Source organism: Armatimonadia bacterium (genome assembly GCA_039679385.1).
Classification (GTDB): domain Bacteria; phylum Armatimonadota; class Zipacnadia; order Zipacnadales; family JABUFB01; genus JAJFTQ01.
In genome coordinates this window covers 1-89381 of the sequence record JBDKVB010000069.1, presented here as the reverse complement: position 1 = coordinate 89381, position 89381 = coordinate 1, and the positions used below count along the sequence as shown (strand labels likewise).

The following is an 89381-nucleotide window of genomic DNA, read 5'->3' as shown; positions in this document are numbered from 1 at the left end:
TCGTCCAGGTCGGCAGCGGGAGCCCTCCCTCGGGATAGGCGGAGAAGTCGTCGTGGTAGGGGTTGCCGGTGAAGGTCACGCGACCGAAGCAGGAGGGGCGATGGAACACCGGCGTGGGTGACCAGGCTGAGAACTGCGCATGGGCCACCTTGTTGCTGCGGTCGATGCGGAGCAGTTGGATCCGCCAGGCGTCGCCGAGCGACGGCACGGCCTTCCCGCTGGTGACGAAGTTACTCCAGGGGATAGCGGCCTCGGCGGTCCATCCCTTGTCGGTATCCTCGCGCTGGTTGAGCGTGCCCTGCACGTCCACTGCCGTCTTCATGCCCTCGGCATCCCAGAGGATTCCGAGCAGGCCCTCGGCAGGCTGACCCAGGAGGTTGGCGCGGCTGATGTTCAGGTCCACGGTCACGTTGCGCGGGCTGATCTCGATCTCGCGGTAGTTCGCGCCGTCACCGTCGGGGTCGGCGTAGACCTCCACGGCTTCCTGCTCCCACAGATAGGCGTCATGGTCGGTGTAGGTGGCCCAGACGTCCGGGTCCTCGCACTCCCAGGCCAGGTACAGGTACTGACTATCCCAGGCCATCCGGCCGGTGGTCTTGAGGTCCTGGCCGTCCTTCGCGTCGGGATCGAGGCGAGTGAAGGCTTCGGTCGCAGGCGCCTGACGCCAGATCTCCTCGTCCAGCTTGCCGTCGATGACCGGCGGTGTCGCAGCACGCAAGCACGAGTACTCCAGCGGCGGCGGCGTGACGTTGCTAAGCACATAGCGCAGCGTGCCAAGGAGCAACTCGCGCTGGTACTGGGCGCTCTGCCGCAGACCGTGCCAGACGTAGACCACCTTCGCGCCGGAGAGCTCGCCGGTGTTGTACTCGATCATGGCCGCCGCGTCGCCGTAGCTCTTGCCCTTCTCGTCGCGGAGGGTGATCAGCGGGATGTAGTGGTTCAGCGGACCGGCCACATCGTAGAGCGGCCGCCAACGCTGGTCGATATCGGTGGGCCAGGGGAAGCGGGCCGGCAGGTTCGGGAAGACCTTCTGCGAGGCATCTACCTCGAAGCTGAGACGCACACCGGCGGGCGGCTCCTCCCAGCCACGCGTGGGCGAGACCTCCAGCGTGTCCATGCGATCGCCCGCACCGCTGCCGTTGATGGGCAGACCGAACTTGGGTGCGCTGACGACGGGCTTGCCGGCCTCGTTGTAGTAGAAGGGGAAGGGCTGGCTGGAGAGCGCCACGAGGGTGCCGCCGCCCTTGAGCCAGTTCAGCATGGCCTCGTCGCCGTCACCCGTGCGGTTGACGGTTTGGTAGTAGTGCTCGCCGCCCAGGTAGAGGGCGATCCAGACCTTGTGGGCGTTGAAGACCCGCGGGTTCACCAGGTCCTGTGCGGTGAGGAAGGTGAGGTGCTTGGCCAGCCCGGCCTCCTGCAGCATCTTCACTACGAGGTTCGCCCGTGGGTTGGTGGTGTCCGGATGAGGCAGGACGGCCACATGCCCACTGACCGCCTCCAGCAAGGGAGCCAGCGACTTGAGCTCCTTAAGGGTTGCCTCACGGGCGAGTTCGAGCTCGCGGCGAGACTGCAGGGCTGCTAGTGTCTCCGAGAGCTTGGCGGCCTGCAGGTCAGTGGAGGTGATGGCGTAGATCTGGCACCCCACGGGAGCCAGGGACATGATGGGCTTGCCCTTGTTCTCGATGACGGCGAGGCTGAGGTGCCAGTCGAAGACCGGGGGCCAGGACTGGATCACCGGCACCGACCCGGCCAGCGGAATCGACTCGCGGGTCTGCTCATCACGGTAGAGGGTGAGATGCGAGCGGTCGTCAAGCCCGCCAACCAGGAGGAACAGGTACTGCGGATGCTCGCCGAAGGCGATGCCCCGGCGCGGAACCGTGACCCGGTTCTGCGTCAGGTCAGGATCGAGTAGTTGGAAGGGCACCCCGTAGAGGGTCTTGAAGCCCGGCTCATAACTCGCCATCGACTTGGGGTCATCCCAGTTGCGGTCGATCCCCTCGAAGGCGCCCCGCGCGAGATTCAGCATCTGGAATCCGTCGCGCTCGAGGAAGCTGGGCCCGTCGGAGTCTTGCACCCGGGGCTTGGCGACGGCGCAGGACAAGGGCACCACTGCTGCATCGTAGCCGCCCAAGCAGACCGTGTCGCCCAGCTTGACGCCCTTGAGGATCAGGGTGTCCTTCTGGGCGGCGAAGGTCGTGAGGCGGTCCGCCGCAAGGCGGCTGGTCTGGCCGTCGCGGATCAGGGACACCTGCTTGCTGCGCAGGTCGAAGAACGGGAAGGTAACGCTGAGGTCGAAGGAGGCAGCGGGATCGGCCTGCAGACCGCCGGCCACGAGCTTGAAGGAGCACCGGCCGTCGCCATAGTAGCGATAGCCGCTGAGGTCGGTATGGCGACCGTCGCGGTCGAAGGCCATGGCCGCCTTCTCACCACAGACCACCCGGGCGCGTGAGGTTCCCACAGGCCAGATGAGACGCTCAAAGCCGCCCCAGAGGCCGCCGTAGTCAGCGCGCTTCCCCTTGCCCTGGGCGCACTCATCGAAGAGGCCGTAGCGCTCGGTGAAGGCGCTGCTGGGGTACTCGCGCACTGACGGGTACCACTGGTCCTGGAACATCTGCGGGTAACGCTCGAGCATTCCGCGCAGGTAGTGGCCCATGATCGGATCGCCGGTGCTGAGGTACTCGTAGAGCATGGCGATGTTGTAGACCCAGACCTCGTTGGCACAGGCGCAACCCAGCCAGGGCAGCCCGGCATTGGGCTCCATGAAGAAGGAGCTGTCGAGGTCGTCCATGTCGTCGTTGTCGCAGGGCCAGAGCGCGAGATAGCGGTAGGTCATGTTCCGGGCCAGCTTGTAGGCCAGCTCGGCCAGGTCCTGGTGCGAGGGATCGTTGCGGAAGAAGTAGTAGTACTTCAGGCAGAAGGTGACGCAGGGAGTGGCGCTCCAGGCGAACTGCGCCGCCGGAACGTCGGGATAGCAGTTGCGGGTGTAAAGGATGTGCTTGGTGTAGCGCAGCACGCCGTCGATGTAGGGCAGCAGATCAGCAGCTCCCGCCGGGTCGTTGCGGTAGTACTCAAGCAGTGCCAGCCCGGCGTTCCAGCCGCGCACATGGTGGAAGGTCTCGACGCCGGGGCCGAAGAACTCCGCGCCGCCACCGTCCAGCGGCGTCTGCCAGAAGAACCCCTTGTCCCCGCCGACCTCCAGCCACTTGCCCAGTGAGACGATCTTGCGACACTCGGTGCCAAGCCGAGTGATGGAGGCCTGGTCCTTCGTGTCGAAGTAGTAGTCGATGCTGTTGAAGTAGCCCTGACCGCCGATGAGGTTGACGTTGGGCTGCCACCAGCGATCGCCGTCGGGGCCGGTGTTCTGGGTTGCGAAGTTGCCCAGACTGCCGGGGACGGGGAAGTCGCTGATGCGCAGGCTGTCGGGGAGCCAGGACAGGTCATTCATCCGCTCGGCATCGGGCAGACGGTCGGCGTAGGTCTTCCAGAGGAACTCGTTGACCAGTCGGTTCGGGTCGTCGTCGGGCCCCATATCGCGCGACCACAGGAGCCGGAAGTGCGTACCGCAGCGAACCGGGGTCGTGGGGTAGCGAAGGTTGATGTACTGCTTGCCGTAGGGCCAGGTGAGGCAGAAGAACTCGCGATCGCCGCCGAACTGCCAGCAGTAGGTGGTGCCGAAGTTCTTCTCGCTGTGGTCGGTGAGGCGTGCGCCGTGGAAGTCGTAGCCCACGTAGTGCTTCGCAGCCGAGTTCCATAGCCCGGCGACGGCCATGGGATAGGAGCCGATCGGCGGCGCGTACATCCAGTCGCGTGACCAGTGACTCACCACCGTCTGCCCGCGCGGCGCGGCCTTCATCTGAATGTAGTCATCCACCACAGGGGTGCCGATGGACCAGCCGCGCTGATGGAAGACCTCGGCTCCCGGCAGGCTGCAGGTCAGGAAGTGGAAGGGCACCTGTCCCCAGCGCTTCTCCCACGCCGCCTGATCGAAGGAGCGCAGGTCAAGCTCGAAGGTCACCACGGGGAAGGGGTCCTTGGGCAGAAGCTGGACCTCGATGAAGCTCGCGGGCCCCAGAGCGGGAGTGGGCGTGCAGGACAGCCCGGTGAACCGCAGGACGCTCGTGGTCGCCTTGAGAGTGGTAGCCGTAAGGGCGTGGTTGCTCCCGAAGTTGACGGTGGCGATCTCGGTGTCATCCGACTTGAGGGTGAACCCGGTGTAGGCGCCCGTCTTGCCCGTCGCTGTGAGGCTGACGGTCCCGTTGTCTGTCTGCTGGGCGAAGGCGGTCGTGAGGGACAGGAACGAGATCACAGCAAGGACGATGGATCTGGTCACAGGTCGGCCCTCCAGAATCGGCAGCGGGCTTGCTCAGCCCGGGCGGTAAAGGACAAGGCGACGGGAGTGGTCCGGCAAGACTCAACAAGGGACTTGCGCTCTGGGGCGAAGGTTAGCCACAGCCGGCCTCAGAGCGCTCACCGACGGTCGAAGACCTTCGTGCTTCGCAGTGCCTGCACCTCCACTGCCGCGGTCGGTGCAGCTCAGGGACGGTCGAACCGGACCAGGTTGATGAGCCAGTGAACGAGGGCTTCCAGCTCGCGCAGGTCCGTGTGCTGCACCTCGATCTCGCCGGTCTCCAGCAGGTGGCGCGAGTCGAAGTTGGTCCGCACCTGGGGAGCCGCATGGACGAACCAGCGTGCCAGGGCGCGCAGATTCGCCTCACTGGCCGGCTGCACCTGATCGCCGAGAATCGTGTAGTCAAACTCACGGGCGTTGATCCGCAGGCGGCGCAGAGGGTGGAGGAAGACAAGGTCGGCATAGGTGTGGTGAGAGGTGCCGTGTGCGTGCTGTGTGGCCGCGGAACCCGTCACGGCCGCACTAAGGACAGCGCCATAGGCCCCGCCGACGACGGCGGCGCCATAGCTGATCTTGCGTGTGAGGATATTGCCGGGCCTGGGCCTCGCGACAGTGGTCGTGACGGCAACGCGAGCCATGGCCAGAAGGAGGAGGCGACTCCAGGGCCCCGAGTGCTCCTCCCCGCTCGTCTCGTACAGGTGGAGTTCCTCTTTGGTCATCCGCGCCCGCACTACCTGGCGCTCTTCAGGCAGGGGCACCAGATGCTCGGCGGGGATGACGAAGCAGTCTTCGCCCAGGGACTGCAGGTGGGCAGCCAGGGCCTCGGCTGCCGCGATGTCGATGTTGTCCAGCAGGATACCGCGGCCATGGGCGCACACGGCTGCGGCATCGGCCCGGTGGAGGCCGGTATAGTGCGTCACAACCGGCGCAAAGGTCTCCAGGTCGAGCCTGCCCGTGCGCTTGCGAATCAGGGTAGCGCCGGTGCGAGGCTTCTCGCGCGGGTCTTCCCAGATCAGCCCGCCTTCCTCTTCCTCTTCGTCCTCAGCATCAAGCTCGTCCGGATCCAGCTCGTACATTGCCTTCTCCTCCTCGACCAGACACGAACCGGGTGCAGACTGCGGACAGACCGGCGACCCTTCGCCGGGGCGACCTGGTCAGGTGTCGAGGCCAAGGATGGCCTGCACGCCACCTGTGGGCGGTGGAGGCGGCTCACGGTCAATGCCCAGATGCTCGTAGGCGCGGCCACTCGCCTGCCGACCCCGGGAGGTCCGCAGCAGGAAGCCGATCTTCAGCAGGTAGGGCTCCACCACGTCCTCCAGCGTCCCCTCATCCTGCGAGAGAGTTGCCGCAATGGCATTCAGCCCCACCGGTCCGCCGTTGTAGTAGTCGATCATGGTGCGCAGGTACTTGCGATCGAGCTCGTCGAGACCCACTTCGTCGACCCGCATGGCGCTGAGGGCCTCGGCCGCCATCGTCTGGGTTACAACGCCGTCGCCCATGATCTGGGCATAGTCGCGAACGCGGCGCAGGAGACGGTTGACGACTCGCGCAGTGCCTCGCGAGCGGCAGGCCAACTCCCGCGCACCACCCGGGTCAAGCGGAATCTCCCAGATCCGCGCAGCGCGGGTGACGATCTTCTCCAGTTGCTCCTCCGTGTAGAACTCCAGGTGCAGGAAGATGCCGAACCTCTCGCGCAGGGGAGCGGTGAGCATCCCAGCCCGAGTGGTCGCCCCGATCAGGGTGAAGGGCTCCAGGTTCAGCGGGACTGTCTTGGCGTAAGGCCCGCTATCCACGACGAAGTCGATGCGGAAGTCCTCCATCGCCGGGTACAGGTACTCCTCAACCACGCGCGGGAGACGGTGGATCTCGTCGACGAAGAACACATCACCGCGCTTGAGGTTCGTCAGCATCCCCACGAGGTCGGTGGCACGCTCAAGCGCCGGGCCCGAGGTCCGGTGGATATCGACGCCCATCTCGTTGGCGATGATATGGGCCAGTGTGGTCTTCCCGAGCCCCGGAGGGCCATCGAAGAGCAGGTGCTCGAGCACATCTCCGCGCTGCTTGGCCGCAGCAATGGCGATGCGCAACTGTCCGATGAGCTCGGTCTGGCCCACGTCGTAGTCGTCGAGAGTCTGGGGGCGGACCGTGTTCTGCTCGTCGTGGTCGCGCCCGCGCTCCTGGGCCGTGATGATTCGCTGACGTCCGAGGTCTTCACTCATGATTCGGTCTCGCAGACTGGAGGTTGGTCCACCGGGCGGCGAATCACCCCGGCTGCCAAGAGGTAAGCCGCGAACAGGCCGGCCAGGACGATGCCGACCACACCCACGAAGTTCGCGACGAGTACGTTGGCGCCCTTGACGAACATCATCGGAGCCACGGCAGGCCCGTTCATGGAGGCATGGGCGATGGTCGGCGCCCAGACACTTCCCGAGGCGTTCCGCAGCCAGCCGAGGATGACGCTCCACACCGTACAAAAGACGATGAACAGCGGCACGCCGAGCGCCGCATGGCCCGGGTAGTTGTGGCCCTGGGCGACGATCGGGGCGTGCCAGACGCCCCAGATCAGCCCGGTGAGCAACACGCTGGCACGGACGCCGAAACGCTCAAGACGCCGCTGCAGATAACCGCGCCAGCCGAACTCCTCACCGAAGGTTGCCACGCAGTTGATGAGGACCGCCTGCGTCAGGGCGCTGACCCAGATGATGACCGGCAGCCAGGCGCCGAAGCGGGCTGTCTGCTGACGCACGAACTCCTGGCCTTCCGGCGGCACCCGCGACATGATGGTAGATAGCCCCGGATCGTAGGTGCCCAGGCCCAGGGCGAGCGTCAGCCCCGTTGCCACCACACCTAGGACCGCTGGGAGGAGCCAGGCGACCAAGTGGTAGCGTCCCCTGCCCCAGTGCAGGCCGGAGTCGGCGAAGCCACAACCCTCAACCTTGCGGGCGACAAGCGCTGCAAGCATCGGTACGTACATGACGCCGATCAGCCAGAACAGGACCGCGTTGCCCGACTTCGGGCTGCCGTAGCCGATGGCTCGAACCGGAATCAGCTCGATGGCCCAGGCCCCGCCGAAGGCAATCACCAGGTACACGAGCAGCCCGAGGGTTTCACGAGGGACCGGCCGGCACAGCTTACAGGACTCCTCAGCCATGGTCACGGACCTCGCAGTCATGTTACGGGAGACGAAGCTATCGGTTCTGGAAGACGCGACGGATCAGGGCATCGGCGGACGTGAGCTCCGGTTCGGCCTCGCGGACGGCTCGGAGGGCTGTGACAGCATCCGAAGGGGACATCCCGAGCTGTGTGAGGACCTCCAGCGCGTCGGCCTCGAAGCTCTCCAGCGGACGCTCGGCGGCCTCGGCGGCACGCTCCAGCTCTTCCACATCGACGAAACGCCCGAGCTTACCACCGAGGGTGGCGATCATGTCCTTGGCCCTCTGTGGACCGACGCCGGGCAGAGACTTGAGCAAGCGGGAGTCCTGCAGCTCAATGGCCTTCGCCACAGTCGCCACAGGCAACGCAAAGGCTCGCAGCGCCGCCCGTGGTCCAACTCGGGGCACGTCGGTGAGAAGCTCGAAGAAGTCGCGCTGCACATCGTTCTCGAAGCCGAAGAGCACCGGCACCGACTTCGCCTGGTCGACTGCGAGGTAGTGGTAGGTGCAGAACTCGACCTCGCTGCCGGTCGGTCGGCCCTCGAAGCGCTCGCGGACATGCGGCGGCAAGAACACCTCATAGGTGAGACCGTGGACGTCGACGAGCACGGACTCTTCGAGGATCCCGGCAAGCTCACCACGGATGCGTCGGATCAACAGGATGCCCCCAGAGATATGGTGCAGGCTACGCAACAAGCCTTCCGGCTCAGCGTCTCTCGCGGCGCGGGACGGCTCCCTGATCGGCCAGCGCCCGCGCCAGGCGTTCCGGCAGAGCTCCGCGACGCCCCTCAAGACGCATGGGCGCGGCATGACACAGGCACAGCGCCAGGGCATCGGTCACGTCTCTGGGCTCGGGCGCCTGCGCCAGTCCAAGCAGATGCACGACCATCGACGCGACCTGCTCCTTGGTGGCTCGACCGTGGCCGGTGAGAGCGCGCTTGACCAAAGAGGCCGGGTAGGCGGCGACCTGGAGCCCACGCTCTGCCGCCGCGAGCAAGATCACGCCACGAGCATGGCCCATCAGAATCGCTGTCCGAGGGTGCTCGTACTTGGCGTAGAGGTCCTCGACGACCATCACCTCGGGGTCGAGATCGGACACTACCCCGCGAATGCCCTGGGCAAGGGTCGCCAGGCGCACCTCCAGCGAAGCGGAGGCATCGGTGCGGATCACGCCGCCCTCCACCAGCCGCGCGGACGGTGGGTCATGCGCGACCAGTCCGTACCCCGTGCAGTTCAGCCCCGGATCGATACCGAGAATGCGCATAAGGTCATTATAGCATGGTGCCCTCTGGGTGGGTAAGGGAAGCCGAGAGCGCCGCGCAGTGGCCCCTGCAGGACCGCCCAGAGGAGCGCAGGCCTTCTCACTCCGGGCCTGGCGTCCTATAATCAGAGGGCTGGGGTCTTCAAGATAGTGCAGTAGTCCCTGCCGCGCAAGGATTCCCCGAGGTGCTGAGATGAAGCGATGTCTGGTCGCAGTAGTTCTGGCCCTGCTCCTGATGATCTGCCAGGCGTACGCAGAACCTGTGATGCGGACCTTTGACAATGGCATGACCGTGGTCGTCGACGAGGTCCATGCCGCTCCGGTAGCTGCGGTGCGATTCTATGTCCGCGCCGGGAGCATGTACGAGGACAACTACCTCGGCTGTGGCATCACTCATTTCCTGGAGCACCTCGTCGGTCACGGCTCCACACACCGGACGGCCGACGAGATCAACGCAATCCAGGAGGCCCTGGGCAACCAGGCCAACGCCTACACGAGCACCGACCACACCTGCTACTGGATGACTGGACCGGCGCGTAACGTCGAGGACATGGTCGACCTCATCGGCGACTACGTCTTCAACCCGCTGCTCACGCCGCAGGATGTGGAGACACAGCGCGGCGTGATCCTGCGCGAGATGGCGATGGGCGAGGATGACCCCGGGCGGCGACTCAGCAACCTGATGACCCAGACCCTCCTGCGACTGCACCCGGCACGGTACCGCATCATCGGGTACCCGGACCGCTTCAAGGCGGTGACTCGCGAGGACATCGTGTCCTACCACCGGCGCATGTACACCACGGATAACGTGGTGGCTGTGGTCGTCGGCGACTTCGAGACCACCCGCGTGATGAAGGCCCTGGAGCAGTCGCTGGGGCAGATTCCCCGGCGTGCCGTGAACCTCCCGACCTTGCCCCAGGAACCCGCGCAGACCAGTCCGCGGCGCGTGGAGGAAGTTGACCCGACTCTCTCGCGGGCGTACCTGGCCCTGGGCTGGCGCACCGTGACGCTGTTCTCGCCCGACATGTACCCGCTGGACGTGGCCGATTACATCCTCAGCAACGGTCCGAGTTCCAGACTCGTCTCACGGCTGCGGGAGGAGAAGGGGCTGGTCGACGCCATCACCAGCGGCTCCTACACGCCGGAGTATGATGGCGGTCGCTTCGTGATCTCGGCAGTGGCCGACGAGAGCAAGCTGGCCGAAGCCGAGAAGGCCATCCTTGCCGAGGTGGACCGGCTGAAGACGGAGCCGGTGAGCGCTGCCGAGCTGAGTCGCGCCAAGAAGCAGAAGGAGAGCGAACTCGTCTACGCTCGCGCCAACGTCGATTCCTGGGCCGAGATGCTGGGGAGCAACTACCTGAGCACCGGGGATGTCGACTTCAGCACCCGCTATGTCGAGGGCCTTCGCAAGGTGACGGCGGCGGATATCCAGGCGGCTGCGAACCGCTACTTCCGCCCCGAGAATCTCACGGTCGTGGTGCGTCGAGCCGGGAAGGGCACGACGCAGGCACAAGCCACGCAGCCCGTCGAGCGGCGTGAGGACACCCGTCGCAGCACGCTCCCGAACGGCATCACGGTGCTCGTGCGGGAGGATCACCGCACGCCGATGGTCAGTGTGCAGGCCTCCTGGCTCGGCGGCCTGCGCTATGAGACTGCCGAGAACGCCGGCATCGGCCGCCTCCTCGCGGCGATGATCACCCGGGGCACTCGCACCCGGTCACGTCAGGACCTTGCCAGGGCGCTCGACGACGTCGCAGCCGGGCTCTCCGCGACCTCGGGCCGCAACAGCTTTAGCCTCAGCGGCACCTGTCTCACCGCCGACCTGAACCTGCTGATGACGCTGCTGACCGACTGCGTGCGCAACCCGAGCTTCCCGGCAGCGGAACTGGACCGCGTGAAGCAGCTCACCCTGGCGGCCCTTAAGGCCCAGGAGGACGACCCGGACTCGGTGGTCAGTCGCCTGCTGGTGCAGACCTTCTACCAGCAGCATCCTTACCGACTCGACCCACTGGGGACGCCCGAGAGTGTGGCGTCGATCACCCGCGAGAAGCTGATCGCCCATCACGCGCAGCTCTGCCGACCGAGCCCGATGGTGCTGTCGATCTACGGTGACGTGAAGATCGACCAGGCGCTGGCGCTGGCGAAGCGGTGCTTCGGCGACTGGGCTCTTCCGCCCGCTCAGCCGGTGAAGCTTGCTCCCGAGGCCCCGCCCAGTGAGGAGCGACGGGCAGTGAAAGAGCGCGACCAGGAGCAGGGTCTGCTGTACATGGCCTTCCCCGGTCCGACCGTCGACGTCAAGGATCGCTTCGCGCTGGACGTTCTCGACGCCGCCTTCTCGGGGATCAACTACCCCGGCGGCCGGTTGCATGAGAAGCTGCGGGGCGCTCAGTTGGTCTATGCGACGCACCTCGTTCCGGCGCCGGGGATCGATCCCGGCTACGTGCTCGTCTACGCGGCGACCCAGCCGGAGAAGCTGCAGTTGGTGGAAAAGATCATCCGCGACCTGATCGTCGAAGTGCAGCAGAAGCCGCTGTCACCGGCCGAGTTCGCGCGGGCCAAGAAGATGTGCATCGCGGCCCACGAAATAGAGCTTGGCGACGTCTCGACCCGACTGACGCAGGAGACGCTGGATGAGCTCTACGGTCTCGGCTACCGGGAGTCGGCACGCTATGCCGAGAAGATTGAAGCGGTCAGCCTGACCGACGTCCAGGCGGCCGCCCGGAAGTATCTGAACCTGAACCAATGCGCGATCGCTATCACGCGACCCGCAGCCACAAAGGAGGGTACAGGAGGTCAACCTGCGGCAGCCGGGCCAGGAGCCTGAGGCGCCGCAGGGCTTGCGGACCTCCGGACAAGGATGTCCTTGGACAACTATGAGCTGATGGTGGTCGATGAGCTCCGCTCGGTCGTCGCCCAGACCGATGAGGAGGAAATCCTCACGGTGTGCCGCGCAATCCTGAAGGCAAACCGCGTGTTCGTGGGCGGCGCCGGACGCAGTGGACTGATGATGAAGGCCTTTGCCATGCGCCTGATGCACCTGGGGCTGTCCTCCCATGCCGTTGGCGAGACCATCACCCCGGGCATCGAGCCCGGTGACTTGCTGATCGTCGGCACCGGCTCGGGCCAGACCCGGACGACCCTGGCGACCGTCGAAGCAGGCGCTACTCGCGGAGCCCGGACCGTAGTGATCACGGCCTTCCCGCAGTCGCCTATCGCCAAAGTGGCCGACATCGTGCTGTACGTCCACTCGCCACTCACCAAGCCGACGGCGCTCATCGCCTCTCAGCAGCCGCCAGGCTCCCTCTTCGAGCAGTGTCTGCTGGTCCTGTGCGAGGGCATGGTCGTGCGCCTGATGAAGGATCTGGGCACCACCGAAGAGGAGATGCGCGCTCGTCACACGAAGCTTGAGTAGCGGCTACCCGCTGCGGCAAGCCCGATTGCCACGCCTTCCATATCACCCTTGAGGGGTCTTTGCCATGTCTAGCTCGATGATCGGCGGTCCCTTCCAGGACTTGGATACCCCGTGTCTGGTCCTGGACCTGGATGCCGCCCAGCGCAACATAGACCGGATGGCCGACTTCTTCGCCGACAAGCCCGCGAAGCTGCGGCCGCACTTCAAGAACCACAAGTGCACCGAACTGATGAAGCGCCAGGTAGTCCGGGAAGCTGCCGGAGTAACCTGCGCGAAGCTCGGCGAGGCCGAAGTTCTCGTCGGTGCAGGCTTCAAGGACATCCTCATCGCCAACCAGGTAGTCGGCCCGCAGAAGATCAAGCGGCTGCTGGCACTCCTGAACCGGGCGATGGTCCGCGTTGCCGTCGACGCCGAGGACAACTGCCGGCAGCTCTCCCAAATGGCTTCGGCGGCCGGAGTGATCGTCGGCTGCCTGATCGAGGTCAACATCGGCATGGACCGGTGCGGCGTCGAACCCGGCGAGCCGGCTGTGGAGCTGGCGAAGCTGATCGCAGGCCTGCCCGGTCTGCGCTTCGATGGCGTCCAGGCCTATGAGGGCCACGTCGTGACCTTGCCCGATCCCGAGGAGCGGCGTGCCGCGGTGACCCGCGACATGCACAAGGCCCTCGACACCGCCGACCTCATCGAGAGCGCGCTTGGCATGCCCGTGGGGATCGTGTCGGGTGGCGGCACCGGCACCTACGACATGACGGGAGCCCTGGAGGGCGTCGACGAGATCCAGGCCGGCACCTACGTGACCATGGACTGCTACTACCATGGCGTGCGCCGGGAGTTCGACAACGCGCTTTCCGTACTGACAACCTGTGTCAGTAGTCCGAGCGCCAGTCGCGCGGTTCTGGACGTCGGCGTGAAGGGTGTGGGCGCGGAGTTCGGCTCGCCACAGGTCCGCGGCCGTGAAGGTGTCGAGATACCGAGCTTCCGCTCGGAGGAGCACTGCATCCTGAAGGTCACCGGCACGCCGCTGGTCGTCGGCGAGAAGGTCGAGCTGATCCCCTCGCACGCCTGCACCACCTGCAACCTTCACCGCGAGCTGTACGTCTGCCAGCAAGGGCGCGTTGTCGACGTGTGGCCGATTGACGGCTCCGGCAAACTCAGGTAGTCGTCGGCCGTCTTGCCGCTCGAACACCGACAGAGAGGCGATAGGATGAAGCAGTTCTCGCTCGAGGGCAAGCGTGCCCTCGTTACCGGAGGATCACGCGGTATCGGTCGCGGTCTCGCCCTGGGTCTTGCGGCGGCCGGCGCCGAGGTGGTGGTGCTGTTCCGTCAGGCAGAGGAGGCAGCGCAGGAGGTCGTGGAGCACATCCTGGGGATGGGCCGCCGAGCTTGCTCCATCCAGGCGGAACTCGCCGACGTAGAGGCCTTCCCGCGGATCGTGGAGACGATCTGGTCGGACTTCGGCGCGATCGATATCCTGGTCAACAACGCGGGCATGGCCTACCTGGAGCCCCTCACCGCGGTGACGGTCGAGCACTGGGACCGGACGATGAACGTCAACGTTCGTGCGCCCTTCTTTCTGTCGCAGCAGATCGCGCTTGCGATGATGCAGGCCGGTCACGGCGGGCGGATCATCAACGTCTCCTCGACGAACGGGATGCAGGCCGAGGCCTACCTGGCGCCCTACAACGCCTCGAAGGGCGCTGTGGAGATGCTGACCAAGTCCCTGGCGGTCGAACTCGCGCCGCACCATATCACGGTGAACGCGGTCGCGCCGGGGCTGATCGAGACGGAGATCGGCGATGACTTTCAGGTCGCCGAAGGGTTCTGGGAGTACCTGCTGGAGCACATTCCCCTGGGGCGACTGGGGCGACCGGAAGACTGCGTCGGCGCCGTGATCCTCCTGGCCAGCGAGGCCGGAGCGTACATTACGGGCCAGACGATCGTGGTGGACGGCGGCATTGTCTGCGAACAGATTCCGAGGCGGAAGTTCGGCGCAGGGTCCTGAGGGGGGCCACGGGACATGGCTGTAGCTCAAACGGGCACTCGCCTCTGGCGCGTCCTGGGATGGCTCGTCGTTGGCGGCGCCGCGATGGCGAATCTGCTCAATGTGGCCCTGCGTCCCGACGCCTTTCAGTGGGACCTGAAGCCCTTCTACTACGCTGAGCGTGCCTTCGCGCAGGGCCTCGATCCCTATACTCTGGACTCCCTGCACACGGCCGGCGCTGAGCCTTCGATGCTCTTTGCCTTCCGCTATCCGCTGGCGACGCTGGCCTTGTGGTGGCCGCTGGCGGGGCTGGACTACGTGACCGCCTACTACCTGTGGTTGGCCGCCAAGCTGGGCGCGCTGGTAGCGCTGATCTGGCTGTGGCGGAAGCACTTCGTCCCCGAGGTCGACCCCTTGCTGCTGGGGGCGCTGTTGGTGTTCGGGTTCAATGGGGCGCTGTGCGAGGACCTGCGGGCGGGCAACAAGATACCCTTCGAGCAGTTGGCCATCTGGGCCGGCCTGGTGTGTTTCCTGCGCGGACGCTACGCCTGGTTTGCGGTTCTCGTGGCCCTGGCAGCGGTCTTCAACCTGCTGCCCGCGCTTCTGTTGGGGTTGCTGCTGTTTGTGCCCGGGCGCCTGAGTTGTCGCCTCGGTGCAATGGGCCTTGGACTTGCGGTGCTGGCGATCCTGGTGCTTGGGCCCTATGCGAGGTACCCGGAGCTGCTGCCGTCCTATCTGGGGAGCATCAGTGGAGTGCGCGAGGTCGGCTCGATCAACCCCTGTGCGCTGGCTCTCCTGGACGACCTACCCGAGCGTTTCGGGAGGGCGCAGTTCCTTGTGCGCACCCCGTGGTTGATCCCCGCGATCTGGGGCGTGTACTTCGCAGCAATCGTCGGCTTTGGCCTGCGCGCCCTGCGTCGGTTTGCCAATCGCGGTGACCGCTATGGACTGGTGATGGTGGCGCTGATCACCTACGCACTGGCGGTGCCACGCTTCAAGGACTACGCTTACGTCCTACTGCTGCTCCCGGCCTTGTGGGCGATCCGGTCTTTGCCACGTGCAGAGACTTACCCCGTGCTGGCGGGACTGGCCGTCGGATACCCGGGACCACACAACCTCGGCGTGAGCCGGACGGTGGGGAAACTCATCTCGGCGTACTGGTCGTGGCTGCTGGTCCTGGGGATGTGGCTGGCGGTTGTAACCGGCGCGATCGCTCCGGCCGAGCCCGAGACGGCGTCCGAAGAGGTACCCTCATGATCGAACTACAGGCAACCTGTGCCTTCGGGATGGAGAGTCTCGTCGCCGAGGAGCTTCGTGCCCTCGGGTACGACAGGCTCGAAGTGGACCGTGGCAGCGTGCGCCTCTCCTGTGACCTCTCGGGGATCGCCCGCACGAACCTATGGCTGCGCTGCGCCGACCGTGTGCTGCTGCAGATGGCGCGCTTCAAGGCGCTGACCTTCGACGAGCTCTATGACGGGGTTCGCTCGCTGGCCTGGGCCGACTGGATCCCTCGCGACGGCGAGTTCCCAGTGGTCGGCAAGTCGGTGAAGTCCAAGCTCACGTCGGTACCGGCATGCCAGAGCATCGTCAAGAAGGCGGTCGTCGACTCGCTCGCGCAACGCTACGGGCAGGAGCACTTCGAGGAGACGGGACCGCGGTTCCGCATCCAGGTGTCGCTCCTGCGCGACGTGGCAACCATCACCCTCGACACCAGCGGGACCGGCCTGCATAAGCGGGGCTACCGCGACCTGTCGGCACCGGCTCCCTTGCGTGAGACCCTTGCCGCGGCGATCATCTACCTGAGCCACTGGCAGCCGGGCTACATCCTCGCCGATCCCTGCTGCGGATCGGGGACGCTGCTCATCGAGGCGGCACTGATTGGCCGCAACATCGCACCGGGCACGCTGCGTACCTTCGATGCCTTCAAGTGGCCGAGTCTGCCGCGCAGGGTATGGACGGAGAGCCTTGAGGAGGCCGACGACCTGGCGCGCAACGACCAGAGGCTGCGACTGTGGGGATCGGACATCTCGGAGGAGGCCATCGGTCTGGCCCGGCATCACGCAGCGCGAGCGGGCTTTGAGGAGGACCTCGAGCTGGAGCAGAAGCCCCTGGTCGACTTCCGCACGCACCACAAGTACGGTTACCTGGTGTGCAACCCGCCCTATGGCGAGCGCCTCGGCGATCTGCAAGAGGCCGAGGCGCTGTATCGCGAAATGGGCCAGGTTTTCCCACGTCTGCGGGACTGGAGCTGGTTCGTGCTCACCCCGCACGAGGCCTTCGAGACGCTCTTCGGAGCCCCGGCCACACACCGGCGCAAGCTCTACAACGGGCGCATCAAGTGCACGCTGTACCAGTACTTCGGGCCGAAGCCGCCGGGGTCGTAGCCCGGCTCTCCCCTCTTCTCACTGACCCCTCTTCGCTCAGTGACTGCCCGTGGTGGCACCGGCCTGCTGCTGCATGTACTCCCGTGCCTGGTACATGAAGGCCTCCAGCCGCGTCTGTGCGGTGGACTGCTCGAGGCCATCGTAGACCATGTTCAGGAAGGGGATTTCCTTCTCGTCGTTGCGCACGCGCTTCATAAGCGCCAGCGAGATCGTCCCGGGCATGCAGGTGAAGGGCATCACGGAGGCGATGCCGCTCAGGCCCTTGCGAGCGAAGTCAATGGCCTTGCCGACCGTCATGATCGCCTCGCCCTCGAAGGTCTTGTGCACATAGGGCTCGGCGTACTTGAGCACGAGTTCGGTGGGCGGCTCATGGGCGTTCCGCAGGAAGCCGTCGAAGCCGCTCTGCAGGCGGTGCTCGTCCATGCGCATCACGTAGTCCATGCCCTTGGTCTTCAACACGATCTTCCAGTCGCCGGTCTGGCGGCTGCGCATGTCACGGCGGAAGTTGCGATACAGGAACCACTCGTAGGCCGGCGCCATCCAGCACTCGCCACCCAGGGCCTCGATCTTGGCGATCAGGTTCTGGTTGCTGAAGTCGCTCAGGCGGACGTAGAACTCGCCCACCAGGCCGATGACGGGCTTCGGGACAGAGCGGTCCGTAGCCACGGTCTCGAAGCGCCGCCGGCCTCGCTCGACTGCCGCCCGAAGGTTGCCGCAGCTTGCCACCGTCTCGCACACATCGCGCACGGACTCCTCGTACACCCGCTCCGTCGCACCCAGTTCGGTCTCATAGGGCCGTGTCTGGAGCCGGGCCTTCTCCAGCAAGTCCACGGCTACTACCGCCTGCCAACCGGTGCGCAGGAATTGACGACCGACGATGCCCATGTCGGAGTAGAAGCGGCTGCTCTGGTTGGGCGCGAAGATGGGGACATCCTCGTAGCCCAGGTCATCGAGCACCATTCGCTGCAGGCAGTTGTACTGACCGAAGCGGCAGGGCCCGCCGGAGCCGCCCATGAAGAAGGCGATCTTGTCGCGGTCGAAGTCCTGGGTCCGCACATACTTGACCATGTCGCCGGTGGTGACGATGCACGGGAAGCACTCTTTGCCGGTGGTATGCTGACGTCCCCAGAGCAGCGTCTCCTCGTCGGGCTCGGGCAGGACTTCAGCCTTCATGCCGCAGGACCGGAAGGCGGCCGCCAGGGCATGAGCGTGGCCACTCATGTTGGGGATGAGGACCGTGCGCTCGGTCCCCGGACTGATGCTCAGAGGGCGGAAGCGTCGTCCGCTATCGAACGCTCGGCCCTGGGTCGCCTCCAGGCTATCCAGGTAGGCCTCGCAACGAGTGATCATGCCGGCGTCCGCGCTGTGCTCGTCGACCTCGATCATGAGCACCGGTTCGGTGCCGAGGCGCTCCTGGAAGAACCGGCTTACGAAGGAGTCCGGCCCGCACCCGAAGTTCGTAAGGTAGAGGGCATGGAGCCGCGAGTCATGCGAGATGATCTCGGCGCCCGCCAGGATCTTCTGGCCGTACCGCCAGTACATGTTGAACCAGTCTTTGGGCAACCCCACGCTGTCGAGGGGCAGGAAGTCCAGCGGGATCGCCAGGACGCCCATGTTGCGCAGCTTGCGCGGGATCTCCAGGTTGGCTCCCGGGTCGCAGCCGTTGTAGGAACGGCTCACTACGACGATGGCCGGACGATCCTCCGGCAGGTTCTCCAGGACTTCCTGGCCGCGTTTGTGCAGCGCCGCCTGGAACTCTTCCTGCGCCTTGAGACCGGCGGCCACGGCCTTCCGGACCTGGCGCACGTTTCGGCCGAGCTTGCGCGCCATCTTGGCCATACCTTCCACAAGGCTGCGCTCGCCGAGCTGCAGGTACAGAGGCACCGTCAGCATCTCGACCCCGGCCGCCGCAAAGTCGACGGCGGACCTGACGGTGTAGGGGAAGCTTTGGACATACGGGCACACGAAGCTGTCCGTCATGTCCTCGTCCATCTTGTGCAGGTTGATGATGCTGGGCAGGAAGATGAAGTCGATGTCCTTGGTGAGCAGGTTCAGCACATGCCCGAGCGCGACTTTCATTGGGAAGCAGGTCTCGGCAACGGACCGCTCGGCGCCCTCGTGGATGATGTGCTTGTTGGTGCGGTCCGACAGCACGATCTTGCAGCCCAGCTCGGTCAGGATCGCCTGGAACAGTGGGTAGAGCTCGTGGAACATCAGCGCCCGGGGCACCCCAACCCGCGGAGCAGTGTCTGGCACGGGCTGCGTGGGCTTGTAGCTGTTCAGCAGCAGACGCTCGCGCTCGGCGAAGAGGTCGGGGAGGTCGGGGAGATCGTTCTGGGTCCGCCCACGACGAACGACGTCGTACTTCTCGCACCGGCTGCCGTAGTAGAGCGGCTCCTCGCCCTCCACCGAGACCTTGTTGATCTCGCAGCGGTTCGGGCAGTCCTGACACTCAAAGGACTCGATCGTGTAGCGCTTGCTGCTCAGGTCGAAGCCCTTGAAGGTGCTACCGGCGCCGCGATCGTTTTCCATGGCGATGACGGCACAGCCCAGCGCTCCGGTGACTTCGTTGTGGGCCGGCACGGTGATGGACTGGCCCGTGACCATCTCGAAGGCAGCCACGACAGCACGGTTGAAGGCGGTGCCGCCCTGGAAGAACACGCGCTTGCCCACACGCTTGCGGGCGACGACACGGTTCAGGTAGTTGTAGACAACCGAGTAGGCAAGGCCCGCGACAAGGTCCTCGAGGGCCGCCCCTGCCTGCTGGTTGCGCTGCAGCTCCGTCTCCATGAACACGGTGCAGCGCTCGCCCAGATTGACCGGGTTCTGTGCCTTCAGGGCGAGTTCGCCGAACTCGCCCTTGATGCTGATGCCAAGCTTCTCGGCCTGCTCTTCGAGGAAGGAGCCCGTGCCGGCGGCACAGACCTTGTTCATCTCGAAGTCGATCACGTGGCCGTTGTCGATGGCGATGTACTTCGAGTCCTGCCCACCGATCTCAAAGATGGTGTCCACGTCAGGGTCGATCTGCAGTGCTCCGCGCGCCTGGGCGGTGATCTCATTCTTGACGACGTCGGCGCCAAGGAAGTCGGCGATGAGGTAGCGACCGGAGCCGGTGGTGCACGCGCCCCGGATATCCACAAGGTGGCCGATCTCGGCGCCGATCTCCATCAGGCCCTGACGAACGGCCTCGATAGGCCGACTGGCGGTCATCAGGTACCGCTTGGCCAAGACTCGCCGCTGAGCGTCGATGACGACAAGGTTGGTGCTGATCGAGCCGACGTCAACACCCAGGTATGCAGGCAGGGGCTCCGCCACATCCGCCGGCGGCGGCGTCACACGTCCCTCTTGCACGACGGACTTCGCGAGCTGCAGAGGGCGCAAGGTCCCGTGGTCGCCGTGGGCGACGTAGCCGGAGAGTTCCTCCAGACGAGACCAGTCGGGCCTCGGGATCTCCTCGCCTACCTTGAGCACCGCGCCAATTGCGCCCATGGCGGCGAAGTGGTCGGGGATGATGAGCTGGCCATCGGTCAGTTCCAGAACCTCGCGCATAGCCCGGACGATCCCCGGGTTAGCGGCCACTCCGCCGTGAAAGGCCACCGGCGGAGTCATGACCGTTGCCGAGCCGACGGTACTCTTGAAGTTGCGAACGAGGGCGTAGCATAGCCCGGCCACAATGTCGTGGAGGGGAGTTGCCTTCTGCTGCAAGTGGATCATGTCGCTCTTGGCGAATACGCTGCATCGCCCCGCGACACGAGGGGGTGCATCGGACTTGAGCGCGAGCTCGCCGAACCTCTCGATACTCAGACCCATGCGCGAGGCCTGCTGGTCGAGAAAGGACCCTGTGCCAGCAGCGCACATGGCATTCATGGCGAAGTCGGCGATCTCGTATCCGCCTGAGTCGGTGGGGCGCAGGAAGATAAGCTTGGAGTCCTCGCCGCCGATCTCAACAACGGTACGCGCCTCGGGGTGGAGGACGGCAGCAGCAGTGCCCTGCGCGACGACCTCGTTGACGAAGGCGGCCCCAAGCAGATCTGCAACGACGCGTCCACCTCCGCCGGTTGCCGCCAATCCGCGCAGGTTCTCGGCGCCGTATTTGCTCACAGCCGCCTGCAGGACGTCGCCTGCGACATGCATCGGGCGGCCCATATGACGTACATAGCGGTCCTCGACAACCTCTCCCGCTTCGTCCAGAACCGCGAGGTCGACGCTCACTGATCCGACATCAATGCCAACACGATAGTCCGAGCCAATCACAATCGCTCGTACCCTCCATGTCATCCTTCAGGCACCACGCAGGTGGGGGAACGTCCCGGCAGAGGGACACAACTCATCGCACTTGCGCGGCCTGTGACTAACCCCTGGACACAGCACCCCGCGGCCTTCATTATACCACGAAGGCCCGCCCTGGGAATAGGCACTATGAAGGGTGGTTATAGATACGTCACGCGAAGGACACCCGGCTCCAGGGGGCAGAGGGCTACTCGGCGGGAGGTAGATCCGCCTCGGTCTCGACCATCCCCTTGACCGGGGTGGATACGCCCACGCGAGCAAAGGGTCCCGAGGTCAGTGTGAAGTACTTGACGTGGCCGTCGACGAACAGCAGGTTCTTGCCGTCGTAGTGGAAGGGCCGGGTGCTGATGACGCTGCCGCTGTAGGTTTGCTCGTGCTGAGGGTTGGGCGTGTACTCGGCGCGAAGTGGTCCGTTACTGCTCTCATGCAGATTCTGCCCCAGGGCATCGGCCCAACTGCCGGGCTCGTAGTTGCCCTTCTCGAAGAGCAGCACGGTTTCCGTCGGGTTCGGAATGCTGCCCTCCCAGATGCCCCAGTACGCCACGGCGCCACCACTACCCCTGCCGGAGGCCTTCTGCGTGTACTGGGCAATCGCGTAGCCTCGCGACTCTCGACCGGCCACGTTGTTGCGGTTTGAGGGGCACCTGAGTATCGCCTTACCGCCGCGCAGGTAGGTGCTGAGGCTCACATCCCAGGTGATCACCGCGGGGTCTGCTTCGTCTTTCGGGTCGGGTGCCCAATCCGGGGTCGGAGCGGAGACACACCAGTTCACGAGGAACTGGTTGTAGTCCATGGAGTAGGCCCGCGCCCCAACACCCAACTGGCGGAGGTTGGAGGAACAGGTGGTTCGCCTGCCACTCTCAAGGGCACGGCTTACCACCGGGAAGAGGATGCCCGCCAGGACCGCGATGATCGCGATCACGACCAGCATCTCGATCAGGGTGAATCCCGCTTGCCACGCTCGCACTGCCATCACTCTCCCGAGACCGCGGTCCACCGGCGGCCGAGTATCTGGCCACCGGCCTGAGATCACGTGTTCTCCAACGAGCGACCACCTGACGCGGCACATGCCCTGACTCAGTATACCCCACTCGGACGAGCAGGCGCAGCCCCCGACGGAAGCTGCGCCCAGAAAACCCTCTTTGCCTACCTGCGATCTGCGGCAGACCTCCGCGAACCTAGTCGGCCGCCGGCCAGTCCTGCCGGAACTCCATATGACCGACATCGTGGCTTGCGTACCCATTGTTGGGGCAGTTCGCCGCATCGACCATGTCGGAGTTCGGTGTGACAAAGGGCCCTGACGACCCGCCGTACCACTTCACATGGCCATCGAGGAACAGGAAGTTCTTCCCACCGTTATGCGGGTACGGAACCGCCGGGTTCTCCTTGCTGTACCCCGCCTGCTTGGCGAACTCGCAACCGGCGTCCTCGAGCGTCCCAGGGAGGTACGCGCCCTTCTCGCACAGCATGACGGTCCTCGTTGGGTTGGGTGGATCGGCCACACCGACCACGCCGATCGTGGTGTTGTACGGGTCACCGAGATACCGGGGCTCGGCATAGCTGCGCTTGCGCCCCTGCTGCGGCAGGGTCCCGTCGGAGTGGAAACGGCTATCGCTGCAGTAGAGGATTTCTTTGTTCTTCATGTAGGGCAGGATCGCAACATCCCAGGTGACGTCGTTTGCCTGTTGGTCGAAGTTCCCCGAGACACAGTAGGGGGACAGGGTTTCGTCGTAGTCACTTGCGTACATGATCATCGCCAGTCCGAGCTGCTTCATATTGGACTGACAGGCGGCCTGTCGTGCCTTCGCCCGCGCGCGGCTGAACACCGGAAACAGGATTGCGGCCAGGATTGCGATAATGGCAATCACAACCAGCAGTTCGATCAGCGTGAAGCCCTTCCCTTTACCTCGTCCACGCATTCTGCAAAGCCTCCTTGCGCTCACATAGCGCCGGGTGGCCGGAACCCGATAGCGCCCCGGATACACGTAATAAACAGGCTCCTTGCACAAAAGTTCCGGCCACTTTCCCACGCCTCTCGAGTGTTACAGCGGCCAGATCGATGCGACGCCTGCGCCTGCTCTGCTACCTTGACGGCGCTCCGGGTGCAAGGTTCACCCAGGCGCGGGATCGTAACATACCCTCACGGCCACCCTTGAGGGAAGACGCCTAGACAAAGAGGGGCGAGCTTCAGCGCTCGCCCCTCCCAGGGTAACCTTTGGCAACCGCATCCACGCCCCTCGGTGGACGCCGATGATGCTACTAGTACGGCATCTGCGACACTGACTTGCTGATCATGGCCAGGGCAACCGTGCCCATTCCGATGAGGCCCATGCCGCAGGAGAAGCCGGCCATCAGAACCGTGGCGTACTGCTTCCACCGCCGTGCCCCGTAGCGAGGCACGAAGTAGTACTGGCTTATCAGTGCCCCGACGAACTCGGGAACGACGAAGTGAGGCAAGGTTCCCAAGCCTCTCACGATACCGAACACGAACATGACCGGCAGTCGCGCCACATTCAGGATGGTGTAGGTCACCGTCCCGAAACCGAAGCCCGCTGCGGCCAACCAGGGCTTCCAGGCCCGGAAGAAGAGGCTCCGCTCGCGGTTGACGGTGGAGGTCAGCATGAGACCCCTCTGCAGCGCCTGCAGGTGCCACATCTTCTGGGCGTACGGATAGTACACGGACGGGATCGGAGCCAGCCGCCAGATGAACTGCCAGAACAGGAGGCTGCAGAACAGGGTGATTGGCCACACCGTGATCTCGGCCTTGATGGTACTCGTGATCTTGGTGCCTGTGAGTTCGATGACACGGAAGTTCTGCGCGCCGCCGCCGAAGTCGCTGATCGGGATCGGGGCGAACCAGATGTCTACGCCCTTGTACCCGCTCAGAATGAAGGTGGCCTCACGCACCATCGGGATACCGACCCACTGACCAACCATACCGATCATCGTCGCGTCAATCAGAGAGTTGATCGGCGTAAAGATGAACCCGAAGAACATGACGATCCACAGTGGGAACCGCGGGACCAGCAAGTGGCACAGGTACACGTAGCCTGCCGTTGAGGCCACAAACAGACCGACGCACCACCATACCCAGTTCATGCCGTCGCCGCGACCGGCCGGCGGCACCCAACTCCCGATCTCCTTCTCGCCCTGCTCCTTCGCATCCCTATTCGCCTTGATGCGCACAAGGATGTTGTAGATGCTGATCGCGAAGACCGCGAAGCCGACGCCGATGCGGAAGGAGAAGTAAAAGTCGATGTCATTCGCGAAACTGGTCTCGATCGTCCCCATGCCCGCCTTCCAGGTGGTGAGCACCCCGATCTTGTGCATGTAGGGGTTAAACAGGAGGGTGAGCACGGCGGAGGCGAAGGCCCCCATGACCGACCAGAAAGGAGCAACGAAGCCGTTACCGATGGAGCCCAGCGTAGTCACAAAGCCTGTGGGCACCGCCGGCAGCAGTGTCTCGGTGCTGCGGGTGAGGTCGACCCACGGGATCGGCAGGAGCTGGAGCGGCTTGCTCATGATGCAGCCGGTGACCGTGGGAATACCGACATAGAAGGCACCGAACACGAGACCAATCATCGCGCCGATGGAGAAGGTCCGCCAGCGCCAGGTCTCTTCCTTGCTCGAAGCCTCAGCCAGTGCAGTCGCGCCCTGGGCGGAAACCGCGGCCCATGGGAAGGGCAGCCGCTGGTAGTCTGAGGTCAGACGGAACAGCAGATAGCCCATACCGAAACTGTTGAGACGGCCAAGGATCGTGCCCAGGAATAGCAGGATCCCCGGGATCAGCCAGTCTCGGTGGAAGAAGGTTCGGTTCAGGATTGCCGGTGAGTTCGCGTTCGGGACGACCCAGGTGGGGATCTCGTTCGAGATGCCCATGCCCTTGGCTGCCGGGGATCTGATGAAGTACTGGTCCCAGATCTTGCCGGCGAAGGCGCCTCCGGCGAGTGCCACGCCGCCCTGCATGCTGGTCAGTGCGCCGGCGATGGAGAACAGGATGTAGATCTCCTGGCGCTTGAGGGTGACGAAGGAGCGCCGAGCCACTTCCGTGAACAGAATGATCGTAGTCCACTCTGCGGCGGGTCCGAGGGATTGACCGGCAACCAGCCCGAGGTAGATCGAGCCCGGCATCATCACGAATCCCACGAAGAGCGCTCCGATGATGGCTTTCATATCGAAGCCTTCTTCGAAGCTCGTGGGCTGGTCCATCAACCCTCGATACAGTTCAAGTTCGGGGTCTCGGCGTAGCACGTGGCACCTCCGGCACAAGGACACAGTTGCTTAGATATGAATTCGCTGATGCGGTCTGCGCAACACGGAACGGCCTACTTCTCGGCCTCACAAAGCCCGCCGTGCCTTGTCATACCGCACGGCGAGCCCCACTCAGGTTGCGTAGCCTAGCCTTCTTCCTCTTCGAGCTCGCCCGCCATGAGCTTGGCACCGCGCTGGCCGTACTCGCCCTTGAGGCCGGCCGGGAAGGTGCGCCATAGCAGGTACTGCTTGCGGAGCATGTTGATGAAGTTGCGGGTGACGCGGATCCAGGAGGACTCGTCACCGCTCTCGCGCACAATAACGGCCTGGATCTGGTAGACTTCCTCGTCCTCCGTCGGAACGGTCTGGAGGAGCAAGCGTTCCGAGACACCCAGGTCGTAGGGAGCCAGCCAGACCATGAGCGACAACTGGTACCCCTCGCCCAGCTCGGCCTGTATGGTCCCGAGCTCGATGTCGGCCGTGGAGAAGTGCCCTAGCGAGTAGTCGGCATGGGCCGCCAGGTACTCGCGCAGGAACATGTTCACACCCACTGCCTGGTCCCCGGTCACCGTGAAGGGAAGGGGCATGGCGATCTGGTCGTTTTGAGGCTCCGGCAACGTCCAGCGGCGCTCGATACCCGGCATGGCGATCTCGGAGGCACGTTTGGCCGGGTAGATGACCGACAGCAGCACCGTAAGCATGATGATCGAGGTCGATCCAACTGCCGACAGGGACGAGTAGTTCAGGTTCAGACCGGCCAGCCACCCGAAGGTCATTAGCAGCTTGGCCATGGCCTGTCCCACGAGGTAACCGGCGATGGCGCCGAGGATGGCGTACACGCAGGCCTCAGCGATGAACAGGGCCGCGATATGGGTCGGCGCAAGGCCAAGGGAGCTGTAGATGTAGATCTCCTTGGTGCGCTCGTACACCGATCCCAGCATCGTGTTCAGAACGATGGCCGCTGCGATGAGGATCGGGATTACCAGGTCGGAGGCTCCCTTGAAGCTCGTCGCGCTCACGGCGCTGCACAGGTAGGTCTCGCCATTCATGCCGGCGTACAGGTTCAGCTCAATGCGCTGCATGAGGTTGTCGAGGGCCTTCCGCACCTCATCCGCCTGCGGGATCCCGATGGCCACCGAGCGGAGATTGCCGCCGGCGTTGATAACGAACTGGTAGGGCACAAACAGGACGCTATCCGGCGCAAGGTGGATGTACTCACGCAGCTCGTCCTCACTCATGCGGTCGGACCGCTGCTGTGACTGCTGCTGGGCGGCCTGTTCCTGCATGAGTAGATAGTCAACGGGCGTCAGGTTCTCGCCGTCGAGGTCGTTGGCGCGGTTCTTGAACCGGTTCGACCGAACGATGCCAATGATGCGCAGGTCGGTGCCGAAGACCGAGACCGTCGCCGTACCAACCTGATCGTTGGCGATGTTCAGCTTCTTCGCCATCCCATCGGGGATGATGCACACGAGGCTGTCGTCGGGCCGGAACCACCGGCCGGCCATCAGATGAGCCTGCGGCTTGGTGATGTCCGCCTCCTGGGCGGTAAGGCCGACCATGGCGGTGGCAGCATAGGTGTCGATGCCGCGGCTAACGTTGACGAAGGACTGGTCGCCGACCTTGCTGGAGAAGTACCAGGCCCGCGGGGCGACCGGGAACCTGTCGCCGAACTCGTTGGTCATGACGCGGTAGGTCGGCTCACCAATGGCGTTCCAAGTCTTGTCGCGGATCTCGATCCCGTTGTAGGTCGCGGTCTTCGGGAGCCGGATTCGATTCGTGCGCACGCCTTCAACAACGGAGGTGCACGAAAGGACCGTGAAGGTTAGCAGGACCAGGGTCAGACAGGTCAGCAGCGTACGCACCTTGCGGCGGCGCATGTTGGCGATGCCGAGGTTGAAGGCGGCACCCGAAGCGCTCAGACGGCCAACGTCTGCCGTCCTGATACCAGTCTGCTCGTAGCGGACCTCCTTCATCTGCTGCTCGAACTTCTGGACGATGATCGCGATAACGACCATCGTGAGCGCGAGGATGACGAAGGCCAACAGGATGATGGCCGGTGTGAAGGTGATGGCGAAGGCCGGATGGACCAGCGCAATCAGGAAGAAGACGAACATGAACACGCCGAAGAAGCCGATGATCTGCCAGCGTACATCCGGTGCGGCGATCAGCAGGCGCTCGGCGAAGAAGGCGAAGGGCAGCAGAAGTGCCAGGTAGAACAGAATGCCCTTGATGACGTCGTCAGAGGTACTGCGGACGTCAGGATAGGCTCGCGACTCGAAGCTCCACGCCGACCGGGCGGCGGTGAAGAACTTGTCGTAGAGCCGTCGCTGCATCAGGTCTTCGGCCGCGATCAGGTCATCATGCGCCTGCTCGTGGGCTGCGTCGACGCGGCTGTTCTCGATGCCGTGCTTGCGCAGTTTCGACATGCGGTCTTCGTCGAGCTTCCACATGTCGGCGGCGACGCGGTACGGCGTCGCATACATGGAAGCGTTATCGTCGATCAGGTAGCCTTCGCCCTCCGGCTTCAAAGGCGTCGGGTTCACAAGGACCATGCGCAGACCCAGAACGCTGGCGCCCATGGTCACCTTGACCTTGGTACCGCTCTGCGCAAAGACGACGGCGACCGGCTCATAGGCCGACACGAACTGCTGCGGCGGAAGCGGCAGGCAGAAACCGTACTCGTAAGGGGAGGCGTCATTGGCCGCGTCGTAGACATTTATCTCGCGCAGAAGCTCGAAGAAGCGCTGGTCGACCATGTCGAAGATGGTCATGGCCTTGCACTTGAACATGACGCTGGTGACAGGCTTGATCTCCTGGTCCATGGTGAGAGCGGTCGGGTATGCCGTCTCACCGTTGACCCCCTTGTCCGGGGCCATCGAGACGCGCCCGTCCTCCGGGTCGAGCATGTAGCCCTCGACCGGGGTCACACCGCCCCTGGCACGACTGTTCGGCAAGCCCAGCATGTGGATCTTGCCGCCCTTGTCCTTCCACTCTTCGAAGGCGCGGCGGTGCTCACGTCGGAAGGCATTGTAGCCCTTCGGGTCCTTGGTCTGGTCGGGGACCCTGAACTGGGTGACCTGGCCGTTCTCCTTGATCTCAGCGTACGGAGGCAGGTTGCTCGGCACGGCAAAGAGCTCGGAGCGCACACCCATGGAGGTTTTCGTGCCAGTGCGGGCGACGGCGATGGCGCCCATGGCGGCGGTCATCGGCTCGTCCGGGAAGGTGGTCATCTCCGGGTTGAACTCAACTAGGCGCCCCTTGACCTCGACGAAGTTGTCGTCCAGCTGCAGGTCGTAGAGGTCCTTGTTGGCCGGGTCGGAGATATTGATCAGGTCACACAGCATGCAGCTCAGGAAGGTGGTCTGCGCTGCCAGGTTGTCGACGTCAACCTTCTGTGGGGTGTCCAGTGGCGTGTCGACGAGGGGCCGCGAGTCGTTGATCGTCGCGAAGCCCAGACCGGGGATGCCGGCGAGGGTGGCGACTTCGCTGTCCAGTGCAAGCTTGCCGGCCATGTAGGTCTGCCAGGTCTTGCCCTGGATCGCGTTGATGCCGTCGGCGAAGCGTGTCGTAGCGTCGACACCGAGGGCCTGGCCGATCAGGTCGCCGTACTCGCGAGCCTTCTTACCGATGTCGGAGAACTTCCACTGGATGTTCTCGCTGTAGTTGTAGAAGTAGCCCTTGTAGAAGATGCCGTAGGCATTGTTGTGGCTCGACAAGTCAACGGAGAACCAGAGGGAGATGTCCTCCTGGGAGAAGTCGAGGGCGTCGGTAGAGGCGTCGATGGAGGCCTTTACCTTCTCGAGCTGCGCCTTCCTGTCTTCAAGGGAGGCTGTCTCGGGAACCTTTCGAGCCTCGCGGACCACGCCGATAGCGTCCTCGAGCGCCTTGGTCATCCCGGGTCCGGCCTTCTGGAACTCGTCGATGAGTCGGAGGCGCTCCTTCTTCTCTGCGTCGTTGAGCTGCCACTCGTCGAGCTTGCCGCGGTTCGGATCTTCCTTGAGTGCTTTGCGGATGACCTTGCCCATCTTGCCCATGTTCTTCTGGGCGAAGTGGATGGACTTTTGGATGCGTCCGAGAGCGCGCATGCGCTCGGCGACGATCTCTTCCTCGGTCTTCTCGATCTTTGTGGACTTGTCTTCCTCCCAAACGCGGTCGGCGGCGTCCTCGATCTCACGCCGGCCCTTGTTGACCAGCGAGAACAGTTGGCGGACGCGACGTTCGCTGCGTCCACCGCGGATTCGCTCGCGGATGAAGTACTTGGCGCCGCTCAGGGCCTCGAAGTGCCCGGCAGTGGCCAGGAAGGTGATGCTGCGCTTGGGTGGGTTGGCCTGCACGGCCTTTATGATCTGGTAGAGGGCGGCGATGCTGCAGGCGTTCTCGCCGCCAGGAGCGACGGTCGGAGCGACGGAGATCGAGTCATAGTAGGCCTGGACGACGACCTGTTGCTTGCTGAGCCGCGGGTCGGTGCCCTTGATGTGTGCGACGATGTTCTTGCCCGTGCGCTGCTCCCAAGCCATGTTGCACTTGAGGGTGATGTCGACGCGGTCCTCGCTGCGCAGGAGCCCCATGAGGTAGTCGGCGACGTCTTTCGGTACCCAGTAGCGCGGGATGTTCGTCGGGATGGAGAGGAACTTCTGCTCGGCTTCGCCACGGATCGTCTCATCGGGCTCGATGAACAGAACCGCCTTGGCGCCCAGCAGGGGAGCGTTGAACCAGTCGGCGCCGCAGTTGAAGTCGACCATGACGATCGACTCGGAGATATCCTTGCCATTGAAGAAGCGCAGGTTGCCGGTTCCGCCGTAGACCAGGCGTCCGTTAACGCCTTCGGTCGGGGTCTTCGGGGTGCGGACCATGTTGGGCCACAGGGGGATGATCCCGAAGCTATCGGCGCCCTTGACGGAGAGAGAGGCCGCACGTCCCTGGGCATCGGGCTTGACGACAGGGACGACGACCGGGAACTCCTCGACTTCGACGTCCTGAAGACCGAGCTCGCGGAAGCGGGTCTCGACGAGCTTGGCGGCCTGATCGCAGCCGTCATAGCCCGTGACACGGGATCCGAGGCCAGCCATCTCTTGGATGGTGGCCTGCATCTCGGCTGGATCAACCAGCGTCGATACCTTCTGGTAGTCGGTGTCCGACTTCAGGACGATTTCTTCTTCTTCACTGCTTTGGCGTTGGGCCGGGGCGACCGCAGACCCTGCGGTCAGGACCAGGATCGCCGCGAAGGTAAGCAGACCCCGGAATCGTCCTGTTGTTGCGCGCTTCAAGACAGGCTCACCGCCTTGGGCACCTCAGCAGCGAAGAGGGGCGATGGTGCACGCCTCACCCTCCACGGCGCGGACATGGTCTCTGCGCCGATTGCCGGGGGCCCAGGTTTGTGGATCTAGATTTGGGTTTGGCTCTCAGGTCTCGACTCGGCTGCCCCACCTCATCCCCCAACGAGCCGACCCACCACGGGTCGCGACAGCAGCACTTGGGCCGCCGACCGCGGTGGCGCGGGTACGGCTAGTGCCCCTGCTGCCCGCCCATAACACCGACTGCGAGTTCGATGTCCTCGCGCTTGTCGATGCGCTCGACACCGCCGTCACGGATGTGGACGACACGGTCGGATACGTCAATCATCTTGAGGTCGTGGGTGGCAGAGATGATGGTGACGCCGCTTTCGACGTTGAGCTCCTTGAGCAGCTCGATGATCTCCTTACCGGTCTGGAGGTCGAGGTTGCCGGTGGGCTCGTCAGCCAGGATGATGGCCGGGCTGTTCGCCAGGGCGCGGGCGACAGCGATACGCTGCTGCTGTCCGCCGGAGCACTCAGAGGGCTTGTGGTGCAGGCGCTCACCGAGGCCGACCAGTTCGAGGAGCGTGCGGCCGCGTTCCATCATCTCGTCGGAGTTCATTCCGGCAAAGATCATGGGCAGGGTCACGTTCTCGAGGGCGGTCATGACCGGGATGAGGTTGAAGGTCTGGAAGATGTAGCCGATCTTGCGGCAGCGCAGCCAGGCCAGCTCAAAAGCGTCGAGCTGGGCCATGTCGACCTCTTCGATGAAGCAAGTCCCGCTGGTGGGCTTATCGAGGCCGCCAACCATGTTGAACAGGGTCGACTTGCCCGAACCGGACGGGCCCATGATGGAGAGGTACTCGCCGCGGCGAATGTCCAGGTCGACCCCACGGAGGGCACGGACGATGTTGTCGCCCATGCGGTACTCCTTGGTCAGACCCTTGGTGCGGACGATGTACTCGTGGGTTGTGACCGAATCGTCATGCACCAGGTCTGCGGCCTTGAACTTACCCTCGCCGATCTTCGAGAGCTCTTGCATCACGCCCCGAAGGTCGGTCTTGCACTTGGGGCAGACCGTTACGAGGCCGGTGGTTTCTACCTCATAATCGCAGTTCGGGTTCGGGCACTTGATGAGCGCCATGAGACAGCCTCCTGCTACCCCCACGCGATCCGGGCATTGCCCGCGACGGCCCCGCCATGGGAACCTCGCGTAGGAGAATGGCCAACGGATAGCAGGCCTATGCCTGCCTAGATCACCCAACCGCGGATACGGGCTCCGTCGTCCGCGGCAGTATGCACTTGCTGCCTAGACTTCGCTTTGCAGCGCCGCTGCTGCAGGCATCTTCGCTGCACCCATGGCCGGGATTACCGCGGCACACAGGGAGACGACAATGCCGATACTCAGCGACACAGCCAGGTAGATCGCCAGCTGACCCCAGTCCATCTTCGCCGCCACGGAGTGGTCCTTGATGGTGAAGACGATCAGCATCACCAGGAGGCCTAGGAGGCCCCCGACTAGAGATCCAAGAAATCCCATCAGGGCCGTTTCTATGAGGAATAACCGAACGATGAAAGCGTCTAGCGCGCCGAGGCACTTCATGGTTCCGATCTCACGGAACCGCTCCGTTACCGACATGAGCATGGAGTTTGTGATCCCTACCATGCACACCAGCAGGGACATGACCACGAGCCAGTTCTGGCGCGCAGTGCGCTGCACTTTCTCGGCCTTGGCAGCCTCGCCACCTGGGCCGCTCTCGAGGTTGACAGCGCGAGCGCTCTGGGCTTCGTACCTCTCGATGCCGTCGGTGCACACGCGAGAGGTCCAGATCGACATCAGGAACGCAATACCCAGCACCACACCAGAGGCGGTGATCGCCGCTCGACCCAGGCGGAGGGTCACGTTCTTGATGCTGATACGGAAGGCATCCTTCCAGGGCAAGCTCATCTGCCGCTGGATCTTGACCGGACCTTCGTCTGTACGAGCGAGCTCCGCAAGCTTCTTTACGTCCATCATGGTGCAATCGACTCCACTGCCCACAGAGGGGTATCTGGGGGGATCTCAGGGGCAAGAGGTAATCGTAACATTACCCTAGGCAGGCGTCAAGATTGGCGGCGCCGATCCTGGCTCCGCGGCCGCGGGCCGCCCTTGTCCCCGTACTCCCGTAAACAGCCCCGCGGACCACACGCCCGGGGCTCTTCACCGACGCTTCCGTGCCGGGTGTGCCGGTGCATTTCCTCGTGAGCGGGAATTCTCCTTCTCGCCTTCCAGCACCTCTAGCACGATCGACCTGCAGATCGAGAGAGCTTCTCACCTCTGGTTGCTCCGGACCCGCGCAACGGCATCACGCCAGCGAGACCGGCGCTCGACACGTTCGGCTTCAGTCAGCCGCGGCTCGAAGCGATCCAGGCCCTCCGAGGCGCTCCAGGGGTCTGTCCAGAGCCCGGCACTGATCCCTGCCAGGTAGGCGGCTCCCAGAGCGGTCATCTCAACCTCCTGGGGGCGCAGGACCGTCAGGCCGGCGAGATCGGCCTGGATCTGCATAAGCAGGTTGTTGCGACTTGCCCCGCCGTCGACCCTCAACTGGACCACCTCGGCGCCGTCTGTCGCCATGGCCTCCAGCACGTCAACGCTCTGGTGCGCAATGGCCTCCAGGGCGGCGCGGGCAAGGTGAGCCCGTCCAGCTCCGCGAGTGAGGCCCAGAAGCGCGCCACGAGCACCGGCATCCCAGTACGGGGCACCTAGACCAACAAAGGCCGGAACGAAGGACACGCCCGCTGTATCGGGGACCGACGCCGCCAGCGTCTCCACTTCGGCGGACGAGGATATCACGCCCAACTCGTCGCGGAGCCATTGCACGGCCGCCCCTGCGACGAAAACACTACCCTCCAGAGCGTAGCACGGGCTCCCTGTGGCATCGCAGGCGAGGGTAGAGAGAAGACCAGCCCGGGAGTCTACGCGACTTCGCCCTGTGTTGGCAAGCAGGAAACATCCCGTCCCGTAGGTGTTCTTGGCTTGCCCGGCCTCCACGCCCCCCTGACCGAACAGGGCTGACTGCTGGTCGCCCATCACCGCACAGATCGGGATCCCGCCCGGAATCCCCTCGCACGGGGCGGTTTCGCCAAAGCGCCCACCGGAGGCCACCACCTGCGGCAGAATCTCCCGGGGAAGGTCCATCAGGTCCAGCAGCTCCGGCGACCAGGCGCGCTGATCGAGGTCGTACAGCATCGTCCGGCACGCGTTGGTCGGGTCGGTGAGGTGCTGTGCCCCGCCGGTAAGCTTCCACACGACCCAGGTGTCGATGGTGCCGGCGGCGAGTTCGCCGATTCTCCCGCGCAGCCCGGGGGTATTGTCCAGCAGCCAGCGCAGCTTGGGACCCGAGAAGTAGGGATCGACCGTCAGACCGGTGAGGCGGTGCAGGGCCTCGGCATGGTCACGGCGAAGTATATCGCACATCTCAGCCGTGCGGCGACACTGCCAGACGATGGCCCTTGAGACGGGGCGGCTGCTTCGTCGCTCCCAGACTCCGATGGTCTCGCGCTGATTGGTGACACCCAGGGCGGCGATGCGGTTCCAGCCTCCGGGGAGCTTGGCGATCGCGCCCGTAACGGAGGAAACCACGCTGTCCCAGAGGTCCTCCAGATCGTGCTCCACCCAGCCCGGTCGGGGGTAGTGCTGCGGGAACTCACAGCGGTGGTCGGCGATGATGGTGCCCGAAGGCCCGACGATCACCGCCCGGCTGGAGGTAGTGCCCTGATCGATGGCAAGAAGGCAGTCTGCGCTCATGGATCACCCAGAGGTTCGGGCTGCTGGAACTTGCCCCTATTCCCTCTCGTCCATACTGACACCTCCTGGTGATTCCGAGTCCAGGGGAGCCTTGGTGAGTGAACCAAAGTGGGGGGTAAGCGTTATGGTTAGTGAAGGATACCTCAGGCGATGCAGGGCTAAGGCCTCGGGCGGTCCAGGAGGGTGAAAGGCGGGACTCAGATGGACCCAAGACGCAGCCAGGGCTTCACGCTGATCGAGTTGCTGGTGGTTATTGCCATCATCTCCATCCTGGCCTCTATCCTCATGCCCGTATACTCCAACGCACGGGCCAAGGGGCGACAGGCCGCCTGTATCTCCAACCTCCACCAGATCTGCATGGCCGTCTCAATGTATGCGCAGGACTTTGACGAGTGCATCGTCAAGGGCCAGCTCGTGGCCGGCGATCCCCAGACCCAGTGGTACAACGGCATCTTCCCCTACACTCACAACCGCCAGATCATGTTCTGCCCGGACCGTAAGGACAGCGGACCTGGCTATGGGTTGAGCTACTATGCCAGCGCCCAGTCTCTGGGCAACTTCTTCGACCCGGCTGTGAAGATCCTGGTGGGCGATGCCTCGCCTGAGGTGATGAACCCGAACCTCACCGGGGATAGCAAGGTCGCAACCAGCGGACGCTGGTGGATCAATGACGCCAACAACGACCTCGCCGGTCATCCGCCCCAGGACGACTCCTTCATCGGCAACAAGTACCCTCAGCGTCACAATGACGGCCTGATCTTCGGCTACGTCGATGGCCACTGCAAGTGGGCCAAGGAGCAGAGCGTCGACCAGAAGCTGTGCTGGGACCCGGCGGAGCCCAGCTCCTAAGGGCGTCCAGGCAGCAAGAGTTGCCCGGGGGAGCGGCCGATGGTCGCTCCCCTCTGCTTTCGGCAGGAACCGGAGGTGCTTTCGCCGAACCGGACTGAGTGTCTCGCATCGGGGTCCTCTGGGGCGCAACAGGCCGTCTGTCGTCCCCTGTCATCTGGAGGTGTGTGTCGTGGCGAACCTGGCCTTCCGCTCGCTGATGGTTCTGGGGATGCTGTGGGGGATGGTCTTCGCGGTAGGGGTGGCGGCGCTGTATGCCCTGGGCCTTGAGGGGCCGGTGGCGGTGACCGCCGGGATCCTCTTTGCCCTCGCGATCGGCTGCCTGCAGTACCTCATCAGTCCCTCGATCATCCAGTGGGTGTACAAGATCAACTGGATGCCGCTGGATGCTGCCGACCCGGTGATCGCGACGGCTGTGCGTGCGGTGTGCCACGACCGGGGCCTGCGTGAGCCGCGCTTCGGGGTGATTGAGGACGGGAACCCCAATGCTTTCACCTTCGGCCACCATCCCAACAACGCCCGAGTGGTCGTGACCCGCGGCCTCATCGACCTGTGCGACTCTGAGGAGCGCAAGGCCGTCGTGCTCCACGAGATGGGACACATCGTCCACTGGGACTTCGTGGTCATGACCGTCGCGGCGACGGTGCCGATGGTCCTGTACATGATCTACCGCTTCGGAATAGCCTCGGGGCGCGGGCGGAACCGCAACGGCGGCTATGTCGCCCTGGTGGCGCTGATGGCTTACGTGTTCTACCTCATCAGCCAGTACGTGGTGCTGCTCCTGAGCCGGGTGCGGGAGTACTACGCCGACAGCTTCTCTGCCGAGACCAGTCAGAATCCCAATGCGCTGGCCTCCGCGCTCATGAAGATCGCCTACGGGCTTGCGAGGGCTCCCAAGGGCGTGTCTGTGGAGGGTGGCGAGAAGAAGGTGACCGCCCAGGCGCTGGCGGTGTCCGGCGGCCTGAAGTCGATGGGCATCTTCGACCCGGGCTTCGGGGCGTCCATGGCCCTTGCGGCCGCCGGGAGCTACTCGCAGGCCGACCATGCACCCGACCACGCGGGAACGCTGCGGGCCATGCGCTGGGATGTGTGGAACCCCTGGGCGCTGGTGTGCGAGCTCAGCTCCAGCCACCCTCTGCCGGCCAAGCGGGTTCGGGCTCTGGGTACGCTGGCGGAGCGGATGGGGCAAGTGCCGCTCTACAAGGTGCCGAGCAAGGCACCAGAGGGCTACTGGGACGAGTTCCTGACGGACCTGCTGGCCCAGTACCTGCCCCTGATCGGTCTGCTAACGGGCGTCGCGGCCTCCTTCGGCCTGGGCATCGTCAAGGGCTTCGACACCGGCGAGGGCAACCTGCTGCTGGCGCCGCTGTCGGCAATTGTTGCCGGCTGGGCACTGGGGGCCTTCCTGCGCGTCCTGTACAAGTACCCGACGAAGAGCTTCCCGCCCCGAAAGATCACTGACCTGGTTGGCGAGGTGAAGGTGTCGCAGATCCGGTCGCTTCCCTCGACACTGGAGGGCACCGTGATTGGCAGGGGCATTCCGGGGCTGTACTGGAGCGAGGACCTGGTGATCCAGGACGACACCGGCTTCATGGTGCTGGACTACCGCCAGCCTTTGCGGATCTTCGAGTTGCTCTTCGGACTGTTCCGTGCGGAGAGCTTCGAGGGGCAGAAGGTGACCGCCAGTGGCTGGTATCGGCGCTATCCGCGGCCCTTCCTGGAGCTGTGGCAGGTGAAGCTCCCCAACGGGGATACCCACACCTGCCACAACTGGGCGCTTTCGTTCTACGGCAGTCTGCTGGCGACGCTGGTGGGTCTGGGCCTGCTGTGCCTGGGCCTGATCCTCCAGATGGGAGCCTAGGCCCGGGGCGAGGCCCTGTTAGTCCTCCGGCCAGCGCTGCGGCCAGAGCTCCGCGAACTCGTGGACGAGGATGCCCATGACCAGCAGATTGTGGTAGCGGCCGTTCTTGTACACGTCCTCCCGCAGCGTGCCCTCGTGCTGGAAGCCGACTTTCTCGTAGCAGCGGATGCCCCGAGTGTTCTCCGCGAAGACCCGCAGTGAGATGCGGTGCAGGTTCATCTGCGTGAACCCGAAGGCGCAGAGGGTGACCAGGGCGTCGGTGCCGTAGCCCTGGCTCCAGTATTCCTTGTCCCCGATGCAGACCCCCAGCTCGGCGCTGTGTGTGTAAGGGTCGATATGGCCAAGGCCGCAACTGCCGATGTGCCGGCCCTCCAGCGTATCGATGGCCAGACGCAGCTCCTTCTTGGGGTCGTGCTCCTGCGCCACCCAGTTCTCCTCCGCCAGCAGGGAGATCGGGAAGCGCATGCCCATGAAGCGGATCACCTCGGGGTCATTCATCCACTTGTGGAGCCGTTCGGCGTCTTGGCGCTCGATGGCTCGCAAGATGACCTTGTCGCCCTTGAGCATGGGACTTCGCTCCCTTCGAATCGGCCGGTGTGCGAGATGGAGCCGTCAGCACCTGGCTTTGGTGAGTTCGGTTGAGCAGATGACGCCGCCGCCCAGGCAGCAGTCGCCCTGGTAGAAGACCGCGGACTGACCGGGTGTCGGCGCTCGAGCAAGACGTGCAAAGCGAACCTGGGCCGTGTCGCCGTCGACCGTGACCTGCGCCGGAGTGAGCGTGCCGTTGTAGCGGACCATGACCTCGCAGTCCAGGGTCAGCGGGAGTAGTGACTGCGGATCGGCGGCACCGGCCTCGGGCACGCAGATCAGGTTGACCTGGTCGACTTCGCAGGAGTGCACCCAGACCTCGGCGTCCTGACCCACCACTACGCGGTTCGTCTCAGGCTCCAGACGGAGGACGAAACGGCGACCGCCGGCTCCACCAAGCCTCAGGCCCTTGCGCTGCCCGACGGTGTACTGGGCCACCCCGTCATGGTGGCCCAGAACGGTGCCTTCGAGGTCCACGATCTCGCCCGGCCGGAAGGCCGTCGGCACTCGCTCGCGCAAGAGTTCGTCGAAGTGGAGGCCCTCCAGGAAGCAGATGTCCTGGCTCTCCTCCGAGGGCGCGATGGTTACCCCGGCCGCAGCGACGAACTCGCGTGCCTGGTCCTTGGTCATCTCGCCCAGGGGGAAGCGGGCAAAGGACAACTGATCCTGCGACAGGTGGTGCAGGACGTAGGACTGGTCCTTATGTAGACTGGCGGCCCGCAGGAGGCAAACCCGGCTGTGGACGCCGTCAGTGTGGAGACGGGTCCGCGCATAGTGGCCGGTAGCCAGGGCCTCAGCGCCCAGCTTGCGAGCGCAATCGCCCAGGAGACCGAACTTCACCTGCTCGTTGCAGCCCACACAGGGGTTCGGAGTCCGTCCGCGGGCGTACTCCTCGACGAAGGGCTGGATAACAACCCGGTCAAAGTCCTCGCGCAGGTCGAGGGTGTGGTGGGTGATGCCCAGGTGGCGGCAGAGGTCTTCAGCCTTCTGAGCCGCCCGCTCCGAGCCTGCATGAGTGGCGAGCAGGGCCGTGAGGCCGATCACCTGGCAGCCCTCGGCACGGAGGCACAGGGCTGCTGCGGTGCTGTCAACACCGCCCGACATCGCTATCGCAACGACTCTGTCGCGTGCTGTTTCCATGCGGACCGTCATCCTGCTTGTGGCCGTATCGCGGCGGATGGTATAATGAATGCTGTCTGGAATAGGGGCGAGGTCGACTACCTCGGACGCGTTCCTTGCTGCCTCTCCGCAACCTCGTTTGAGCGTACCCTGTCGCCCCACGCGCACTTCACTTTACGTTCCCACACCTGGTCATTCTATGGCGCCTTCGATCGACGAGATCGCCCAACAGGTAAGCGGTTACTGGCCCGGAGTGGACCGGGACCTGCTGGTGCGCGCCTACGACTTCGCCGACCATGCCCATGCGGGGCAGATGCGCAAGGGCGGCGACCCCTTCATCACGCACCCTCTGAACGTGAGCTCGATTCTGGCCCATATCGAGGCCGATCCGCCTTCCGTGGCCAGCGCACTCCTGCACGACGTGGTGGAGGACTCCGACGTCACTATTGAGGACGTGACCGAACAGTTCGGCCCCGGCATTGGTCGCCTCGTGGACGGCGTCACCAAGCTAAGCAACCTCAACTTCCGCACCGAAAAGGAAGAGCAGGCCCGGAACCTGCGCAAGATGTTCCTCGCCATGGCCGAGGACATCCGCGTCATCATCATCAAGCTTGCAGACCGCCTCCACAACATGCGGACGCTGTCGCCGCTGGCTCCCGACCGCCGCGAGGCGATTGCTCAGGAAACGCAGATGATCTTCGCGCCCCTGGCCCACCGGCTGGGGATCTGGCGCCTGAAGTGGGAGCTTGAGGACCTCTCCCTGCGCTATCTGGAGCCGGGCGCGTACTTCGAGCTCGTCGAGAAGCTCGGCAAAACCCGGGCTGAGCGGGAGCGCGAGATCGACCGCTGCCGCAACACGCTCGCCGAGCATCTGTACGAGGCCGGGGTCGAGGCCGAGGTCTACGGACGCCCCAAGCACATCTTCAGCATCTACAACAAGATGCGGAACCAGCACATCGACTTCGAGCAGATCGGCGACCTGATGGCGCTGCGGGTGATCGTGAACAACGTGGGCGACTGCTACGCCGCCCTGGGAATTGTACACGATCTGTGGATCCCCTTGGAGGGCCAGTTCACCGACTACATCGCCCGGCCCAAGAGCAACCAGTACCAGTCCATCCACACCAAGGTCCTGGGCTACAACGGCCTGCCGATGGAGGTGCAGATCCGCACCCGGGAGATGCACCGGACCGCCGAGTATGGTGTCGCCGCCCACTGGCGCTACAAGGAGGGTCAGAGCGACCCCGAGCTGGACAAGCACATCGGCTGGCTCCGCCAGCTCATCGACCTTGAGACCGACCTGCAGGAGAGTCACGAGTTCCTCGAGCTGCTGCAGGTGGACCTGTTTAGGGACCAAGTGTTTGTGGCCACTCCCCAGGGCGATGTTATTGACCTCCCGGCGGGTGCCACGCCGATTGACTTCGCGTACCGAATCCACACCGAGGTCGGCCACCGCTGTGTGGGCGCCAAGGTGAACGGGCGGCTGGTGCCGCTGGACTACAAGTTCGCGAACGGCGATGTCGCGGAGATCATGACCCAGGCCGGCGCCGAACCCAGCCGCGATTGGCTACGCATCGCCCAGAGCTCCCATGCACGGGCCAAGATCCGCCGCTTCCTGCGCCAGAAGACTCGGGATGACAGCATCATCCTCGGCAAGGAGATCTTCACCCGCGAAGTCGAGCGGCTGAAGGCCTCGGAACGTGGCGCCCTGGACTTGCAGCGACTGGCCACGGTGGCCGAGCACCTGAATTACACCGACCTGGATGGGCTCTACGCGGCGATGGGCTATGGCGACGTGGAGCCCGAGACCGTCCTGCGCCACCTGAAGCGCCCGACTCTGCCGCTGACCCTGGCCGATGAGGTGGCACGGTTCGCACCGCCAAGGTCTCCGGCCGCCGGTCAGGCTCCCACGGTGACCTCCTCCGGTGTGAAGGGCTTCAGCCACCGCATGTCACAGTGCTGCAACCCACTGCCGGGCGACGACATCGTCGGCTACATTACCCGTGGCGGCGGGCTTGCTATCCATCGCAGTGACTGCAAGAACCTCAAGTACCGGGCAGAGCGTGAGCCGGGTCGTGTCATTCCCCTGCTGTGGGAGGGCACGAAGGACTCGCACTTCCTGACTGAGGTCGAAGTGCTGGCGGTGGACCGTATGGGGCTGTTCTCGCACATCACGGCGGTGGTGGCCGACCTGGGCCTGAACATCCGCCGGGCTGAGGCGCACCTGGAAGGCCCCAACCTGGCCCGACTGACGCTGGGCGTCGAGATCCACGAGCGCCAGGACCTGGACGAGCTCATCGAGCACCTGACCAAGCTGATCGATGTAGTCAGCGCCCGGCCTCTCACCGGCACCGGCTCGCCGGTGCAGTGAAGCCTGCCCTGCCACAGCTAGCCCTAACCCCTGCACACCATCACGCTTCGTTTTGAGCAACCTCCGGGAGGTCGGCATCGTGCCCCCAACAGTCCTGGTCCTGGGCAGCCTCAACATTGACTACACCGCCGTCGTAGACCGTCTACCCTGTCCGGGCGAGACCGTGCTGGGTGGAGAGTTGCTGGTGACGCAAGGCGGAAAGGGCGCCAACCAGGCAGTCGCCTCGGCCCGGTCGGGTGCAGTGGTTTCCCTGCTGGGCTGTGTGGGCAAGGACGACGGTGGCCGGGCCTACCTGGACAAACTCGCCACCGAACGAGTGGACACAGGGCTACTGCGTCTGTGCGAGGAGCTTCCGACGGGGACTGCGCTGATCTACGTCGAGCGCGGTAGCGGGGAGAACATGATTGCGGTCTGCCCCGGCGCCAACTCGCGACTGTCCCCTGAGGACGTGGAGGGCGCCAGAGAGCGGATCGCGGCTGCCGACGTCGTTGTCGCCCAGCTTGAGTCGCCGATGGAGACTGTCATGGCCGCCGGGCGTCTCTGCCGCGAAGTGAACACTCCCTTCATGCTGAACCCGTCACCGGTGCCGCCGGGAGGTGTGCCGCCGGAGCTGCTGGCCGAGGTCGATTACCTGGTCTGCAACCAGACCGAGATGGGCCTGCTGGCCGATGGCCTTGCCGGAGGCAGCCTGCGCGATGCCGCCGACCTCCTCCTGACCCGCGGCATGACAGCCGTAGTCATGACGCTGGGCTCCGAGGGCTGCGCAGTAGTGGAGAAGACCGGGGTCTCGCGGGTGTCCTCCTTCCCGGTGCGACCCGTGGATGCAGTGGGTGCCGGCGACGCCTTCACCGGAGCCCTGGCCACCGGACTCGCAGAGGGCCGCCCCCTGCAGGAGGCGGCCCGATTCGCGTCTGCGGCAGGGGCTCTCGCTGTGACGACAGCAGGCGCCATGCCCTCCTTGCCCAACCGCCACCAGATCGAGAGGCTGCTGGGCCAACAGAGCGCGGGCTAAAACCAGTTCAGGGCAGGCGAGCTGCCGCCGATCTGCGGCTGGTTCACGAAGTCCTGGAACCGGTAGCTGCGGGTGAGGTCGGCCAGGTACTGCATGTCCTCCTCCGGGATCTCCCTGTCGACGATCTCGTAGAGCGGGTCGAAGTGCTCCGGCTTGCTGCCACCGATGATGGGGATGCAGCAGAAATCCTTCTGCATGACCCACAGGACTGCGAGCTGGTTGATGCCCATCTCCAGCCGCTGCGCCACAGCCTCGATCTTCTCCACCACGTCGAAAGTCTCGTCGGTCAGCCGGTCGGCGAAGGACTTGGTCTTCCCCGCTCGGGACTCGGGATCGGGCTCAATGCCCCGCTGATACTTGCCGGTCAAGAGGCCGCCGTCCTGCGGGCTGTAGGCCATCATCGCGAGGTTGAAGCGCTTGCAGAAGGGAACGGTCTCGTTCTCGACCACACGGTCCAGCAGGTTGTAGCGGGCCTGGATCGAGATCAAAGGCTCCCAGCTATGGAGGGCCGCCACTCCCAGCAGGTGCGCCATCTGCCAGGCATAGTGATTGCTGACACCCAGATAGAGGACCTTGCCCTGCTTGACCAGCGAATCCAGCGCTGAGAGCGTCTCCTCCACACCGACCTTGGAGTTCGGGTGATGTAGCTGCAGCAGGTCGATGTAGTCGGTCCGCAGGCGGCTCAGTGTGTCGTCGACATAGCGCAGAATGTGCTTGCGGGAGCAGGCCAGTCCGCCACCAAGACGCCGATCCGGAGTGTAGGGGACGAAGAACTTGGTGGCGAGGAAGACCTTCTCGCGCAGGCCCTCGAGAGCCTTGCCGAGGAACAGCTCACTCTTGCCGCGGCCATAGCTGTCGGCGGTGTCGATGAAGTTGATGCCCATGTCAACGGCCTTGCGCACGATGCCGATCGAGGTCTCCTCGTCGTTGCGCTCGTAGAAGGTCATGGCTCCCAGGCAGAGCGCGGATACCTCGACGCCGGAATTGCCGAACTTGAGGTACTTCATGCTGGACCACTCCCAGATTGGTGATGCCCCGCTGAGGCAAGGGGCCTTGTGGGTGATGCGTGCCAGAGAAGAGCCGTCGCCGTCAAGGGTCGGTCGAGATCGCGTCGCCACATGCCCTCCACAGTTTCCACCGGCGAGCAAGGAAGGGCACCCTGGCGACCACGGGGAAGTTCCGCACCGGTGTGCGGGCATCCTCCGACACCCAGGCTCATGATCGCAACAAAGACGGCAACGGGAGGCCGACCCTTGGAATTCGATCTGATCCTCAGAGGCGGCAGCATCGTCGACGGAACGGGCGCACCGGCACGTCCGGGCGACGTTGGCATCAACGGAGAGCGTATTGCCGTCATCGACGACCTGTCGGAGGCGGCGGCGAAGCAGGAGATCGACGTCACCGGGCTGATCGTCGCACCGGGTTTCATCGACCCCCACAACCATGCCCACAACGAAGCGCGCACGGGCATCCTGAGCCTTCCGAAGGCCGAGAACTACCTGCGGCAGGGCGTCACGACGCTGGTTGCCGGGAACTGCGGCGGGAGTGCCTGGCCCGTGGGAGAGCATTTCGCCGCCGTCGCTCGGGCGGGGATTCGCCAGAACTACGCCATGCTGGTCGGCCTCGGAACGGTGCGTGGCCAGGTGGTGAGGGAAGCTGGACGGCCCGCGAATCTGGAGGAGATCCGCCAGATGCAGGGCCTGGTGACCCAGGCAATGGAAGAAGGCGCACTCGGCATCTCGAACGGCTACTTCCCGGCCTATGTGACCACGGATGAGATCGCCGAGGTCACCAAGGCCGCAGCGAACAAGGGCGGTCTCTACGCCAGTCACATCCGCAATGAGGGCGATTCGCTGCTGGGCGCGGTTGAGGAGATCCTGGAGATTGGGGCTCGGGCCGAGTGCCCGGTGCAGATCTCGCACATCAAGACTTACGGGCAGCGGAACTGGTGGAAGATTGACGCTGTTTTCGACCTCATGGAGGAGGGCGTGCGGCGAGGTGTTGACGTGATGGCCGACCGCTATCCCTACGTCGCCTGCTTCACCGGCGTTTCGGCGTTGCTGCCGATGTGGGCTCGCTCCGAAGCGCAGGCTCGCGGAGGCTGGGAGTCGCTGTACGACGCGGGGTGGAGCCAGCGCCTACGACGGGCCATCGCGGACCAGTTCAACCTCATCGGCGGGCCGCACAATGTGATGTTCGCGCCGCTGGATCCCAAACCTGAACTGGACGGCAAGCGTCTGGACGAGTACGCGGCTGAGGTCGGCAAGGACCCCATGGACGTGGCCATCGACCTGATCGTGCAAGGCGGAGTGTCGTGCATCTTCTTTGTCATGTGCGAGGCCAACATCGAGAGGTTCTACCAGCACCCCCTGGTGGTGGGCGGATCGGACGGCCACTTGCGGGTGCTCGGCGAAGGCGTCTCGCATCCGCGCAACTATGGCACCTTCCCGCGCATCATCGGTCACTATGGACGCGACCGGGGCCTGTTGACCGTAGAGGAGGCCGTGCGCAAGTGCACGAGCCTGACAGCGGAACGTTTCGGCCTCCGCGAGCGCGGAGTGCTGGTCGGTGGCAACTACGCAGACATCGTAGCCTTCGACTGGAACAGCATCATCGATGCCGCCACCTTCGAGCAGCAGCACCAGTACCCGAAGGGGATCCCCTGGGTTATCGTCAATGGCAAGGTGGCGCTGGCGAAGGGCGAGGTGACCGACGAACTGGCCGGGCAGGTCGTACGCAAGGCCTGAAGACCAGGCGACTCGGGAGCCAAGGAATCTGGACCGTGAATAGTCTCACGAGGAGGGATCGAGCACATGAGTGCTTCCGAGACCGCCAAACCGCACGGTTTGGTGATCGTGTATACCGGCGACGGGAAGGGCAAGACGACGGCGGCGTTAGGGCTTGCCCTGCGTGCCCTGGGACACGGGCAGCGTGTCCTGGTGCTACAGTTCCTCAAGGCCAGCGAGGAGACCGGCGAACACCGGATGGCCGACCGGCTGGGACCTGGCTTCACCATGAAGACCCTCGGTTGCGGCTTCGTGATCGGCGAGTGGACGCCGGAGGACATCGCAGCCGCCCGGGGGGCCTGGCAGGAGGCCTGCACGGCTCTGCAGTCGCCCTGGTGGAACCTGGTGATCCTGGATGAGGTCACATACTGCATGAAGGCGGGTGTGCTCCCCGTCGGCGATGTCCTGGCAGCGCTTTCGAAACGACCGGCTGGAATGCACGTGGTCCTGACGGGCCGCGATGCGCCGCCGGAGTTGATCGAAGCCGCCGACCTGGTCACACACATGGAGGCTATCAAGCATCCCCACGACGACGGCCTTCCCGCTCAGCCGGGCATTGAGCTCTGAGAGGGTACCGAACCGGGGCCGCCGTCAGTCTCTCCCCTGCAGGTGACGCCGACGTGGACTTTCCAACCTGGTACCGGCACACTCCACATGTCGCACTGCGCGAGCAGGTGCGGGTGTTGGAGCCTGCCTACTCGCTGCTGGTCCGCTGGGCCGACCATCCGGAGCAGTGGCGTGCGGAACTGACACATCGGCTGCGTGACCTGCTGGGCCTTGCATGGGAGGATGAGACGATTTCCGGGCCGCCGCTGAGCACTCGTCCCGTTGCTTGCCCCCTGGACGTGCGCGAACTGGAACAGGTGGATGAAGAGGGGTTCTCGCGCACCCGGCTGGCGTACAACGTCGAGGTCGGCCTGACTGCTTTTGCCTGGGTCTGCGTGCCCCATGACAACGAGAACCCGCTTCCGGCGGTGATCTGCGTGCCGTCGCGCGAGGCCGAAGGCGATGCGCTGTTGGGACTGACCGGCGAACCCGATCTGCCGGGCTACCGCTATGCCGTGGAGCTTGCGCAGCGCGGGTATGTGGTCCTGGTGCCCGACCTGCGAGGCTACGGCGAGGCTCGGGATGATGCGGACGGGCTGGCAGCCACCGGCCAGCTCTTGGGACGCCCGCTGATGGGGATGCACGTGTGGGACCTGTCGCGGGGTGTAGACTACTTGCAGACGCGTCCCGAGGTGCGCAGTGACCGGATCGGCATGACGGCCCTGCGACCTGCGGCACCGGCTGCGCTGTTCACCGCCGCCCTGGAGGAGCGCGTGAACTGCACGGCGATCAGCGGTGGACTAAGCACCTTGCGGGAGCTGGTGGTAGCCCGCGACTGCTTCACACGCGAGGCGCCTCCACCGGAGTTGGTGCCCGGTCTGCTGCGGTACGCGGACCTGGACGACGTGGCTTGCCTCGTGGCCCCGCGACCGCTTATCATGGTCCAAAGCAACTCCGACACCAGCGTGCCTGAGACCGGCGTGCGCGAGCTCTTCGAGCGGACGAAGGCGGGCTTTGAGCTCCTGGGCGAAGGTGTGAAGCTGGAGACGATGCAGGTGGAGAGCAGCGAAGCCGGCTGCACGGGACAGCTACTGCGGTTCCTGGACGACTGGCTCAAGCTGCCGTAAAGTGCAGGGCCGCACCGCCGGCTCATCCTAGACGAGAGGTCATGCAGATGAACCGATCCTTGCGCCTTCTTGGCGTGCCGATAGCTCTTGTGGGCCTCGTGGTGCTGGTGTCAGGCTGCTCCGGGCTGGCTCTGCTGGCAGCCTGGGACAAGTGGTTCGCCGACGACGACAACAACGCGTCCAGCTATCATGTCTATCTGGATGGGTACGACCTGGCTGTGGCGGCCTCGGTGAACGGCGTGTTCACCCTCGCGGGTGTCTCGGAGGGTGACTACCTGGTCACCGTTGCCCTGCCGCCGGGGATGCGGCGCGGCCTCCACTCCACCGTGCACATCACGCCCGGACACTCCTTCAGTCTGCGCAGCGAGAACCCCTTTGAGGGCGGCGTGATCAAGGGGACCGTCCGGCGCGATTCCTCCTCGGGCGCACTGCTGTCCGGGGTACGCGTGGTCGCGGTCCGCAACGGCGCCCTGCTGCTGACCAACAGCGCGCCGCTGACCTTCCCGCAGGCTCCCGGGACCTCGATGGACTACATGATGGGCTTCACGGACAGCTCCGGCGCCTATACCCTTGGCCCGGCGCAGTATGGGAACTGGCTGGTCTTCGCAGCGGCTGCGGGCTATGCGGCTGACGCGAAGTACCTCTCCGTTCAGTCCGGGAAGGACGGCACCGCAGCCCTGGTCCTGACGACGGGCGCCTCTGTCTCGACCGGCGTGGTGCGCAGCAACATCACGAACAGGTCCGGCAGCTCGCTGAGTGAGCCGCTGCTCAGCGCAACGCTGAGCACTCCCTTCGAGCCGACGATCAGCGCCGCGACTCGCACTTCAGTGGCCACGGTCTCCGGCCTCACTTTGCCTTCGGGGCCCTGGTTCCGTCTGGATAAGCTGGCGACCATCGGCAGTACCGCGGGCCAGTGCCTGCTGGACCTCCCCGTCGGGACTCACAGCATCGAGGGCTTCAAGTATGGCTACAAGGCCGCCTCTGCGCAGGCAATCGTCACCAGTGGCGGTGTGACGACCAAGGACTTCTCCCTGGTGTTGAACTAGCCCGGGCGGCCAACTCGCCCCACAATCAGCTTCCGTGCTTCCTGCGCCGGCGGGGTCTACCCCCGCCGGTTTGCTTTGTGACCTTTGGCCTGCCGCCTTGCCGGTGCAGGAAAGGGTGCGTAGAGCGCGAATAGCACGACATACGGGCTGACACTCCGTGTCAGGGTCTTGTGTGTCAGGTTGGCCGTGTCCGGTGTCCAGCAGACTGCCACTGATGGAGGTCCGGCATCATGGGACACTTCTGTCACTGCCGCGTTTCGCCCCTCCTCCTTTGCGTTCTGCCGCTCGTGGTTGCCTTGAGCGGCTGCGGCGGAGGCACCACCGTCGCGACGGACAGCCGCACAGGTAGCGTGGTGGTCCAGATCAACTGGCCGCCACCGGCAGCAACCGTCGGCACGGCGGCCATCCCCGCAAACGCCACCTGCGTGCAGTTGGCGCTTTCCAACGGCAGCGGATGGAGCGCGAAGCTGGCAGCGCTCCGGCCCCAGAGCACAACCACCTCGCTGCTCACGATCCCCGGCGTACCGGTTGGCTCCGTGCACCTGCACGTCGGGGCATACCGCGACTACACGAACGTCAACCAGAACCTGGTGGTCAGCAACCTCCTGGCCTGGGCCGTGAAGGACGTCACGGTGGTCGCAGACTCCTCCCTAACGGTGGGCTTCACGCTTTCCGGCGATCCGTACCGAGTGGGCGTGACGGCCGCCGGCAGCACCACCCTCGACCTCGGCGGTCAGGTGCAGCTCACGGCCACCGCCTACGACAGTGAGGACAACGTCCTGCTGGTGCCACAGTTCACCTGGTCCTCCACGGCCCCGCTCATGGCCGAGGTGGACGGGATGGGGCTGGTCAGCGCCTTCCGTCCGGGCAGCTCAACGGTTCGGGCCAGCGTGGGAACGGTCAGCGGGGAGATCGGCATCGCCGTCGCTTCTCCCCACCACATCGTGATCACGCCCTCGACGGTCAATGTGCCCTACGGGACAAGCGCCACCCTTCAGGCCAAGGCCTACAACGCTGCCGGAGTCGAGCTTCCCGTGCAGGAGGACAGCTGGGCCTGGAGCACCTCAGAGCCGACGCAGCTTCACGTGGAACTGACCTACGTGGGCAACACAGCGACCGTCAGGACTAACATGCCCAGCCAGGTGCCCATCACGGTCTACGCGACGGTGGGTACGACGCAGGGAACGGCGACCGTGACGACCTTCGGAGCCTTCTCTCCCGCGCAGATCGTGATCACGCCCTCAACGGTCAATGTGCCCTACGGGACAAGCGCCACGCTTCAGGCCAAAGCCTACAACGCTGCCGGGCTGGAGCTTCCCGTGCCGGAGGATGGCTGGACCTGGACCACTTCGGAGCCGACGCAGCTTCACGTGGAGCTGACGTATGTGGGCAACACAGCTACCGTCAGGACCAACATCCCCAGCCAGGTGCCCATCACGGTCTACGCGACGGTGGGCACGACGCAGGGAACGGCGACGGTGACGACCTTTGGCGTCACCGGCGGCCTCTGAGCGCGGACTCTTGTGAGGCCGAGGCAGGACGTACGCTCTTGTCGGAGGACGCACCGGGTGTTTGCAGACCATCCGCTCGATTCTGGACAGTGGCGAGGGTGATTCACACATGCGGCCACACAACCACCGTCCGTTCCCTTCAGCCCTGCTGCGAAGTTGCGTGGTGATCTGTGCTCTGCTGATGCTGGGCACGGCACTCCAGGCAGGGCCGATCGCCAACCTGGCCGACGATGATGTCACGGTCATCATCAACCCGCGGATCCAGGTACGCGTCTCGCCAACCTATCTCGTCCAGGGGATCGCGCAGCCTGCGATGGTCACCGTAATGGACGAGACGGGAGCGGGCATTCCGAACGCCACCGTGGAGCTGACCAACGGGCTGAACTCCAGTGTCCGCCTGGGCATCGGCATCACCGGCCCGGGTGGAAGAGCGACGATTGCGCTCACGCCGCCGGGGTCCGCTGAGGTCGCTGCAGGTGTGCGTGTCTGGGTTCGCAGTTCCGTGGGGAGCACCAATGGCGTCATGATCTCCGTTCGCCCCACGGCAGCCTGTTTCGTGGTCCAGGAGGTGCGCATCATCGATCCGCCGGAGGGCACGCGACTGGGCGTTGTCCAGGGCGCCAGGGTGCCCTTCCGGGCGGTGATTCGCGGCCTTGGCACGGGCTCCATCTCCGGCTTCTGGACACTGAACGGCGTGCCGCTGGTGCCCTTCACAGCGACCATGACGGCGGGGTCCCTCGTGGAGGTCAAGTCGGCGACCGCGATGGTCAAGCTCGATTCGCTGTTCCGCCTGGGCCCGAACGTGGTGACCTTGCGGGTGATGGCTCCGAACCGCGTGGAAAGCCGAGACGCCCTGGTGGACGTATCGGCGCCACCGCGCCCCAAGGCACCGGAGACGACCACCGGCGCAGCGCCCGCCCCGAAGCCTGCCGTGGTCTCTGAACCGGAGGGACCGCTGGAGGTCGCGCAGAACCCGGCGTGGTCCACTTCCTTTGCACTGCTTGACCCGGAGGGCTCTGCGGCGGTTTCCTTCGCCGGCCTGCAGTCGCCACGAGAGCCGGCTGTGCCGAAGCCCTCGCTGCGGTTTGCCGAGGCCGAGACCGGAGGTGCCGGGGCAACGCCTGCACCGACACAGCCGCCTGCTCAGGAGAAGCCCGGTGAGAAGCCGCTGACGCTGGCGCTGGTCAGCCCCTCTTCGGTCACCATCTCGGGTCGCGTGGCCGGTGACTCGAACGCGCAGGTCTATGAGACCTCGACCCCGCGCACGGCGGCTGACGCCTCCTTCAGCACGAGCGCCGACATGGTCCTGAGCGGCAACGTGAGTCACAACGTCGCCCTCGATGTGCGCACGAATCTGGTCGCTTCAACGGAGTCGGTCTCACTGGGCGACCTGCGCACCAAGATCGTGCTGGGGCAGACGGCGGTCACGGCCGGTCGCGCTGCTCTCGACGGCTATAACCCGTACACGGCGCAGAGCCTGGCGAGTCGTGAAGTGCTGACCGTCGGACCCAATGTGGACAGTCCGAACTGGCACCTCTTCGGCCTGCGCACGGACTCCGGCGCCAGTGGCGGCGTGGGAGCCGAGGACCGCTTTGATCGCTACGGTTACGGCGGCCGGATGGCCCTGCACTTCGGGGGCATCAAGGCCGAGCTGTCTGCGGTGCAGGTTCAGGACGACCGTGATATCACGCCGACTCCGGGGAGCTTCGCAACGCCCCAGTCTTCCCGGTCCATGGCGCTGTCCGTCACGGGTCCGCTGGGCAAGTCTGCGACGCAACTGGCGGCCGAGGTTGGCTGGTCGTGGTACGATCCCAACCGCAACGCGAGCGGCGACAGCGTGAACGGCCTCGCCTACGACCTGAGTGTGGGAGGGCAACGGGGCGTCTGGTCGTGGTCCACGAGGGCCTTCGACATACCGACGGACTTCTACACCCTGGGCAACCCCTTCCTGCGCCGGGGCTATGACGGCTGGGAGACCACCGTGGGTACCTCGGCGGGCAGCGACCTGGCCTTCAGCCTCACCTACTCCGACCGCTCGGAAGACTTCCTTTCGGGCGGCTTCGAGAGTCTGACGACGGTGCCCGCGACGGACGTCTCCGACCTCACGGCCGGCCTGACCTGGAATGGCGAGGCACGAGGACTGCCGACGGTGGCGGTGACCGGGATCTGGGGCAGCCGGGATAACGGCGGCGTCGGCGATGCGCGAATCGACCAGTCGGAGCGGACCCTCAGCACCAGCCTGAGCAAGTCCTGGGGACCGACGACGGCCGGGGTCTCCTGGTCAACCTATGATCTGTCGGACCGCACGGGCGCCGGATCGAGCGTCGCGACGGATCAGTGGGCTATCACCGCCAGTCACACGCTCTCCCCCGTATCGGCAGTGGCGGCGACCTACAGCGACTACAGCAGCGACCTGGGCACCACCTCGCAGGTGGACACGAAGCTGTGGGCGCTGAGCTACGCAACGCCGCTCGCGAAGTGGCTGCAGAGCGAACTGGCCTACACACGGACGACCCAGTCCGACACCGGGGCAGGCTTCGACGGCAGGTTTGAGGAATATCGACTCAGGCTGGGCTACCGACCACCAGAGAAGCCGTCGCTGTGGCAGCAAGTCCTCAGCGCACTCTCGCTGGAGGGCCGGCTGATGTACCAGAAGGACCCAAGCCTGAGCACCGGCGAGGTCCGTCGTTCGGAGCTGAGACTGACAGCCAGCACCTCCTTCTAGGGCCTTCTTGGAGTCCTCGCTGCGCCGGGCTCCGGTCGTGGTCTGAAGTACTTGAAGGGTCTCGAACTGCCGGGGCCGAGTGCTCCGGCAGTTTCTGTGTGCCAGACGTGCCAACGACCACCGAGTCGTCCAGCGAAAACGGTCGCACGGGAGTGCGCACATGAACTGCTTCGGCCATCTGCTGATCTCACTGCTGTCCCTCAGTCTGCTCTGCGTCGGAGTCACCTGGGCGCAGGACAGCGGGTTGCAGGAGGAGAGCTTCAAGGCCACCGTTGCCGGCGAGCCCATCCTGTGGTCTGACTTCGCGAGCGGAACGCCTGCCGAAGCAGTCGCCAGGGCCCCAGAGCCGGGCACCACCGGTGGCGAGCTACCGAAGGACTGCTGGACTCTGCGGCATCCGAACTGGACGCCGGACCTGCTGAATGCCCGCGGGCTGCCGCCCGATCTCACCCTCGATCCGGGCCGCACGGAGGTCTGCGACCTCTACCTGGGACTGCGTGCGGTCGACCCGACGATGACCTTCGGCATCCGCCTGTCCAGTGAGAAGGAGTTCACCATCATCACCGCCCCGGCGGCGACGCCGACGAAGCACTACGACTTCGAATTCCACTGGAAGGCCGAAGTTCCGATGGCCGGGGAGAAGATCGTGCTCCACTCCCTCGGCAAGCCGATCTACGTGCAGTACCTCAAGTTCGTGCCGCAGGTGATGACAGAGCAGAAGGCACTGGTGCCGACGGAGCGTGTCAGCATCCTCGCCGAGAAGGGCCGGCATTTCGCCTTCCCCGGGGTAGCGCAGACGACGCAGGGAGACCTGCTTGTGGTGGCCCGTGAGGGCGATGCGCACGTGTGCCCGCGGGGTCGAATCGTGATCACGCGCTCCACCGATCTGGGCAAGACCTGGTCGCCCAGGGAGGTGCTCTACGACTCGCCCTCTGATGACCGTGACCCGGCGGTTCTGTGCCTGCGCGACGGCACACTGGTCGCGAGCTTCTGCACCTGGGATAGCTGGCGGGCGGTTCCGGGGCTACGTGCGAAGTATCCCGAAGAGACGGCGAACATGGAGAAGGAGGGCTGGAACAAGTACAGCGGGAACTGGACGATGGTCTCCACCGATGACGGCAAGACCTGGTCTGGGGCGCAGCGGGCACCGACCTTCAGTCCGCGTGGACCGGTGCAGGGACCGGATGGCGCACTCTACTGGGTCGGTGATGCGGGGCGAGACGGCGCCAACGTCGTGTCTGTGTGGCGCAGCGAGGATGTCGGCAAGACCTGGACGCGCTTTTCGGAGGTGTGCTACAGCCCAGGCCAGCCCCAGGCGGACAAGACCGAGGTGTGGGATGAGCCGAACCTGATCCTACTCCCGGACGGCCGGGCAATCTGCTCGCTGCGCGTCGAGTACGGTGGCTGGGTCTGGCAAGCTGCTTCTGCGGATGGCGGGCGAACCTGGGGCTGGCCGCGACGAACCCCGGTATGGGGCTTCCCGCAGCAGTTGTGCCGCCTCGCCGATGGCCGCCTGCTGATGTCCTACGGTTACCGTCGGCAGCCCTTCGGCGTTCGAGCTTGCCTGAGCAAGGACGAAGGGCGGACCTGGGACTTGGCCCACGAGATCGTCTTCCGCCATGGGGCCGGGCACGCTGACCTGGGCTATCCCTACAGCCTCCAGCTTGCCGACGGCCGCGTCTTCACGGCCTACTACTACAACGACGAGGCCGGCGACTGCTACATCGAGGGCACCGCTTACCGGCCGTAAGGCGAGCACAGGACTTAGCGAGTGGCGCGACGCAGACTCCCCTGGTTGGCCTCGTCAGTGAAGGCCCCGTACAGGTGCGGACGGCGCTGCATCCAGTTCACGTCGGCGAAGCAGCCACCGTTCCAGGTGCGATAGCCGTCGGCGAGGCTCACATCGCACCACACGTAGTCGCGGTCGCCCTCGTTCCAGGCGAGGATGTCGCCCTTGCGGTCGATGACGCAGCTTGCGACCGCGGTGTTGCGAGCGACGACCATGCAGAGCTGGTTGTCCATGGCGTGGGTGCGCATGATCGCCTGCCAGCGACTCTCGCCGAAGGTTGGCGGACCGGGACGCCAGCGATCAGCCCGGTGGTCGCCCATGATCGGCAGCACGAGGAAGTCGGCGCCCATCAAGCCGACCATGCGGGAGGACTCAGCGTCCGAGCTATCCATGCAGATGTTGAAGCCGATCCGGCCCAGCTCCGTGTCGACGACAGGGAAGCCATCGCCGGGCATCAGCCCGGACTCCGCCTCACCACCCACGGCCAGATGCACCTTGTGATAGGTTCCCTCGACCTTCCCGTCGGGGCCAAGCAGCACGGCGCTGTTGAACACGGCGTCGCCATCGCGCTCGTACATCCCCAGGACGATGCGGGTGTGGAAGGCGCGGGCGATACTGCCGAAGGCCTGCACTTCGGGGCTCGTCAGCGGCACCGCAAGATCGAGGCTGCTGCCAGGAAGGCCCCACTGGAGCGCGATCTCCGGCAAGGCGATCAGATCAGGCGAGACCTCCTCGCAGGCCTGGCGGCAGAGGTTGCCGTAGAAGTCTATGTTAGTCTGCAGGGACTCCACCGGTCGGGGTCGCGCATTGGCATGGCCCGTGACCACGGCGACCCGCACCGGCTTGGAGGCAGGTCTGTCCTCAGCAAGGGTGACCTTCGGCTCCGACCACAGGGCAAGCCCCGTCGTGGACCAGCGGAAGGTGCAGCGCACGGTCAGGTCTGAGGCATCCTCGGGCGCCTGCACGATCCGCGCAAAGCGAACACGACCCTCGCCTGCGGACTCGGGCAGAATCCAGTCCCAGGGGCGGAAGCCGGTTCGCGCTTGCCCGGCCTCCATGCGGTCCCAGTGTGCGGTACACAGCAGGGCATCGCGCACACAGGCCAGGTCGGCGAAGGTGGCCTCGAGTGAGATCTCGTACCACCGGCCGGGCTCCAGGCCGCTGAAGACGAACTGCCAGCCGCCGCAGCAGCTCCGGGTTCCGTTGGCCTCCGTCACGTAGCCCTGGCCTTCGCGCGCGAAGTGCGGGGAAGCCTGCGGATGAGGGGTCCAGTTTTCAACGGTCGCCAGCTGCACCTGATTCATGGGATCACCTGTGTGCGCTCAGTCTTGCAGCTCCAGCAGACCCCACAGACTGGGGTCGGTGTCGAAGGGCATGGCTCGCGGCGAGGACCAGACCTGCTTGCCGCCGGGAACGTCATGGGCGAAATAGTTGAAGCCAATCCGCTCCCCGGCGCGGGGCTCGAAACCGTTCAGGATGTGCGTCGGCAGCAGCACTTCCAGGCAGTAGGAATCGCCCTCGACCCGCGAAGCTACGCGGATCTGTGAGGGGTCACACAGTGGCGGCCGCTCACGAGCCCGGCGCAGGTTCGCCTGCCAGGCAACCGGTTCGCCGCGACCGAGCCCTCCCCCTCGCGGCAAGAGGACGAAATGATGACAGAAACGCGAGGCTCGGTGGGCTGTCTGCGCCGCCCGGGTGTCGATCCAGACCTGCAGACCGTCGCCCGAGGCAGGTCGGCGGCGATTCACCGTCACCGTTCCGACGGGCTTGGCGCACCGTTCGGCGAGGTACAGACCCTCGTCCGACCAGGCCACGTAGAGCTGGGCGAAGCTCCTCTCGCCGTCCAACTCGCCCAGAGGCGGCAGCGCGGGAATGTCGCCCCAGTCGGATAGGTCACCGTCGAGGGTGATCGGCTGCCGCAGGCGCGGGCAAGAGGCGATCGGTCGGAACAACATTCGTGAGGGGAAGTCAGGCACAGCGTAGCTCCCGGAAGTGCGTCACGGCGGGTCAGCGGCCGGTGGACAGGTAAGCCTCCCAGGCCCTGTGCAGGAAGTTGCGGAATCCGTCACTGCTGAGGTCCCGCTCGAAGTGGGCCTGAACATAGACGCGATCGAAACCACGAGCACCGGTGTAGACGCGGAGCCGTGGCGTGCGCGAGTAGAAGCCGAGTCCCTCGATCTCCTCCCAGTGCTGCAAGGCCAACTGCTCCGCCAGGTCTTCCTCATCGAAGAGACCCTTGGGCACGTAGAAGCTCAGCTCGAGATACCACTTCCGGTGGGTGCGGGCCGCGGCAAACCAGGGCTTGCGTCGCGTAGCCCGAAAGCTCACCGAGGCCCAGTGACCCCAGTAGGGTTCCTCCGCTTCGGGCAGCTCACGGAACTGGCGGACGAACTCTATCAGGGCCTCGTCATGCCAGGCGGGACTCTCGCCGACCGCATTCACGCGGTTTCGGGTGTGCCAGGCCTCGCCATCCACTTCCCAGGGCGGCTGCGCGTCGGACTGAGCAAGTACCGGTGGAAGCTGCTTGCCCTCGCCTTCGCCAGCGGCCTCAGCAGTACCTCGGACACTCGGCTCCCTGGGCTCCGCTCGGGAGGCTCGTGGGCTGGTCTGAAGAGCCTGGAGCAGATAGGACGCCGTCGGGCTGTCGGTGCAGGTCGCCACATCCTCGGGTCTGCCGGCAGCCACGAGGTAACCGCCACGCTCGCCGCCCTCAGGCCCCAGATCGAGGACGTAGTCGGCGGTCTTCACCACGTCCATGTTGTGCTCGATGACCAGTACCGTGTTGCCCGCATCAACCAGTCGGTTCAGCACGACCAGCAGCTTCTGGATGTCGGCCATGTGCAGGCCGGTGGTGGGCTCATCCAGCAGGTACAGCGTGCGTCCCCGGGTCGGGTGCACCAACTCACGCGCGATCTTCACCCGCTGAGCCTCACCGCCGGAAAGGGTCGGTGCGGACTGGCCGAGAGGCAGGTACCCCACGCCGACGTCGGAGAGCACCTGCAAGGGGCGACGGAGGCGCGGGAGATCGGTGAACAGCTCCAGCGCCTCATCCACGGACATCCTCAGCACGTCGGCGATGCTCTTGCCCCGGTACTTGATGTCCAGGGTCTCGTGGTTGTAGCGCTGCCCGCGGCACTCGTCGCACTCCACCCACACGTCCGGCAGGAAGTGCATTTCGACGATGCGATAGCCCATCCCCTCGCAGGTCTCACAGCGGCCGCCGGGTGCGTTGAAGGAGAATCGCCGCGGACGGTAGCCGCGCACCTTCGCCTCGGGCAGTAGGGCGAACAGCTCGCGGATGGCATCGAAAACGCCGATGTAGGTAGCGGGATTCGAGCGTGGCGATGCGCCGATGGGTGACTGGTCGATCGCGAGGATCTGATCCAGGCCCTCGTGGCCGTGGATCGCTCGATGGTGCCCGGGCACGGTGTTGCGCCCGTGGAGACGGAAAGAGAGCTCCTCGAAGAGGATGTCATGGATGAGCGAGGACTTCCCCGAACCCGAGGGGCCTGTCACGCACACGAGCACTCCGAGCGGGATGTCCACGTCCAGGTTCTTGAGGTTGTTGTGGCGGGCGCCCTCAATGGTGATCCAGGCATAGGGCGCCTTGCCGTCGGCGTGTCGACGGAGTCCACCGGAGACTGTCTCCACCGCCTCGCCATCGGTCTCCAGACTCTGCGCAGGCGGCAGGCGGCTGGGTAGTGGCCGCCGCTCCTCGGGAACGGGAACCGCCAACTCATGCCGCAGGAGGGCGCCGGTCAAGGAGCGCTTCGAGCGGCTGAGCGCACTCGGCGAACCGGTCGCTACCACTCGACCACCCGCGGGACCGGCACCCGGGCCGAAGTCGATGATGTGATCGGCATGCTCAAGGGTCTGCCGGTCGTGCTCGACCACCATCACGGTGTTGCCCAAGTCGCGCAGTCGATCCAGGGCGCCGAGCATCCGGTCGTTGTCTCGGGGGTGAAGGCCCACGGTCGGCTCGTCGAGCACGTACATGACACCCGTCAGGCGGGCTCCGAGTTGCCCGGCGACCTTGACGCGCTGAGACTCGCCGCCGGAGAGCGACGGCGCAGGCCGATGGAGGGACACGTAGTCCAGACCGACCTCGACCAGGAACCGGAGTCGCGACTGGATTTCCTCCAGAACGTCCTCGGCCCGGGATTGCTCTGCGGCATCGAGGACCACGTCGGCCATGAAGCGGCAGGACTCCTCCAGCGGCAGCTCGCACAACTCGACGAGGGTCTTGCCCCGGAATCGAACCGCGGCCGCCTGCGGGTTGATGCGTCCGCCGTGGCAGGCCGGACAGGGCAAGTCGCCCAGCGCCCGGGCGAACTGCCGGCGGAAGTAGTGGCTGAGGTTGGAGGCGCTCTCAATGCCGGGCGCGAGGCCGGTGAACCGGACCTTGAGGGTCGGCGTCACCGTCAGCTCCTCGTCCGCACCCCACAGCAGCATCCGGCGCTGGGCTTCGGTAAGGGTCGAATAGGGCTGGTCGAGAGAGAAGCCGCCCTGCCGGGCAAGGGCCTCAAGGGTCTGCTCCATCAGGCCGCCCGCCGGGAGGTGTTGCCAGACGCTCACCGCACCCTCACGGATCGAGAGGCGGTCATCGGGTACCATGACCTCGGGATCGAGACCGCGCTGAGTACCAAGGCCCTCGCAGGTCGGACACCAGCCCTCCCAGTGGTTGAAGGAGAAGCTGCGCGGGGTCAGTTCCGAGTAGCTGGTTCCGCAACGGGGGCAGCCGAAGTCGCGCGACAGGCGCAGGTCGTCGACTTCGCCCTGCTGGTCGCCGAGGCTCACGATGACCTCACCGTTCGAGAGGGCGAAGGCCCGCTCGACGGCCTCGGCCAGTCGGGAGCGTCGCTCCGGCGAGACCTGAAGGCGGTCTACCACCAGCTCGACGTGGTGCCGCCGCCGCCGGTCAATGTGGACCTGTACCGGTAGCTCATGCACCTCGCCATCAAGGCGAACTCGTCGCCAGCCATCTCGCTGAGCCCGGGCAAAGAGATCATCGTACTCCTCGTTGCCCGAGGGCTTGAGCGGCGATAGCAGCAGCACCCACTCGTCAGCGAAGGAGGTCAAGACCTCCTCCACCACGCTATCAACGGTCCGGGCGCTGAGGGGCTCGCCGCACCCCGGGCAATGCGGCGTGCCCAGGCGAGCGTACAGAACCCGCAGGTAGTCGTAGATCTGCGTCTCGGTCCCGACGGTAGAGCGCGGCGTGCGAACCGTGTTGTGCTGCTCGATGGCAACGCCCGGTGACAGCCCGGCAACGCGGTCAACCTTGGGCCTGGGCATCTGGTTGACGAACTGGCGGACGTAGGAGGACAGCGACTCGACATAGCGGCGCTGCCCCTCGGCGTAGACGGTGTCCATCGCCAGCGAGGTCTTGCCCGAGCCACTGACTCCGGAGAGCACCGAGAGCTTGTGGCGCGGGATGCTGAGGTCCAGGTTCTTGAGGTTGTGCTCACGAGCGCCGCGGACGGTGATCGCTTCGGTTCGCTCGCGCTGGGCCCGCCGATGATGGTGATGCGGTGAAGCGTGGACCCCGGAACCGCCCAGCACCTCGCGCAGCATGGCGCCGGTATAGGAACCCTCGGAGGCAGCGATCTCCTCTGGAGTGCCCTCGGCGACAATCCGACCGCCTCCTGCACCGCCCTCAGGGCCGAGGTCAATGACGTGATCGGCACACTTGATGACATCGGGGTGGTGCTCGACGACGACAACGGTGCTGCCGGCATCGACGAACCGCTGCAGGACCTCGAGCAGCTTGCGGACATCCTCGAAGTGCAGCCCGGTCGTGGGCTCATCCAGGATGTAGATGCAGCCTTCGCCGCCGGGACGGCTTAGCTCCTTGGCGAGCTTGATGCGCTGTGCCTCGCCGCCGGAGAGGGTCGTCGCCGGTTGCCCGAGCTTGATGTACCCCAGGCCCACACTCTCGAGGGTCTTGAGGATGTGGTGGATGCGCGGGAAGTTGGCGAACAGCTCGAGGGCCTCGGTGACCTCCATGTCGAGGACATCGGCGATGCCGTGACCCTTGAACTCGATGCTGAGGGTTTCGCGGTCGAAGCGTTCGCCCTGACAGACCTCGCAGGTGACCCACACGTCGGCCATGAAGTCGGATTCGAGCCGGACCGCCCCGTGGCCCTCGCAGTTCGGGCAGCGCCCCTCCTCCACATTGAAACTGAACCGTCCCGGCTTGTACCCACGTGCCCGCGAAGTCGGCAGGTTCGCGTAGAGATCGCGAATCGCGTCGAAGACCTTGGTGTAGGTCGCCGGGTTACTGCGCGGGGTTCGACCGATGGGGTCCTGGTCGATGACGATGACCTTTTGCAGCAGGTCCAGGCCCTCCAGGGAGTCGTGAGCGCCGACGTCGGTCTCGGCTCCGTGGAGATGCTGCGCCAGCGCCGGGTAGAGGATGTCGCTGACCAGCGAGCTCTTCCCCGAACCTGAGACCCCTGTGATGCAGACCAGGCAGCCCAGCGGGAAGGCAACGTCGATGCCCTTGAGGTTGTTCTGTCGGGCTCCGCGGACGACCAGTCGCTTCCCGTTGCCTCGTCGCCGCCGGTCGGGAATCTCCACGCTGCGCTTCCCGGCGAGATACTGGCCGGTTAGCGACTGCGACGAGCGCTTCACCTCGGCGGGTGAGCCCATCGCAACGACCTCGCCACCCTTCTCCCCTGCTCCCGGGCCGAAGTCGACGACCAGGTCGGCGGTTAGAATCGTCTGCTCATCGTGCTCGACGACGATGATGGTGTTGTCGAGGTCGCGCAGGTGCAGCAAGGTGTCGAGCAGTCGCCCCTGGTCGCGGTAGTGCAGGCCGATGCTGGGCTCATCGAGGACATAGAGGCAGTCGACGAGGCCACTGCCGACCTGGCTCGCCAGCCTGATGCGCTGGGATTCGCCGCCCGAGAGCGTCGGCGCCGAGCGGTCCAGATTCAGGTACTGCAGACCGACAAACTGGAGGAAGGAAAGGCGGTCGCGGATCTCCTTGAGGGCATCCTCAGCGATCTTGGACTGGCTGGTGCTCAGCTTCAGGTTCTCGAAGAAGGCAGCAGCGTCGTCGACGGTCATCTCGCACAGGTCGGAGATGGACAGACCGCCGAGGGTCACGGCCAGGCTCTCGGGCTTGAGACGCTTGCCCCGGCAGACCGGACAACGCCCACGGCGTAAGGTCGCTTCATACTTGTCCCGCAACGCCTGGGCCTTGAGACGGTTGAGGCGGCGCATCATCTCCGGGATGATCCCCCACCAGGGCTCTGCATGACGCCATTCCCAGGAGAAGCGCGGATTCTTGTACAGGTACGGGACGCGCTCGGTCCCCGACCCATAGAGCAAGACTTCGCGCTGCCGGTCGGTGAGGTCGCGCCAGGGAGTGTCGAGGGAAAAGCCGTAGTGCGTGGCAACGCCCTCGTACCAATGGCGACGGTAGATATTTGACAGCGACGGCAGCAGGGGGATTGCGCCGTCCAGGAGCGACAGCTCCGGATGGGCGACCAGCAAGTCGGGGTCCATCGTGCGGGTGACGCCGAGACCCTGACACTCCGGACACATCCCCTGCGGACTGTTGAAGGAGAAGCTGGCGTGCGTGGGCTCGGAGAAGCTGATCCCGCATTTCACGCAGGCGAAGCGTGTGCTCAGCAGCCGATCCTCCTGCCCCTCGCGAGACAAGATCAGATCGCCCTCGGAGAGCTCCAGAGCGGCCTCGACGGCTTCGGCCACTCGCGCCCGGAAGGAAGCCGGCACGCGGTTCTTGTCGCCTGCCTGCCGGGGCAGGGTGAGACGGTCCACCACGATCTCGACCGTGTGCTTGCGACGGCGGTCAAGCTCCGGTGGGGACCCGGTCTCGTAGAGCTGCCCGTCGATGCGCGCTCGGAGGTACCCGCGACGGCGCATGTCCTCGAGCAGGTCCTTGAACTCACCCCGGCGCTCCTGCACGAGCGGAGCGAGGACGAGTACCTGCGGCCCGGCGGGTAGCTCGAGGATCTGGGCGATCAGGGAGTCGCGGCTCTGGGCACCGATCTCAACCCCACACTGCGGGCAATGGGGTGTGCCGATGACCGCGTAGAGGACGCGCAGATGGTCGTAGATCTCGGTAACGGTGGCGACGGTCGAGCGAGGGTTGTGCCCGCGCGTGGCCTGGTTGATGGCGATCGCAGGTGCGAGACCCTCCAGCCGGTCAACGCGGGGACGCGGAAGCTGCTGCAGGAACTGGCGTGCGAAGGCGGAGAGGGACTCCAGGTACAGGCGCTGACCCTCGGCGAAAAGGGTGTCGAAGGCGAGTGTTGACTTGCCGGAACCGCTGACGCCCGTGAACACGATCAGCGCGTTCTTGGGCAGATCGAGGCTGAGGTTGTTCAGGTTGTGCTCGCGCGCGCCACGGATGGTGATGTGATCGGCCATGGGGAGGGGACCTGCTTGGAAGGTGCCTTCCGTGCCGACAGCGTCGACACGGAAGGCACTAGACCGACTAGCCCGCCCATTCTATGCGAACGGGCTTTCTACGTCAATCATTTGTTCGGTTGGTGGACGAACACCAGAGGCCGCCGGATACGGCATCTGAGAGGCGAAGAGCGCAGCCCCCGATGACGAAGGCTGCGCTCCAGATGTGCAAGTTGCGTGCCGAACCTACTTCTCCGAGACCCACTTGACGAAGGTGTCGTAGCCCTCGTTGAACTGCGTGAGGGTCTTGACGACCGGCAGGTAGGAGTCGAACTCGTCGACGGTCATGCCATCCGGCTCGTAGGCCTGGCGGAAGAGCTTCGACTTGTACAGCTTGTCCAGCGCCCCGGCGGGCAGCGGAGCCCACATTCCGTTGGGATCGAGCTCGCGCGGTTCGGCGTCGAACTCCACCTGACGGTTCGGGAAGACGGTGAGCCACAGCGGGACTTCGGGCTCATTGTGGATGGAGCGCAGGATGTTCCACGGGCCGCGACCGGAGGCCGGCAAGGGACGGGACTTGGTGAAGCCCAGGCCGCCGCGCTGGGGCGTGAAGTTGAGCAGCCGGTACTCGCGCTGGCGGATGGCGGTGGTGCACCAGGTCTTGACCTCTTCCCAGTCGGCCACGTACTCCTTGAGCTCGTCGCCGACCGGATCGTCGACGCGGCCGTCCATCTGCGTGCGGTAGCTGACCTTGGTGTTGCTGTACTTCTCGATGACGCCTGCGAAAGCGATCTGCTGGGGCAGGGAGAAGTTGACGGTGACGTTGACGCCCATCTTGCAGCTTGTGAGCTCTCCGGCGACGTCGATGCCGGCCTTGGTGCCCGGGACCTTGAAGACGCAGTTGGGGACGCCGCCGAGCTCCTGCTCGAGCTGGCCCCAGACCCACTTGGCTTCCTTGATCATCTGCTCTGCGTCAGTCGCGTTTTTCGGGCTGAGCTGGAGGCTGACGTAGCCCATGTCGGCGTCAGTGAGTTCCCAGATGGGGCGCAGCAGCTTGGCGTTCTCGACAACGACCTGAATGGTCAGGGCATAGGCGAGCTCGACCGGGCTGTAGTTGGGGTACTTCTGCTGCAGCTTGTCGCGCACCGGGGTCCAGTAGGCCGGGTCCTCGGTCCGAGCGGTGTTGACCAGGACCGGGTTGGTGGTGACCATTGCGGCGCCGCGGCGCATGGCTTCGCGCAGACCGGAGGCGTAGTCGTTGCCCCAGTAGGTGTTGCACTCGCCGCGCAGGCTCATGCGGGTGAGCTTGAGCAGGTTGCTGGCCTTGACGCCGGCGATCTCGGCCTCGGTGGCCGCGGCGAGGTCGGTGAGACCCCACTCGCGCAGCATGGCGACGCACTGCTTGCTCTCGCCCGTGAGGACGTCATCGGCGACCTCGCGGCAGGGGTTGCAGGAGCAGAAGCGGCTGCACTTCAGATTCCAGTCGACGAGACCGGACTGCAGGTCGATGGCGCACTCCTTGACGGTCTCGGCGATCTCAGCCTTGCGCTCCTCGCAGGCGCCCGGGTACTCCTTGGCGAGATCCGCCTGGAGCGCGTTAAGCTCGGTTACGAGCTTGTCGGCGGGCGTGTGGAACATCAGTTTCTGGAGGGTACTCAGGGTCTTTTCGGTCATCAATCCTCGCTCCTCATGTCAACAAGTCGGCCCGGCGAGGGGAATCCGGGCCGCGGAAGTCAGCGGACAGATGGTCTTTTCGAGCAGTATAGCATAAGTTATGCGGGCGCACCAAGGCCAGGGCGGATCGGCTTCCTACCGGTCCGCGATCGCCTTCAGAGCCATGGCCGGATCGTCGCTCGTCACGGAGGCTGCGCCTCGAGCAGCCTCCCGCCTGACACTCTCCGGATCGTTCAGCGTCCAGGACCAGAGGGTCAGGCCGGAGAGTGTGGCTTCGTGGATTAGGGAGTCGGGCAACCCCTTCCAGTGCACGCTGAGGAACTGCACGCCGAGCTCGAAAGCGCTGCGAAGAAGCTTGTGGCACTCCTCCGGCGTGTCCTCCTGCACTCCGCTCGAGATGAGGCCGGTGGGGAGGTCCGGTGCGAGCTGGCGCACCCGGCGCAAGGTGTCGTGGCTGAAGGAGATCAGGTTCACGCACTCGGAGGCCTTCGCAACCCGCACGGTCTCCACCACACGGTGGGCGATGCCCTGGGCCTTGATCTCGATGTTCAGCCGCTGCTTGCCGCGGAGCAGTTCAAGGACCTCGCGCAGGGTCGGGATCTTCTCACCGGCGAAGCGGGCGCCCTTCCAACTGCCGACGTCGACCTTCCTGACCTCGGCAAGGGTCATGTCCGCCACCTTGCGCGAGTCGGAGGCCACGCGCTGCAGGTTGTCGTCGTGCAGAACAATGACCTCACCGTCAAGGGTGCAGTGGACGTCACACTCCGCGGCGAGGGCGCCGGTATCAAGGCCCGCCTGGAAGGAGACGAGGGTGTTCTCGGGATGCGTCACCGGCGAACCCCTGTGGGCGACGATCAGTGGAAGACCGACTGGCTTCGGGGTCATCTGTACGCCTCCGTGCCGTTGTGCTGCCTGCGGCGCAGCTCAGGTGAAGGGGTGCGGAACCTATAACTACTTTGGATGGGGGCGGCAGAAGGTCCTGCGGCCCAGGGAACGGAAGATGTATTCCCCGGAGGGGCGCTTACGTCCTCTCCCGAAGTGAGACTTAGTGGGAGGCACAATATGAAGGTATTCATCTCCGCTGACATGGAGGGCATCTCCGGACTCCCGAACGCAGCCATGACGGAGACCGACGACCGCGACTTCGGGCGTGCCCGCGAACTCATGACGGCCGACGTCAATGCGGCGGTCGAAGGTGCGCTGGCCGCCGGTGCGACGCAGATCGTCGTGCGGGATGCCCACGGAACCGCCAACAATCTGCTGCCCGAGAAGATGCCGGGGCCGGCCGAGGTGATCCAGGGCTGGACCGCTACCGGTCGCATGATGGAGGGCATCGACGAGACCTTCGATGCGGCCTTGCTCATCGGCTACCATGCCAAGTCCCTGACACCCGGCGGCACGATCGCCCACACCATGACAGGGGTAGTGCGCCGCCTATGGTACAACGACGTCGAGGTCGGCGAGAGCGCCATCAGCGCAGCCCATGCCGGCCGCTTCGGCGTCCCCCTGGTCTTCGCCAGCGGTGACGAGGCGCTGTGCCAGGAGGTCCTGCGGGTCATCAGCCCGAGGATGGGGACGGCAGCAGTGAAGAGCGCCTACGGCCGTCAGTGCATCAGGCTGCTGGCACTCGCGGAAGCTCACCAGCGGATCCGCGACGGGGTCAAGCTGGCCCTGGAGCGCCGAGCCGAGGTCGCACCGTACTGCCCGGAAGGCCCGATCCGCCTCAGGATGCGGTTCCAGACGCTCCAGCAGGCAGAGGGCGCGTCACGAGTGCCCACGATCCGACGGCTGAACGACCTGACCGTGGAAGGCGAAGCGGCCGATGGAGTGGCCGCCGCCGACCTCGTATGCACCCTTTACGGCGCTGCCCGGTAGGCACCTTATCGCAGTCTGCCGCGGGGACGATACGGACAGCAACGAAGAAGGCGCAGGGCTTGCCGCAAGCAAGGAGTGCCACCGCGGAGCCCTCCTTTGCGTGTGGCAACCCCCTGTGCTATACTTTGAAATCCAATCACTACAAGCACACCGGGGCGCGCCCGGGAGCTTACTATGCCGCTGCGATAGGTGGTTTTTCGGATGTCTCTCATGATCTACCTGAACGGGAAGCTTGTTCCGCAGGAGCAGGCGACGGTGTCCGTGTTCGATCACGGAGTGCTGTATGGCGACGGCGTGTTCGAGGGGATCAGGGCCTACAACGGCCGCGTGTTCCGGCTCGAACAGCACATTGACCGGCTCTACGCCGGAGCACATACGCTCATGATCAACATCCCGATCTCCAAGGAAGAGATGTGCAAGGCGGTCTGCGACACCTGCGCCGCCAACAACCTCACCGACGCCTACATTCGCCTGGTAGTCACCCGCGGCGACGGCGATCTGGGTCTTGACCCTCGCAAGTGCACCACGCCGACGATCTTCGTCATCGCGGCGTCGATCCAGATGTACCCGGAGGAGTTCTACCAGAAGGGTCTCGAGCTCATCACCTGCTCGACCCGCCGGAACTCCCCGCAGACCCTCGATCCGGCCATGAAGTCGCTCAACTACCTGAACAACATCCTGGCCAAGATCGAAACCATCCAGGCAGGCGTGCCGGAAGGCATTATGTTGACCGCGGATGGGTATGTATCAGAATGCACGGGCGACAATCTGTTCATCGTCAAGGGCAACGCTCTGATCGTCCCGCCGCTGCACCTTGGTAACCTGGGTGGCATCACCCGCATGACCATCATGGAGCTCGCCGAGGCCGAGGGGCTTGAGGTGCGCGAGGAGATGTTCCGGCTCCATGACCTGTACAACGCCGACGAGTTCTTCATCACGGGCACGGCGGCCGAGGTTGTGCCGGGTGTTAAGGTTGACGGCAGACCCATCGCAAACGGGAAACCAGGACCGATCACCCAGCGTCTAAGGAAGCGGTACCAGGAACTCACGTATGCCGAAGGGACGCCGATAAAGTAGTAGCGAGCTCCCGCCGGGCCGGGCATGCAGGTTGCAGAGAGGCCTTGCCACGGCAGATCTGGTGGGACAACCTGGGGCCGTGGAGACGCGGCCCCGGGGACTGGTCCCAGGGCGGAACCTCCTCGCCTCGGGGAAACGTTATATAACACAGTTTCAGGTGCAGGCTGTGTGGGTCGCGAGAAGAATCTGAACCGCGTGGTGGGATAACAGGAGGGTTCGTCGCTCCATGGAAATGTGGCAACGTTTCACGAGTCGTGCTCGGCGCGCCGTGTTGCTCGCGCACTCCGAGGCGACGCGAACTCATGTCCAGCTCATCGGGACCGAGCACCTGCTGCTCGGGCTCTTGAGGCTGGGCGAGGGGAATGCCGTCGAGGCGCTTGCGCACCTTGGCGCCAATGTTGACCGTCTCCGTGCAGACCTCGATCAGCAGATGGAAGTTGGTCGCGGTGGTGAGGTCAACAACGAGCTAGCCTTCACACCGGAAGCCCAGCAGGTCATCCAACTCGCCTACGCCGAGGCGCGGACCCTGGGCGATCCCTATATTGGAACTGAGCACCTGCTCTTGGGTCTGCTGCGACTGGGCAAGGGCCCTGCCTACCGGCTCCTGCGCAACTACGGCGCCGACCTGGCGCAGGTCCGTCATATTGTCGCCGAGATGGCCAGCCAGCGTCTCGCCTCCCATAATGGGCGTCAGGGAGAGCGCGAGCCCCAGAAGAAGAGCAAGACCCCGAATCTGGACCACTATAGCCGCGACTTGACCTCCCTGGCCCGCGAGGGCGAGCTTGACCCGATCGTCGGCCGTGAGAAGGAAATGGAGCGGGTCATCCAGATCCTGTGCCGGCGCACGAAGAACAACCCCTGCCTCATCGGAGAAGCCGGTGTGGGCAAGACGGCCATCGCCGAGGGGCTCGCCCAGCGCATCGCCGAGCGCGACGTTCCCGATCTGCTCAACAACCGCCGTCTGGTGGCGCTTGACCTGGCCAGTCTCGTGGCCGGCACGAAGTACCGCGGCGAGTTCGAAGAGCGGATGAAGCGCGTGATGGAGGAGATTCGGGCGGCCCAGGGGCAGATCATCGTCTTCCTGGATGAGCTCCACACCATCGTCGGCACCGGCGCTGCCGAAGGCGCGATGGATGCCTCCAACATCCTCAAGCCCGCGCTGGCACGAGGCGAGATGCAGTGCATCGGCGCCACCACGCTGGACGAGTACCGCAAGTATGTCGAGAAGACCCCGTCCCTGGAGCGTCGCTTCCAGCCGGTGATGGTCAACGAGCCGACCCCCGAGGAGTCGCTGGATATCCTGCGCGGGATCCTCGACCGCTACGCCGAGTTCCATGACGTGGTCTACGATGACGACGCCCTGGATGCCGCCGTCGATCTTGCGGTGCGCTACATCAGCGACCGGTCGCTGCCCGACAAGGCCATCGACCTGATCGACGAGGCAGGCTCACGGGTGAAGCTTCGCGCCCACAAGGAACGCGAGGCTTCGCAGGACTATGCACCATCGGCCGCGACTGACACGAGCCTGTTTGAGGGCCACGAGGACGATCTGCTGCCGCCACGGCGGCTGCGCGACCAGGCCGAGGGTGAGCGTCTCCCCGGAGGCGTCTGGGAGAGCAAGCAGGTCGACCTTCCTCGCGTCTACCGGGAGGATATCGCCGAGGTCGTCTCCACCTGGACCGGCGTACCGGTGACTGCGCTGTCGGAAGAGGAGTCCGAGCGGCTGCTGCGGATGGAGGACGCGCTGCACGAGTTCATCGTGAGCCAGGACGACGCAATCCAGACAGTCTGCCGGGCCGTGCGGAGAGCCCGTGCGGGCATCCAGGACGCCAAGCGTCCGACCGGCTCCTTCATGTTCCTGGGGCCGACGGGTGTTGGCAAGACCTACCTGGCGCGTGTGCTGGCCAAGTTCCTGTTCGGCGACGAAGACGCCGTCATTCGCATCGACATGTCCGAATACATGGAGAAGTTCGCGGTCTCCCGACTCATCGGCGCACCTCCGGGCTATGTGGGCTATGAGGAGAGCGGGCAGCTCTCCGAGCAGGTGCGGCGACGGCCCTACTGCGTGGTTCTCTTCGACGAGATCGAGAAGGCCCATCCCGACGTGTTCCACATCCTCCTGCAGATCATGGAGGACGGCCGCCTCACCGACAGCCAGGGCCGCGTGGTCAACTTCAAGAACGCCGTCATCATCATGACCAGCAACGTCGGCGCCCGGATGATCAGCGAGAACCGGAGCATCGGCTTCACCACCGAAGAGCGCGAGCGATCGAGCAGCGCCCGGATGCGCGACTACGAGCGGATGAAGATCAAGGTTACCGACGAGCTCAAGCGCACCTTCAGCCCCGAGTTCCTCAACCGTCTCGATGACGTCGTCGTCTTCCACGCCCTGAGCGAAGAGGACATTCGCCGCATCGTGGACCTACAGCTTCACACGGTGCAGGAGGGGCTCGCAGCCAAGGGTCTGACGCTGGCAGTAACCGACGGCGTCAAGGACCTGCTGGTGAAGGAAGGCTACGATCCCACGATGGGTGCACGGCCGCTGCGCCGGGCCATCCGGCGGATCATCGAGGACCCGCTGGCGGAGCGAGTGCTGGGCATGCCTCCAGGCGAGAGAGGCGAGATCATCGCAGACGTCGACGCCGAGGGCGAAGTGGTCTTCCGGGTCGTGGAGCACGCCGTCACCAGCTTCTGAGTTCGATGGTCTCTCAGCCGTGAATTGAAAGGGCCCGTGCAATCTGCACGGGCCCTTTTGCGTGCCGTGGCAAGAGCGGCCGGACAAAGGCAACGGCCCCTTCGCAGGGGCCGTTGCACAAGTGAATGGTATCCTCGCCTCGAACCTCGACAAGAGGCTCAGTTGCGGTCGAACCACTTGTCGGTTGGGTTCTGGCTGTAGTAGAAGGAGCCGGTCTTCATCCACTTGACGTGCCCGTCTACGAAGGCGATGTTGCAGCCGCCGTTATGAACCCCGCGGGCGCGTGCACAGTCGTTCGGGTCCCCGGGGCACGGGTTGGCGTCCTCGTCGGTCGCGGGCACCGGCAGAGGGCTCCCGAGGTCCGAGGGCTTGTGGACGCTGACGCTCCAGCTCGGGTTGGCACCGGCATTGGCGCACATCTTGACGTCGCAGATCATGACGGTCTCGGAAGGAGACAGGATGTTTGCCAGGGGCTGCCAGTTCAGGTAGTCGAGGTTATAGCCATAGGATTTGGCATTGGTGCTCGGGCAGTTCCGAAGCTGGAGGTTCTTGGTGTAGGGCACGAGCAGGTTGTCGCACCAGTTCGGGCCTCCGGCTACCGCCGGGTCATACCGGTAGTAGCGAGGAACCATGCGTTCGTCGTAGTCCTGCGCATACATCAGCGCAGCAAGAGCATACTGTTTGAGGTTGCTGGTACAGGAGGTCTGGCGCGCCTTTTCACGCGCCCGGGCGAAGACGGGAAACAGGATCGCCGCCAAAATGGCGATGATCGCAATGACGACCAAGAGCTCGATCAAGGTGAAGCCGCGTGATCGCATTGAGTCTCACCCCACAAGTGGAGGATCTGGTGCAGGCGCCGGATAGCCCAGCCACAAGCACTCCCTTATGTTGTTCCCCATCAGGCGCATCTAGTCCTGCCTTTTTTGAGACCCTTTGTAAACAACAAGGCGGAAAGGTCGATGAGAAGGGGTAGCTGTGGGGTTAGCTTTCCTCGGGTGATAGAGCGGACCAGGTGACTTTGCCCAGCCAGGTTCCGAGGAAGCGAGGGGTACTGCCCGGTGCGGTCGGTCCGTCCAGCTTCGCCCAGACCGCATAGAGGGAGTCGTCCAGTGCAGTCACGTCCGGGCTGCGATTCTGCTTCATGTCGGCCACATAGGGGATGGCGGACAGGAAGGCATCACGACCGGGATCGACGCCTGCCGTCTGGGCAGGAAGCCGCCCCAGGGCCAGATCGAAGAAGGCACCACCGGCGGCCGGATAGTTCGCGTCGGACTGGTACAGCAGGTAGAAGCGATCGAAGTACTGGATGCCGCGTCCGCACAGGTTCGTGCCAAGCCGTCGGAGCACGCGGGAGTCGTAGAACCGCTTGCCGTCGAACCGGGCCGCCATCAGCGGTCCCGAGCCCGGGGCCTTCTCGACCGCTTCGCCATCGGTGAAGAGGAGCAGCAGGTCGCCCTGGAACCTGGCGATGGACGGGGACTGCGGGAAGGCGGTCGGGCAGCTCATCCAGGGAATCGGGTCGGGCACCATCCCCTGGCGCGGGTCATAGGCACCCACCCACAGCCGTGACCGTGGCCGACCCGCTGCATCCTGGTAGGTCTCGGTCCACGAGACCCATAGCTGATCCAGAAAGGGCGCGAGGCTCCCGCCGCGGATACCCCTGCGTCCGGCGACTCTCGGCGGCTCGATCTGCATCAGAGCGCTGAGGCGACTCGGCTCGGGCTTGTTGTTGTCGCCACCGAGGTCGTAGTAGGCCAGGCGCTGCCGCCACTGGGTCGCGTCCGCAGCATCGGCACCCGTCGGGCACACCTCCCAGGTCATCCACAGCTTGTCGTCGAACACGCACAGGTCAGCGCCCCCCAGCTCGGGCGGAGTATCGTCCACCGGGAAGAGGAGCTGCGAGCTCCACACGACCTTCAGGTGTGTCGGGTCGACCTGTGTCAGCCACAGCTCCTTGCCCCTGACCTCCAGCACGTACAGCCGTCCCTCATAGGCCTCAAGACAGGCGCAGGTTGTGGCGACCTGCGAGTCCCCCAACTGCCTCGGAGGGTGCAACTGCAGACCCGCTACCGTCATGGGCTCCTCGGGGCTGGTGGTGGCTCGAAGGGCAACCGGACGCAGGTCGGCAGGCGCTGCCTCTCCAGGTGCTGCCTGCGGATGGAGGACGAATTCGTAGGTGGTGCTCGGCTTGAGGTTGATGACGGAGTAGGCATAGCCGGTCAGCTTGCCGGTCTGCCGCCAGGAGCCGAGTCGTCGGCCCTTCTGGCGTTCGCGGTAGCTGATCTGGTGCACCGTCGCCACCGAGTCCCATTGGAAGGCGACCCAGGTCGCTCCCTGTCGGAGGACGCGGAAGGTGGCGGTCTGAGCCCGGGCCGGCGAGGCAAGGAGCAGCGCCGCCCCAAGGAGGACGAGCAGGCATGCCACTGTCCGGGGGAGGTGTGTGGGCCTAGATGCCATCGCGCAGCAGCCTCCGAGCCATCTCCAGGGCTTCCTCTCGAGTGCGGACCGTTCCCTCCAGTTGCGCCTGCTCGATAGCGTTCAGAAGTACAGAGAACTGAGGCCCCGGCTCGAGCCCCAACTCCTGCACCAGATCGCGGCCCCGCAGGAGAGGTTGGAACTGCTGACCCCGGCTCCAGTCCCGGTAGTCGGCCAGCATGTGGTCGAGGGTTCGCAAACGTTGCCACTGCTCGGCGGGATCCGTGGCCGGTCCGCGACAGGCCAGCAGATCGGCGGCCGCCAGGACCACAACGCCGACGCCATCAGGATCACAGTCCCGAAGGAGCCTGCGGACGGCACTCACGGAGGGCTCGCTCGTCTGGTCAACAAGCATGATGGGCCGCATGTGCCAGTGCGTCAGGGCGGAAAGCGTGTGACGGACATCGCGCGGCAGGTGGAGGCGTCCGGCGATGTCGGTGACCATCGCCATGCCCAGCGTCTCGTGGCCGATGAACCGCACACGGCCCTCGACGATGGCACGGGACTGAGGCTTGGCGATGTCATGGAACAGCGCCGCCAGCTTCAGGCGCAGCACCCGCTGTGCGTTCGCGCAGTACTCGCCCACCATGTCCGCGCTGGTCGGGAAGACACTCTCCGGCCCGTTGAGGATGCACTCCAGGTCATCCACGACGAGAAGCGTGTGGCCCCAGACGTCGAGATGGTGGTACCCGCCCTGCTCGACGCCCTTGAGCAAGGGGAACTCGGGCAGGAATCGCTCCAGCACGCCGGCGGAATCAACCTGCTGGAGCCAGTATGCCAGGCCGGGCTGCGCGACCAGCCGCACGAACTCGGTGCCAAGACGTTCGCCCGCCACCTTCTCAACTCCCTCGGCGGCCCCGACAATCCATTCCATCGTCTCCGGCTCGATGGAGAAGCGCAACTCCGCCGCCAGGCGGAAGGCCCGCAGGCAGCGCAGAGGGTCGCGTCGCAGGACATCGAGGGAGTTCGCACGCACCACACGAGCCTTGATGTCGGCGGCGCCCTCCGCAGGATCGAGGATGGCCTCCTCATCGGTGCCGATGCGCCAGGCGATGCTGTTGATCGTGAAGTCGCGCGCGAGAAGGTCCTCTCGCAGGGAAGCGCCCCGGGGTGCGCACAGGTCGATCTCTTCACGGGCCTCGCCGTGCGGATCGAAGACCAGGCGGAAGGTCGGTGGATCGGGGTGCAAGGTGACGAGGGTGGCCCGCAGATGAGCCGCCAGATGCCGGGCAAGCCGCGCCGCCTGAGGGGCAAGCAGGTCCCAGTCGTGAGGGTCCCGGCCCATCAGTGCATCGCGCACTGCGCCACCGACCGCATAGGCCTCGAAGCCGCCCTCCGTGATGAGCCGGGCGACTTCATAGCGCGCGGCCGACCCGCACCAGGCGTCGAGGACACTTCCGCGTCTCACCAGAGGGACACCAGCCTCAGGCAGCAATTGAGCGACACCACAAGTGCCAACTGAGCGGCCAGGACCAGCGTGCCGGCCGACATCAGGCCCCACTCGCGAAGTCCAAGGATTGGGATTGATGCCGGCACGACCAGGGGCACCATCAGAAAGCCCCAGATGCGGCCCACTTCGCCCCGGGTCTGCCCTCCCAGGAGGAGCAGCAGGAAGGTGACCGCCAGACCGATCCCCAGGGCGGCGACACGGGGCTGAAGGGCCTCGCCCCTGTGTGCCAGAACCGTTCCCCAGGCCGCCATGACCACCAGCGCCGGACCGGCGAAGAGCACCACATCGTACAGGTTCCACGGGACCGAGGACAGGTAGGATCGCGTGCTCATCAGGAAGCGCTGCAGCGCCATTGACTGAGACATGCTGGTCACGGGATTGTAGGATAGGAGGACGAACTCGGCGACACCGACCAGCACCATCCCGAGGGCGGCACCAATCACCGGTGCCAGGCGCTGGAGGCGACCCGAGGGCACGCTCTGTCCGCGCAGGGCCAGCAGCCACTGCACCAGAAGCACCGCCGCCAGGGCCATCAGGCCGAAGGTCCAGAACATGCCGACCATCAGCAGCGCACCGGCGAGCAGTCCGGCGATTCCCGACCAGGAGCGCAGAGACCACATCCCCAGCGCAAGCACCCCACAGGCCACGACCGCAGAGAGCGCATCCACCGAAGGGTCGAAGCACAGGATCGCGGGGACCGCCGTGGCGAGAGTGGCCGAAGCCAGGCCGACCCGGAGATCTGCCGCCAGGGCTCCCAGCGCGAAGGCCAGGGGCACCACCAGCGGGGCGACAAAGGTGAGCAGCACGCCGGTCCAGTAGGCCATGACCAGGTCCTGCTGGGTCACGTTGAGCCCGGCGAACTGCTGGGCGATGTTCAGGACGTTGCGCAGGTTATTCCCGCCGGACCAGTTCTGCAGCAGACCTTCGAGGCGAGAGACGGTGACGGGGTGACTCAGTAGCCACTCGCGTGCGGCCCGGAACAGCAGGACCGGTCCCGGTGGGTGTGTGCCGACACGCTCCGGCACCTTCAGGAAGGTGGTGCGACCGGGCACGTCGGCCAGGTACTGGCGCACATCGACTACCCGCGTGGCCTCCTGGTAGTAGCCCATAGACATGTATCCGAGGATCGACGCCGCGGCGCGAACGGGGTACTCCGGCTCGTCAGTGATCATGGTGGTCATGAGCGTGCCCGTGGCCACCGTCAGGCAGACGACCATCCAGGCACAGGTGGAGCCACGAGGAGACTTGCCGGACCGGAGTGTGTCGAGCGCCAGGAGCGCAATCACCAGGAGGACTACCACAGCGGGGACAGTCCACGGGAAGGGCAACTGAAGGGTCTCGCGCTGCTTCCAGATCCAGAGCAACGGGTCGCCCAGAGGCAGGAGCTTCAGCCACAGGAGGAGGGCAGCAGCAAGGCCGGTCGCCGTCGCGAGGACGACGGCCGGCCACACTATCCACGGCGATACCGAGGGGAGTTGCCGATCCTGCTTTTTCATGGTTCCAGGTCGACGGCGGCACGCAGGGCTTTCATTTCGGCGGCCGTTAGCGGACGTATCTGCCCGGGCTCCAGATCGCCCAGAGACAGAGGCCCGAGAGCCACACGATGCAGCTTCTCGACCTCATGGCCGACGGCATGGAGCATCCGCCGGATCTGCCGCTTGCGGCCCTCACGGAGCACAATCGTCAACCAGCAAGGCTGCGTCGGATGGACGGTCACCTCGGCCGGCGCCGTCGGCCCATCCTCCAGTTCAACACCGGCGCGCAGGGCCTCGACTTCCGCTTCCTTGAGTGGTGCACTCGCCGTTACCAGGTAGGTCTTCGGAACATGGTACGAGGGGTGCATGAGGCGGAAGGCCAGGGGCCCATCATTCGTCAGCAGGATGAGGCCGGTGCTGTTGAAGTCGAGACGCCCCACGGGGTACAAGAGCGAGCGCAAGGAGGGGTCGACGAAGTCCATTACGGTTCGTCGCTCACGGTCATCCTCGCGGGTGGACAGGTAGCCGGCAGGCTTGTTGAGCATCAGGGCGTAGACGCGCTCAGCGAGGGTGATAAGCTTTCCGTCCACCGCGATCTCGCTAGTCGCCGGATCCGCCTTGCTCCCCAACTGGTTCACTACTGTCCCGTCGACCGTCACCCGTCCCTGCACGATCAGTTGTTCGGCGGCGCGACGGGAAGCGACGCCGGCGCGAGCGAGTAGCTTTTGCAGCCGTTCCAAACAGCAACACTCCCACAGCGAGGCAAAGCAGCCCCGTATCCATCTGGCTCGGTATGGTATAGCGCTTCACGCGTCCCCATAGTCCGAGCTCAACCGACTGGGCCGTCACCAGCGGAGCTTCTCCGCGGATGGCGCCCTGTACCACCACTTGCAGTTTTCCCACGGTCGCCCCGCGCTGCACCGGAGCCGTCACCGTCTGGCCGAGCACGCGGACCTGTGGCTGAGGACACGCGGCATCTTTGGGCACCAGCATCTGCAGGCTCTTGCCGGCAACCACCGGTACCTTCGCGCTTGCCCCATCTTCCACCGGCAGCTCCCAGTGGCCCTCTCCGGATTTCAGGATGAGGCGCTGCTCGTAGTTCTCATGCGCCCACTGCAGCAGGTGGCGGCAGTCCTCGGTGGCCTGGACCGCATTGAGCACGATCACGATCGCCCGCCAGCCCTTGAGCGTTGCCGAGGCGGCAAGACAGCGCCCTGCCTGGCGGGTGTAGCCGGACTTGACGCCATCGCAGGCATCCCAGGACAACAGGAGACGGTTGCGATTGGTGAAGATTCTGCGCTCCCGGGTCTGCACCGGCCCGGCCGGAGGCGCACCCAGGTCACCTTCACCCTCCCGGACCGCCGGCGCACCCACGGGTCGCATCATGACGACCGAGCGCGTGTTCACGATCTGCCGGAAGCTCGGCAAGGTCATGGCGCGGGTCGCGAGGATGCCCAAGTCCCTCGCAGTCGTATAGTGGTCGCTCTGGTGCAGGCCGTGCGGGTTGACGAAGTGGGTGTTCACGGCTCCCCACTCGCGTGCCCGCTGGTTCATCAGGGCGACGAAGCTATCCACATTCCCACTCACAGCCTCGCCCAGGGCCAGGGCCGCATCGTTGGCCGACCAGATCAAGGCCGCCCGGGCCAGGTCACCCACGGTCAGTCGCTCACCGGCCTTGAGGCCGATGCCCGTCTCCGGGACGTTCTCCGCACGTTGCGAGATGGTGACCACGCGGTCCAGTTGGTTCTGCTCACAGGCCAGGGCGCCCGTCATCATCTTGGTCAGACTTGCGGGGTACATCCGACGGTCGGCGTTGAAGGACCACAGCTCAGTTCCATCCTGCGCATCGATCACAATGGCCGCCTGGGCAGTGATGGGCGGCGGAGGCGCTGTATGGCCGATCCCGCTGCAGCTCAGAGCTACAAACAGTGCGGCAAGGAAGGGGACGATCAGGAAGCTTCGGTGGGCGGCTGCGCGGCTGCTGATGGTCCGTCACCCCCCTGATCGGTGTGCGGGGCTGTGGTGCTTTCGTCGGAGCTTTGCGGTGCGGGTGACACCTCGGGTGCGGAATCGCCCTCCGCTGTCTGAGCCGCGGAATCCGTCTCCTCCGCAGCGTCAGCGTCTTCCTTCTCCCCCGGCGAGGCTGCCTCCTCCCCGGCCGCTTCGCGTTCCTGTTTGCGGGCGTACTGCTCCTCCATGGCGTGCCGCAGCTCGCTGATGTCGGGCAGATCCGTGAGGTCCTTGAGGCCGAAGACCGACAGGAAGTGCGCGGTCGTCTGTAGCAGGAAGGGACGACCAGGCGCATCCTTGCGGCCCGCGACCCGCACGAGGTCCTTCTCGATCAGGCTCGTGACGGCGCCGCTGGAGTTCACACCGCGGATCTCGTCCACCTCGGGCCTGGTCATCGGCTGGCGGTAGGCGATGATCGCCAGGGTCTCGAGAGCCTGGATCGAGAGGCGTTCGGGATCGGGCTGCAGCAGCCGCTGCACGTAGTCGCCATACTTGGGGCGTGTCGCCAGCGCATAGCCACCGGCGAGGTGCGTTACCTGCAGGCCCGTCTCGGCGCGTGCCTCGTCCAGGGACGCCAGCATAGGGAGCAGGTCGGTGACCTCGCACTCCAGCACTTCGGCCAGTCTCGCCAGCGGCACCGGCTCCTTGGCAGCAAAGAGGAGGCATTCCAGGGCGTTGACCTGATCGCGTTCTTCGCTCATTACAGTTCGCTTCTGAAGGCACGTGAGTCGCGCGCAGCTAGATGCGACGACGTGGAGAATGAGTTGCACCTGATGGAGACGGCTTGAAGGGAGTCGACGGTCCTGCGCGTGCGAAGGTGCTAGTCGGTAAGCTGCACCATGATCTCACGAGCGTTGAGGCCCTGGGCCAGACGGAGGCGTCGCCGTCGCACCAGTTCAAGAGTCGCCAGGAACACGAGGATGATCATCACACGGGTCGTGGGCGTATCGAACAGGTCCACGAAGCTGCAGCTCCGATCCGGGGAGGCCTGCAGTCGGAGTACCACGTTCTCGATGCAATCGGCAACCGTCACCTCAGCCGGACGCACGTACCCGACCGGCGCATCCTTGGTGCGTTCGAGCATCTCCTGGATCGCGGATACCATGTCGAACAGTGACACATCGGCCAGCGGTACGTACCCGCTGCCGATCTCGTCGCCCTCGGAGAGGGAGCGCAGGAAGACCCGCTGCCGCAGGTTGCGCGACTCGGCCAGCAGGACGGCAGCTTCCTTGTAGCTGCGGTATTCCTCCAGGCGCTGCTTGAGCTCCTCCTCGCTGTGCACGAACTCCTCTTCCAGCGCTTCCTCGATGGCCTCTTCCTCCTGCCGCGGGAGGAGTGATCGCGACTTGAGCCACATGAGGTTTGCGGCCATGACGAGAAAGTCGGCGGCAAGGTCTACCTTGATCTCGGCAAGCGCCTCCAGGTAGCGCAGGTAGTCGTCAGTGATCGTCGCGATCTGCACCTCGGCGATCTCGACCTCCTGCTTGCGGACAAGATGCAGGAGCAGGTCGAGAGGGCCGGCGAAGACCTCGACCGACACCGGGAAACCGGTGTACTGCGTGCCCTGTTCGGTTTCTGGCTTGGCGGTAACAACCATTGGAACCCATCAGAAACGGCCCGGAGGCCGGGGATGATGATGCTTTCGTGTGGCACCTAGCGGGCGATCACGTGTGCCATGTCGCTGAGCAGCAGGCTCAAAGGCCTGTCGCCGTCGTCGGGACGTCCCTGGACTTCGACACTCTCACCCAGGACCGAGTCGATCAGCCCGCCGGGGAGGTCTCGCACGCGGCTGTTGCGCTGGATGACGCAGTTCGACACGCGGGTGTTGCTGATCTCGCAGCCGGAGCCGATGGTCACGTCTGGGCCGATCACCGAGTTCTCGATCACGCTGTTGCGCCCGATGCGGCAAGGGCCGAGGAGCTTCGAGTTGATGGCCCGGGCTCCACGCTCGATCCCCACGTAGCCCTCGACAGTGCTGTTGTCGAGAGCGCTGGCCGGCACCAGTGAAGGCAGTCGCAGCAGCCATTCGCGGTTTGCCCGGAGAAGTGCCGTCGGCTCGCCGGCATCCTCCCACAGCCCCTCGATCTTGCTCCAGCGGACCGGACGTCCGGACTTGATGATCTGCTGGATGGCATCGGTGATCTCGACCTCGCCACGCGCCGAGGGCTCCAGTTCGTAGATCGCCTGGAAGACCGTCGGATGGAAGGCGTAGACGCCCACGATGGCAAGATCGCTGGGCGGATCGGCAGGCTTTTCGAGCACCCGAAGGATGCGCTCGCCCTCGACCTCGGCGACCCCGAAACGTCTGGGGTCTTCGACGCTCTTGAGCAGCAGCGCAGCATCCCAGTCGTTGCCCCGGAGGCTGTCGACGAAGCCCGTCAGCCCGTGCTCAAAGAGGTTGTCGCCCAGGTAGACCAGGAAGGGCTCACCCTTGACGAAATCACGCGCCAGACTCACCGCATGGCCGATCCCCAGGGGCTGAAGCTGGTGGATGTACTGCACGTCGAGACCGAAGGCGTCACCCAGGCCGACATACTGGCGGATGGCCTCGGCATGGTGGCCGACGATGAGAGCGACCTCACGGACGCCGGCCTCATGCAGGGCCTCAAGAGCCCAGCCGAGAATGGGCTTCCCGGCAACCGGCAGCTGGTGTGGGGGCTTGGCAAAGGTCAGGGGCCTCAGACGGCTCCCCTCTCCGGCACACAGCACGACGGCGCGCTGGATCATCGTGGTATCCCTGCCCGAGTGCAATCTTGGTTGCCGCGATCCTCTGAGGTGCAGTGCCACCGGCGCCCCCACGCCGTGCCGGCTTCGTCTCTCGTCTTCCTCCGTGTCCCTTTCGTCTAGGCGAGCGGTCCGAGCAGGAGCCTCAGCAGCATTCCCACGACGGGCCAGACGAACTGACCGGCGACCATGACGACGACCACCAGCAACAGCGGGCCATACTGGGCATAGGCGGCATCCAGACGCCGTGCCTGCTCCGCCGGCAACAGGGCCGACAGGATGTGCGAGCCATCCAGAGGATAGACGGGTATCAGATTGAACACCGCCAGGATGAGCTGGAGCTCAAGGATGGCGACCAGGACCGGTGTGTATACTCCGGCCACCCCGAAGCGGATCGGGATCGCGAGCACGGTAGCGGTGATCAGGTTCGACAGCGGACCCCACAAGGATACCATGATCTCGTCGCGCCGGGGGTTGCGAAACAAGAAGTGGTTCACCGGCACCGGCTTACCCCAGCCGAAACCGAACAGCAGAATCAGGGTCGTCCCGACCGGATCGTAGTGATCCAAGGGGTTGAGGGACACGCGCCCATTGGCCCGTGGTGTCGGGTCACCGGCCCGGTCGGCCCGGTAGGCATGGGCGAACTCGTGGACGGTGATCCCGACCACCAAGGCCAGGAGCCACGTCAGAAAGCCAGCGATACTGAAGTGCCCCGACTGGAGCATCTGGAAGATGGGCATAGGTGGGATCCGCCAACCTCAAGGCCAAATCGAACGAAGTGAACAGATTCACATCTCAAGAGGGCTCTGCAGCACGTCCTGAGCGACCGATAGCTGGTCCTCGCGACCAGCATGGTCGTTGAGCTTGGCCCGCAGTGCCGCCTGTACCGCCTCACCGAAGAGCACTCCGGGCCGGAAGCCCAGCGCTCGGAGGTCGTCCAGGTCAAAGTCAGGCTTGGTCGGCCGCAGGTCTTGCCAGAAGCTCACGAGAGCCTTACGCACCGTCGGGGACGGGTTCGCCAGCCACAGCATCGTGACCGCCCCGAAGTCGGCCTCGCGTAACTGGGCCCACAGATCTCCGGGCCGTGCCTCGGGCCTGAAACCCTCGGGCCAGGTTCGCAGGGCTCGTTCAGCGCCCCGCAACTCGCGTGCTGTGGGCCGGTCCAGGTGCAGCCGCTCAATCATCTGGACGGCTTCAACGCTCCGTCCCAGGAGTAGCGCCACCAGACAAGCCACCGCCCGGGCGCGCGGATCACCCGCTTCTCCCAGCGCCTTCAGAGCCGCCGGGACTTCTCGCAGGGCACGCAGGGCACGCCGACTGAAGGCCACTCGCACGCCCAGCGCGCGGGCGATCCCCAACTCATGGCCCCTGGCCAGGACCTGGGGTCCCACGGAGTTGGACAGCAAGGGCAGGATGGCCTCACCCAGGCGCTCCGTCGAGACGGTTTGCAGCGCACCATGGGCCGCCGCTTCGCGGATCCAGGCCTCCGTGTGTCGCTCGATGGCGAAACCGAGACGCTGCTCGAAGCCGACGGCACGGACGATACGCGTGGCATCGTCCCAGAAGCTGCGGTCATGCAGCGCCCGGATGATCCTGCGCCGCAGGTCGTCGATGCCGCCGGTGGGGTCGAGCACATCGCCCCAGTCGTCCGGCCCCAGGGCGACCGCCAGCGCATTGGCGCCGAAATCCCGCCGCCAGAGGTCCTCCTCCATCGACGCCGGCGTTACGACAGGTAGCGCTCCCGGACGCGGGTAGGTCTCGGTCCGTGCCGTTGCGATATCAAAGTGCGTCTCGCCGTCGAGCTCGATTCTGGCCGTCAGGAAGCGATCGTGAAGGGTAGACCGCCCACACCAAGCCTCACCAAGAGCCTGAGCCAGGGCAAGTCCATCACCTTCGACAACCAGGTCCCAGTCCTGATGCGGACACCCCAGAAGGATGTCGCGGACCGACCCGCCGGCCAGGTAGAGGCGCATTCCCGCCTCGTGGGCCAGCCTGCCGGCCTGCTCCAGCAGCCGCGTCTCGTCCTCGCCCAGCCATTGTTCCAGTCGTTGCCGCACTGCAAATCACAGCCAGGTGCTGCATTACCGGCCCGAAGCGACGAGGCCGGCGTCCCAGGGCCCTAACGCAGGCGGTCCGGAATCACATCGTGGGCAACCAGATCGTCGAGCGTCTCGCGCTCGTAGATGAGGTCTGCCTTGCCGTCCATCACCACTACCATGGCCGGTCGGCGGAACCGGTTGTAGTTCGACGCCATGGCATGGTTATAGGCACCCGTGCAGAAGACGGCGATGATGTCGCCCTCCTCCACCGGCTGCAGCGGCGTCTCGGGGATCAGGGTATCCGTCTCGCAGTGTGACCCGGAGACACGCACCGGAATCGTCGCGGGCTGGTTGGCCTTGTTGGCCACGAGAGCGGTGTACTCGGCCTCATACAGCGCCGGGCGCGGGTTGTCGGACAGGCCGCCATCGACCGAGACATAGGTGCGAACGCCGGGAATGACCTTGACGGGCCCAACCGTGTACAGAGTGGTTCCCGCCGGACCGACGATGGAGCGCCCGGGCTCCAGAATCAGCTTGGGCAGCGGCAGGCCCTGGGCCTCCGCGGCCGACTTCAGCGCCGCGCAGATGACCTCGGCCAGCTCAGCGACGGAGGGTGGCGCATCCTCCAGAGTGTAGGCGATCCCCAGGCCGCCGCCGAGATCCAGCTCGTCGCAGACCCAGTCGGTCTGCGCCCGCACGAGCTTGATGAACTCCGTCATCATCTCGACGGTCCGGGCGTAGGAGTCCAGGCCGAAGAGCTGGGAACCGATGTGACAATGCAGGCCACGCAAGTTGATGCCGGGCAGACTCAGCGCGAGCTTGATGCCCTCCATCGCCGCTCCGGAGGCGATGCTCAGTCCGAACTTGCTATCCGCCTGGCCGGTCTGGATGTAGCTGTGGGTCTGGGTCTTGATCCCGGGGCCGACGCGGATGAGGACGTCGGCCTTCTTGCCCATCTCCACAGCCATCTTCGACAGGCGCTCCAGCTCACTGAGGCTATCGGCGACAACGCGACCGACGCCGCACTCCAACGCCATAGCCAGGGCCATATCGGACTTGAAGTTGCCGTGCATCTTGATGTGCCCGACCGGGAACCCGGCCTTGAGGGCCGTGTGCAGCTCGCCGGGGCTCGCCACATCCAGCGCCATGCCCTCCTGCCCGACGATGCGGCACAGGGCAGTGGTCAGCAGGGCCTTGCCGGCATAGGCGATCTCAACGCGCTCGAGGCGCTTGCCGAACTCGGTCACATAGGCATTGCAGGTACGACGCACGAGGGCTTCATCGAGTACGTACAGGGGCGTTCCGAACTCGGCAGCGAGATCGAGGGTGTCGCAGCCGCCGATCTCGAGGTGCCCCTGCTCATTGATGCGCTGGGTGCCGAACAAGAAAGGCTCTACGTGGTCCATGCGTCAGTCCTCATTCCCAGGTTAGGTTGGCGAACCGTGGGCTCCACTCAGGGCCCACCGGTGTCGAAGCAGCCCCAGCGGTGGCATGGGGCTGCGGGTCGCGCCGTCAGTAGGCGCCTCTATTGAGTCTTGCTTGGCCCGGTGGCCAGAACTCGCTCTGCGTCGGGGTCGAACTCAACGGTCATCCCCAGTGCCTCGGCGACGAACTCCAGCGGCACGAGGATCCGGCCGTCCTTCAGCACGGGTGCTGCGGCAAGCTCACGGCTCTTGCCGTTCACTGCGCCACGGGCACTGCCAAGACGCACCGAGAGGTCCGTCTTCTCGGTTACCGCCCGGGCAATCTTCTCGGAGGCAAACCAATAGAGCGCACCGTCGGCGGCCTCAAGGATGTGCTTCAGGGAGATCATCAGGACGCCCTGACGCACTTCCGGCCGTGCCTCCACAGGGAGCGCACGCCCATTATACGTCATGGTGGCCTTCGCCAGTGCGCGACCATCGGCGGCCGTCAGTCGATGGGTACGCGGAGAGCGCGCTACCGGTGCAGCCCCTTCGGGTGCGGCTGATGCAGCCGGAGTGCTCGGGCCACCGTTGATGCGCCGGAACTCGACGGTACTGCTCTCGGAAGCAGGCGCCTCAGGGACCGCTGCAACCGGCGTTACGGCGGTGGTTGAGCCGGTAGCCGCCGGTTCTTCCACAGGTTTCGCCGGGTTTTCCACATGGTTTTCCACGGAAACGACCACAGACGCCGGCGCTTCGGAGGTTCCTGCCGCCCCGAGGCTCAGGTCCGGCACAGCCGCCTGCGGCCCTTCCTTGTACAGGTCTACCGTCGGCTTCACCAGGCCCGGCACCAGAACCCTGGGCTCCGGTGCAGCGTCCGTGGTGCCCATGGGCGCCGTCGCAAGCAACTCGGGCGATACAGGCGGCGTCGCAACCGCTTCTACAGGAGGTGCGACCGCCGGGGTCGAGGTTGCTGCAGGAGTCTCTACCGCCACAGATGCAGAACTCTCGACAGGAGCGCTGACTGCCGTCGGCGTGGTGACCTCAACCGGCGTGGTGCTTGCTGCCGGTGCAGGGGCCTCCGCCAGCGTAGTGGTTGTTGTCGGTGCAGTGCCGGTTGTCGGTGCAGTGCCTTCGGTCGGCGTAGCCACCGGCTCAGGCTCCGGAGCGGGCGGCTCCGGCAAGGACCCGAGAGCCGGCGTCATCGGCGGCATCGGAGCAGGCACGGGAAGCTCGCCGGCAGGCGCCGTCAGAGGGTCGCCCGATGGCTGCACGGTCGGCAGCATGGGCGTACCCTCGGGAGCTGCTGTCTGAGGTTCGGCCACTGTCGTGTCGGGCCGAGCTACAGTCGCCACCGGAGCCGGAAGCATGGATCCGGCCGAAGCCAGTTTCGGCTCCTCAGAGGCACCAGCCGGTGGCGCAAGAGCAGTACCGGCCGAGGCCAGCGTCGGCGCTTCGACCGCCGGAACATGCAGGTCGGTGGAAGGCGCAGCCGGAACCGGAGTGACCGGCGCCGGTGCGCCAACAGGCGTGCCGATCGGGCCGGTTGCAGCCACGATCGGGCCTGGCACGGTACCCGTCTCGACCGGGGGCATGGCCACCACGGGCGAAGGTGTGACGGGAACCGGGCCCGGGATCACCACAGCGGGCTCGCCCGTTCCGCCCGCAGTCGTCGGCGGTGCCACGACGACCGGGATGACCACAGCCGGACTGCCGCTCGCAATCGGACCGCTGACGCCCGGCGTCGGGATCGTCGTCGGTCCGGGAACGCTCACGGGAGTGGGAGCCGGTGTCGGTGCAGCAACACGGTTCTGCACGATCACCGTTACGGGTGCTGCGTTCCCCTCGTTGTCCGCCGAGTCCTTGGCTCGAGCCTCCAGCACATGCGTGCCGTCCTGGAAGCGGCGCGTGTCCCATTCGGCGGTGAAAGGCGGCGCGTTCATGCGAACGGTGTGCAGCTTGCCGTCCACATAGAACATCACGACACGGATCGCCGAGCTATCGTTGACCTCGGCGCGGACAGTGACAAAGCCGGAGACCGTCGCCCCCTGCGCGGGGTAGTAGATGCTGACGGCGGGCGGAATCACGTCGACTCCGCCTGCGGCGCCGCCCGGCGAACTCACATTGACCTCGCCGGTGCCCACATCACCGAGCGTATCCAAAGCTCGCACGGTCAGACGATGGGTGCCGGGTGCGAGGGCAGCCGAGGGTAGCTGCAGCGTGCGCTGGCCTTCAAGCAGCGGCGTCGGAAGCGGGTCCGACTGGAGGTCGCGACCATCCAGGAGCAGGTCGAGGCGGACGATGGGGCGCATGGAATCGCTGCGGAAGGCGACCTCGACGGTGGTATCGCCATACAGTACGGCCTGATCTGCGGGGCGGGTGATGGCGACGACCGGGCGGGAGAAGGCCAGGGCGGGGAATAGACCGGGCAGGACGCAACAGGCGCACACCAAGAGCGCGCGCCGTCGCCAGAAGTGGCAACCCCGGCCAATCATCAATTCGCTCCTCCTACGGAGCCTTACGATGGCTCATACCGACGGGTCTGGAACCCGCGCCGAAGGTAACATAGGGGTGGGCAAAAGTCAAGCAAGGCAGGCGGCACGAGGGCCTGTGGCGGGGTCTTGGGAAATCAGGCTTTACAGGATCGAGCGGGGTCGTTATAATACGACCTACCGACGCGCGGTGGAGCAGTCTGGTAGCTCGCAAGGCTCATAACCTTGAGGTCGGAGGTTCGAATCCTCCCCGCGCTACCAAAGTCCAACCGACGGCTCTGGGATACCTCCCAGAGCCGTTTTGTTTTGTCTGGGATGCACGCGCCAGCCCGCATGGAGCCCCGGCAACCACGCCGCACAGTTCCCCTACCTCGGCAGCGGTGCGGCTGCGAGAGAGAGGGCGGGCTGCGGCTGCTACGTCGTCATCCTGATCGTGATTCTCATCGTGTACGTCATCTCGGACCCAATCGGCTGCCTGCTCGGCAGGGGGTGAGGGGTGGCTCCCCACGTGCGTGGTCCCGTCCCTCGGCTTCCTCTGCGATAGCGTCACAGAACGTCGAGAAGCGCGATAGCTCGCCTCACATAGCCAGCCGCCTCGCCCTCCTGTGGCACTACCAGTGAGTGCGGCTCATCAATGTGGATGTAGTCGGTGGCATAGCCCGTCACGGCGTACAACTCCTTTACCTGATCCTTCACGGCGGCCAGGCGACTGCCCTCGGTGCACTCATCTATTGCCTTGATCATCTCGCCGACCTGCCGCTTCCCCTTCAGTTCGAGCGGGTACTTGATCCGCAGGAGACCCTCGATCGCTGGCCTGATGCTGCGTACCGCGTCCAGGGCAGGGACCGACGACGGGTCCGTTGCGAAAACATGTAGATCCTCGACGCTGGCCTCGTAGGCCACCTGACAGATCTCCGAGGGATCGCACTCACAGATGACGCTCCACGGCCCGGACCGTCGGATTCCGAGCGTCACGAGCCCACCTTCCTTGGCCATACCCGCCTGCGTGATCCTCTTCGAGACGTCGCGTGCGAAGTGCGGATCGTGGGTCATCACGATGAGCTGCCCACACTTGGTGGCAAGCTCAACCATCACGTCGATGGTGTGCCGCCGCCTGTGTGCGTCAAGGCTCGCCACCGGGTCATCGAGGACGACGATCTTGCGACCTGTATTGGGGTCCCGCTGCATTCTCGCAAGGAAAAAGGCAAAGGCCAGCGCACGCTTGTCGCCCTCGCTCAGGGCGGTGTCGAAATGGGGATCATCGCCGGGCTTCGCAGAGGCAGTGATGGTCTTGCCGAACAGCCCAATGCTGTAGTCCGAGCGGGCATCCCCTCCCGTGAACGTCGCCTTGAGACCCTCGATTCGGAACGCCGCATCGCACTTGGTCAGGAAGTCGTTGATCGCCCCCCGGTACCCCTCGGCGAACTCCTGAACGTGCTTGTCGAGAGCCTCCTTGGCGGTCGCCTTCGCACGCTCCTTCTCCTTCTTCAGCGTCCTCGCTTTCTGAACGGCTTCGCACTGTCGCACCACGCCCTCGTCCCACCGCCGCTTGTGGAGTTGCCTCCGCCGTAGCGAGGCGGCGTGGGTGCCGGCGTCCCCAGCCAACAGATCCTCCTTGCGCTTCGTGACGGCCCCGTTGATATCGTCCACCTGCTCGTTGTAGCTCGCCACCGCACCCGCCGCCGTGGCATGCGACGCCGCCACCGCCGCCATCGCTTCTGCGGAGGCCACGACATTGGACGGATCCGCCAGCTTCTCGGCAAAGAGCGGAAGCAACTGCTCGGCAACCTGTCGCCACAGGGCATCGAGAGCATCCAGAGCGATCGGAATGGCTGCGACGGTCGTGTACTTCGCCCAATATTCCCTTGCGGCCGCGTTCGCAGCCAGCATCGTCTTGAGACCGCTGAGCTTGGGCTCGGAGTATGGTGTCGCCAGACTGTGACACTCCGCCTTGACCCTCGATACGAGGGTCTCGTAGCCCTCGTCGAAGTACCTGCGGAAGGCGTCGAGCAGGGCCACGCCCTCCGTCTGCTGACCGCAGAAGGGACAACGATCGTCCGTCAGGTACTCCACCCCGGTCTTCAGCCACACCTCCCCACCCTCGCCCAGATGCTCCGACACGTGCCTTCTAACCATCACGACTGCGTCGGCAGAGAGACCCTCGATGGTCTCGGTCAAAGTTGCAGCGGCGGTGGTGGGGACGGGTGGGATCTCGATTCTGACGAGACCGGCGTGCTTCAGGACTTCTTGGGCGTCGGTCGCCGCATCGACCAGCTTCTGAGCGGAGGCGATCTTGACGTCGATCTCCGGGTCGCTGGGGAGCCCCAGAAACTCGTCGATCGTCATGTCCCTCCCAACGAGCGGCCCCAGGGCGGCCTCCGCCTCGGCGATGGCCCTGTTTGCCTTCGTCACATCGTCATTCAGGACATCCACCTTGTCTGCCAGCTCCACCGCCTCCTCGCCGAGAACGAACCTGCAGAGGTTGCTCCTGTGCTCGGCGGTGACGCCAGACCCAGAGTACACGTTACGTCTGACGAACTCCGCATCGTAGATGGAGATCCCGGCACGTGGAGGTGACCAAGTGTAACCCTTGAGCGAGTGGTGACTACCGGAGATGAGCAGTTCAGCGCTCGGCTGGCTGCTAGCCCCGATCGTGGCCCGTGGCCTCAGACACCCGCAGTCGCCGGTGCAGAGGGACCGCAGGAGGTGCGAGAGCGTGGTCTTCCCCCTGCCGTTCTCGCCGTAGATGATGGTGCAGCGGGCGAACTCGATGGCACCCTTGGGGAGGGCGTTCTCGAACACGCCGGTGTGCTCCAGGCGGATCAGCTTCTCGACCATGTTGCGCCCCCCTACTCCCGCCCGAGGAAGGACGACAAGGTCCCCCGCAGCGGGTATTGATGTGGGGCTGCTTCGCGGCGGCCACCCAGGATACCTGCCGGGCTCAGCTCAGCCAGACCGAAGGTCGCCCCGTCCGTCCCTCTGGGCCAGTCCCATCGGACATAAGAAAAGGCATTCCCCCCCGCCACCTCAGTATGGTGATCCAGACCTCGCCTCCCCCGAATCCGACATGGTGGCCTCCGGGCGGCGATCCCTATAGCAGCTTCCACACCGCACGGCGGAAGGCACGAATCGATTCCGCCATTTGTGTTATGCCAGTGTGCAGGAAACTGGCCAAGGGGCTGATCGGCAATGACGGCGATGACGGAAGACGCGCGGATCATGTGAGAGTTGGGGACCAGGCTGAAGGACGTGGCACGTTCGTCCAAAGAGGATGATGAACGCGTATCCGTCCGCCGCGACAACAGCTGCGACTGCCGGCTTGTCGTTCTCCCCGTGGTTGTCACGTATCGTCCGCTTCATGTCGTTTATGCCATTCACTCCGGTCGCTATGCCGCGTCAAGGCTTAGCGAGGTTCCTCGGGCCACCCGAAGTCCCGGACGCTTTCCGCCCCTTCAGATACTTGCGGACCTCGAGGACCAGGAGCACCACGTAGACCACGGTCGCGAATCCCGTGAATGCCACCGACCAGAGATCCGGCTACTCTCCTTGCGCCGTCGTGCGGAGAAGGGGATAGGCAGTGACGACCATTGCCAGCAGGAGGGCGACCATCCAGGGGATGGATCCCACCGAGCCGGCAGCACCCCAGGTCAGGGCGTTCCGCCGACCGTAGTCTTCGACCACCTCCTTAGCCTGCCTGAGGCCGAGACCAGCGTGCTTCTGCAGTCCAGCGATCAGGACGATTCTCGGCGGTTGGCCTTGCCCGGTCGCCTGAAGCCGGGCTAACTCCGCCGTCAGCCATTAGTCGTATGGCCCCGTAGTCCTCGGCTCCTCAGCTATCGTCTCTCGCCTCCTCTGCCTTCCCGGGGTCGCGTGTGTCCGGGCACCTGGGCGTCCTCAGGGCGGTCGGTGCGACGGAGGATGGATGCACCCTCCAGGACCAGCGCTCGGTTGGCACCGCCGAAAGGCCCTGCCCTAGACCCGCAACGGCCTGGACGGCGTCTGCGTTCCCGATGCCGGCGTTCTAGCCCGCATTATTCATGAACCTGGCCATGGCGGTGGGTTCTAGTGGTGGTTGGAGGCGCTGTAGCAGGTCCCGCCACAGGTCCTGCACCGGGCAGCCGGAGGCGAAGCCCAGCCATACGCGGCG

General features: G+C 65.1%; 56 protein-coding genes, 1 tRNA gene and 2 pseudogenes. 21 read left to right on the top strand and 38 right to left on the bottom strand.

The window, feature by feature from the left end:
- The 6 genes from ABFE16_07830 to ruvC form a co-directional block, all read right to left on the bottom strand.
- A partial coding sequence (locus ABFE16_07830) for a carbohydrate-binding family 9-like protein (GenBank protein MEN6345202.1) occupies window positions 1-4330 on the bottom strand: 4330 nt, incomplete at its 3' end.
- A gap of 203 nt (window positions 4331-4533) precedes the next feature.
- Window positions 4534-5424, bottom strand: coding sequence for a hypothetical protein (locus tag ABFE16_07825; GenBank protein ID MEN6345201.1), 891 nt, complete (start codon window positions 5422-5424; stop codon window positions 4534-4536).
- A 78-nt stretch (window positions 5425-5502) separates the two neighbouring features.
- Window positions 5503-6567, bottom strand: coding sequence for a Holliday junction branch migration DNA helicase RuvB (gene ruvB / locus ABFE16_07820; protein MEN6345200.1), 1065 nt, complete (start codon window positions 6565-6567; stop codon window positions 5503-5505).
- Window positions 6564-7499, bottom strand: a complete 936-nt coding sequence (locus ABFE16_07815) for a type II CAAX endopeptidase family protein (GenBank protein MEN6345199.1) — start codon at window positions 7497-7499, stop codon at window positions 6564-6566. The genes ruvB and ABFE16_07815 overlap by 4 nt, the downstream gene beginning before the upstream one ends.
- Window positions 7500-7536: 37 nt before the next feature.
- Entirely contained in the window at window positions 7537-8157 is a 621-nt protein-coding gene (gene ruvA, locus ABFE16_07810; protein ID MEN6345198.1) for a Holliday junction branch migration protein RuvA, read from the bottom strand.
- 49 nt (window positions 8158-8206) lie between these two features.
- Entirely contained in the window at window positions 8207-8764 is a 558-nt protein-coding gene (gene ruvC, locus ABFE16_07805) for a crossover junction endodeoxyribonuclease RuvC (protein ID MEN6345197.1), read from the bottom strand.
- Between the two features lie 190 nt (window positions 8765-8954).
- Between ruvC and ABFE16_07800 the strand changes: the two genes are divergently transcribed.
- The 6 genes from ABFE16_07800 to ABFE16_07775 all read left to right on the top strand — a co-directional run bounded on the left by ABFE16_07800 (window position 8955) and on the right by ABFE16_07775 (window position 16538).
- Window positions 8955-11585 carry a pitrilysin family protein gene (locus tag ABFE16_07800; protein MEN6345196.1) on the top strand — a complete coding sequence of 877 codons (2631 nt, stop codon included), beginning with the start codon at window positions 8955-8957 and terminating at the stop codon, window positions 11583-11585.
- A gap of 33 nt (window positions 11586-11618) precedes the next feature.
- Complete coding sequence (hxlB, locus tag ABFE16_07795) at window positions 11619-12173, top strand: 6-phospho-3-hexuloisomerase (GenBank protein MEN6345195.1); 555 nt, start codon at window positions 11619-11621, stop codon at window positions 12171-12173.
- A gap of 64 nt (window positions 12174-12237) precedes the next feature.
- Complete coding sequence (locus tag ABFE16_07790) at window positions 12238-13332, top strand: DSD1 family PLP-dependent enzyme (GenBank protein MEN6345194.1); 1095 nt, start codon at window positions 12238-12240, stop codon at window positions 13330-13332.
- A 45-nt stretch (window positions 13333-13377) separates the two neighbouring features.
- Window positions 13378-14175, top strand: coding sequence for a glucose 1-dehydrogenase (locus tag ABFE16_07785; protein ID MEN6345193.1), 798 nt, complete (start codon window positions 13378-13380; stop codon window positions 14173-14175).
- A 15-nt stretch (window positions 14176-14190) separates the two neighbouring features.
- Window positions 14191-15411 (top strand): glycosyltransferase 87 family protein, encoded by a 1221-nt coding sequence (locus tag ABFE16_07780; GenBank protein ID MEN6345192.1) that lies wholly within the window; start codon window positions 14191-14193, stop codon window positions 15409-15411.
- A complete protein-coding gene (locus ABFE16_07775; protein ID MEN6345191.1) occupies window positions 15408-16538 on the top strand; it encodes a class I SAM-dependent RNA methyltransferase in 1131 nt (376 codons plus the stop codon). The genes ABFE16_07780 and ABFE16_07775 overlap by 4 nt, the downstream gene beginning before the upstream one ends.
- Before the next feature lie 36 nt (window positions 16539-16574).
- Here ABFE16_07775 and ABFE16_07770 read toward each other — a convergent pair whose 3' ends face one another.
- The 8 genes from ABFE16_07770 to glpK all read right to left on the bottom strand — a co-directional run bounded on the left by ABFE16_07770 (window position 16575) and on the right by glpK (window position 34139).
- Window positions 16575-20816, bottom strand: a complete 4242-nt coding sequence (locus tag ABFE16_07770) for an acyl-CoA dehydratase activase (GenBank protein MEN6345190.1) — start codon at window positions 20814-20816, stop codon at window positions 16575-16577.
- Window positions 20817-21015: 199 nt separating this feature from the next.
- Window positions 21016-21795 carry a type II secretion system protein gene (locus ABFE16_07765; GenBank protein MEN6345189.1) on the bottom strand — a complete coding sequence of 260 codons (780 nt, stop codon included), beginning with the start codon at window positions 21793-21795 and terminating at the stop codon, window positions 21016-21018.
- Window positions 21796-22006: 211 nt separating this feature from the next.
- A complete protein-coding gene (locus ABFE16_07760) occupies window positions 22007-22747 on the bottom strand; it encodes a DUF1559 domain-containing protein (GenBank protein ID MEN6345188.1) in 741 nt (246 codons plus the stop codon).
- Between the two features lie 340 nt (window positions 22748-23087).
- Window positions 23088-25037: a peptide transporter gene (locus ABFE16_07755; GenBank protein MEN6345187.1), complete on the bottom strand. Its 1950-nt coding sequence runs from the start codon at window positions 25035-25037 to the stop codon at window positions 23088-23090.
- Window positions 25038-25225: 188 nt separating this feature from the next.
- Complete coding sequence (locus ABFE16_07750) at window positions 25226-30346, bottom strand: FtsX-like permease family protein (protein ID MEN6345186.1); 5121 nt, start codon at window positions 30344-30346, stop codon at window positions 25226-25228.
- A 238-nt stretch (window positions 30347-30584) separates the two neighbouring features.
- The gene (locus ABFE16_07745) at window positions 30585-31274 is read right to left on the bottom strand and encodes an ABC transporter ATP-binding protein (protein MEN6345185.1); all 690 of its coding nucleotides are present in this window, start codon (window positions 31272-31274) and stop codon (window positions 30585-30587) included.
- 387 nt (window positions 31275-31661) lie between these two features.
- On the bottom strand, window positions 31662-32369 hold the full coding sequence (locus ABFE16_07740) for an FtsX-like permease family protein (GenBank protein ID MEN6345184.1): 708 nt from the start codon (window positions 32367-32369) through the stop codon (window positions 31662-31664).
- A 294-nt stretch (window positions 32370-32663) separates the two neighbouring features.
- Window positions 32664-34139, bottom strand: coding sequence for a glycerol kinase GlpK (gene glpK, locus ABFE16_07735; GenBank protein ID MEN6345183.1), 1476 nt, complete (start codon window positions 34137-34139; stop codon window positions 32664-32666).
- A gap of 201 nt (window positions 34140-34340) precedes the next feature.
- On the opposite strand from glpK, the gene ABFE16_07730 reads away from it, so the two are divergent.
- Entirely contained in the window at window positions 34341-34988 is a 648-nt protein-coding gene (locus ABFE16_07730) for a prepilin-type N-terminal cleavage/methylation domain-containing protein (protein ID MEN6345182.1), read from the top strand.
- A gap of 169 nt (window positions 34989-35157) precedes the next feature.
- Window positions 35158-36846, top strand: a complete 1689-nt coding sequence (locus ABFE16_07725; protein ID MEN6345181.1) for a zinc metalloprotease HtpX — start codon at window positions 35158-35160, stop codon at window positions 36844-36846.
- An 18-nt stretch (window positions 36847-36864) separates the two neighbouring features.
- On the opposite strand, the gene ABFE16_07720 is transcribed toward ABFE16_07725, so the two are convergent.
- Window positions 36865-37413: a GNAT family protein gene (locus ABFE16_07720; GenBank protein MEN6345180.1), complete on the bottom strand. Its 549-nt coding sequence runs from the start codon at window positions 37411-37413 to the stop codon at window positions 36865-36867.
- 45 nt (window positions 37414-37458) lie between these two features.
- Window positions 37459-38574, bottom strand: coding sequence for a tRNA 2-thiouridine(34) synthase MnmA (gene mnmA, locus ABFE16_07715; GenBank protein MEN6345179.1), 1116 nt, complete (start codon window positions 38572-38574; stop codon window positions 37459-37461).
- A gap of 178 nt (window positions 38575-38752) precedes the next feature.
- Here mnmA and ABFE16_07710 point away from each other — a divergent pair, with 178 nt between their 5' ends.
- A complete protein-coding gene (locus ABFE16_07710; GenBank protein ID MEN6345178.1) occupies window positions 38753-40924 on the top strand; it encodes a bifunctional (p)ppGpp synthetase/guanosine-3',5'-bis(diphosphate) 3'-pyrophosphohydrolase in 2172 nt (723 codons plus the stop codon).
- A 79-nt stretch (window positions 40925-41003) separates the two neighbouring features.
- Window positions 41004-41936: a ribokinase gene (locus ABFE16_07705; protein ID MEN6345177.1), complete on the top strand. Its 933-nt coding sequence runs from the start codon at window positions 41004-41006 to the stop codon at window positions 41934-41936.
- Here ABFE16_07705 and ABFE16_07700 read toward each other — a convergent pair.
- Entirely contained in the window at window positions 41933-42943 is a 1011-nt protein-coding gene (locus ABFE16_07700; protein MEN6345176.1) for an aldo/keto reductase, read from the bottom strand. The genes ABFE16_07705 and ABFE16_07700 overlap by 4 nt on opposite strands.
- Before the next feature lie 246 nt (window positions 42944-43189).
- Here ABFE16_07700 and ABFE16_07695 point away from each other — a divergent pair, with 246 nt between their 5' ends.
- The 7 genes from ABFE16_07695 to ABFE16_07665 all read left to right on the top strand — a co-directional run bounded on the left by ABFE16_07695 (window position 43190) and on the right by ABFE16_07665 (window position 53427).
- The gene (locus tag ABFE16_07695; protein MEN6345175.1) at window positions 43190-44683 is read left to right on the top strand and encodes an amidohydrolase family protein; all 1494 of its coding nucleotides are present in this window, start codon (window positions 43190-43192) and stop codon (window positions 44681-44683) included.
- A gap of 66 nt (window positions 44684-44749) precedes the next feature.
- Entirely contained in the window at window positions 44750-45289 is a 540-nt protein-coding gene (gene cobO, locus ABFE16_07690; GenBank protein MEN6345174.1) for a cob(I)yrinic acid a,c-diamide adenosyltransferase, read from the top strand.
- Window positions 45290-45342: 53 nt separating this feature from the next.
- Window positions 45343-46395 (top strand): alpha/beta hydrolase family protein, encoded by a 1053-nt coding sequence (locus tag ABFE16_07685; GenBank protein ID MEN6345173.1) that lies wholly within the window; start codon window positions 45343-45345, stop codon window positions 46393-46395.
- 47 nt (window positions 46396-46442) lie between these two features.
- On the top strand, window positions 46443-47441 hold the full coding sequence (locus tag ABFE16_07680) for a hypothetical protein (protein MEN6345172.1): 999 nt from the start codon (window positions 46443-46445) through the stop codon (window positions 47439-47441).
- 230 nt (window positions 47442-47671) lie between these two features.
- Window positions 47672-48952: an Ig-like domain-containing protein gene (locus ABFE16_07675; protein ID MEN6345171.1), complete on the top strand. Its 1281-nt coding sequence runs from the start codon at window positions 47672-47674 to the stop codon at window positions 48950-48952.
- 109 nt (window positions 48953-49061) lie between these two features.
- Window positions 49062-51677: a hypothetical protein gene (locus ABFE16_07670; protein MEN6345170.1), complete on the top strand. Its 2616-nt coding sequence runs from the start codon at window positions 49062-49064 to the stop codon at window positions 51675-51677.
- A gap of 160 nt (window positions 51678-51837) precedes the next feature.
- A complete protein-coding gene (locus ABFE16_07665) occupies window positions 51838-53427 on the top strand; it encodes a sialidase family protein (GenBank protein MEN6345169.1) in 1590 nt (529 codons plus the stop codon).
- Window positions 53428-53441: 14 nt separating this feature from the next.
- Here the strand turns inward: ABFE16_07665 and ABFE16_07660 are convergent, their stop codons facing one another.
- From ABFE16_07660 to ABFE16_07640, 5 genes are all read right to left on the bottom strand, one after another.
- A complete protein-coding gene (locus tag ABFE16_07660) occupies window positions 53442-54770 on the bottom strand; it encodes a carbon-nitrogen hydrolase family protein (protein ID MEN6345168.1) in 1329 nt (442 codons plus the stop codon).
- Window positions 54771-54788: 18 nt separating this feature from the next.
- Window positions 54789-55442, bottom strand: a complete 654-nt coding sequence (locus tag ABFE16_07655) for a hypothetical protein (GenBank protein ID MEN6345167.1) — start codon at window positions 55440-55442, stop codon at window positions 54789-54791.
- 31 nt (window positions 55443-55473) lie between these two features.
- On the bottom strand, window positions 55474-61866 hold the full coding sequence (uvrA, locus tag ABFE16_07650) for an excinuclease ABC subunit UvrA (protein MEN6345166.1): 6393 nt from the start codon (window positions 61864-61866) through the stop codon (window positions 55474-55476).
- A gap of 225 nt (window positions 61867-62091) precedes the next feature.
- Window positions 62092-63519: a transaldolase family protein gene (locus ABFE16_07645; protein ID MEN6345165.1), complete on the bottom strand. Its 1428-nt coding sequence runs from the start codon at window positions 63517-63519 to the stop codon at window positions 62092-62094.
- Between the two features lie 135 nt (window positions 63520-63654).
- Window positions 63655-64404, bottom strand: coding sequence for a glycerophosphodiester phosphodiesterase family protein (locus tag ABFE16_07640; GenBank protein MEN6345164.1), 750 nt, complete (start codon window positions 64402-64404; stop codon window positions 63655-63657).
- Between the two features lie 177 nt (window positions 64405-64581).
- Between ABFE16_07640 and ABFE16_07635 the strand changes: the two genes are divergently transcribed.
- The 3 genes from ABFE16_07635 (at window position 64582) to ABFE16_07625 (ending at window position 69166) form a co-directional block, all read left to right on the top strand.
- Window positions 64582-65394 carry a M55 family metallopeptidase gene (locus tag ABFE16_07635; GenBank protein MEN6345163.1) on the top strand — a complete coding sequence of 271 codons (813 nt, stop codon included), beginning with the start codon at window positions 64582-64584 and terminating at the stop codon, window positions 65392-65394.
- Between the two features lie 201 nt (window positions 65395-65595).
- Window positions 65596-66471: a branched-chain-amino-acid transaminase gene (ilvE, locus tag ABFE16_07630; GenBank protein MEN6345162.1), complete on the top strand. Its 876-nt coding sequence runs from the start codon at window positions 65596-65598 to the stop codon at window positions 66469-66471.
- Between the two features lie 226 nt (window positions 66472-66697).
- Window positions 66698-69166: an ATP-dependent Clp protease ATP-binding subunit gene (locus ABFE16_07625; protein MEN6345161.1), complete on the top strand. Its 2469-nt coding sequence runs from the start codon at window positions 66698-66700 to the stop codon at window positions 69164-69166.
- A gap of 158 nt (window positions 69167-69324) precedes the next feature.
- Here ABFE16_07625 and ABFE16_07620 read toward each other — a convergent pair whose 3' ends face one another.
- The 14 genes and pseudogenes from ABFE16_07620 to ABFE16_07555 form a co-directional block, all read right to left on the bottom strand.
- Window positions 69325-69984, bottom strand: coding sequence for a DUF1559 domain-containing protein (locus ABFE16_07620; GenBank protein ID MEN6345160.1), 660 nt, complete (start codon window positions 69982-69984; stop codon window positions 69325-69327).
- Window positions 69985-70147: 163 nt separating this feature from the next.
- Complete coding sequence (locus tag ABFE16_07615) at window positions 70148-71623, bottom strand: hypothetical protein (protein ID MEN6345159.1); 1476 nt, start codon at window positions 71621-71623, stop codon at window positions 70148-70150.
- Window positions 71613-73049 carry an HD domain-containing protein gene (locus tag ABFE16_07610; protein ID MEN6345158.1) on the bottom strand — a complete coding sequence of 479 codons (1437 nt, stop codon included), beginning with the start codon at window positions 73047-73049 and terminating at the stop codon, window positions 71613-71615. The genes ABFE16_07615 and ABFE16_07610 overlap by 11 nt, the downstream gene beginning before the upstream one ends.
- The gene (locus tag ABFE16_07605) at window positions 73046-74587 is read right to left on the bottom strand and encodes a hypothetical protein (protein ID MEN6345157.1); all 1542 of its coding nucleotides are present in this window, start codon (window positions 74585-74587) and stop codon (window positions 73046-73048) included. Before ABFE16_07605 ends, ABFE16_07610 begins: the two co-directional genes overlap by 4 nt.
- Window positions 74584-75156 carry a pseudouridine synthase gene (locus tag ABFE16_07600; protein ID MEN6345156.1) on the bottom strand — a complete coding sequence of 191 codons (573 nt, stop codon included), beginning with the start codon at window positions 75154-75156 and terminating at the stop codon, window positions 74584-74586. Before ABFE16_07600 ends, ABFE16_07605 begins: the two co-directional genes overlap by 4 nt.
- 82 nt (window positions 75157-75238) lie before the next feature.
- Window positions 75239-75306, bottom strand: a pseudogene (locus tag ABFE16_07595) (S4 domain-containing protein).
- Between the two features lie 100 nt (window positions 75307-75406).
- Window positions 75407-76468 (bottom strand): annotated as a pseudogene (locus ABFE16_07590) (D-alanyl-D-alanine carboxypeptidase family protein).
- Window positions 76469-76515: 47 nt separating this feature from the next.
- The gene (gene scpB / locus ABFE16_07585; protein ID MEN6345155.1) at window positions 76516-77277 is read right to left on the bottom strand and encodes an SMC-Scp complex subunit ScpB; all 762 of its coding nucleotides are present in this window, start codon (window positions 77275-77277) and stop codon (window positions 76516-76518) included.
- Window positions 77278-77396: 119 nt separating this feature from the next.
- Window positions 77397-78173 (bottom strand): segregation/condensation protein A, encoded by a 777-nt coding sequence (locus ABFE16_07580; protein MEN6345154.1) that lies wholly within the window; start codon window positions 78171-78173, stop codon window positions 77397-77399.
- 56 nt (window positions 78174-78229) lie between these two features.
- Window positions 78230-79303, bottom strand: coding sequence for a glucose-1-phosphate thymidylyltransferase (locus ABFE16_07575; protein ID MEN6345153.1), 1074 nt, complete (start codon window positions 79301-79303; stop codon window positions 78230-78232).
- 116 nt (window positions 79304-79419) lie between these two features.
- Window positions 79420-80040 carry a site-2 protease family protein gene (locus ABFE16_07570; GenBank protein MEN6345152.1) on the bottom strand — a complete coding sequence of 207 codons (621 nt, stop codon included), beginning with the start codon at window positions 80038-80040 and terminating at the stop codon, window positions 79420-79422.
- Window positions 80041-80088: 48 nt separating this feature from the next.
- Entirely contained in the window at window positions 80089-81357 is a 1269-nt protein-coding gene (locus tag ABFE16_07565; GenBank protein MEN6345151.1) for a hypothetical protein, read from the bottom strand.
- Between the two features lie 62 nt (window positions 81358-81419).
- Window positions 81420-82745, bottom strand: coding sequence for a diaminopimelate decarboxylase (gene lysA, locus ABFE16_07560; GenBank protein MEN6345150.1), 1326 nt, complete (start codon window positions 82743-82745; stop codon window positions 81420-81422).
- A gap of 119 nt (window positions 82746-82864) precedes the next feature.
- Window positions 82865-85237 carry an Ig-like domain-containing protein gene (locus tag ABFE16_07555; GenBank protein MEN6345149.1) on the bottom strand — a complete coding sequence of 791 codons (2373 nt, stop codon included), beginning with the start codon at window positions 85235-85237 and terminating at the stop codon, window positions 82865-82867.
- A 181-nt stretch (window positions 85238-85418) separates the two neighbouring features.
- Between ABFE16_07555 and ABFE16_07550 the strand changes: the two genes are divergently transcribed.
- Window positions 85419-85495: transfer RNA gene (locus tag ABFE16_07550), tRNA-Met, on the top strand.
- A 285-nt stretch (window positions 85496-85780) separates the two neighbouring features.
- On the opposite strand, the gene ABFE16_07545 is transcribed toward ABFE16_07550, so the two are convergent.
- Window positions 85781-88072 (bottom strand): AAA family ATPase, encoded by a 2292-nt coding sequence (locus ABFE16_07545; GenBank protein MEN6345148.1) that lies wholly within the window; start codon window positions 88070-88072, stop codon window positions 85781-85783.
- A gap of 699 nt (window positions 88073-88771) precedes the next feature.
- A complete protein-coding gene (locus ABFE16_07540; GenBank protein ID MEN6345147.1) occupies window positions 88772-88915 on the bottom strand; it encodes a hypothetical protein in 144 nt (47 codons plus the stop codon).
- Window positions 88916-89381: the final 466 nt, after the last annotated feature.

Excerpts from the sequence above, each read along its gene's own strand:
- ABFE16_07545 (MEN6345148.1), bottom strand. The coding sequence starts at position 88,072 with ATGGTCGAGAAGCTGATCCGCCTGGAGCACACCGGCGTGTTCGAGAAC.
- uvrA (MEN6345166.1), bottom strand. The coding sequence starts at position 61,866 with ATGGCCGATCACATCACCATCCGTGGCGCGCGCGAGCACAACCTGAAC.
- ABFE16_07635 (MEN6345163.1), top strand. The coding sequence starts at position 64,582 with ATGAAGGTATTCATCTCCGCTGACATGGAGGGCATCTCCGGACTCCCG.
- ABFE16_07745 (MEN6345185.1), bottom strand. The coding sequence starts at position 31,274 with ATGGGCGACAACATCGTCCGTGCCCTCCGTGGGGTCGACCTGGACATT.
- ABFE16_07645 (MEN6345165.1), bottom strand. The coding sequence starts at position 63,519 with ATGACCGAAAAGACCCTGAGTACCCTCCAGAAACTGATGTTCCACACG.
- ilvE (MEN6345162.1), top strand. The coding sequence starts at position 65,596 with ATGTCTCTCATGATCTACCTGAACGGGAAGCTTGTTCCGCAGGAGCAG.
- ABFE16_07825 (MEN6345201.1), bottom strand. The coding sequence starts at position 5,424 with ATGTACGAGCTGGATCCGGACGAGCTTGATGCTGAGGACGAAGAGGAA.
- ABFE16_07605 (MEN6345157.1), bottom strand. The coding sequence starts at position 74,587 with ATGAAAAAGCAGGATCGGCAACTCCCCTCGGTATCGCCGTGGATAGTG.
- hxlB (MEN6345195.1), top strand. The coding sequence starts at position 11,619 with ATGTCCTTGGACAACTATGAGCTGATGGTGGTCGATGAGCTCCGCTCG.
- ruvC (MEN6345197.1), bottom strand. The coding sequence starts at position 8,764 with ATGCGCATTCTCGGTATCGATCCGGGGCTGAACTGCACGGGGTACGGA.
- ABFE16_07790 (MEN6345194.1), top strand. The coding sequence starts at position 12,238 with ATGTCTAGCTCGATGATCGGCGGTCCCTTCCAGGACTTGGATACCCCG.
- ABFE16_07670 (MEN6345170.1), top strand. The coding sequence starts at position 49,062 with ATGCGGCCACACAACCACCGTCCGTTCCCTTCAGCCCTGCTGCGAAGT.
- ABFE16_07720 (MEN6345180.1), bottom strand. The coding sequence starts at position 37,413 with ATGCTCAAGGGCGACAAGGTCATCTTGCGAGCCATCGAGCGCCAAGAC.
- lysA (MEN6345150.1), bottom strand. The coding sequence starts at position 82,745 with ATGGACCACGTAGAGCCTTTCTTGTTCGGCACCCAGCGCATCAATGAG.
- ABFE16_07665 (MEN6345169.1), top strand. The coding sequence starts at position 51,838 with ATGAACTGCTTCGGCCATCTGCTGATCTCACTGCTGTCCCTCAGTCTG.
- ABFE16_07570 (MEN6345152.1), bottom strand. The coding sequence starts at position 80,040 with ATGCCCATCTTCCAGATGCTCCAGTCGGGGCACTTCAGTATCGCTGGC.
- ABFE16_07710 (MEN6345178.1), top strand. The coding sequence starts at position 38,753 with ATGGCGCCTTCGATCGACGAGATCGCCCAACAGGTAAGCGGTTACTGG.
- mnmA (MEN6345179.1), bottom strand. The coding sequence starts at position 38,574 with ATGGAAACAGCACGCGACAGAGTCGTTGCGATAGCGATGTCGGGCGGT.
- cobO (MEN6345174.1), top strand. The coding sequence starts at position 44,750 with ATGAGTGCTTCCGAGACCGCCAAACCGCACGGTTTGGTGATCGTGTAT.
- glpK (MEN6345183.1), bottom strand. The coding sequence starts at position 34,139 with ATGAGCGCAGACTGCCTTCTTGCCATCGATCAGGGCACTACCTCCAGC.
- ABFE16_07660 (MEN6345168.1), bottom strand. The coding sequence starts at position 54,770 with ATGAATCAGGTGCAGCTGGCGACCGTTGAAAACTGGACCCCTCATCCG.
- ABFE16_07755 (MEN6345187.1), bottom strand. The coding sequence starts at position 25,037 with ATGGACCAGCCCACGAGCTTCGAAGAAGGCTTCGATATGAAAGCCATC.
- ruvB (MEN6345200.1), bottom strand. The coding sequence starts at position 6,567 with ATGAGTGAAGACCTCGGACGTCAGCGAATCATCACGGCCCAGGAGCGC.
- ABFE16_07730 (MEN6345182.1), top strand. The coding sequence starts at position 34,341 with ATGGACCCAAGACGCAGCCAGGGCTTCACGCTGATCGAGTTGCTGGTG.
- ABFE16_07620 (MEN6345160.1), bottom strand. The coding sequence starts at position 69,984 with ATGCGATCACGCGGCTTCACCTTGATCGAGCTCTTGGTCGTCATTGCG.
- ABFE16_07800 (MEN6345196.1), top strand. The coding sequence starts at position 8,955 with ATGAAGCGATGTCTGGTCGCAGTAGTTCTGGCCCTGCTCCTGATGATC.
- ABFE16_07640 (MEN6345164.1), bottom strand. The coding sequence starts at position 64,404 with ATGACCCCGAAGCCAGTCGGTCTTCCACTGATCGTCGCCCACAGGGGT.
- ABFE16_07575 (MEN6345153.1), bottom strand. The coding sequence starts at position 79,303 with ATGATCCAGCGCGCCGTCGTGCTGTGTGCCGGAGAGGGGAGCCGTCTG.
- ABFE16_07785 (MEN6345193.1), top strand. The coding sequence starts at position 13,378 with ATGAAGCAGTTCTCGCTCGAGGGCAAGCGTGCCCTCGTTACCGGAGGA.
- ABFE16_07760 (MEN6345188.1), bottom strand. The coding sequence starts at position 22,747 with ATGCGTGGACGAGGTAAAGGGAAGGGCTTCACGCTGATCGAACTGCTG.
- ABFE16_07700 (MEN6345176.1), bottom strand. The coding sequence starts at position 42,943 with ATGAAGTACCTCAAGTTCGGCAATTCCGGCGTCGAGGTATCCGCGCTC.
- ABFE16_07555 (MEN6345149.1), bottom strand. The coding sequence starts at position 85,237 with ATGATTGGCCGGGGTTGCCACTTCTGGCGACGGCGCGCGCTCTTGGTG.
- ABFE16_07770 (MEN6345190.1), bottom strand. The coding sequence starts at position 20,816 with ATGACATGGAGGGTACGAGCGATTGTGATTGGCTCGGACTATCGTGTT.
- ABFE16_07625 (MEN6345161.1), top strand. The coding sequence starts at position 66,698 with ATGGAAATGTGGCAACGTTTCACGAGTCGTGCTCGGCGCGCCGTGTTG.
- scpB (MEN6345155.1), bottom strand. The coding sequence starts at position 77,277 with ATGAGCGAAGAACGCGATCAGGTCAACGCCCTGGAATGCCTCCTCTTT.
- ABFE16_07615 (MEN6345159.1), bottom strand. The coding sequence starts at position 71,623 with ATGGCATCTAGGCCCACACACCTCCCCCGGACAGTGGCATGCCTGCTC.
- ABFE16_07780 (MEN6345192.1), top strand. The coding sequence starts at position 14,191 with ATGGCTGTAGCTCAAACGGGCACTCGCCTCTGGCGCGTCCTGGGATGG.
- ABFE16_07580 (MEN6345154.1), bottom strand. The coding sequence starts at position 78,173 with ATGGTTGTTACCGCCAAGCCAGAAACCGAACAGGGCACGCAGTACACC.
- ABFE16_07740 (MEN6345184.1), bottom strand. The coding sequence starts at position 32,369 with ATGATGGACGTAAAGAAGCTTGCGGAGCTCGCTCGTACAGACGAAGGT.
- ABFE16_07815 (MEN6345199.1), bottom strand. The coding sequence starts at position 7,499 with ATGGCTGAGGAGTCCTGTAAGCTGTGCCGGCCGGTCCCTCGTGAAACC.
- ABFE16_07775 (MEN6345191.1), top strand. The coding sequence starts at position 15,408 with ATGATCGAACTACAGGCAACCTGTGCCTTCGGGATGGAGAGTCTCGTC.
- ABFE16_07680 (MEN6345172.1), top strand. The coding sequence starts at position 46,443 with ATGAACCGATCCTTGCGCCTTCTTGGCGTGCCGATAGCTCTTGTGGGC.
- ABFE16_07675 (MEN6345171.1), top strand. The coding sequence starts at position 47,672 with ATGGGACACTTCTGTCACTGCCGCGTTTCGCCCCTCCTCCTTTGCGTT.